Annotated in this window: 102 protein-coding genes and 3 tRNA genes (1 of these 105 cut by a window edge); 59 read left to right on the plus strand and 46 right to left on the minus strand. The window is 63.3% G+C overall.

The window, feature by feature from the left end; translation table 11 throughout:
* A partial coding sequence (locus tag AWB67_RS17235) for a PqiB family protein (protein ID WP_125477612.1) occupies positions 1 to 1,258 on the plus strand: 1,258 nt, incomplete at its 5' end.
* A complete protein-coding gene (locus AWB67_RS17240) occupies positions 1,255 to 1,854 on the plus strand; it encodes a PqiC family protein (protein ID WP_235025203.1) in 600 nt (199 codons plus the stop codon). The genes AWB67_RS17235 and AWB67_RS17240, both read left to right, overlap by 4 nt.
* A gap of 19 nt (positions 1,855 to 1,873) precedes the next feature.
* Here AWB67_RS17240 and AWB67_RS17245 read toward each other — a convergent pair whose 3' ends face one another.
* Entirely contained in the window at positions 1,874 to 2,794 is a 921-nt protein-coding gene (locus tag AWB67_RS17245; protein WP_200822249.1) for a transporter, read from the minus strand.
* 403 nt (positions 2,795 to 3,197) lie between these two features.
* On the opposite strand from AWB67_RS17245, the gene AWB67_RS17250 reads away from it, so the two are divergent.
* The gene (locus AWB67_RS17250; RefSeq protein WP_087657475.1) at positions 3,198 to 3,482 is read left to right on the plus strand and encodes a hypothetical protein; all 285 of its coding nucleotides are present in this window, start codon (positions 3,198 to 3,200) and stop codon (positions 3,480 to 3,482) included.
* Positions 3,483 to 3,520: 38 nt separating this feature from the next.
* Here the strand turns inward: AWB67_RS17250 and AWB67_RS17255 are convergent, their stop codons facing one another.
* The 3 genes from AWB67_RS17255 to lexA form a co-directional block, all read right to left on the minus strand.
* On the minus strand, positions 3,521 to 4,105 hold the full coding sequence (locus AWB67_RS17255; RefSeq protein WP_087657476.1) for a DUF2939 domain-containing protein: 585 nt from the start codon (positions 4,103 to 4,105) through the stop codon (positions 3,521 to 3,523).
* 90 nt (positions 4,106 to 4,195) lie between these two features.
* Positions 4,196 to 4,522 carry a hypothetical protein gene (locus AWB67_RS17260; RefSeq protein ID WP_087657477.1) on the minus strand — a complete coding sequence of 109 codons (327 nt, stop codon included), beginning with the start codon at positions 4,520 to 4,522 and terminating at the stop codon, positions 4,196 to 4,198.
* Between the two features lie 132 nt (positions 4,523 to 4,654).
* The gene (lexA, locus tag AWB67_RS17265; RefSeq protein WP_087657567.1) at positions 4,655 to 5,320 is read right to left on the minus strand and encodes a transcriptional repressor LexA; all 666 of its coding nucleotides are present in this window, start codon (positions 5,318 to 5,320) and stop codon (positions 4,655 to 4,657) included.
* 268 nt (positions 5,321 to 5,588) lie between these two features.
* Between lexA and AWB67_RS17270 the strand changes: the two genes are divergently transcribed.
* The 6 genes from AWB67_RS17270 (at position 5,589) to AWB67_RS17295 (ending at position 11,671) form a co-directional block, all read left to right on the plus strand.
* A complete protein-coding gene (locus AWB67_RS17270; RefSeq protein ID WP_087657478.1) occupies positions 5,589 to 6,626 on the plus strand; it encodes a sulfate ABC transporter substrate-binding protein in 1,038 nt (345 codons plus the stop codon).
* A 137-nt stretch (positions 6,627 to 6,763) separates the two neighbouring features.
* Positions 6,764 to 7,654, plus strand: a complete 891-nt coding sequence (gene cysT / locus AWB67_RS17275) for a sulfate ABC transporter permease subunit CysT (RefSeq protein ID WP_087657479.1) — start codon at positions 6,764 to 6,766, stop codon at positions 7,652 to 7,654.
* Positions 7,651 to 8,583 (plus strand): sulfate ABC transporter permease subunit CysW, encoded by a 933-nt coding sequence (cysW, locus tag AWB67_RS17280; RefSeq protein WP_087657480.1) that lies wholly within the window; start codon positions 7,651 to 7,653, stop codon positions 8,581 to 8,583. Before cysT ends, cysW begins: the two co-directional genes overlap by 4 nt.
* Positions 8,584 to 8,596: 13 nt before the next feature.
* Positions 8,597 to 9,655, plus strand: coding sequence for a sulfate/molybdate ABC transporter ATP-binding protein (locus AWB67_RS17285; RefSeq protein ID WP_087657481.1), 1,059 nt, complete (start codon positions 8,597 to 8,599; stop codon positions 9,653 to 9,655).
* A 22-nt stretch (positions 9,656 to 9,677) separates the two neighbouring features.
* The gene (locus AWB67_RS17290; protein ID WP_087657482.1) at positions 9,678 to 10,604 is read left to right on the plus strand and encodes a CysB family HTH-type transcriptional regulator; all 927 of its coding nucleotides are present in this window, start codon (positions 9,678 to 9,680) and stop codon (positions 10,602 to 10,604) included.
* A 59-nt stretch (positions 10,605 to 10,663) separates the two neighbouring features.
* Entirely contained in the window at positions 10,664 to 11,671 is a 1,008-nt protein-coding gene (locus AWB67_RS17295; RefSeq protein WP_087657483.1) for an asparaginase, read from the plus strand.
* A 52-nt stretch (positions 11,672 to 11,723) separates the two neighbouring features.
* Here the strand turns inward: AWB67_RS17295 and lysM are convergent, their stop codons facing one another.
* The 4 genes from lysM to gcl all read right to left on the minus strand — a co-directional run bounded on the left by lysM (position 11,724) and on the right by gcl (position 16,191).
* Complete coding sequence (gene lysM / locus AWB67_RS17300; RefSeq protein WP_087657484.1) at positions 11,724 to 12,218, minus strand: peptidoglycan-binding protein LysM; 495 nt, start codon at positions 12,216 to 12,218, stop codon at positions 11,724 to 11,726.
* Positions 12,219 to 12,594: 376 nt separating this feature from the next.
* Complete coding sequence (locus AWB67_RS17305; RefSeq protein ID WP_087657485.1) at positions 12,595 to 13,503, minus strand: 2-hydroxy-3-oxopropionate reductase; 909 nt, start codon at positions 13,501 to 13,503, stop codon at positions 12,595 to 12,597.
* A gap of 68 nt (positions 13,504 to 13,571) precedes the next feature.
* Positions 13,572 to 14,372, minus strand: a complete 801-nt coding sequence (hyi, locus tag AWB67_RS17310; protein WP_087657486.1) for a hydroxypyruvate isomerase — start codon at positions 14,370 to 14,372, stop codon at positions 13,572 to 13,574.
* A gap of 43 nt (positions 14,373 to 14,415) precedes the next feature.
* The gene (gcl, locus tag AWB67_RS17315; protein WP_087657487.1) at positions 14,416 to 16,191 is read right to left on the minus strand and encodes a glyoxylate carboligase; all 1,776 of its coding nucleotides are present in this window, start codon (positions 16,189 to 16,191) and stop codon (positions 14,416 to 14,418) included.
* Between the two features lie 175 nt (positions 16,192 to 16,366).
* On the opposite strand from gcl, the gene AWB67_RS17320 reads away from it, so the two are divergent.
* The 8 genes from AWB67_RS17320 to AWB67_RS17355 all read left to right on the plus strand — a co-directional run bounded on the left by AWB67_RS17320 (position 16,367) and on the right by AWB67_RS17355 (position 22,323).
* Positions 16,367 to 17,278, plus strand: a complete 912-nt coding sequence (locus tag AWB67_RS17320; RefSeq protein ID WP_087657488.1) for a LysR family transcriptional regulator — start codon at positions 16,367 to 16,369, stop codon at positions 17,276 to 17,278.
* A gap of 181 nt (positions 17,279 to 17,459) precedes the next feature.
* Complete coding sequence (gene rpsF / locus AWB67_RS17325) at positions 17,460 to 17,831, plus strand: 30S ribosomal protein S6 (RefSeq protein WP_087657489.1); 372 nt, start codon at positions 17,460 to 17,462, stop codon at positions 17,829 to 17,831.
* 32 nt (positions 17,832 to 17,863) lie between these two features.
* On the plus strand, positions 17,864 to 18,163 hold the full coding sequence (priB, locus tag AWB67_RS17330) for a primosomal replication protein N (RefSeq protein WP_087657490.1): 300 nt from the start codon (positions 17,864 to 17,866) through the stop codon (positions 18,161 to 18,163).
* 2 nt (positions 18,164 to 18,165) lie between these two features.
* Positions 18,166 to 18,441 (plus strand): 30S ribosomal protein S18, encoded by a 276-nt coding sequence (rpsR, locus tag AWB67_RS17335; RefSeq protein ID WP_087657491.1) that lies wholly within the window; start codon positions 18,166 to 18,168, stop codon positions 18,439 to 18,441.
* 27 nt (positions 18,442 to 18,468) lie between these two features.
* On the plus strand, positions 18,469 to 18,924 hold the full coding sequence (rplI, locus tag AWB67_RS17340; RefSeq protein ID WP_087657492.1) for a 50S ribosomal protein L9: 456 nt from the start codon (positions 18,469 to 18,471) through the stop codon (positions 18,922 to 18,924).
* Positions 18,925 to 19,045: 121 nt separating this feature from the next.
* Complete coding sequence (locus AWB67_RS17345; protein ID WP_087657493.1) at positions 19,046 to 20,434, plus strand: replicative DNA helicase; 1,389 nt, start codon at positions 19,046 to 19,048, stop codon at positions 20,432 to 20,434.
* Positions 20,435 to 20,584: 150 nt separating this feature from the next.
* Positions 20,585 to 21,211 (plus strand): DUF47 domain-containing protein, encoded by a 627-nt coding sequence (locus AWB67_RS17350; protein ID WP_087657494.1) that lies wholly within the window; start codon positions 20,585 to 20,587, stop codon positions 21,209 to 21,211.
* A gap of 101 nt (positions 21,212 to 21,312) precedes the next feature.
* A complete protein-coding gene (locus tag AWB67_RS17355) occupies positions 21,313 to 22,323 on the plus strand; it encodes an inorganic phosphate transporter (protein ID WP_087657495.1) in 1,011 nt (336 codons plus the stop codon).
* Positions 22,324 to 22,341: 18 nt separating this feature from the next.
* On the opposite strand, the gene AWB67_RS17360 is transcribed toward AWB67_RS17355, so the two are convergent.
* The 12 genes from AWB67_RS17360 to AWB67_RS17415 all read right to left on the minus strand — a co-directional run bounded on the left by AWB67_RS17360 (position 22,342) and on the right by AWB67_RS17415 (position 35,529).
* On the minus strand, positions 22,342 to 23,148 hold the full coding sequence (locus tag AWB67_RS17360; RefSeq protein ID WP_087657496.1) for an SDR family oxidoreductase: 807 nt from the start codon (positions 23,146 to 23,148) through the stop codon (positions 22,342 to 22,344).
* A 63-nt stretch (positions 23,149 to 23,211) separates the two neighbouring features.
* Positions 23,212 to 24,591, minus strand: coding sequence for an NlpC/P60 family protein (locus AWB67_RS17365; RefSeq protein ID WP_087657497.1), 1,380 nt, complete (start codon positions 24,589 to 24,591; stop codon positions 23,212 to 23,214).
* A gap of 172 nt (positions 24,592 to 24,763) precedes the next feature.
* The gene (locus tag AWB67_RS17370) at positions 24,764 to 26,641 is read right to left on the minus strand and encodes a PhoH family protein (protein WP_235025204.1); all 1,878 of its coding nucleotides are present in this window, start codon (positions 26,639 to 26,641) and stop codon (positions 24,764 to 24,766) included.
* A gap of 401 nt (positions 26,642 to 27,042) precedes the next feature.
* Positions 27,043 to 27,504, minus strand: a complete 462-nt coding sequence (locus AWB67_RS17375; RefSeq protein WP_087657569.1) for a peroxiredoxin — start codon at positions 27,502 to 27,504, stop codon at positions 27,043 to 27,045.
* 78 nt (positions 27,505 to 27,582) lie between these two features.
* The gene (locus AWB67_RS17380; protein WP_087657498.1) at positions 27,583 to 28,479 is read right to left on the minus strand and encodes a polysaccharide deacetylase family protein; all 897 of its coding nucleotides are present in this window, start codon (positions 28,477 to 28,479) and stop codon (positions 27,583 to 27,585) included.
* A gap of 9 nt (positions 28,480 to 28,488) precedes the next feature.
* A complete protein-coding gene (locus tag AWB67_RS17385; protein ID WP_087657499.1) occupies positions 28,489 to 29,532 on the minus strand; it encodes a bifunctional UDP-4-keto-pentose/UDP-xylose synthase in 1,044 nt (347 codons plus the stop codon).
* On the minus strand, positions 29,529 to 30,503 hold the full coding sequence (locus AWB67_RS17390; RefSeq protein ID WP_087657500.1) for a formyltransferase: 975 nt from the start codon (positions 30,501 to 30,503) through the stop codon (positions 29,529 to 29,531). Before AWB67_RS17390 ends, AWB67_RS17385 begins: the two co-directional genes overlap by 4 nt.
* Positions 30,500 to 31,537 carry a glycosyltransferase gene (locus AWB67_RS17395; protein WP_025527730.1) on the minus strand — a complete coding sequence of 346 codons (1,038 nt, stop codon included), beginning with the start codon at positions 31,535 to 31,537 and terminating at the stop codon, positions 30,500 to 30,502. Before AWB67_RS17395 ends, AWB67_RS17390 begins: the two co-directional genes overlap by 4 nt.
* Before the next feature lie 43 nt (positions 31,538 to 31,580).
* On the minus strand, positions 31,581 to 32,735 hold the full coding sequence (locus AWB67_RS17400; protein ID WP_087657501.1) for a DegT/DnrJ/EryC1/StrS family aminotransferase: 1,155 nt from the start codon (positions 32,733 to 32,735) through the stop codon (positions 31,581 to 31,583).
* Positions 32,736 to 32,761: 26 nt separating this feature from the next.
* Positions 32,762 to 33,133: an SMR family transporter gene (locus AWB67_RS17405; protein ID WP_087657502.1), complete on the minus strand. Its 372-nt coding sequence runs from the start codon at positions 33,131 to 33,133 to the stop codon at positions 32,762 to 32,764.
* A 55-nt stretch (positions 33,134 to 33,188) separates the two neighbouring features.
* A complete protein-coding gene (locus tag AWB67_RS17410) occupies positions 33,189 to 34,862 on the minus strand; it encodes a glycosyltransferase family 39 protein (RefSeq protein WP_087657503.1) in 1,674 nt (557 codons plus the stop codon).
* Positions 34,863 to 35,154: 292 nt separating this feature from the next.
* The gene (locus tag AWB67_RS17415; RefSeq protein ID WP_087657504.1) at positions 35,155 to 35,529 is read right to left on the minus strand and encodes an Mth938-like domain-containing protein; all 375 of its coding nucleotides are present in this window, start codon (positions 35,527 to 35,529) and stop codon (positions 35,155 to 35,157) included.
* Positions 35,530 to 35,948: 419 nt separating this feature from the next.
* On the opposite strand from AWB67_RS17415, the gene AWB67_RS17420 reads away from it, so the two are divergent.
* From AWB67_RS17420 to thrC, 3 genes are read left to right on the plus strand one after another with little or no spacing between them, the layout of a single operon-like run.
* A complete protein-coding gene (locus AWB67_RS17420) occupies positions 35,949 to 37,187 on the plus strand; it encodes a pyridoxal phosphate-dependent aminotransferase (protein ID WP_087657570.1) in 1,239 nt (412 codons plus the stop codon).
* Between the two features lie 23 nt (positions 37,188 to 37,210).
* Positions 37,211 to 38,533, plus strand: a complete 1,323-nt coding sequence (locus AWB67_RS17425; RefSeq protein ID WP_087657505.1) for a homoserine dehydrogenase — start codon at positions 37,211 to 37,213, stop codon at positions 38,531 to 38,533.
* A gap of 11 nt (positions 38,534 to 38,544) precedes the next feature.
* Positions 38,545 to 39,990, plus strand: a complete 1,446-nt coding sequence (gene thrC, locus AWB67_RS17430; RefSeq protein ID WP_087657506.1) for a threonine synthase — start codon at positions 38,545 to 38,547, stop codon at positions 39,988 to 39,990.
* Between the two features lie 48 nt (positions 39,991 to 40,038).
* Here the strand turns inward: thrC and AWB67_RS17435 are convergent, their stop codons facing one another.
* Positions 40,039 to 43,128, minus strand: coding sequence for a M35 family metallo-endopeptidase (locus tag AWB67_RS17435; RefSeq protein WP_087657507.1), 3,090 nt, complete (start codon positions 43,126 to 43,128; stop codon positions 40,039 to 40,041).
* A gap of 353 nt (positions 43,129 to 43,481) precedes the next feature.
* Here AWB67_RS17435 and AWB67_RS17440 point away from each other — a divergent pair, with 353 nt between their 5' ends.
* Positions 43,482 to 45,074, plus strand: coding sequence for an ABC-F family ATPase (locus AWB67_RS17440; RefSeq protein ID WP_087657508.1), 1,593 nt, complete (start codon positions 43,482 to 43,484; stop codon positions 45,072 to 45,074).
* Positions 45,075 to 45,143: 69 nt separating this feature from the next.
* On the opposite strand, the gene AWB67_RS17445 is transcribed toward AWB67_RS17440, so the two are convergent.
* The 3 genes from AWB67_RS17445 to AWB67_RS17455 form a co-directional block, all read right to left on the minus strand.
* Entirely contained in the window at positions 45,144 to 45,347 is a 204-nt protein-coding gene (locus AWB67_RS17445) for a DUF1289 domain-containing protein (protein WP_025527739.1), read from the minus strand.
* Positions 45,348 to 45,401: 54 nt separating this feature from the next.
* A complete protein-coding gene (locus AWB67_RS17450) occupies positions 45,402 to 46,604 on the minus strand; it encodes a phospholipase A (RefSeq protein WP_374729828.1) in 1,203 nt (400 codons plus the stop codon).
* A 255-nt stretch (positions 46,605 to 46,859) separates the two neighbouring features.
* Positions 46,860 to 48,200: an Nramp family divalent metal transporter gene (locus AWB67_RS17455; protein WP_087657510.1), complete on the minus strand. Its 1,341-nt coding sequence runs from the start codon at positions 48,198 to 48,200 to the stop codon at positions 46,860 to 46,862.
* Positions 48,201 to 48,740: 540 nt separating this feature from the next.
* Between AWB67_RS17455 and AWB67_RS17460 the strand changes: the two genes are divergently transcribed.
* From AWB67_RS17460 to AWB67_RS17475, 4 genes are all read left to right on the plus strand, one after another.
* Positions 48,741 to 49,844: a polyamine ABC transporter substrate-binding protein gene (locus AWB67_RS17460; protein ID WP_087657511.1), complete on the plus strand. Its 1,104-nt coding sequence runs from the start codon at positions 48,741 to 48,743 to the stop codon at positions 49,842 to 49,844.
* Between the two features lie 130 nt (positions 49,845 to 49,974).
* Complete coding sequence (locus AWB67_RS17465) at positions 49,975 to 51,144, plus strand: ABC transporter ATP-binding protein (RefSeq protein WP_087657512.1); 1,170 nt, start codon at positions 49,975 to 49,977, stop codon at positions 51,142 to 51,144.
* Positions 51,141 to 52,067 (plus strand): ABC transporter permease subunit, encoded by a 927-nt coding sequence (locus AWB67_RS17470; protein ID WP_087657513.1) that lies wholly within the window; start codon positions 51,141 to 51,143, stop codon positions 52,065 to 52,067. Before AWB67_RS17465 ends, AWB67_RS17470 begins: the two co-directional genes overlap by 4 nt.
* The gene (locus AWB67_RS17475; RefSeq protein WP_087657571.1) at positions 52,067 to 52,885 is read left to right on the plus strand and encodes an ABC transporter permease subunit; all 819 of its coding nucleotides are present in this window, start codon (positions 52,067 to 52,069) and stop codon (positions 52,883 to 52,885) included. The genes AWB67_RS17470 and AWB67_RS17475 overlap by 1 nt, the downstream gene beginning before the upstream one ends.
* Positions 52,886 to 52,900: 15 nt before the next feature.
* Here AWB67_RS17475 and AWB67_RS17480 read toward each other — a convergent pair whose 3' ends face one another.
* The 3 genes from AWB67_RS17480 to mfd form a co-directional block, all read right to left on the minus strand.
* Entirely contained in the window at positions 52,901 to 53,908 is a 1,008-nt protein-coding gene (locus AWB67_RS17480; RefSeq protein WP_087657514.1) for a threonine ammonia-lyase, read from the minus strand.
* 22 nt (positions 53,909 to 53,930) lie between these two features.
* Complete coding sequence (argE, locus tag AWB67_RS17485; protein ID WP_087657515.1) at positions 53,931 to 55,148, minus strand: acetylornithine deacetylase; 1,218 nt, start codon at positions 55,146 to 55,148, stop codon at positions 53,931 to 53,933.
* Positions 55,149 to 55,854: 706 nt separating this feature from the next.
* Positions 55,855 to 59,331, minus strand: a complete 3,477-nt coding sequence (mfd, locus tag AWB67_RS17495; RefSeq protein WP_087657516.1) for a transcription-repair coupling factor — start codon at positions 59,329 to 59,331, stop codon at positions 55,855 to 55,857.
* 109 nt (positions 59,332 to 59,440) lie between these two features.
* Between mfd and ispD the strand changes: the two genes are divergently transcribed.
* Together ispD and ispF are read left to right on the plus strand one after the other, a co-directional pair.
* A complete protein-coding gene (gene ispD, locus AWB67_RS17500) occupies positions 59,441 to 60,157 on the plus strand; it encodes a 2-C-methyl-D-erythritol 4-phosphate cytidylyltransferase (protein WP_087657517.1) in 717 nt (238 codons plus the stop codon).
* Between the two features lie 25 nt (positions 60,158 to 60,182).
* On the plus strand, positions 60,183 to 60,674 hold the full coding sequence (gene ispF / locus AWB67_RS17505) for a 2-C-methyl-D-erythritol 2,4-cyclodiphosphate synthase (protein WP_087657518.1): 492 nt from the start codon (positions 60,183 to 60,185) through the stop codon (positions 60,672 to 60,674).
* Between the two features lie 57 nt (positions 60,675 to 60,731).
* On the opposite strand, the gene AWB67_RS17510 is transcribed toward ispF, so the two are convergent.
* The 4 genes from AWB67_RS17510 to ompR all read right to left on the minus strand — a co-directional run bounded on the left by AWB67_RS17510 (position 60,732) and on the right by ompR (position 64,290).
* Positions 60,732 to 61,256, minus strand: a complete 525-nt coding sequence (locus AWB67_RS17510) for a carboxymuconolactone decarboxylase family protein (RefSeq protein ID WP_087657519.1) — start codon at positions 61,254 to 61,256, stop codon at positions 60,732 to 60,734.
* Positions 61,257 to 61,361: 105 nt separating this feature from the next.
* Entirely contained in the window at positions 61,362 to 61,910 is a 549-nt protein-coding gene (locus tag AWB67_RS17515; RefSeq protein WP_087657520.1) for a peroxiredoxin, read from the minus strand.
* Positions 61,911 to 62,132: 222 nt separating this feature from the next.
* Positions 62,133 to 63,503 carry a two-component system sensor histidine kinase GluS gene (locus AWB67_RS17520; RefSeq protein WP_087657521.1) on the minus strand — a complete coding sequence of 457 codons (1,371 nt, stop codon included), beginning with the start codon at positions 63,501 to 63,503 and terminating at the stop codon, positions 62,133 to 62,135.
* Between the two features lie 52 nt (positions 63,504 to 63,555).
* Entirely contained in the window at positions 63,556 to 64,290 is a 735-nt protein-coding gene (gene ompR, locus AWB67_RS17525; RefSeq protein ID WP_374729829.1) for a two-component system response regulator GluR, read from the minus strand.
* A 240-nt stretch (positions 64,291 to 64,530) separates the two neighbouring features.
* On the opposite strand from ompR, the gene AWB67_RS17530 reads away from it, so the two are divergent.
* Both AWB67_RS17530 and AWB67_RS17535 read left to right on the plus strand, forming a co-directional pair.
* On the plus strand, positions 64,531 to 64,929 hold the full coding sequence (locus AWB67_RS17530) for a hypothetical protein (protein WP_087657522.1): 399 nt from the start codon (positions 64,531 to 64,533) through the stop codon (positions 64,927 to 64,929).
* Positions 64,930 to 64,948: 19 nt separating this feature from the next.
* Positions 64,949 to 65,947, plus strand: coding sequence for a DUF1501 domain-containing protein (locus AWB67_RS17535; protein WP_087657523.1), 999 nt, complete (start codon positions 64,949 to 64,951; stop codon positions 65,945 to 65,947).
* Here the strand turns inward: AWB67_RS17535 and AWB67_RS17540 are convergent.
* A complete protein-coding gene (locus AWB67_RS17540; protein WP_087657573.1) occupies positions 65,928 to 66,758 on the minus strand; it encodes a squalene/phytoene synthase family protein in 831 nt (276 codons plus the stop codon). The genes AWB67_RS17535 and AWB67_RS17540 overlap by 20 nt on opposite strands.
* 109 nt (positions 66,759 to 66,867) lie before the next feature.
* A tRNA-Leu gene (locus tag AWB67_RS17545) sits at positions 66,868 to 66,954 on the minus strand.
* Positions 66,955 to 67,178: 224 nt separating this feature from the next.
* On the opposite strand from AWB67_RS17545, the gene AWB67_RS17550 reads away from it, so the two are divergent.
* The 3 genes from AWB67_RS17550 to AWB67_RS17560 all read left to right on the plus strand — a co-directional run bounded on the left by AWB67_RS17550 (position 67,179) and on the right by AWB67_RS17560 (position 71,483).
* Entirely contained in the window at positions 67,179 to 67,577 is a 399-nt protein-coding gene (locus AWB67_RS17550; RefSeq protein ID WP_087657574.1) for a DUF2946 domain-containing protein, read from the plus strand.
* Between the two features lie 105 nt (positions 67,578 to 67,682).
* The gene (locus tag AWB67_RS17555; protein WP_125477613.1) at positions 67,683 to 70,043 is read left to right on the plus strand and encodes a TonB-dependent receptor; all 2,361 of its coding nucleotides are present in this window, start codon (positions 67,683 to 67,685) and stop codon (positions 70,041 to 70,043) included.
* 36 nt (positions 70,044 to 70,079) lie between these two features.
* Positions 70,080 to 71,483 carry a PepSY-associated TM helix domain-containing protein gene (locus tag AWB67_RS17560; protein ID WP_087657524.1) on the plus strand — a complete coding sequence of 468 codons (1,404 nt, stop codon included), beginning with the start codon at positions 70,080 to 70,082 and terminating at the stop codon, positions 71,481 to 71,483.
* Between the two features lie 571 nt (positions 71,484 to 72,054).
* On the opposite strand, the gene AWB67_RS17570 is transcribed toward AWB67_RS17560, so the two are convergent.
* Entirely contained in the window at positions 72,055 to 73,200 is a 1,146-nt protein-coding gene (locus AWB67_RS17570; protein WP_087657526.1) for a glycerate kinase, read from the minus strand.
* A 463-nt stretch (positions 73,201 to 73,663) separates the two neighbouring features.
* Between AWB67_RS17570 and tig the strand changes: the two genes are divergently transcribed.
* The 8 genes from tig to AWB67_RS17610 all read left to right on the plus strand — a co-directional run bounded on the left by tig (position 73,664) and on the right by AWB67_RS17610 (position 82,617).
* Positions 73,664 to 75,010 carry a trigger factor gene (gene tig / locus AWB67_RS17575; RefSeq protein ID WP_087657527.1) on the plus strand — a complete coding sequence of 449 codons (1,347 nt, stop codon included), beginning with the start codon at positions 73,664 to 73,666 and terminating at the stop codon, positions 75,008 to 75,010.
* A 141-nt stretch (positions 75,011 to 75,151) separates the two neighbouring features.
* The gene (gene clpP, locus AWB67_RS17580) at positions 75,152 to 75,805 is read left to right on the plus strand and encodes an ATP-dependent Clp endopeptidase proteolytic subunit ClpP (protein ID WP_087657528.1); all 654 of its coding nucleotides are present in this window, start codon (positions 75,152 to 75,154) and stop codon (positions 75,803 to 75,805) included.
* 160 nt (positions 75,806 to 75,965) lie between these two features.
* Positions 75,966 to 77,237, plus strand: coding sequence for an ATP-dependent Clp protease ATP-binding subunit ClpX (gene clpX, locus AWB67_RS17585; protein WP_087657529.1), 1,272 nt, complete (start codon positions 75,966 to 75,968; stop codon positions 77,235 to 77,237).
* 188 nt (positions 77,238 to 77,425) lie between these two features.
* Complete coding sequence (gene lon / locus AWB67_RS17590; protein WP_087657530.1) at positions 77,426 to 79,849, plus strand: endopeptidase La; 2,424 nt, start codon at positions 77,426 to 77,428, stop codon at positions 79,847 to 79,849.
* A gap of 190 nt (positions 79,850 to 80,039) precedes the next feature.
* Positions 80,040 to 80,360: an HU family DNA-binding protein gene (locus AWB67_RS17595; RefSeq protein ID WP_159964858.1), complete on the plus strand. Its 321-nt coding sequence runs from the start codon at positions 80,040 to 80,042 to the stop codon at positions 80,358 to 80,360.
* 64 nt (positions 80,361 to 80,424) lie between these two features.
* Positions 80,425 to 80,500: transfer RNA gene (locus AWB67_RS17600), tRNA-Val, on the plus strand.
* A 26-nt stretch (positions 80,501 to 80,526) separates the two neighbouring features.
* Positions 80,527 to 80,603: transfer RNA gene (locus AWB67_RS17605), tRNA-Asp, on the plus strand.
* An 88-nt stretch (positions 80,604 to 80,691) separates the two neighbouring features.
* Entirely contained in the window at positions 80,692 to 82,617 is a 1,926-nt protein-coding gene (locus tag AWB67_RS17610; RefSeq protein ID WP_087657531.1) for a SurA N-terminal domain-containing protein, read from the plus strand.
* A gap of 74 nt (positions 82,618 to 82,691) precedes the next feature.
* On the opposite strand, the gene AWB67_RS17615 is transcribed toward AWB67_RS17610, so the two are convergent.
* Together AWB67_RS17615 and AWB67_RS17620 are read right to left on the minus strand one after the other, a co-directional pair.
* On the minus strand, positions 82,692 to 83,033 hold the full coding sequence (locus tag AWB67_RS17615; protein ID WP_087657532.1) for a hypothetical protein: 342 nt from the start codon (positions 83,031 to 83,033) through the stop codon (positions 82,692 to 82,694).
* 134 nt (positions 83,034 to 83,167) lie between these two features.
* Positions 83,168 to 83,851 carry an arylesterase gene (locus AWB67_RS17620; RefSeq protein WP_235025205.1) on the minus strand — a complete coding sequence of 228 codons (684 nt, stop codon included), beginning with the start codon at positions 83,849 to 83,851 and terminating at the stop codon, positions 83,168 to 83,170.
* Between AWB67_RS17620 and AWB67_RS17625 the strand changes: the two genes are divergently transcribed.
* Positions 83,781 to 84,551: an ABC transporter ATP-binding protein gene (locus tag AWB67_RS17625; RefSeq protein ID WP_374729830.1), complete on the plus strand. Its 771-nt coding sequence runs from the start codon at positions 83,781 to 83,783 to the stop codon at positions 84,549 to 84,551. The two genes, AWB67_RS17620 and AWB67_RS17625, sit on opposite strands and share 71 nt — an antisense overlap.
* Before the next feature lie 24 nt (positions 84,552 to 84,575).
* Here the strand turns inward: AWB67_RS17625 and pgi are convergent, their stop codons facing one another.
* From pgi to AWB67_RS17640, 3 genes are all read right to left on the minus strand, one after another.
* Positions 84,576 to 86,198 (minus strand): glucose-6-phosphate isomerase, encoded by a 1,623-nt coding sequence (pgi, locus tag AWB67_RS17630; RefSeq protein ID WP_087657533.1) that lies wholly within the window; start codon positions 86,196 to 86,198, stop codon positions 84,576 to 84,578.
* A gap of 133 nt (positions 86,199 to 86,331) precedes the next feature.
* Positions 86,332 to 87,888, minus strand: coding sequence for an NAD(P)H-hydrate dehydratase (locus AWB67_RS17635; RefSeq protein ID WP_087657579.1), 1,557 nt, complete (start codon positions 87,886 to 87,888; stop codon positions 86,332 to 86,334).
* A 62-nt stretch (positions 87,889 to 87,950) separates the two neighbouring features.
* Entirely contained in the window at positions 87,951 to 89,231 is a 1,281-nt protein-coding gene (locus AWB67_RS17640) for an FAD-dependent oxidoreductase (protein WP_087657534.1), read from the minus strand.
* Between the two features lie 471 nt (positions 89,232 to 89,702).
* On the opposite strand from AWB67_RS17640, the gene purL reads away from it, so the two are divergent.
* Complete coding sequence (gene purL, locus AWB67_RS17645; protein WP_087657535.1) at positions 89,703 to 93,740, plus strand: phosphoribosylformylglycinamidine synthase; 4,038 nt, start codon at positions 89,703 to 89,705, stop codon at positions 93,738 to 93,740.
* A gap of 84 nt (positions 93,741 to 93,824) precedes the next feature.
* Here the strand turns inward: purL and AWB67_RS17650 are convergent, their stop codons facing one another.
* From AWB67_RS17650 to AWB67_RS17670, 5 genes are all read right to left on the minus strand, one after another.
* Positions 93,825 to 94,607 carry a peptidylprolyl isomerase gene (locus AWB67_RS17650; RefSeq protein ID WP_087657536.1) on the minus strand — a complete coding sequence of 261 codons (783 nt, stop codon included), beginning with the start codon at positions 94,605 to 94,607 and terminating at the stop codon, positions 93,825 to 93,827.
* A gap of 88 nt (positions 94,608 to 94,695) precedes the next feature.
* Positions 94,696 to 95,013: a BolA family protein gene (locus tag AWB67_RS17655; RefSeq protein WP_087657537.1), complete on the minus strand. Its 318-nt coding sequence runs from the start codon at positions 95,011 to 95,013 to the stop codon at positions 94,696 to 94,698.
* On the minus strand, positions 95,010 to 95,546 hold the full coding sequence (locus AWB67_RS17660) for a septation protein A (RefSeq protein ID WP_087657538.1): 537 nt from the start codon (positions 95,544 to 95,546) through the stop codon (positions 95,010 to 95,012). The genes AWB67_RS17655 and AWB67_RS17660 overlap by 4 nt, the downstream gene beginning before the upstream one ends.
* A 107-nt stretch (positions 95,547 to 95,653) precedes the next feature.
* Entirely contained in the window at positions 95,654 to 96,076 is a 423-nt protein-coding gene (msrB, locus tag AWB67_RS17665; RefSeq protein WP_087657539.1) for a peptide-methionine (R)-S-oxide reductase MsrB, read from the minus strand.
* A gap of 57 nt (positions 96,077 to 96,133) precedes the next feature.
* On the minus strand, positions 96,134 to 97,708 hold the full coding sequence (locus AWB67_RS17670; protein ID WP_087657540.1) for a protein adenylyltransferase SelO: 1,575 nt from the start codon (positions 97,706 to 97,708) through the stop codon (positions 96,134 to 96,136).
* A gap of 113 nt (positions 97,709 to 97,821) precedes the next feature.
* Between AWB67_RS17670 and AWB67_RS17675 the strand changes: the two genes are divergently transcribed.
* The 9 genes from AWB67_RS17675 to AWB67_RS17715 all read left to right on the plus strand — a co-directional run bounded on the left by AWB67_RS17675 (position 97,822) and on the right by AWB67_RS17715 (position 107,355).
* Complete coding sequence (locus AWB67_RS17675) at positions 97,822 to 99,492, plus strand: 3-(methylthio)propionyl-CoA ligase (protein ID WP_087657541.1); 1,671 nt, start codon at positions 97,822 to 97,824, stop codon at positions 99,490 to 99,492.
* 190 nt (positions 99,493 to 99,682) lie between these two features.
* On the plus strand, positions 99,683 to 101,767 hold the full coding sequence (locus AWB67_RS17680; RefSeq protein WP_087657542.1) for a 3-hydroxyacyl-CoA dehydrogenase NAD-binding domain-containing protein: 2,085 nt from the start codon (positions 99,683 to 99,685) through the stop codon (positions 101,765 to 101,767).
* Between the two features lie 12 nt (positions 101,768 to 101,779).
* A complete protein-coding gene (gene pncA / locus AWB67_RS17685) occupies positions 101,780 to 102,409 on the plus strand; it encodes a bifunctional nicotinamidase/pyrazinamidase (protein WP_087657543.1) in 630 nt (209 codons plus the stop codon).
* A gap of 30 nt (positions 102,410 to 102,439) precedes the next feature.
* Entirely contained in the window at positions 102,440 to 103,618 is a 1,179-nt protein-coding gene (locus AWB67_RS17690) for an acetyl-CoA C-acyltransferase (protein ID WP_087657544.1), read from the plus strand.
* A 72-nt stretch (positions 103,619 to 103,690) separates the two neighbouring features.
* Positions 103,691 to 103,993 (plus strand): Dabb family protein, encoded by a 303-nt coding sequence (locus AWB67_RS17695; protein ID WP_087657545.1) that lies wholly within the window; start codon positions 103,691 to 103,693, stop codon positions 103,991 to 103,993.
* Positions 103,994 to 104,000: 7 nt separating this feature from the next.
* Positions 104,001 to 104,471, plus strand: coding sequence for a PaaI family thioesterase (locus AWB67_RS17700; protein ID WP_087657546.1), 471 nt, complete (start codon positions 104,001 to 104,003; stop codon positions 104,469 to 104,471).
* Between the two features lie 26 nt (positions 104,472 to 104,497).
* Entirely contained in the window at positions 104,498 to 105,496 is a 999-nt protein-coding gene (locus tag AWB67_RS17705) for an NADP-dependent oxidoreductase (RefSeq protein ID WP_087657547.1), read from the plus strand.
* 19 nt (positions 105,497 to 105,515) lie between these two features.
* Positions 105,516 to 106,394, plus strand: coding sequence for an SDR family oxidoreductase (locus AWB67_RS17710; protein WP_087657548.1), 879 nt, complete (start codon positions 105,516 to 105,518; stop codon positions 106,392 to 106,394).
* A 4-nt stretch (positions 106,395 to 106,398) separates the two neighbouring features.
* A complete protein-coding gene (locus AWB67_RS17715; protein ID WP_087657549.1) occupies positions 106,399 to 107,355 on the plus strand; it encodes an alpha/beta hydrolase in 957 nt (318 codons plus the stop codon).
* Positions 107,356 to 107,360: 5 nt separating this feature from the next.
* Here the strand turns inward: AWB67_RS17715 and AWB67_RS17720 are convergent, their stop codons facing one another.
* Both AWB67_RS17720 and ygfZ read right to left on the minus strand, forming a co-directional pair.
* On the minus strand, positions 107,361 to 108,188 hold the full coding sequence (locus tag AWB67_RS17720) for an NRDE family protein (RefSeq protein ID WP_087657550.1): 828 nt from the start codon (positions 108,186 to 108,188) through the stop codon (positions 107,361 to 107,363).
* Between the two features lie 6 nt (positions 108,189 to 108,194).
* Positions 108,195 to 109,169 (minus strand): CAF17-like 4Fe-4S cluster assembly/insertion protein YgfZ, encoded by a 975-nt coding sequence (ygfZ, locus tag AWB67_RS17725; protein ID WP_087657551.1) that lies wholly within the window; start codon positions 109,167 to 109,169, stop codon positions 108,195 to 108,197.
* 77 nt (positions 109,170 to 109,246) lie between these two features.
* Here ygfZ and mltG point away from each other — a divergent pair, with 77 nt between their 5' ends.
* The 8 genes from mltG to AWB67_RS17765 all read left to right on the plus strand — a co-directional run.
* Positions 109,247 to 110,257 (plus strand): endolytic transglycosylase MltG, encoded by a 1,011-nt coding sequence (gene mltG, locus AWB67_RS17730; protein WP_087657580.1) that lies wholly within the window; start codon positions 109,247 to 109,249, stop codon positions 110,255 to 110,257.
* Positions 110,257 to 110,877 carry a dTMP kinase gene (gene tmk, locus AWB67_RS17735; RefSeq protein WP_087657552.1) on the plus strand — a complete coding sequence of 207 codons (621 nt, stop codon included), beginning with the start codon at positions 110,257 to 110,259 and terminating at the stop codon, positions 110,875 to 110,877. The genes mltG and tmk overlap by 1 nt, the downstream gene beginning before the upstream one ends.
* Before the next feature lie 5 nt (positions 110,878 to 110,882).
* The gene (locus AWB67_RS17740; protein WP_087657553.1) at positions 110,883 to 111,914 is read left to right on the plus strand and encodes a DNA polymerase III subunit delta'; all 1,032 of its coding nucleotides are present in this window, start codon (positions 110,883 to 110,885) and stop codon (positions 111,912 to 111,914) included.
* A gap of 15 nt (positions 111,915 to 111,929) precedes the next feature.
* A complete protein-coding gene (locus tag AWB67_RS17745) occupies positions 111,930 to 112,436 on the plus strand; it encodes a GNAT family N-acetyltransferase (protein ID WP_087657554.1) in 507 nt (168 codons plus the stop codon).
* A gap of 19 nt (positions 112,437 to 112,455) precedes the next feature.
* On the plus strand, positions 112,456 to 113,253 hold the full coding sequence (locus AWB67_RS17750; RefSeq protein WP_087657555.1) for a TatD family hydrolase: 798 nt from the start codon (positions 112,456 to 112,458) through the stop codon (positions 113,251 to 113,253).
* A 7-nt stretch (positions 113,254 to 113,260) separates the two neighbouring features.
* Positions 113,261 to 113,983 (plus strand): ankyrin repeat domain-containing protein, encoded by a 723-nt coding sequence (locus tag AWB67_RS17755; RefSeq protein ID WP_087657556.1) that lies wholly within the window; start codon positions 113,261 to 113,263, stop codon positions 113,981 to 113,983.
* A gap of 62 nt (positions 113,984 to 114,045) precedes the next feature.
* Positions 114,046 to 114,402, plus strand: coding sequence for a Rap1a/Tai family immunity protein (locus tag AWB67_RS17760; RefSeq protein WP_087657557.1), 357 nt, complete (start codon positions 114,046 to 114,048; stop codon positions 114,400 to 114,402).
* A 150-nt stretch (positions 114,403 to 114,552) separates the two neighbouring features.
* On the plus strand, positions 114,553 to 114,685 hold the 5' portion of the coding sequence (locus AWB67_RS17765; protein WP_087657558.1) for a mechanosensitive ion channel family protein. The gene runs 1,127 nt beyond the window's last position; only the first 133 of its 1,260 coding nucleotides appear in the window; its start codon is at positions 114,553 to 114,555; the stop codon falls past the right edge of the window.

Here is a 114,685-nt window from a genome sequence, read left to right on the forward strand (position 1 = left end):
GGGCGGCACGGTGTCGGGCATCGGCACGCTATTGAGCGGCTCGTACATCGGCATGGACATCGGCACGCAGACGAAGGAGCGGCGCGCGTTCGTCGGCCTGGAGGCGCCGCCGGTCTTCGCGAGCGGCGTGCCGGGACGCGAGTTCGTGCTCAAGGCGGAGAACCTGGGCTCGCTCGACGTCGGCTCGCCTGTGTACTACCGGCGTTTGCAGGTGGGCCAGGTGACCTCGTTCGAGCTCGGTTCCGACGGCTCGGGCGTGACCCTGCAAGTGTTCGTCAACGCGCCCTACGACAAATACGTGAAGGGCGACACGCGCTTCTGGCAGGCAAGCGGCATCGACGTCTCGCTCGATACGGGCGGCGTGAAGCTCAACACGGAATCGCTGGTGTCGATCCTGATCGGCGGCCTCGCGTTCCAGGGCGCACCCGATTCGATCGACGTCGCCGAGGCCGCGCCGCGCTCCGTGTTCGCGCTCTACGACACGCGCGCCGAAGCGATGAAGCGCCACGACCGCATCGTCGACGACTACGTGTTCAACTTCAAGGAATCGGTGCGCGGGCTGACGGTGGGCGCGCCGGTCGATTTCCGCGGCATCGTCGTGGGCGAGGTGGCGGCGATCAACACGCGCTACGACCCGGTCAAGCGCGAGTTCAGCATCCCGGTCGAAGTGCATTTTTATCCGGAGCGCTTCACGTCGCGCTACGAAGGGGGCGCGAAGAGCGGCAGACTGGGCGACGATCGTCGCGCGCTCGCCCAGATGCTGGTCGACAACGGCCTGCGCGCGCAGTTGCGAACCGGGAGCCTGCTGACGGGCCAGCTCTACGTTGCCGTCGACTTCTTCCCGAATGCGCCGAAGGCGTCCATGAACTGGGACAGGCATCCGCCCGAAATGCCAACCGTGCCGAGCGGATTGCAATCCCTGCAGGATTCGGTGACGGCGCTGATCGCGCGGTTGAACAAGATACCGTTCGAAGGCATTGGGAAAGACCTGCGCCGCACGCTGAACACGGCGGACAAACTCTTGAAAACACTGGATACGAGCGTCGCGCCCGAGGCGCGGGACACGTTGCGCGCCGCGCGCACGGCCCTCGATGCCGCCGACCGCACGCTCCAGCCCGACTCCGCGATCGCGCAGAGCACGGCCGAAACCTTGCGCGAACTGTCGCGCACGGCGGCGTCGTTCCGCGCGCTCGCCGAGTATCTCGAACGCCATCCCGAGGCGCTCATTCGTGGCAAGCCGGCGGAGGAGAAACCGTGAAGCGCTTCCTGAACGTCGTGGCGGTGTTGATCGCGCTGATGCTGATCGGCGGCTGTTCGACTTCGCCACGCGCGTCTTTCTATACACTGAGCGCGGCGCCGCCGCCAGCCGGAGGTATCCAGGCGGCGGTGCAGCAGCCGCCGCTGCGCGTCACGCTCGACGCGATCACGGTGCCGGAGCTCGTCGAGCGGCCGCAGTTCGTGCTGAGAACCGGCGCGACGCAAGTGACCATCGACGAGTTCGCTCGTTGGGCCGATCCGCTGCGCAGCCAGATTTCGCGCGTGCTCGCGGCGAACCTCTCGCAGTTGCTGCCGGGCGCGCTGGTGTCGGGGTATGCGCAGGCGCCGGATTACGCGGAGGAGTATCGCGTGCGGGTCGACGTGCAGAGCTTCGAATCCGCGCCGGGCGAGATGGCGACGATCGCAGTGCTGTGGTCGGTGCGGCCGCCAAAGGGCGCGACGGTCAGCGGCAGGACCATTGCGCATGAAGCCGTCAGCGCGGCCGGGTACGACGCGCTCGTCGATGCGCACAGCCGGGCGCTCGCCAAGCTGAGCGGGGATATTGCGGATGCGATTCGGACGACGTCGAGGCAGTAAGGCGATCGCGTGATCCGTCTCAACGATTGAACCACCGGTATTGGAGCGCCGCGGAAAACGTCTGGAAGTTTCCGCCGGCGCTCGCCGTCAGCCCGCGCGACCAACCGAACTTCGCCGACCACTGCGCGGCGAGCGGCACGGACAGCGTCAGGCCGTAGCGCACCGTGCGCTGCAGGTCCTCGTTCTCGACACCGTCCACGCTCGTGCGACCGCCCGTGTAGTACGTGACGTCCGCAGCGATCCAGAGGCCCGGGTGCCAGCTATAGCCGCCGTGCAACTGGAAGACCGGCAGCGGGGACTGGCTGCGTCGGTGGCCGTTGAAGAAATCGGAGTTGTCGGCGAAAACCCACACGCCCGCCGAGCCTTCGATGAACCATTTGCCGATCGGCTGCGACAGCCCGATTTCCGGCTTGAACGCCCAACGATTCGCGCCGACGTTGACGAGACGGGTGGGCCAGTATTGTCCGGTCGGCGCGACGACGCTCAGACTTGCGCCGAGCGTGGTCGTCGGCGTGCGGCGGGCGAACTCTTCCGGCGTGAGCGCCGCACTCCCCAGCAGAATCACGGCGAGTCTGAAGCGGAAGTCCGCCATGCCGGACCGGTAGGCGTGGCCGGGCGTGCCCTCTACGTTGCCCGTGAGATCAGCGTTGGCGTAGGGGAGCAACGCGGCGATGCTCGCCGTATGCCCGGCCACGCCGAAGCTGTGCGAGTAGCCGACGGAATAGGCGTTGATTTTCGCCTGCAGGTCGGTGACGGGCAAGGAGGGGTCGAGCAGGACTTGGCCGCTGGACCGCGCATAGTTCAAGACGGCAAAATTCGTTCCGACTGGAACATCCGAGTAGGCGCGGGGCTCCATTTCCTGCGCAGCCGCCGATGCCGCCCATTGCAAGGCCAGGCTCACACTCGCCCGCCCGAGGCGGCGCAGCGCGCGTGTCGCCATGCGGACGTTCGTGCGATCCGCGTCTGTCGATGCTCCCGCTATCGTCATGTGCCCAGCCTCTTCGTCTGATCGGTGGCCACGGAGCGCGTAGTGCCCCACGCATACCGTCGCGGACGCGCGGCAAAGAGGCAATAGGACCAAGGTCCAATGCGTGGTGCTTCGAATGGGGCTAAGCTGGAATTCGATCTTGGGCAGCGCGATCGCTTGTATTGGCGAGCCGCAGGGATCTGTTGTCTCGACATCGCGCGGCGCGAATCGCCATCAAGTCTATTCCATGCAGTGTCAGGCAACCGGATTTGGGGGCAGTCTCCGGACTACACGATCGCGTCATCGCTCATCGGCTGCGCGCTGATACGGCGCCCGGCGACGGAGGACGGACGATCGACCATCACAGGAGGTGACGATGAAAGTGCTCGCGATATTGACATGCCTGATGCTGTGCTCAAATGCGTTCGCGGAGTGCACGACGAACGCACGCGGCGTGAGCCGATGCAATAACGGAGAAGCGGCTGGCGGCTACAACGCGAACCGGGGCACCGCGTGGAAATCGGAGAAGAATCAGGCCGGCGTGGCGACCACACAGACGAGCAAGGGCGGCGAAGCGAAGACGAAGAACGGAAAGGGCGTGTACAAGAGCCCGAGCGGGAAGACGTGTGTCAAGACCGCGAACAACCAGGGGTGCAACTGAGGTCGCGTGGCGGGTGACGCCTGAAACCGCTCGCGCCGTCAGCCGTTCAAATCGACCGCCACCAGCCTCCACGACACAAGCCCGCTGCGCCGGAAAATCGCGGAATACCGCGCGTCACCGGCGCCGTGCTGGTAGGTCACGACGAACGTATTGAAGCTCCGATACCCCGCCGTGGTTTGCGGCGGCTTCGGCGCTTCCGGAGCAGGAACTGGACCGGAGGCTACGCTGCTGTCACTCGCCGCAGAAGGCACAGGCGGCCGCTCACCCGGATCGCCGCGCGGCGGAATGCCGTTGAGAATCGCCGCGACACCATCCGGCGTCGCGTATGAATCGACGAGCGGGCCAACCAGCGCCGCACCGATCATCGCGCCGATCACGGCAAGCGGATTGCCGCTCTTCTGAATATCGATACGGCGCGTCAGCAGTTCCGTCACCTGTTGCTTCAGACTGTCGCGCAGCGCGGGGAAATCGACGTATTCGTTGACGGTCTGCGCGTCGCGGGCGTCGGCGGCGCGTTTGACGCGATCGAGCGCGATATACGGCGATGCGTACACGAACCCGAGCGCCGCGACGACTACGATCACGACGAGCGCGACAAAGACCGATCTGGTGGTGCGAGTCATTCGATGAAATACCTTGGCGTTTCGTGGAGTCAGTTAATGGACCGCACGAACGCGAGATTTATCCCGATAACCCGCACAACCCGCGAAAACTCACGCAAAAAGCCCGCCCGCGATCCCCGCGCGCTCTTCATCGATACACCGGTCGATCATGCGCGAGACTTCGTCGATATTGCCGACCATGATCACGCGTGACTGCCCGCGATACACGCGCACCGGCGCGCGGCGCTGGGCATCCGGATGCACCGACGCATTGAGTGACACCCGCGCGAACGCAGGCTGGCTCGAGGGCAGCGCGGGCATCTCGTCGAATAGTCCAGGCGCCGTGTCGGGCTCCGGCGCCTTGCAGGAAATCAGCGAGCGCAGATACCGCAGACGGCCGAACTGGCGAAAAGGCAGCAAACGGGCAAAACGTTCCATGATGTTTCTCCAGGCGACAGGACGCACCGCGGCTTGCCGAGGCGTCGGCAGCCGTCAGACATTGATGGATGGAAGAGTGACCTAAGCAGATGCCCAATGGGCACTACATGCTTAATGCCAACGGCTCGAAAGTCAGAACTCGCCCGAGCGAATCAGCCCGACCGCGATGCCTTCGAGCGCGAACTCCGCGCTGCCGGATTTCACGAAGATGTTTTCGTAATCCGGGTTCTCCGCAATCAGCTCGACGCCGTCCTTCCGGCGCTTCCAGCGCTTGACGGTGACGTCGTCCCCCAGACGCGCGACGACGATCTGACCGTCCTTCGCCTCGCTCTTCTTCTGTACGGCGAGCAGGTCGCCGTCGAAGATACCGGCGTCGCGCATCGACAGGCCGCGCACTTTCAGGAGATAGTCCGGCCGGCTCGAAAAGAGCGCCGGATCGAACGAATAGGTCTGCGCGATGTGTTCCTGCGCGAGGATCGGGCTACCCGCCGCCACGCGCCCGACGAGCGGCAGCGACAACTGCATGATGCTCGCGTGCGGCAGCGTCAATTGATGCGGCCCGTCTTCACCACGGTCCCCACGGTCAGTCCCGAGCAGCCGGATGCCGCGCGAAGCGCCCGCCGCCAGTTCGATCACGCCCTTGCGGGCCAGCGCGCGCAAATGCTCCTCGGCGGAATTTGCCGATGAAAAACCGAGCTCTGCGGCGATCTCGGCGCGCGTGGGCGGGAACCCCGTGCGGTCGATCGCCCGCTGGATCAGTTCGAACACCTGCTGCTGCCGTGCGGTTAGTTTGCTCATCTTGTTCACTGGCTCGGGCCTCTGGTGCACTGTATGGATGGACAGGTGACTGTATTTTTATACAGTATTCCCAGCTTTTCAAGCTTTACTTTAAGTACGCCGCCCGGGAGGCCATTTCAAACGCGATCACGCCGCTTTCGATGCCGCAACGCCGCGCCGGACGGCCGTTAGCACTTTTGCATCTAAAAAAATGAAGAACGATTATTTTTAATAATGAGACGGGGTCGATAGACTGCGATCGTCAACTCAATAAAAGGGAGTGCGGGGAATGGATAGTCGGAAATCGGGATTACGCGCGCGCACGCGCGGGCTGTTTGCGGCACTCTTGCTGGGTGCGGTCGCGGGTTTGGGCGCGGTTCAGGCGGCGCACGCGGAAACCGCGTTCCTCAACGTCTCCTACGATCCGACCCGCGAGCTGTATCAGGACTTCAACCAGGCTTTCGCCAAAAAGTGGAAGGCTGACACGGGCGAATCGGTGACGTTCAAGCAGTCGCATGGCGGCTCGGGCGGGCAGGCGCGCGCGGTGCTTGACGGATTGCAGGCCGATGTCGTGACTCTCGCGCTCGCCTACGACATCGATGCGCTCGCCGCGAAGGGCCTTGTCGACCAGAGCTGGCAGAAGCGTTTGCCGGACAACGCATCGCCGTACACGTCGACGATCGTGTTCCTCGTGCGAAAGGGCAATCCAAAGCAGATCAAGGACTGGCCGGATCTGACGAAGCCGGGCGTTTCGATCGTGACGCCGAATCCGAAGACCTCGGGCGGCGCGCGCTGGAACTATCTCGCGGCGTGGGCCTACGCGCAGCATCGGCCCGGCGGCAACGAGCAGACCGCGAAGGATTTCGTGACGAAGCTCTACAAGAACGCAGGCGTGCTCGACTCCGGCGCGCGCGGCGCGACGACGAGTTTCGTGCAGCGCGGCCAGGGCGACGTGCTGATCGCCTGGGAAAACGAGGCGTTCCTGTCGGTGAAGGAGTTCGGTACGGACAAGTTCGAGATCGTGGTGCCGTCGGTGAGCATTCTGGCCGAGCCGCCGGTATCGGTCGTCGACAAGGTTGCGGATCGTCATGGCACGCGCAAGCTCGCCGATGCGTACCTGAAGTACTTGTATAGCGAAGAAGGGCAGGAGATCGCGGCGCGCAACTTCTATCGTCCGCGTTCGACGAAGGTCCCGGCCGAGCTGACGAAGCAGTTTCCGAAGCTGAAGCTCTACACGATCGACGATACGTTCGGCGGCTGGACCAAGGCGCAAAAGACGCATTTCGCCGACGGCGGCGTCTTCGATTCGATCTATCAGCCGCAGTAAGGCAGGTAGCGCATGACAAGGGGCATCGCGAGAGCGATGCCCCTTCAAGCACATGAAGCGGCGCAATTGACGACCGCCTATGGACAAGCAGTGATTTGCGCCAGGACCCAGGCGCGCCGGAACAGGACGAATCAAGGATGACGACTTTCACTTTCCGCAAGCCGAGCGCGCTGCCGGGCTTCGGGCTGACCCTCGGCATCACGGTGGCTTATCTGAGCCTCGTGGTGCTGATTCCGCTCGCGGCCACCTTCGCGAAGACGGCCACGCTCGACTGGGCGCAGTTCGTGCGCGCAGTCACCTCGCCGCGCGTGCTGGCTTCCTACCGGCTGACGTTCACCGCAGCGCTCGGCGGCGCGCTGATCAACGCCGTGTTCGGCTTCCTGCTCGCGTGGGTGCTCGTGCGCTACACGTTCCCGTTCAAGCGCGTAGTCGACGCCATCGTCGACCTGCCGTTCGCGCTGCCGACGTCCGTCGCGGGCATTTCGCTCGCCGCTGTCTATGCCGAGAACGGCTGGATCGGGCAGTTTCTCGCGCCGCTCGGCATCAAGGTGGCATTTACGCCACTCGGCGTACTCGTCGCGCTGACGTTCATCGGCTTGCCGTTCGTCGTGCGGACCGTGCAGCCGGTGCTCGAAGACTTCGAGCGCGAGCAGGAAGAGGCCGCCGCGTGCCTCGGTGCGACGCGCTGGCTCACGTTCCGGCGCGTCGTGCTGCCGTCGCTCTTTCCCGCGCTGCTGACGGGCTTCGCGCTCGCGTTCGCGCGAGCGCTCGGCGAATACGGCTCGGTGATCTTCATCGCGGGCAACGTGCCGATGAAGTCGGAAATCACGTCGCTCCTCATCATCACGAAGCTCGAACAGTACGACTACGCGGGCGCCACTGCGATCGCGGTCGTGATGCTGTGCGTGTCGTTCCTGATGCTGCTCCTCATCAACACGCTCCAGTGGTTCCTGCAGCGCCGCACGAGCAAGACGGGCGCGGTGCCGGCGGTCGTGGGATCGCTGCACATCGAAGGGGGTCGCGCATGAGCACGCCGAGTCCGAAAGCCGTTTCGATCGATGCGTCCGCGCGCCTCGCGGAGCACAAGCTCGATCCCGTCACCGAGTCGCGCGCCGTGCGCTACGTGCTGATCACGATTTCGCTCGTGTTCCTCGCGCTGTTCCTGGTCGTGCCGCTCGCCGCCGTGTTCGTACAGGCGTTCGCCAAGGGCATCGACTACTATTTCGATTCGCTGAAGGACCCGGATGCGTGGTCCGCGATCAAGCTCACGCTGCTCACGGCCGCGATCGCCGTGCCGCTTAACGTGGTGTTCGGGCTCGCGGCGTCGTGGGCGATCGCGAAGTTCGAGTTCAAGGGCAAGGCGCTGCTCACCACGCTCATCGACCTGCCGTTCTCCGTCTCGCCGGTGATCTCCGGCCTGATCTACGTGCTGATGTTCGGCGCGCAGGGCTGGTTCGGCCCGTGGCTGATCTCGCACGACGTGCAGATCATCTTCGCCGTACCGGGTATCGTCCTCGCGACGATCTTCGTGACGTTCCCGTTCGTCGCGCGCGAGCTGATCCCGCTGATGCAGGCACAAGGCAACGACGAGGAAGAGGCCGCGCACGTGCTCGGCGCATCGGGCTGGCAGATCTTCCGCCGCGTGACGCTGCCGAACGTGAAGTGGGGCCTGCTCTACGGCGTGATTCTGTGTAACGCGCGGGCGATGGGTGAGTTCGGCGCGGTATCGGTGGTCTCGGGCCACATCCGCGGACAAACCGACACCATGCCGCTGCACGTCGAGATTCTCTACAACGAGTACAACTTCTCGGCCGCGTTCGCGGTGGCGTCGCTGCTCGCGCTGCTGGCGCTCGTCACGCTCGGGCTCAAGCTCATCGCGGAGCGCCGCATGTCGCAATCGATCAAGGAAGCACAGGCATTGCCGTACGAGGCGCCTGTCACGTCCATCCAGAACTGAAGGCGGGAACATCATGAGCATCATCGTTCGCAATCTGCAAAAACGCTTCGGCGATTTCGCCGCGCTCGACAACGTCACGCTCGATTTTCCGGCGGGCGAACTCGTCGCGCTGCTCGGGCCGTCGGGCTGCGGCAAGACCACGCTCCTGCGCGTGATCGCGGGCCTCGAATACGCCGATGCGGGACAGGTCGTGCTGCACGGCGAGGACGTTGCCGAAGTCGGCGCGCGTGAGCGTCAAGTGGGATTCGTGTTCCAGCATTACGCGCTCTTTCGCCACATGACGGTGTTCGAGAACGTCGCGTTCGGTTTGCGCGTGAAGCCGCGCCGCGAGCGGCCTTCGGAGGCCGTGATTCGCGAGAAGGTGCATGAACTGCTCAAGCTCGTGCAACTCGACTGGCTCGCACAGCGCTTTCCGTCGGAGCTTTCGGGCGGACAACGGCAACGGATCGCGCTTGCTCGCGCGCTGGCGGTCGAACCGAAGGTGCTGCTGCTCGACGAGCCGTTCGGCGCGCTCGATGCAAAGGTCCGCAAGGAATTGCGCAGTTGGCTGCGGCGCCTGCACGACGAGCTACACATCTCGACGATCTTCGTTACGCACGACCAGGAAGAAGCGCTCGAAGTGGCGGACCGGATCGTCGTGTTGAATCGCGGGCATGTGGAGCAGGTCGGCAGCCCGCAGGACGTCTACGATCATCCGCAGACTTCATTCGTCTATGAGTTCCTCGGCGCGGCGAACCGACTGAAGGGCAGTGTCGATGCGAACGGTTTCGTGGCGCAAGGCGCGGCCAAGCCGATCGCCGCCGATGCGAACTTCGCCGGCCCCGCGCTCGCGTACGTGCGGCCGCACGACCTCACGCTTTATCCGACGGAGTCGGGTCATCGCGATGGCATCGTCGTCGATGTCAGGCGCGTCGTGACGCTGGGCGGCTCGGTGCGCATCGAGCTGGAAGGCAGCGAGGGCAACGTGCTCGAAGCCGAACTCGATCGCGAGACGTGGCGCGAACTGAACCTGAATATCGGTGACGGGGTGACCGCCGTTCCACGCGTGCTGCGCGTGTTCCCCGCGCAATGACATCAATAGAAGAGAGGCTCACATGAACTTCCAGCAACTGCGTTTCGTGCGCGAGGCCGTGCGTCAGAACATGAACCTGACCGAGGTCGCCAATGTGCTTTACACGTCGCAGTCGGGCGTGTCGAAGCAGATCAAGGATCTCGAGGACGAACTCGGCGTCGATATCTTCATCCGGCGCGGCAAGCGGCTGACCGGGCTCACCGAGCCAGGCAAGGAAGTGCATCAGTTGATCGAGCGGATGCTGCTGGATGCGGAAAATTTGCGGCGGGTTGCGCGTCAGTTCGCGGATCAGGACAACGGGCATCTCGTCGTCGCGACGACGCACACGCAGGCGCGTTACGCGCTGCCGAAGGTGATCCGGCAGTTCACGGAAGTGTTTCCGAAGGTGCACCTTGCGTTGCGGCAGGGCAGCCCGCAGCAGATCGCGCAGATGATCATCAATGGCGAGGCCGATATCGGCATCTCGACAGAAGCGCTCGACCGGTATCCGGATATCGTCACGTTCCCGTGCTATTCGTGGCATCACGTGGTCGTCGTGCCCAAGGATCATCCGCTGGTCGGGCACGAGAACATCACGCTCGAAGAGGTTGCCGAGTATCCGATCGTCACGTATGACAATGACTTCACCGGACGGTCGCATGTGGATCAGGCGTTTGCGAAGGTCGGCGCGCTGCCCGATGTCGTGCTGACAGCCATCGACGCCGATGTGATAAAGACGTATGTCGAGCTTGGGATGGGGATCGGCATCGTCGCGGCGATGGCGTATGACGCCAAGCGCGATACGGAGCTCGTGGCGCTCGATACGCAGCATCTGTTCGAGGCAAATACGACTCGCGTTGGCCTTCGGAAAGGGGCGTTCCTGCGGGCATATGCGTATCGGTTGATCGAAATGTTTGCGCCGCAACTCGATGAGGCGGAGATCGCCAGTCAGTTGAGGGAAGCCGCTTAGGGTTTGTCGGTGGCGCTGGGACACGGTGGAACCCCAAGCGCCAACGTACAATTGCGTGGATGGAACCCATCAAAACCTCAAACCCGCGAATCGCCGTCCTGGCGACGGGCGGAACCATCGCAGGTCAGGCCGGCGATGCATCCAGGACCGCTGGCTACAAGGCTGGCGTTGTCGGTGTCGACAAGTTGCTCGAAGCCGTCCCGGCGCTATCGCAAGTGGCGCAGATCCACGCCGAGCAGATAGCGAGCATCGACAGCAAGGACATGAGCATCGCGCTCTGGATCGCGCTGAGCCAGCGCATCAACGCGCTGCTCGCGCAGGACGATGTCGACGGCATCGTCGTCACGCACGGCACCGATACACTCGAAGAAACCGCCTATCTGCTGCACCTCACGGTGAAAAGCGACAAGCCCGTCGTGCTGACAGCAGCGATGCGCCCATCGACCGCACTCTCCGCCGACGGCCCGTTGAATCTCCTGAACGCAGTGACCGTTGCGGCGCAAAAAAGCGCATGGAAGCAGGGCGTACTGGTCGCGTTCAACAACCAGATCCACAGCGCGCGTGACGTCACCAAAACCAGTACCTACGCCGTCGATGCTTTCCGTTCGCCCGAAGTGGGCGCACTCGGCTGGGTGCAGGATGGCCGCGTCGAATTCCAGCGCGCGGCCGTGCGTCCCCACACGACGCGAACCCCGTTCGATGCGCAAGGCGCACTGCCTGCGGTCGAAATCGTCACTAGCTACGCGGGTGCATCGCGTGCTGCGATCGATGCGTTCGTCGCTGCTGGCGTGAAAGGCATCGTGATCGCGGGCACGGGCAACGGCTCCGTCCACGCGACGCTTCAGCAAGCCCTTGCCGATGCGAGGAAACAGGGCGTAGCGGTCGTGCGCTCATCGCGCGTCGGTTCGGGCCACGTGATGCGCAACGGCGCGGCATCGGACGATGCGCTCGGCTCGGTCAGCGCCGGCACGCTGAACCCGTACAAGGCGCGCGTGCTGCTGATGCTGGCGCTCGCCGCCAACATAACGAATCCCGCAGCAATCCAGCAGACGTTCGATACCTACTGAAATAAAAAACGCGAACCGAAGTTCGCGTTTTTCATTGGTCGTAGCAGGAAGTTCAGGCAGCAGCCGGAATGCGCAACACTTGTCCCGGATAGATCTTGTCCGGGCTCTTGAGCATCGGCTTGTTCGCCTCGAAGATGAGGTCGTTCTTCGCGCCGTTGCCGTAGTACTTCTCGGCGATCTTCCACAGATTGTCGCCCGACACGACCGTATGAAACTGCGATTCCGGCGCCGGATTCGACACGCTCAACTGGTCGTTCACCTTGTCGACGTGCTGCACGTTGCCCGCCGCGACGAGGATCTTCTCCTTCGTCGCCTGATCGGCCGCCTGGCCCGACACCGTCACGGTATGCGAAGCGCCGTCATACGCGACCGCGAGATTGTCCGCGTCCAGGCCCTGCGAGCGGATATACGTGGCGATGGCATCGCCTGCCTTTCTGTTGAGTGCCGCGACATCGACGGGCGCGGGCGCCGCCTGAGCCTGGGCAGGGGCCGATACCGCTCCGAACAGCTTCTCGCCTGCGTCCTTGATAAAACTGAGAATACCCATTGTTTAAGCTCCTTAAGTAACGACAGTATCGAAACGAACCGCGGTTGAACCGCTCGCGCAGTCTAGGCAAATTAGTCGCGCGGTCCACCAGATAGTTCTGAGAATCGTTAGCAGGAGTTGTAACAATGAAAGAAGAAGAAAAAGGGCTGGCGCGACCGCGACGATCGATGACATGCCTGTGACATGCACATCGAACGCAACGATCGAGCCAACCCTTTCACTGAATTCGATTAAATCCGACGCGGACACCCGACGAAAACCGTCTGACCGACCAAGGCTTCCCCGGCGCCGCCGGGTGCCGCTCTCGGACCCCACTTGCCGCCCTCAGCCCAGAGCGGCAGTTGTCCCGCGTGCCCATACGCGGGACGCCCCACGGTTAGGCCGCCTTCGCCGCTTCCACCGGCTCTTCGGCAACCTTGAAGTTCGACATGATTTCGAGCGCGCGCACGAGGCCCGAGTGGTCCCATGCCTTGCCGCCGTTCGCGACGCACACGCTAAAGAGTTGCTGCGCGCTCGCGGTGTGCGGCAGGGCTAGACCCATCTTGCGTGCACCATCGAGGGCGAGATTCAGGTCCTTCTGGTGCAGTTCGATCCGGAAGCCCGGGTTGAACGTGCGCTTCGTCATGCGCTCGCCGTGCACTTCCAGAATCCGCGACGAGGCGAAACCGCCCATCAGCGCTTTGCGCACGCGCTCCGGATCGGCGCCCGAACGCGATGCGAAAAGCAGCGCTTCGGCAACCGCTTCGATGTTCAGCGCGACGATGATCTGGTTCGCGACCTTGCACGTCTGGCCCGCGCCGTTATCGCCGATGAGGGAAATGTTCTTGCCCATCAGATCGAACAGCGGCTTCGCGATATCGAACGAACGCTCCGGGCCGCCGACCATGATCGTGAGCGTCGCTTCGCGTGCGCCCACTTCGCCGCCCGAGACCGGTGCGTCAAGGTAATCACAACCGAGTGCGTTGATCTTCTTCGCGAATTCCTGCGTGTCGAGCGGGGAGATGGAGCTCATGTCGATCACGAGCTTGCCCTTCGTCAGCCCCTTTGCGACGCCGTCATCGGCGAAGAGGACGTTCGCGACGTCGGGCGTATCCGGCACCATCGTGATAACGATGTCGCTTGTCAGCGCGACGGCGGTGGAATCGGGCACGACGCTCGTTTGCGAGCGGATGTCGTCCGGCACCGGGAACTTGCCGTTCACGACCAGCTTGTGCCCGCCCTTCAGGAGGTTGCGCGCCATGTGCGCGCCCATGATGCCGAGTCCGATGAATCCGATTGTTGCCATATGCGTGAGTCTCCTTTGTGGACCAGAGCGATGCTCACTCCGGTTCCATGCAAATTAGTTGTGAAGCTTTAAGCCGCAGCGCGCGCGTTCTGTCCCGCGATTTCCTGAAGCCAACCCAACCCTTCGACCGTAGTTGCACGCGGCTTGTACTCGCAGCCGATCCACCCTTCGTAGCCGATCGAATCGAGCAGGGCGAACAGATACGCGTAGTTGATCTCTCCCGTGCCCGGTTCGTTACGGCCGGGGTTGTCGGCGAGCTGGACGTGCGCGATCGACGGCAGGTTCTTCTTGATCGTCGCGGCCAGTTCGCCTTCCATGCGCTGCATGTGATAGATGTCGTACTGCAGGAACAGATTGTCTGAGCCCACCGCGCGGATCACGTCGAGCCCCTCGGTCGAGCGGTTCAGCGCGAAGCCGGGAATGTCGTACGAATTGCACGGCTCGACCAGTAACTTGATGCCTTCCTTCTTCAACGCGGCCGCGGCGAAACCGAGGTTTTCGATGATCGTCGCGCGCGCCTGCTGGACGCTCACGCCGGCCGTCGGAATGCCGACCAGGCAGTTCAGTTGCGGCACCTTCAGCGCCTTCGCGTACTCGATCGCGCGGCCGACGCCTTCGCGAAACTCGCCCACGCGATCCGGCAGGCACGCGATACCGCGTTCGCCGGCTTCCCAATTGCCCGCGGGCAAGTTGTGCAGCACGAGCTTCAGGTTGTTGTCGGCGAGACGGCTTTGCAGGTCGCTGATCGAGTACGGATACGGGAACAGGAACTCGACCGCTTCGAATCCCGCGTCCGCCGCCGCCGCGAAGCGGTCGAGGAACGGGACTTCGTTGAAGAGCATGGTCAGGTTCGCAGCAAATTTCGGCATTTTTCTTCCTGATGGTCGGTCAGTGGATATTCAGCTTCAGTCTTCAGTCGAGCGGCGTGATCGCGGTCGGCGCGTCTTCCTTCTTTTCAGCGAGCTCTTCGAACTCGTTGATCGCGTCGATCTCGGTGCCCATCGAGATGTTCGTCACACGCTCGAGAATCATCTCGACGACAACCGGCACCTGATGCTCGTTCATCAGCGCATGAGCCTGCTTGAGCGCCGGAGCGATGTCCTCGGGCTTGAACACGCGGATCGCCTTGCAGCCGAGGCCTTCGGCGACCGCAACGTGATCGACGCCATAGCCGTCGAGTTCAGGTGCGTTGATGTTGTCGAACGCGAGCTGCACGCAGTAGTCCATCTCGAAGCCGCGCTGCGCCTGACGGATCAGCCCGAGGTACGAGTTGTTCACCACGACGTGGATGTACGGCAGCTTGAACTGCGCGCCCACGGCCAGTTCTTCGATCATGAACTGGAAGTCGTAGTCGCCGGAGAGCGCGACGATCGGACGCTGCGGATCAGCCGCACGCACGCCGAGCGCTGCCGGAATCGTCCAGCCGAGCGGGCCGGCCTGGCCGCAGTTGATCCAGTTGCGCGCCTTGAACACGTGCAGGAACTGGGCGCCGGCGATCTGCGAGAGACCGATCGTCGTGACGAAGCACGTGTCGCGGCCGAACGCCTGATTCATCTCTTCATAGACGCGCTGCGGCTTCATCGGCACGTTCTCGAAGTGCGTCTTGCGCAGCATCGTGCTCTTGCGTTCCTGGCAGTCGCGCACCCATGCGCTGCGGTCCTTCAGCTTGCCCGCCGCCTTCCATTCCTTCGCCACTTCGACGAACACTTCGAGCGCGAACTTCGCATCCGACACGATGCCGAGATCCGGGCCGAACACGCGGCCGATCTGCGTCGGTTCGATATCGACGTGCACGAACTTGCGGCCCTTCGTGTACACCTCGACGCTGCCCGTGTGACGGTTCGCCCAGCGGTTGCCGATGCCGAGCACGAAGTCGGAGGCGAGCATCGTCGCATTGCCGTAGCGGTGCGAGGTCTGCAAGCCGCACATGCCGGCCATCAGCGGATGGTCGTCGGGGATCGCGCCCCACGACATCAGGGTCGGGATCACGGGCACGCCGAGCGTTTCCGCGAATTCCACGAGGAGGTCCTCGGCCACCGCGTTCAGCACGCCGCCGCCCGAAACGATCAGCGGCTTGTCCGCGTCGTTCAACATCGTCAATGCTTTTTCGACTTGCGCACGCGTTGCTTTCGGCTTGTAGATCGGCAGCGGTTCATAGGTGTCGATGTCGAATTCGATCTCGGCCATCTGCACGTCGATCGGCAAGTCGACCAGCACCGGACCCGGACGGCCCGAGCGCATCAGGTGGAACGCCTGCTGGAACACGCGCGGCACGAGCGCCGGCTCGCGCACGGTCACGGCCCACTTGGTGACGGGCTTCGCGATCGACTCGATATCGACGGCCTGGAAGTCTTCCTTGTAGAGACGCGCGCGGGGCGCCTGGCCGGTGATCGCGAGGATCGGGATCGAATCGGCCTGGGCCGAGTAAAGGCCCGTGATCATGTCGGTGCCCGCCGGGCCCGACGTGCCGATGCACACGCCGATGTTGCCAGGGGCTGCACGCGTATAGCCTTCGGCCATGTGCGACGCGCCTTCGACGTGCCGTGCCAGCACATGGCTGATGCTGCCGGCCTTGCGCAACGCCGAGTAGAAGGGGTTGATCGCGGCGCCCGGCACACCGAACGCGGTGTCGATGCCTTCTTTTTCCAGCACGAGGACGGCTGCGTCGACTGCTCTCATCTTGGCCACGAGTGTCTCCTTCCTTTATCTCATCCGATTGTTTCTGACTGCATGAAAGCAGGGTTGAGATGGACTTTAAGCGCACACCAAAGTCTTGATAAGATCAGCTCAGGTCGTTTTTTTACTAACAAAAAGTATTGAATCGCGCGATAGAGCCGATCAGAGCGCGACAAGGAGACGCCAAATGGATCGCTTCAAGCAGATAGAAACGTTTGTGCGCGTCGCGGAGGCGGGCAGCCTCGCGGCGGCGGCGCTGGAGGAGGGCGTGTCGCCGGTGATTCTCGGGCGGCGCATCGACGCGCTGGAAAAGCGCCTCGGCGTGAAACTGATGTACCGATCGACGCGGCGGCTCGTCGTCAGCGAAGACGGCGCGGCCTTTCTCGACCGATGCCGACATTTGCTGACCGAATGGGATCAGGCGGAAAACGAGCTCGCAGCGGGACGCCGGGCAGTGAACGGGCACTTGATCGTATCGGCGCCGGCGGCGTTCGGACGGATGCACGTCGCGCCGCACGCGCCGCCGTTCATCGCTGACAAGCCGGAATTGCAGATGTCGTTCAACCTGACGGACCGCGTCGTGGATCTGGTGCGCGAGGGCTATGACCTGTCGATCCGGATCGGCGGAGCGGTCGATCCGAACTTCGTTGCGGTGAAGCTGGCGAACAACCGGCGCGTGGTGTGCGGCACGCCCGAATATTTCCGGAAGCACGGCAAGCCCAGATCACTCGACGACCTGCCGGCGCACAACTGCCTCGCGTTCAATTTGCAGGGTGGACAGAATCGCGGCTGGTATTTCCGGCGCAACGGCAAGCTGGCGACCGTGCGCGTGTCCGGCAACCTCGATTGCAACGACGGCGAGCTGCTGCACCGATGGATGTCGGAAGGGCTCGGGCTCGGCTGGCGTTCGACGTGGGAAATCCAGCGTCAACTGGCGGCGGGAGAACTGGAAACCGTCCTCGACGAATACGCGCTTCCGGACTACGACATCCTCGCCGTGTATCCGCAGCAGCGCTACGTGCCGGCGAGAGTGCGCTACTTCATTGATTATCTTAAGGAAATTTACACGCAGCCGGATTACTGGAGCCGGGCGCCCTGATTTCGGGGGCCGCCGCGGCCGGCAAACGCTAAATCATTGAAAAGACAGCGGAAGTCATTCGAGAAATGCTGTTCGAGCTTGCGCGGACGGGTGCCGGCAGTTACAATCTTGGGCTTCTCACTTGCCGCACCGGTCCGACGCCCGGGTGGCTTTAATCCACAAGTCAGCACAAGGAGTGAATATGCGTCATTACGAAATCGTATTTATCGTGCATCCCGATCAGAGCGAGCAAGTGCCCGCGATGATCGAGCGTTACAAGGGCACGATCACCACGCACGGCGGCCAGATCCACCGTATCGAAGACTGGGGCCGTCGTCAGCTGGCCTACATGATCGAGAAACTCGCGAAGGCTCACTACGTCTGCATGAACATCGAGTGCAATCAGGAAACGCTTGAAGAACTCGAACATGCGTTCAAGTTCAACGACGCAGTTCTGCGCCACCTGATCGTCAAGCTGAAGAAGGCCGAAACCGGCCCGTCGCCGATGATGAAGGAAGTGCAGCGCGAAGAAGCCAAGAAGGCGGCCTCCCAGCCGACCGAAGCGCAGGCTTAAGGCGATTTGATTCGTCAGCCACCAGGAATCAAGTGAACCGGCTGCAACTGACAGCAAGCGTCGTGGAACGCGAACCGGTGCGGTACACCCCCGCCGGCGTCCCGATCGCAAGCTGCACGTTGCACCACCGCGCGGAAGTCGTCGAAGCCGGCATCGCCCGGCAAGTCGAACTGACCATGCCGGCGGTAGCGGCCGGTGAGGCGAGCGGCAGACTGGAAAGCTGTCAGATGGGCGTGGAAACACGTTTCACCGGCTTTCTGGCGAAAAAGAGCCGCAATGCACGAACCCTGGTGTTTCACATCACAGAATTGCAGGATATTGGAAAGGACTGAACATGCCCCGCCCGACTGGTAAGAAATTCGACAAGCGTCGTCAGCAACAAAACCCGCTCTTCAAGCGCAAGAAGTTCTGCCGTTTCACGGCCGCGAATGTCGAGTACATCGACTACAAGGACACGGAAACGCTGAAGGACTTCATCGGCGAAAACGGCAAGATCACGCCGGCTCGTCTGACGGGTACGAAGGCTCACTATCAACGTCAGCTCGACACGGCAATCAAGCGCGCGCGTTTTCTCGCGCTCTTGCCGTACACCGACCTGCACAAGGCCTAATCAGACGACGCAATAAGGAACAGCCAAATGCAAATCATTCTTTTGGAAAAAGTCGTCAACCTGGGCAACCTGGGCGACATCGTGAAGGTCAAGGACGGCTACGCACGTAACTTCCTGATCCCCGGCAAGAAAGCCCGCCGCGCAACGAAAGACGCCATCGCCGAATTCGAAGTGCGTCGCGCCGATCTCGAAAAGGTCGCCTCTGAAAAGCTGGCAGCCGCGACGGCTGCAGGCGAAAAGCTGAACGGCGCAACCGTTCAGATCTCGCAAAAGGCCGGCGTCGACGGCCGTCTGTTCGGTTCGGTGACGAACGCGGACATCGCTGACGCGCTGAAGAAGCAAGGCCTGGCCGAAGTGGAAAAGGCGCAAGTGCGCCTGCCGGAAGGCCCGCTGAAGCTGGTCGGCGACCATGCGATTCAAGTCGCGCTGCACACGGACGTCGTGGTTGACGTCACCGTGTCGGTGCTCGGCGAACACGCTTGAGTCCGCGAGCGTTCATCTGTAACGCTCGACGCTTGATGTAGTAAAAGAAGGGCAGGAACCGCGCGCGGTTCCTGCCTTTTTTGTTGGCCGCGGCCGGTCATTTCATCGATAATTCCACCCCATGAACGCTCCGTCGAAAGATCCGCAACTCGATGCGCTGAAGGTCCCACCGCATTCGATCGAAGCCGAACAGTCCGTCATCGGCGGCCTGCTGCTGGACAACGCCGCGTGGGACCGCATCGCCGATGTCATGTCGCACAGCGACTTTTATCGCTACGACCATCGGATCATTTATGAACATATCGGCAAGCTGATCGCGGGCACGCGTCCCGCCGACGTCATTACCGTTCACGAAGCGCTGAGCACCGCGGGCAAGGCCGACGAAGTCGGCGGCCTCGCGTACCTGAACGCGCTCGCGCAGAACACGCCGAGCGCCGCGAACATCCGTCGCTATGCGGAAATCGTGCGCGATCGCGCGGTGCTGCGGCGGCTCGTGTCGGTGGCCGACGAAATCTCCGCCGACGCCTTCAATCCGCAAGGCAAGGAAGTGCGCCAGTTGCTTGACGAAGCCGAGGCGAAGGTGTTCTCGATCGCCGAAGACGGCGCGCGCGGCACGCAGGGCTTTCTCGAAATCGGGCCGCTGCTGACGCAGGTCGTCGAGCGTATCGACACGCTTTATCACACAGCGAATCCGAGCGACGTCACCGGCACACCGACGGGTTTTGTCGACCTCGACCGGATGACTTCCGGCATGCACGGCGGCGAGTTGATCATCGTGGCGGGGCGGCCGTCGATGGGTAAAACCGCGTTCTCGATGAACATCGGCGAGTACGTAGCGGTCGAATACGGCCTGCCGGTCGCCGTGTTCTCGATGGAAATGCCGGGTACGCAATTGACGATGCGTATGCTCGGCTCGGTCGGACGGCTCGACCAGCATCGCATGCGAACCGGCCGCCTCACCGACGAAGACTGGCCGAAGCTCACCCACGCGGTGCAGAAAATGAGCGAAGCGCAGCTTTTCATTGACGAAACCGGCGGCCTGAATCCGATGGAATTGCGCTCGCGCTCGCGCCGTCTTGCGCGGCAGTGCGGCAAGCTCGGCCTCATCATCGTCGACTATTTGCAGCTGATGTCGGGCTCGGGCAATAGCGGCGAAAACCGCGCCACCGAAATCTCGGAGATCTCACGCTCGCTCAAGAGCCTCGCGAAGGAACTCGACGTTCCCGTGATCGCGCTCTCACAGTTGAATCGCGGCCTGGAGCAGCGTCCGAACAAGCGTCCGATCATGTCCGACCTGCGCGAATCCGGCGCCATCGAGCAGGACGCAGACGTCATCCTTTTCATCTACCGCGACGAAGTCTATAACCCCGACAGCCCCGACAAGGGCACGGCGGAAATCATCATCGGCAAGCAGCGGAATGGTCCGATCGGGCCGGTTCGGCTCACTTTCCACGGTCAATACACGAAGTTCGACAACTTCGCCGGCGCCCAGAATTTCTACGGCGAGTGAGTCCGTGCGTCACCGTGCGTCAATCGGCCGCCATCGTGCGGTCATCCTGCAATAACAATGCGTGAACCGGCGCGGGTGCGCCGGCTGTCTCGCGAAGGTACAATGTGTCGGTTTGATGTCACACACATTTGACCATCTATCGGGATTTTCATGTTCGGTCGATTCATGCCCACTGAGGGCAAATTCTTCGAAATTTTCAACGCGCACGCGAAGTGCATCGTGGATGCGAGCCGCGAGCTCGAACTGCTGATCGACAACCTCGACGACGCCGAGATCCACAAGCAGAACGTCCAGACCAACGAAAAGCGCGCGGACAAGCTCACGCACGAAACCATCGACCTGCTGCACAAGACGTTCATCACGCCGCTCGACCGCGACGAGATCCACAAGCTCATCACGACGATGGACGACATCCTCGACCTGATGGAAGACGTCGCCACCGCGATTTTCCTGTACGACGTGCGCCAGGTGACGTCCGAGGCGAGCCAGCTCGCGCACATCTGCACGGCGACGTCGATTCGCGTGCAGCAAGCCGTGGAATTGCTTGCCGACATGAAGCGCGCGAGCGAAATCCTGAAGATCTGCGAGGAAATCGACCGGCTGGAATCGGACGCGGACCGCGTGCTGCGCTCGGCGATGTCGAAACTCTTCCGCGAAGAAGACGACGTGAAGACGCTGATCAAGCTGAAGGCGATCTACGAACTGCTCGAAACGATCACCGACAAGTGCGAGGACGTCGCGAACATCATCGAAGGCATCGTGCTGGAAAACGCCTGAAGAACCAGGCCCGGTAAGCGGCGCGACCGGCCGCGCGAGCGTCATCCGCGCCGGGTCAGCCGTCCATTGCGTCAAAAAAACGGGTATAAAAACCACCACCGATGCATTCGATTCAACTCGCTCTCTGGGCCGTCGCCACGCTCGTTCTCGTCGCACTCATGTTCGACTTCATGAACGGCTTCCACGACGCCGCCAATTCCATCGCGACGGTGGTCTCGACGGGCGTGCTCAAGCCGCAGCAAGCGGTCGCATTTGCCGCCGCGTTCAACGTCATCGCGTATTTCATCTTTCACCTTAAGGTCGCGGCCACGGTCGGCAAGGGCACGATCGATCCCAATATCGTCGATCATTACGTGATCTTCGGCGCGCTCGTCGGGGCGATCGGCTGGAATATCGTCACCTGGCACTACGGCATTCCGTCGAGTTCGTCGCACGCGCTGATCGGCGGGCTGGTCGGCGCGGCGCTCGCGAAGTCGGGCTGGGGATCGCTCAACATGGACGGCCTGCTGAAAACCGTCGCGTTCATCTTCATCTCGCCGCTGCTCGGCTTCGTGCTCGGCTCGTTCTTCATGCTGCTCGTGTCGTGGATGTATTTCCGCACGCCGCCATCGCGCGTCGACCGGCGGTTCCGGCGCCTGCAGCTCGTGTCGGCGGGGCTTTATTCGCTCGGCCACGGTGGCAACGACGCGCAGAAAACCATTGGCATCATCTGGATGCTTTTGATCGGCACGGGATATGTGTCGTCGATGGCCGAGGCGCCGCCCGTCTGGGTAATCGGCGGGTGCTACCTCTCGATGGGGCTCGGCACGCTCTTCGGCGGCTGGCGGATCGTCCGCACGATGGGACAGAAAATTACGAAGCTCAAGCCCGTCGGCGGTTTTTGTGCCGAGACGGGCGGGGCGATCACGCTGTTCCTCGCGTCGATCCTCGGCATTCCGGTGTCGACCACGCACACGATTACGGGCGCGATCGTCGGCGTCGGCGCGACGCAGAAGTTCAGCGCGGTGCGCTGGGGCGTCGCGGGCAACATCGTGTGGGCGTGGATTCTGACGATCCCGGCGTCCGCCGCGCTCGCGGCCGCCGGCTGGTGGTTCGGCCACCGCTTTCTGTAAGTCTCGTACCGGCGCCGTTCAGATGAGCGGCGCGGAGACGCCATCCATCGGGATGATCGCGCCCGATACATAACTCGCCCGGCGGCTCGCCAGAAACAGCGCGACGTCGGCGATTTCCTCCGGTTTCGCATACCGCCCGAGCGGCACCTTCGACTGACTCGCCGCGAGCGCCTCGTCGCGCGTGACGCCGTCTTTCTGCGCCTCCAGTTGCAGGGCTTCCTCGACGCGTTCGGTCAGCGTCGCGCCCGGATTGATTGCGTTGATGCGGATGCCGAGCTTCGCGTAGTGGTGCGCGAGGCCGACGGTCGCGAGCATCAGCGCCGCGTTCGCCGCGCCGCCCGCGATGTGGATGTCGCTCGCGATTTTCCCGCCCATGCCGATGATGTTCACGATCGCGCCCGGTTGTGCGTCTGGATTCGCGCGTGCGCGCGCGGCCATTTGCTTCAGCACGACCTGCTGCGGATAGATGTAGGAAAAGTACTTGGCGTCCATCGCGGCCTTGAACGCGGCGGCATCGAGCGTATCGGGGTCGTAGCGCTTGGCCGAACCCGCGCTGTTGATCAGGATGTCGATGGGGCCGAGCGCGCCGGTCGCTTCCTCGACGATGTCCTCTGCGCTGTGCGCCTCGCGGAGGTCCGCGCGCGCAAGATGCACGTGATGTCCCGCGTTGGCGAGCTGCTCCCGGGCGCGGGCGAGATTGGCGGGATCGCGCGAAACGATCGCAATTTTCGCGCCTTCAGCCGCAAACGCGCGCGCGCACGCGAAACCGATTCCCTTGCTGCCGCCCGTTATCAGGACGACCTTGCCGGCGAGTCCCAGGTCCATGACGTTGCGCTCCTATCTAGGCGAGATAATCAGAACACGATAGCAGAGACGCGAGGACGAAGGTTAGTTGCTGCCATTGGCGAAGCGGGCGATGGGGTCGTCGGCGGGAGCGGAGGCGCGGATGACGTGCGGCGGTGGTTCCGGCGCTGCTGCGGGTTGCGCGGCGCGGGCTTGTTGCGCGGCAAGGCGGGCGGTCGGCGGCGGAGGCTCGAAGGCGTCGGCGGCGGCGGTGATGGGGTCGGGTGCGGGTGCGGCCGTGCCAGCCGATAGGGCTTGTCTTTGAGCGGTGGTGGGCGCGACGAGTGGCGCAGTTTGAGCGGCCGCGCTGGCTTGTCGCGATTGACGTTGTGCGGCTGCGAGCGCGGAAGGAGGCGGTTCGAATGGATCGGCGGAAGCTGCTCGCGGTTGTTGACGCGTCGAAGCCGACGCGTCAGCTGCGAGCCGCGATTGTCGTTGTGCCGCCGACAGCGACGATGGCGGCGGTTCGAATTGATCCGGTGTGCCTGAGGAGACGGGCGTATGAGCGCGGATCGGAGCCGTTGCACTAGCTTCCCGCGACTGACCTTGCGCTGCCACGAGCGCGGAGGACGGCGGCTCGGATTGCGGCTGCGTCCGTGCGGGACCGGTCGCACCGGCGTCGCGCGACTGCCGCTGCGCTGCCGCCAGCGCCGGCGGCGGCTCGAATGGATCGGCGGCGGAAGCGTCTTTCGAAGGCGTTCGCGCCGGAACTGCCGCCCCCGCCACGCGCGACGGCCGCTGCGCCGCGCCCGAAGCCGAAGTCGGCTCGAACGCATTCGCCGAGGTGGCGCTTTGCTCACGCACCTGCGCGGGACTACTCGCGCTTGCCAAAGGCGCCGCTCCCGACGACGCCTCATAAACCGGTCCATCGAACGGCGTCGGCGCGGACTTGGGAGGCGCGACGCGCCGAATGCCATCGAACCGCTTTGCCCAATAAGGATTCGTCAGGTAATCAAGCCGCACGGTGCCGCCTGTCGACGGTGCATTAACAAACCGCAGCTTTCCCACATATATCCCGACGTGCGAATGCGGCCGACCCGTCGTATTGAAAAAAATCAGATCACCCGGCGCGACTTCATCAGGTTCGATCGATTCACCGCGGCTGCTCATATCAGCAGTCGTGCGCGGCAGATTCACCGAAGCCGCCCGGTCGACCACATACCGCACGAGCCCGCTGCAATCGAAACCGGCGTCGGGCGTATTGCCGCCCCATCGATACGGCACGCCGACGAGCGACATTGCCTGGATCGAAATCTCTTCGCGCCCGACGCTGTGATCGACGAAATTGGGGAAATCGGATGGCGTCGCGAATGTGCGACTGGCGGTCGATGCGTTCCCGGCCGGCTTGCGCGACAGCTTCTGCGGCGCGCTGCCGCAAGCGGCGAGCAGCAGTGTCACGACCAGCAGTAACCAGAATCGACGCATTTCAGGGGGCGCAAGCAGAAGGCAGTTCCGCCGATACTAGCCCGCCACACGGGGCTGCGGCAAGTTTTCCTTATGTATTACTTGAACAAAGCGTGCTAAGCGTTGCCTTGCCAAAACGAAAAACGGCCCGGCGTTCGAAGCCGGGCCGCTAAAAAATTGCCGCAAATAGAGCTTAAAGAATGTCCGACGCGTAATCCGCGAGACGCGAACGTTCGCCGCGCGCGAGCGTGACGTGACCGCTGTGCGTCCAACCCTTGAAGCGATCGACGACGTATGTCAGCCCCGAACTGCCTTCGGTCAGATAGGGCGTGTCGATCTGCGCGATGTTCCCGAGACACACGATCTTCGTGCCCGGACCCGCGCGCGTGACGAGCGTTTTCATCTGCTTCGGCGTCAGATTCTGCGCTTCGTCGATGATCACGTATTTATCGACGAACGTCCGGCCGCGCATGAAGTTCATGCTCTTTACCTTCAGCCGCGATCGAATCAGCTCCTGCGTGGCGGCACGGCCCCATTCACCGGCGGCGTCGTCGGTTTTCTGGAGGACTTCGAGGTTGTCGTCGAATGCGCCCATCCACGGCTGCATCTTCTCTTCCTCGGTGCCCGGCAGGAACCCGATGTCCTCGCCGACCGGAACCGTCGCGCGCGTCACGATGATCTCGTTGTAGCGCTTGTCGTCGAGCACTTGCGCGAGGCCAGCGGCGAGCGCCATCAGCGTCTTGCCGGTGCCGGCCTGGCCGAGCAGTGTGACGAAATCGACTTCGGGGTTCATCAGGAGATTCAGCGCGAAATTCTGCTCGCGATTGCGCGCCGTAATGCCCCACACGTTGTTCTTGTGATGGCCATAGTCGCGCAGGGTCTGCAAAAGCGCCGTCTTGCCGTTCAGCTCGCGCACGACCGCGTGAAACGACGGCTCGCCGTTCTGCGGCTCGAGATAGACGAACTCGTTGACCAGCATCGACGCACAGAGAGGCCCGGTGACGCGGTAATACGTCGTGCCGGTCTTCGTGTCCTGCCAGCTTTCCATGCCCTTCGCGTGCTTCGTCCAGAAGTCCTGGGGCAGCGCGCGCACGCCGGAATAGAGCAGGTCCTTGTCTTCGAGAACCTGGTCGTTGAAGTAATCCTCGGCGGGCAGGCCGAGCGCATGCGCCTTGATGCGCATGTTGATGTCCTTCGACACCAGCACGACCTGGCGGTCCTGCCGCTCCTTCTGCAACGCGCGCACGACGCCGAGAATCTGGTTGTCCGCCTTGCCGACGGGCAGCCCTTCGACCGGCTCGATGTGCGTGAGCGTCGTCTGGAAGTAGAGGCGGCCAAGCGCATCGCGATTGCCTTGCGACGCGAGCGGCAGCCCCGCCGACATCTCGCCGACGTGCGCGACAAGCGCATCGAGCGTGCGGCTCACCTGACGCGCGTTGCGGGCGACTTCGGACATGCCCTTCTTGTGGTTGTCGAGTTCCTCGAGCGTCATCATCGGCAGATAGACGTCGTGCTCCTCGAAGCGGAAGAGCGAGCTCGGATCGTGCATCAGCACGTTGGTGTCGAGCACGAAAAGCTTGCGCATCTCGACTTCCGGCTGGCCGCGCTGGCGCCGCTTGTTCTGCGTGCGCTCAGGCGTCGCCGTCGATGCGGGAGCGGCGGCGGGCGACGGTGCTTCGCCGCGGGCTTGTCTGGCGACGGGCTTGACGGCGTCGCCATCGGCCACGTCCGGCGACGGCACCGGCTGCAAAAGCGCCGCCGTCTGTTTCGAGCGACGGCTGCGCGCGGCGGGCGCGGGCGCATCGGCGGCTTCGGCGGCCAACGTGGAAGGCGACGCGGGCGCGCCTTTCGCGCGGGCGATCGTATCGCTTGCGACCGCGTGCAGCGCGCTTGCGGCATTCGCGGCGGGCCGCGCGCTGCCGACGGCGTTTACCGGAGCGCCGTAGTCGGCGGCTTCGGGTTGATCGTCTTCTGCCTGTTTCTTCGACTGTTTCGCAGGCCGGGCTTTGGCTTTGTATTCTTCAGACGGCAGGAGGTTGCCGAGCTTGGCGGGGGCGGTAGGCAAAGGCATGGTTTCCCTCGAAAGGAATCGGGTCGTATATCGTGCGCCGCCTGTCGCATCCTGCTTGCATTTCGTCCTGCTGAAACGGTAGTGCAGTTTGCGCCCGGCGGCGCGCTTCGTTGTCGAAAACGCCGGTTCGCCTAAGTTTCGATCGGCTCCTTGGAAGTTGCTTGAAACAAAGACGTCGCGCGCATCGCGCACGTTCCGTGGCTTTCACGCGACGCAAATAAAAAAGCCGCCGTCCCGACATGGGAATCAGCGGCTCGACATCGATTCGCAAGGCGCCTGACACTCGCCTTTTCCACGTAGCTCGGGTCCATGCCGACCGCGCTGAAAGGCGCGTGGTGACTGGCGCTACGGCAGGAGGAATGGGGTGGACAGGCGCTCATTGCGAACCAATATAACCGTCCTCAAAGCGCTTGTACAGCGTCCACAATGGCTTCTACGTGGCCTGGCACCTTAACGCCGCGAAACTCCCGGCGCAGGACGCCGTCGGCATCGACGAGGAAGGTCGAGCGTTCGATTCCGCGCACTTCCTTGCCATACATCTTCTTCATTTTGATGACATCGAAGAGGGCGCAGATCGCTTCGTCGGCATCCGATACCAGCGTGTACGGCAGTTCGAGCTTCGCCTTGAAGTTGTCGTGCGACTTCACGCTGTCGCGCGAGATGCCCACCACTTCGGCGCCGGCCCCCTGAAAGCGCTCGTACAGGTCGCGGAATTGCAGGCTTTCGGTCGTGCAGCCCGGCGTGTTGTCTTTCGGATAAAAAAAGAGGACGACCTTCTTGCCGCGCAGGCTGGAAAACGTGAATTCGCCGGCGGTGGAAGGCGCGGTGAAATCGGGGACGGGCTGGTCGACTGCAATCGGCACGAACATTTCTCCTGTTGTCGTTGGATGCGTGGGAATGTGGAGCGATGGGGCACCGATGTGCCACCGCGAAGGCCTGAATCAGCCCGGCTGGACGATCAGTTCGCCCGCGCGGCCCGGAATTTCGCCCCACGTGACAGGGTACGTGGGCAGCGTCGAGCGGTCCAGCGCCGCATGATAGTCGCCCATCGTGGCGAAGCCGTGTCCCTGCGCGCGCCAGCCGGCAAGCAGTTGCTCGAATACGGGCGCAAGCTTCTGCCCTTCGAGTTCCGCGTGAAGCGTGAACACCTGGTCGTGCGGGTTGTCCGCCGTGTGCCGCAGCAAATGGGCCGCGACATTGCCTACATCGACGCCATTGACACCCAGCACTTCGTCGAGCGTCGGCAGCGTGGTCGGCATCTGGATGTGATTGAGCGTGCGGCCGTCGAGCACGGGGATATATGGCGTGTGGCCGCGCCCGTCGGAGGCGTAGTGCATGCCCCACGCGTCGATCTGTTCGAACGCGTAGCCGTTCATCTGCCAGCCAGCGGCGCCATGCGTGACGGGCGGCGCGCCGAAAATCTCGATGAAGCGCGCGTGGCTCTGCTGCATCTGCGCGACGGTCCACGCGCGGTCGCGCTCGCGCACGTTGTCCTGCCAGTAGACGTGATCCCACGTGTGGATGCCGCATTCGAAGCCGGCCTCGTGGATCGCGCGCATCTCGGCGACGGCGTTGCGGCCGATGTCCGGTCCCGGCAGCAGCACGCCGTACATCAGCGTCTTGACCCCGTAATGCTCGACCACCGACGTGCGTGAGACCTTCTTCAGGAATCCGGGACGGAACACGCGGCGCAGCGCCCAGCCGGTGTGATCCGGCCCGAGGCTGAACAGGAACGTAGCGCGGGCGCCGAATTTGTCGAGCAGGCGCGCAAGATTCGGCACGCCTTCACGCGTGCCGCGCAGTGTATCGACGTCGATCTTCAGGACGATGCGAGCCACGCGCTACCCTCAGCCTTCGACCAGCTTGCGCGCATCGCCGACATGGCCGCGATACGCCTCGAAGATCTTGCGCAGCGCGTCGTCCATCGTCGCGAGCGGTTTCCAGCCCAGTTCCTGCATCGTGTTGTCGATTTTTGGGACGCGGTTCTGCACGTCCTGATAACCCGCGCCGTAGTAAGCGCCCGACGAGGTCTCGACGAGTTGCACGTCCTTCGCGCTCGGCGCGTACTCGGGGAATTCGTTCGCGAGCTTGAGCATCATGTGCGCGAGTTCCCGCACCGAGAAGTTGTTGCTCGGATTGCCGATGTTGTAGATCTTGCCGGTCGCAACGCCGTCCTTGTTCTCGATGATCTTCATCAACGCGCCGATGCCGTCGTCGATGTCGGTGAACGCGCGTTTTTGCGCGCCGCCGTCCACCAGGCTGATGTTCTCCCCGCGCACGATGTGGCCGAGGAACTGCGTGACCACGCGCGAACTGCCTTCCTTCGCCGTGTAGATGGAGTCGAGGCCCGGGCCGATCCAGTTGAATGGGCGGAAGAGGGTGAAGTTCAGCCCCTCCATGCCGTAGCCCCAGATCACGCGGTCCATCAGCTGCTTTGAGCATGCGTAGATCCAGCGCGGCTTGTTGATCGGGCCGTAAGAGAGCACCGATTCTTCCGGATCGAACTGCTCGTCGGTGCACATGCCGTACACCTCGGAGGTCGACGGAAACACCAGGTGCTTGCCGTACTTGACCGCCGAGCGGACGATCGGCAGGTTCGCCTCGAAGTCGAGCTCGAACACGCGCAGCGGCTGCTTCACGTAGGTCGCGGGCGTGGCGATCGCGACGAGCGGCAGGATCACGTCGCACTTCTTCACGTGATACTCGACCCACTCCTTGTTGATCGTGATGTCGCCTTCGAAGAAGTGCATCCGCTCATGATTCGCGAGGTCACCGAGGCGGTCGGTTTGCATGTCCATCCCGAAGACTTCCCAGTCGGTCGTTTCGAGGATGCGCTTGGACAGGTGATGGCCGATGAAGCCGTTGACACCCAGGATCAGGACTTTTTTCATGAATGGCGTGTGGATTGAGTGATTCGGGCGAATTCCGCGGGGCTGACGACACGTTCGACATGAGCCGGGTCCGCGGCCGCGTGCCGCAGTTCGCTGATCGCGACGATGCGGCCGTCGCCGCAGACGCCGAACAGCGCATTATCCGCCACGGCAAGGCCCGCGGGCAAATTTGAGACGGTGCGAAGAAGCTCGGCGGGAACCGACTGCGAGCCGCCTTCCGGCACAAGCCGCGCCCGCGCGACAATGAAACGATCGCCGTTCAGATCGGTGAACGCGCCCGGATACGGCGGCGCGACCGCGCGGATCAGGTTGTAGACCTGCTGCGCCGGCTGCGTCCAGTCGATACGGCCGTCTTCCGGCTTGCGCCCGCCGAAATAGCTGCCGGCGGCGAGGTCGTTCGGCAGATGCGGCGCTTCGCCCGCGATCAGCGCGGGCAACACGCGCCAGAGCGTCTGCTCGGCGGCGACGGCGGTTTTGTCGAAGACTTGGGCGGCGGTGTCGTCGGGAAGGATCGGGACGGGTGTTTGCGCGAGGATGGCGCCCGCATCGGGCTTGGCGGCCATTTCGTGCAGCGTCGCGCCGGTTTCCGTTTCGCCGCGCAGCACCGCCCAGTTCGTCGGTACGCGTCCGCGGTACTTCGGCAACAGCGAACCGTGCATGTTGTACGCGCCGCGTTTTGCCAGCGCGAGCAGGTCGACCGGCAGCATGTGCCGGTAATAGAACGAGAAAATGAAGTCCGGCGCGACGCGGTTCACCGCTTCGAAGACGTCGGGCGCTTTCGGATCGGCGGGCGTGATGACGTCGATGCCGTGTTCCGCCGCCACCAACGCCACGCTGCCGAACCAGATGTTCTCGGTCGGGCTGTCCTCGTGCGTGACGACGAGCGCGACATCGACGCCGCGCGCGAGCAACACTTGCAGGCAGCGCACGCCGACGTTGTGATACGCGAAGACGACCGCACGCGGCTTCATCGGCCCTGTTCCTCGCGCTGCACGACGCCGATCGTCTGCACCGCTTCCTGGCGCGGCTTGTGGACCGACGTGTGGCCGTCGCGCTGTTCGAGGATAGTCTGCACGAGATAGCGCGGACGCGCGCGCACTTGCTGATAGATCCGGCCGATGTATTCGCCGAGCAGCCCGAGCGCAAAGATAATCACGCCGAGCATGAAGAACGTAATGGCGAAGAGGGTGAACACACCCTGGACTTCCGCGCCGAACATGAAGCGGCGGATCAGCAGCAGCAGGAAGAGCGCCGCCGAACCGGTAGAAAGAATCACGCCGATGAACGACAGCCACTGTAGCGGCACCACCGAAAAGCCGGTCACGAGGTCGAAATTCAGGCGGATCAGGCTGTAGAGCGAATACTTCGACTCGCCCGCGAAACGCTCCTCGTGCGCGACATCGACTTCGATCGGGTTCTGCGCGAACGTGTACGCGAGCGCCGGAATGAACGTGTTGATCTCGCCGCAGCGGTTGATCGTGTCGATGATGTGGCGGCTGTACGCGCGCAGCATGCAGCCCTGGTCGGTCATCTTGATCTTCGTGATGCGCTCGCGCAGCCGGTTCATCAGCCGCGACGCCTTCTTGCGCCACAGGCTGTCCTGGCGCTGCTGGCGAATCGTGCCGACATAGTCGTAGCCTTCGCGCATCTTGGTGACGAGCTTGTTGATTTCCTCCGGCGGATTCTGCAGATCGGCATCGAGCGTGATGACGATCTCGCCGCGCGACTGCTCGAAGCCCGCGAGAATCGCCATGTGCTGCCCGTAATTGCCGTTGAGCAGGATCACGCGCGTCGTGTCGGGGCGCACGTGGAACTGCTGCGCGAGGAGCGCCGCCGATTTGTCGCGGCTGCCGTCGTTGATGAAGATGACTTCATACGACGTAGCGAGGGCGTCGAGCGCCGGGTAGAGGCGCTCGAAAAGGGCGGCCAGGCCGGCTTCCTCGTTGTACACCGGGATGACGATCGAGACTTCGGGCGTCGCCGGCAGAAAATCCGTATGACTCATGTTGCGCTGGGTTTCCGTGGAGTTAGGTGCCGCCATGTCGCTGTCAATGCGTGCCATGCTGATCGCAGATTTCGTCGACCGCACGCACGACGCGCGTGACGTCGTCGTGGCTCATCAGCGTGAAGAGCGGCAGCGTGACCGTCGATGCGCCGAGTTTCTCCGCGTGCGGGAACATGCCTTCGCGGAACCCGCGCGCGCGGTACAGCGTGAACAGATGCAATGCAGGATAGTGCACGCCCGAGCCGATGCCGCGTTCCTTCAGTTGCGCCATGAATTCGGCGCGCGTGAGGTTAAGCCGGTCGAGCGGCAGCGCGATCTGGAACATGTGCCAGTTGCTGTCGGTGAAATTCTGCACCGGAAATTGCACGCCGAGTTCTGCCGCCGCGCCGCCCGCGAACGCTTCGAAGTAAGCGCGCGCGAGTTGCCGGCGCTTGTCCGTGAAGCGTTCGACGTGCTTCAGTTGCCCGAGCCCGACGCGCGCCGCAACGTCCGTCAGGTTGTACTTGCCGCCGAGCAAGTCGCAGTCCATGCCGTCGAAACCGATGCGCGTGATGCCCTGCAGCCGGTATTTCTGCGCGATGACCGCTTCCTCTTCATTGTTCAGCACGAGCGCGCCGCCTTCGATCGACGTCACGTTCTTGTTCGCGTGGAAGCTGAACGAAACGATGTCGCCGAACGAACCGATGCGCTTGCCGCGCCACGTGGCGCCGAACGCCTGTGCGGCGTCCTCGATCACGCGCAGCTTGTGCTCGCGCGCGATCGCGTAGAGCCGGTCCATGTCGACGGGCAGGCCCGACAGGTACACCGGCATGATCGCCTTCGTGCGCGGCGTGATCGTCTTTTCCAGCAGGTCGAGGTCGATGTTGCGCGTGGCCGGGTCGATGTCGGCGAAAACCGGCGTCGCGCCTACTTCGAGGATCACGTTGCTGGTCGAGACCCAGGTCATCGGCGTGGTGATGACTTCGTCGCCCGCGCCCACGCCCGCGATCCGCAGGCCGATTTCCATCGTCGCCGTGCCGGAATTGAACGAGCGCACGGGCCGTCCGCCGCAATACGCCGACAATTCGGCTTCGAACTGCTGGTTCTGCGGGCCCGTCGTGATCCAGCCCGAGCGCAGGACGTCGACGACGCCCTGGATCGTCTCTTCGTCGATCTCGGCGCGCACGAACGGCAGAAAGGGCAGCGATGTCTGATTCATGGACTTTTCTGCAAAAAATGAAGGAGTTAGCCGCGCGCCAAAACGGCGACGCCGATGAGGATGATGCCGATGCCGATGAGCCGCTGCATCGACATCACCTCGCCGAACAAATACCACGCCGCGAAGGCGTTGACGACGTAGCCGAGCGAGAGCATCGGATAGGCGATCGATACGTCCACTCGCGACAGTCCCAGGATCCACACCGCGACGCTGAACACGTAGCACGTGAGCCCGCCGATGATCGGCCACTGCGTCGCGATCTTGAGGCCGACCGGCACGATGTTCTCGCGGCTGAATTCGAAGTGCCCGACGGCATTTACGCCTGCTTTGAGCAGCAACTGCGCACAGGCGTTCAACAATACGCCGATGACGATGCAAAGGAAGGATATCGGGTTCATTACGGACGTTTAAAGGCCTCGGGTTGCGGGTTCACTGAACGATCGTGCCGATTTTTCAGGGCTGCGGCTTTTCGACGATCACGCGCCGGTCGTCCCGCGCGATCACCTGCATCGGCACGTGGCGCGCGAGAAGTTCGTCATAGCGGCCGGGCGGCATCAGCGCGAGGGCATAGTGGTCGGCGTCCCAGCGCCTGACCCATTCGTCGATGGTCGGCACCCACTTTTGCGGCTCGGTTTCGACGCCGAAGCGCAGCTCGTCGGCTTCCTGGACCATGATCATCGTGTGCCCCAGATAGAACGGGACCGTGTGGTCGAGCTTGGCGATCGAGTAGAACGGCGCGTCGGGCGGCATTTTCGCCATCGCGGCCTTGACCGCTGGCACGAGCTTCACGCCCGAGCTTTCGCGGCCGAAGACGTCGTGGCCGGTGCCCGCGATCGTCCCTAGCAGGAGCCACGCCGTGCCGAGCGCGACCGCCGCCGCGATCGTGCCCCGCCGGTTCAGCCAGATGGCGAGGAGCGTCACGACGAACGCCACCGCGAGGCCTGCGTACACCCAGACCTGGAACTCGCGATAGAGCGCGTTCGGCGTGTGTCCGCTGCCCGCGCGGCTCAGGAAAATCGCGCCGAACGCGGCGGCGATCAGAAACACCGCATAGCCGATCAGATGCCGGTGCCACTGCGCGCGCGTCATGAGCGGCAAATAGATGCCGATCACGAGCGCGATGGCGGGGGCGATCGGCAGGGTGTAGGAAAGCAGCTTCGAATGCGACGCGCTGAAGAACAGGAAGATGAATACCGTCCAGACGAACAGCAGCGTGACAGGCGCGAAGCCGTTCGGCTGGCGTGGCACTTTCGCCGCGTGACGCACGCTCTGAAAGGTAATCGACAGCCACGGCAGAAAACCGACGATCATCACCGGCACAAAGTAATAGAACGCTCCGGGGCGGTTCTGCTCGGGCGTCAGGTAGCGCTTGAACTGCTGGACGATGAAGAAGAAGTTGAAGAATTCGGGATTCTTCAACTGCACGAGGATAAACCACGGCGCCGCGACGATCAGGAACATGATCAGCCCGCTGCCGATGTAGAGACGCTTCCAGAGCGCCCAGTCGCGCGTGATGACCGTGTAGAGCACGAGCACGGCGCCCGGCAGGATGATGCCGACCAGCCCCTTCGACAGCAGCGCCGCCGCCATTCCCGCCCAGCAGAGCCACATCCAGAGCCGCACTTCGCGAGTCGGCAGGTTGGGGCGCTGCGCGAGCAGCAGCGCGCAGAGCGTGAGCTCCATCCAGAACGACAGGCCCATGTCGAGCGCGTTGAAGTGGCTCATCAGGCTCCAGTACGGCGCACTCGCGAGCGCGACCGCCGCACAAAAGCCCGTCACGCCGTTGAACACGCGCGCGCCCGTGTAGCCGATCAGCAGCACGCCGGCGAATCCGGTCAGCGCTGTATAGAAGCGCGCCTGCCATTCGCCGATGCCGAACCACGCGAACGTCAGCGCGTTCGCCCAGGTCTGGAGCGGCGGTTTTTCGAAGTACTTGTAGCCGTTGTAGCGCGGCGTGATCCAGTCGCCGGTGACGAACATCTCGCGCGCCATTTCGGCGTAGCGGCCCTCGTCGCTCGGCACCAGATGGCGCAACCCGAGCGGCGCGAACCAGATCACGGCGAGCGCGAGGATGAGCAGAAGTAGCGATAGGCGGGTGAGCGGTAGCCGCGAAGGCGTATCGTTCATGAGATTCGACCTGTCCGATGCCGCATCGCGCGGCGCTTAGAAAAACAAAAAGGGCTCGAGTATTGCGCGCCGCAGCTTAAGGAACGCTTACGCGGCGCGTGTCGATGCGGCGCGGCGTACGAGAGACGCCGAAATCCGGTCGTAAGCTTCGTGTCTTAAAAGCCGCGATGGTTCACCGCCGTTACGCCGGAAGCCCCGCCGCGAACGACGGCCGCGAGTTTACCGCACTACGGCCCCGTTTTTAGCGGTCCGCGCGAGAAAGGCGGATCACGCCGTGCGCCCGGAAATCCGCTCAGGTTTCGATCAGCAGCGCCGCCGCGACGCGTCGGCCTTCGGACATCAGGATGTTGTAGGTGCGGCAGGCGGCGCCGAAGTCCATCGTCTCGATGCCGATACGATGCTTCGCGAGCGCCGCCGTCAGGCGCGGATGCGGAAAGCGCAGGCGCGAGCCGCTGCCGAAGATCACCACTTCCGGCGCGGCGGCGACGAGCGCCTCGAAGTGCTCGGGCGCGAGCGCTTCGAACGAAGCCACGGGCCAGTCGATCACGGCCGCTTCCGGCATCACAATGATGCTGCCTTCGTGCCGCTGCAGGTTGATCGCGACGTAGCCGTCGCCGTAGCTCGTGATCGTGTTCAGCGCGCCGCTGGATTCCTGGTGAAGTTTCAAATTGATGATTCCGGCAGACGAGGATTGGCGGGAAAGTGGGACGCTCGTTCGCGCAGCGCGGGCCGATCGTTGCAAATGCGGCGGGCGGCCGCTTCGATTGGTGCATTGCGGAAACGGGTCATAATCCGCTAAATTATAACTTTCCAGCCGGCGAGACTGCTCGACCGGCCTCCATTGCACTCGCCGCGCCGCCACAAGCCGCCATCTTTGTGCAATCCGGTCCGCAACGCCTGCCTCCATCACCGGCGGGCCTCCGATCCGGCGTTCGCCACCTGTCGAGCGACGCCGACCGCCAATCGTCGCCATCGAAGCCGCATCAGGGCGCGTGGCATCGCTTAAAATTGCCCGCGACGCCGCCGTATCGCCCGCCGTCGCTACAACGCCGATCCAGTCCGCTTGATTACCCAGAGCAGCCAGCCGTGAAACCGATTCTCAAATCCAACAAGTTGCAAAACGTCTGTTACGACATCCGCGGGCCGGTGCTCGAACACGCGAAGCGCCTCGAAGAGGAAGGCCACCGGATCATCAAGCTGAACATTGGCAACCTGGCCGCGTTCGGCTTCGATGCGCCCGACGAAATCATCCAGGACATGATCCGCAACCTGCCGGCGTCGTCCGGGTATTCGGATTCGAAGGGCGTGTTCGCCGCGCGCAAGGCGATCATGCATTACACGCAGCAAAAGGGCGTGGCGGGCGTCGAACTGGACGATATCTTCATCGGCAATGGCGCATCCGAGCTGATCGTGATGGCGATGCAGGCGCTCCTCAACGACGGCGACGAAGTCCTGCTGCCCGCGCCCGATTACCCGCTGTGGACGGCGGCCGTGAGCCTGTCCTCCGGCACGCCGCGCCATTACATCTGCGACGAGGGCGCCGGCTGGCTGCCCGATCTCGCCGACATTCGCGCGAAGATCACGCCGAACACGCGGGCGCTCGTCGTTATCAACCCGAACAACCCGACGGGCGCGCTCTATCCGGACGAACTGCTGCTGGAACTGGTCGACCTCGCGCGCGAGCACGGTCTGATCATCTTCGCCGACGAGGTCTACGACAAGATCGTCTACGACGGCAAGACACACACGTCGATGGCCGCGCTTTCCGAGGACGTGCTGACCGTCACCTTCAACAGCCTCTCGAAAAGCTACCGTTCGTGCGGCTATCGCGCGGGCTGGATGTTCATCTCGGGCCTGATCGAAGAGAACCGCCGCCGCGCGAACGACTACATCGAAGGGCTCGGCATCCTCGCGTCGATGCGCCTCTGCGCAAACGTGCCCGGCCAGTACGCGATTCAGACGGCGCTCGGCGGCTACCAGAGCATCAACGACCTGATCGTGCCAGGCGGGCGCCTCTACAAGCAGCGCGAACTCGCGTACGACATGCTGACCGCCATTCCCGGCGTATCCTGCGTGAAGCCGCAGGCCGCGCTCTACATGTTCCCGAAACTCGACCCGAAGATGTACCCGATCGAGGACGACCAGCAGTTCATCACCGACCTGCTGCTCGAAGAACGCACGCTGCTCGTACAGGGCACGGGTTTCAACTGGCCGACGACGGATCACTTCCGCGTCGTGTTCCTGCCGAACGTCGACGATCTCGCCGATTCGATTCACCGCATCGCGCGCTTTCTCGACGGCTATCGCAAACGCCACTCCGCTTAACCCTTCTATAAGAAATACGCTGCATGGAACCGATCAAAGTTGGACTCTTGGGCTTCGGCACGGTCGGCAGTGGCACCTTCACGGTACTGCGCCGCAACCAGGAAGAAATCAAACGCCGCGCGGGCCGCGGCATCGAAATCGCGCGGGTCGCCGTGCGCACGCCGTCGAAGGCCGAGGCCGCGAAGGGCGCGGGCATCGCGGTGACGGATGACTTCAACGCCGTCGTCGACGATCCCGCCATCGACATCGTCTGCGAGATGATCGGCGGCACGGGGCTCGCGCGCGAACTCGTGCTGCGCGCGATTGCGAACGGCAAGCACGTCGTCACGGCCAACAAGGCGCTGCTCGCCGTGCACGGCAGCGAGATTTTCGAAGCGGCGCGCGCGAAAGGCGTGATGGTCGCGTTCGAGGCGGCGGTCGCGGGCGGTATCCCGATCATCAAGGCGTTGCGCGAAGGGTTGACGGCGAACCGCATCGAGTACATCGCGGGCATCATCAACGGCACGACCAACTACATCCTCTCGGAAATGCGCGACCGCGGCCTCGACTTCGCGACCGCGCTGAAAGCCGCGCAGGAACTGGGCTACGCCGAAGCCGATCCGACGTTCGACATCGAAGGCGTCGATGCCGCGCACAAGGTCACGATCATGAGCGCGATCGCGTTCGGCGTGCCGGTGCAGTTCGAGCGCGCGTACGTGGAAGGCATCAGCAAGCTCGCGGCGATAGATATCCGCTATGCCGAGGAACTCGGCTACCGCATCAAGCTGCTCGGCATCGCGCGGCGCACGGAGAAGGGCATCGAACTGCGCACGCATCCGACGCTGATTCCGGGCAAGCGCCTGCTCGCGAACGTCGAAGGCGCGATGAACGCGGTCGTGGTGCACGGCGATGCCGTCGGTACGACGCTTTATTACGGCAAAGGCGCGGGCGCGGAGCCGACGGCATCGGCTGTGGTCGCTGATCTCGTCGACGTCACGCGCCTGCATACGGCCGATCCGGAGCATCGCGTGCCGCATCTCGCGTTCCAGCCGGACAGCCTCTCCAACACGCCGATCCTGCCGATCGAAGAGATCACGAGCGGCTACTACCTGCGTCTGCGTGTCGCCGACGTGACGGGCGTGCTCGCCAACATCACGCGCATTCTCGCCGACAAGGCCATCTCCATCGACGCGTTGCTGCAGAAGGAATCGGAACAGGTCGACGGCGCGCAGAAGGGCGAAACCGACATCATCCTGATTACGCACGAGACGCTCGAAAAGAACGCGAACGCCGCGATCGCGGAGATCGAGGCGCTCTCGACGGTCGTGTCGAAGGTGACGAAGCTGCGCATGGAAGCGCTGAACTAGGATTCGAGCATATGAACTACATTTCGACGCGCGGCGCCGGCATCGGTGAGCGCCACACGTTTTCGGACATCCTGCTCGGCGGTCTCGCGAAGGACGGCGGCCTGTACCTGCCGAACGAATATCCGCGCGTATCGCCCGATGAACTCGCGCGCTGGCGAACGCTGTCGTACGCGGATCTCGCGTTCGAAGTGCTCTCGAAGTTCAGCGACGACATTCCCGCCGACGAGCTGCGCTCGCTCACGCGCAAGACCTACACCGCGCAGGTCTACAGCAACGTGCGCCACGAGGAAAGCGCCGCGCAAATCACGCCGCTCAAGACGCTCGGCGTCGAGAACGGCACGACGCTGTCGCTGCTGGAACTGTCGAACGGGCCGACGCTCGCGTTCAAGGACATGGCGATGCAGCTGCTCGGCAACCTGTTCGAGTACACGCTGGCGAAGCACGGCGAGACGCTGAACATCCTCGGCGCGACCTCGGGCGACACCGGCAGCGCCGCCGAATACGCGATGCGCGGCAAGACGGGCGTGCGCGTGTTCATGCTGTCGCCGCACAAGAAGATGAGCGCGTTCCAGACCGCGCAGATGTTCTCGCTGCAAGACCCGAACATCTTCAACCTGGCCGTCGAGGGCAATTTCGACAACTGCCAGGACATCGTGAAGGCCGTTTCCAACGATCACGCGTTCAAGGCCGCGCACAAGATCGGCACGGTGAATTCGATCAACTGGGCGCGCGTCGTGGCGCAGGTCGTTTACTACTTCAAGGGCTATTTCGCCGCGACCGAGAGCGACGACGAGCGCGTGTCGTTCACCGTGCCCTCGGGCAATTTCGGCAACGTGTGCGCGGGTCACATCGCGCGGATGATGGGCTTGCCGATCGAACAGCTCGTCGTCGCGACCAATGAGAACGACGTTCTCGATGAATTCTTCCGAACGGGCGTCTATCGCGTGCGCGGCGCTAGCGAGACGTATCACACGACGAGCCCGAGCATGGACATCTCGAAGGCGTCGAACTTCGAGCGTTTCGTGTTCGACCTGCTGGGGCGCGATCCGGCGCGCGTGCTGCAACTGTTCCGTGATGTCGAGGAGAAGGGCGGCTTCGATCTCGCGGCGAGCGGCGATTTCGCGCGCGTTAAGGAATTCGGCTTCGTGTCGGGGCGCAGCAGTCACGCGGACCGCGTCGACGCGATCCGCGACGTGTTCGAGCGCTACGACACGATGATCGACACCCACACCGCCGACGGCCTGAAGGTCGCGCGCGAAAACCTGCAGCCGGGCGTGCCGATGATCGTGCTGGAAACTGCGCAGCCGATCAAATTCGGCGAAACGATCCGCGAGGCGCTCCTGCGCGAGCCGGAGCGGCCAGCCGCGTTCATCGGGCTGGAGAAACTGCCGCAGAAGTTCGATATCGTTCCTGCGGACGCCCAGGTGGTGAAGGGTTACATCGCTGCACGGGTTTGAGGGGTCAGGCCGGTGGCTTTGGCGGGCCACCGGCCTGCAGCTGTGACGTCAGGAATCCTCGTCGACGGGTACGTTGTTGTTAGGCGTAGTAGTAGACCATTGCTCAGGTAGCGGCTGATCGGCCTCTTGAATCAGATATTCATAGTTGGGAGCGTTATCCATTGCTGCTGCCCAATCGTGCAGAGCAAGATCGCTGGCGGACGTCTGAGTGTACTGATGATCGCTCGTGTTGCCGATATAGCGGATATGGGTGAGTTCATGAGCGATTGTCGCTTCAAGATCGTTATGGATGAGGGAACTATCGACGACATCAGGATTCACATAAACGGTATTCGCATCGCTGCCGTAAGTATCTGGTGTAGCCTGCGCTTTGGCTTTTTTATCCGATAGATCCGGTTGGCTTACAAACTCAAATTTTTCATTTTTAAGCGCCGTGTTCATGTTCGTGAGCACGTTTCGCACTTTATCCAAATTGTCGCCATAAGATCGATCGGAATGTTCGCCCCCAAACCATTTTTTGAACGCAGCGCTTTTGCGGCCGTTCGTATTCAGGTCGTCGAGTGCTTTCTGACTGAGATCGACGAGATGGTTGTAGGCATCTTTCAGCTTTACTTGCTGCGGCTCGCTAAAATCTTTGAATGTTGGGCCCTTTCCGCGGTCTTCCGCTTTGCTCTGCAAGCTCATGTTGACATACACGTTTTCCCTTTGCGTTTGTCCTGGGCGTGTAATCGAGGCAGGCATCTTGTAAAGAGCGTCGGTCTCCTTTTGCTGCGGGATCGATTCGGCATCGTTACTCTTCGAAAAGTTATTGAAGTTGTACGAGTAGGTGGGCAGAAACGTATTCTCGTATTGGGGGTTGATGGTCTGCAGGTGAACCGGCGTCTGAGGTTCGGGACCGGGGTTTGTGAGTCGGGGCGTCAGGAGTTCGTTGTCTCGTTTGCCTTCGGGTATATCGGCTTCCTGAATCATGTACGCGTAGTTATGCGCGTTGTTCATTGAGTTGCGCCAGTTGTCCGCTATGTGGGATGCGCTCTTAACGGTATTTGCCTCGTCGTGCGTGTTTCCGACATACCGTAGCTGGGTGAGCAAACCCGCAATGGCGCCTTCCGTCTGATTATGAGCGGGATTGAGCTTTCCGTTGACATCGCCAGGACTGGTTGCGCCTCGATATAGGTCTATTTGAGTGCTTGCGTTGCCATAGGCAGTGCGATTCACATCGCCATCCACCTGATTCGAACCCCGTTCCTCCGATTTTTGCGAATTTGAGGGCGGCTGCCATTTGTTGTTGAAAGTAAAATGTTCGTTCTTAAGAGCGGCATACATATTCGACACGGTATTCTTAACCTTGTCGAAGTTGTCGCCGAGGATTTTGTCAGAGTGCTCGCCTCCAAACCATTTCTTGAAGGCGCTGCTATTCGGCCCGTTCTTGTCGAAATCGTCAAGTGTGGCTTTGACCAGTTGTGTGGTGTGCTCGTAGGCGGACGTTAATTTCGTCCTGTCCGCGTCGCTGAAGCCTTTGAAATCCGGAGCTTTGCCTTGTTCGGATTTCGGACTTTGCAATCCAAGGTTCATATAAACCGTTTCTTCCCGCGTAGAGTTGGGCTCGGCAAGGCCCATCTCGGTCTTATAAAGATAATTATTATCCTGTTGCGGTAACTGGTCCGTTCTGTCCTTCCCTTCTTTGTACTTTACGTTATCGAGATACGTTTTGAAGGGAAGTTTGGTGTTTCCGTATGACGGATCAACATTCCGGAGATGAACTGGAGTAGGAGAGTCCGGCAACGACCTGGACCCAAGCATGTAATCAGTCTTCTCACCCGGCGACATTGCTTTCGGATCGAACACGTTCTTCGGAGAATCCGCTTTCGTGTCTTGCGCTGCAGAAGTCGTTGCCGACGGAGCAACTTCCCCATATTGACCTGCAGTTTGGCCACTTGCGACGGCCCCGCTGTCCGCCGCAGGATTCTGTGGCGCACGAACCGATCTGGACGCTTGCTCCGGGGCAGTTGACGACTGATCTCGTGCCGGCGCGCTCGGCTCAGCGGACCTGCGGGTCCGCGTATGAGGCTGTTGCGCGTCCGAAGCGTAGCTGGATTCAGGAGGAGCGGCGTTGTCACCGTTACGCGCTGACGCATTCGGTGGCCGGGTTGCCGCACCGGTCGTCGAGTTAGGGGGAATCGGCGCCGATTCAGGCGCGCTCAGGGAAGACGCGTTCTTCTCCTCGCTGTGCAATGGCGGTTCGGCTTGATGCGCGGCTGTCCGCGATCCACTCTTCGCCTCCCGGTTCATTGCCGTCGTGTCCGAGCCGGATGCGGCGTGAGGTAATTTTTCCGGAGGCTGCCAATCGGGGCGTCCCACCGGCTCGTGGCGCTTGGAGGAGGAAGCGAACGTCGATTGAAGTTGCGCGGCGGACTGCGGTTCCGATGGCGAATGAATCTTTGGCTGCTGCGTTTTCGAGACGGCGCTATCCTGTTGCCGTGTCGATGGTAACCGGGCGTTGGCGGCTTGCACCCCGGCCGCGGAGGCCGATCCAGACACCATGTGCGACGCCATCGGAGGCTGGATGTCATGCAAGGACTGGTTGCCTTGCGTCGCACTTGATCTGGCGTCCACCGGCGTTTTGACGCCCACGGGCTGAGGGTGCGCGTCGACGTTCGTTGAAGCCGGATTGGGTGGCGCGACCCGCGGCTCGTGGGTCGGCGCTCCGCCCGCGCTTGCGCTCGTCTGCGGTGGCGGATTTCCAGGTTGCGTTTTCGACGCAACACTTGAGCCGGCAGACTGCATGGGCGAAGGCTTGGGTGCCCGCACACCCGACGTCATACCGTTTCGCTGAGCGTCCGGCTGACCGCTTGCTTGTGTTTCTGAAGCTTGAGCCTGGCCTGTTTCTTCCGCGGGCGGGGTGCCCGGTTCTGCTGTTTGCGGCGACCCTGCGTCCTTCTGAGCTACCGGTGAGAAGTCTTTCTGCGTCTGAAAATACGGAGACTGAGGCTGCGTGGGAGGTATCAGTTCCTGCGGCCGAGGCGGTAGCATTTTCGGCTGCTGCGCTCCCGAGTCTTTTGGCTTCTCCCGCTGCGTGGCCTGGGGGGCGTCGTTCTGCTGCTGGACCTGCGTGGCTTGATTCTTCGTTTCGGTTCTCATCGGTACCTCGCTGAGTGAAAGGGTGTTCACGCGATGCACGCCCGACCGGAAGCAAACCTGCTCGCAAGTTGCAGTCACCGTCTCGACGCAGGCTGGCCGGGCACGCGTGACGATTACAGCATCGGCATCGGAGGCGCCTGAAATACATGTGTCACACAGGTCGAACTAAGCTGAATAAGAGATCCTGAACGCCAGACGATTGCGTCGCTCACCGCCGGCGAAATGACTGCGATTCGTCGGCATCCATCCGAGTTGAACTCACTCCAGGAAAGTGCCGCATTCCCGCCGCAACCCATCCCAAAATCTGCTAAGATAACCGGTTTTTCGCCGTACATCATTCAAAAGGACGCGCTGTGCTGTCTACTGCCAATATCACCATGCAATTCGGGCCGAAGCCCCTCTTCGAGAACATTTCGGTCAAGTTCGGGGAAGGAAATCGCTACGGCCTGATCGGGGCGAACGGCTGCGGCAAGTCGACCTTCATGAAGATCCTCGGCGGCGACCTGGAGTCGAGCGCCGGCAACGTCATGCTCGAGCCGAACGTGCGTCTCGGCAAGCTGCGCCAGGACCAGTTCGCGTATGAAGACATGCGCGTGCTCGACGTCGTCATGATGGGCCACACCGAAATGTGGGCCGCGATGACCGAGCGCGACGCGATCTACGCGAACCCCGACGCGACGGATGACGACTACATGCGCGCCGCCGAACTAGAAGCCAAGTTCGCCGAATACGACGGCTACACGGCCGAAGCGCGCGCGGGCGAACTGCTGCTGGGCATCGGCATCGCAATTGCGGACCACAACGGCCCGATGAGCAACGTCGCGCCGGGCTGGAAGCTGCGCGTGCTGCTCGCGCAGGCGCTGTTCTCGAAGCCGGACGTGCTGCTCCTCGACGAACCGACCAACAACCTCGACATCAACTCGATTCGCTGGCTCGAAGACGTGCTGAACCAGTACAACTCGACGATGATCATCATCTCCCACGATCGACACTTCCTGAACCAGGTCTGCACGCACATGGCGGACATGGATTACGGCACGCTGAAGGTCTATCCGGGCAATTACGACGACTACATGCTCGCGAGCACGCAGGCGAAGGAACGCCAGCAGGCCGCGAACCAGAAGGCGAAGGACCGCATCTCTGATTTGCAGGACTTCGTGCGCCGCTTTTCGGCGAACAAGTCGAAGGCGCGTCAGGCGACGAGCCGCGCGAAGCAGATCGAGAAGATCAAGATCGAGGAATTCAAGCCGTCGTCGCGGCAGAATCCGTTCATCCGTTTCGATTTCGAGAAGAAGCTGTACAACATCGCGGTGGTCGCCGAGAGCATCACGAAGAAGTATGACCGGACCATTTTCGACCGCTTTGACTTAAGCGTGCAGCCGGGCGAGCGCATCGCGATCATCGGCGAGAACGGCGCGGGCAAGACCACGTTGCTGAAGGCGCTCAAAGGCGCGATCGAGCTCGACGGCGGCCGCGTGAAGTGGGCGGAGAACGCGAACATCGGCTATATGCCGCAGGACACGTACGAAGAGTTCCCGAAGGAAGAGACGCTGACCGACTGGGTCGACCAGTATCGCCAGGACGGCGACGACGACCAGATGGTGCGCGGCACGCTTGGGCGCCTGCTGTTCAACGCCGACGACATTCGCAAGTCGGTGAAGGTGCTGTCGGGCGGCGAGAAGGGCCGCATGATCTGGGGCAAGCTGATGCTCGGACGCCACAACGTGCTCTTGATGGACGAGCCGACCAACCACATGGACATGGAATCGATCGAGTCGCTGCAGATCGCGCTGGAAAAGTACGACGGGACGCTGATCTTCGTGTCGCACGATCGCGAGTTTGTCAGCGGCTTGGCGAATCGCGTGATCGAAGTGCGCAATGACGGCACGTTGCGGGATTTTGGCGGCACGTACGAGGACTTTTTGACGAGCCAGGGGATCCAGTAAGCGTTCGGTCCCGGCAGAAACCTGAAAGCGGCCCGCTTCGAAAGAAGCGGGCCGCTTCGTTTTGCGCGGCTACAGGCGATCGTTGCGAAACCGCATCGCGGTCCCTTCGCGCGTAATGCGTTCCCACACGACGCGTTTCTCCTCGTCGGAGAGGAACACCCAGTTCGACACTTCCCCCGCCGTGCGGCCGCAGCCCTTGCAGACTTCGTCGAAGAGTGTCGAGCAGACGCCGATACAAGGGCTGTCCGGCAAGCCATGAAGATTGGATGACATAGAAAACCTGTTGGCGCGCGCCCGCCACGAACGGCGGACGCGACGAAATGAAATTCAGCGCGCGATACTGTAGCCGATCCGCGCGATCCAGTGATTCCGCTTGTTGTAGTCGAGGATGTCCTCGCCATACCCGTTGAAATAGCTGACGAACAGATAGCCGCCCCACGCGCTGCTGATCAGCTTCGCGAGCGGATAGGTCAATTGCGAATCGACGCTGCCGTACCAGTGCTTCGTGCCCTTTCTGAGCGTCGTCGCGAGCTGCCAGCCGTCCGGGCTGCCGTACTTCACGAGCAAATCGACGTAGCCGCGATAGTCCGCGATGTCCTCGTTGCCCTTCTTCGTGATGTAGTAGTAGAACTTCGGCGATATCGTCAGGTGGTTCCCTTCGAGGTCGCCGAAGTCCCATGTCGGGCGCACGAACGCGATGTTGATCGCGCGCGAATCGTCGCCGCTCTTGCCGTTCGATTCGTGGCCGATGCCCGCGCCGACTCCCATCCGCGTGTACAGCGAACTCTTCCAGCCGGTGTCCTGCACGTAGTAGAACAATTGCGGCTGATAGCTGGTGTCGCGGAACGGCGCGGAATCGGCGGACAAATCCCAGATCGACGTCTGCGTGTAGCCGAAATACAGGTTGTCCAGAAACGAGCGCGAGCGCGGATCGTCTGGCAGCATCAGGCGGTACTTGAAGCTGAACTGGAATTTAGCGAGGTTGTCGCCGTTCTGGCCGTCGGCGAAGTACATCGGCTCGAAGGTCGTCAGACGGCCGCTCAGCATGCGATCCGTGTTGGTGGTCGGCACGTCGGCAGTGTTCGCGGCGGCGGTCGCGCTCGCGAGCTGCGCGGGCGTCGTGGCCTGCGACTGCGCGCGCTCGGCCGCGACCACCTGCGCCTGATTCTCGCCGCGATTGAGCGTGACGAGCATCGGCGACGTATCGAAGCCGACCGGATCGATCTTCACCGTCCCGCGCGCTGAGTCCGGCCACGGTGCCGGATAGCGCACCCGCCGATATTGCCCGGCGCGCAGTTGCAGGTGGTCGGGCACGGCTGGCTCGCGCGTGAGGGCGAGCGGCTCCGGCGGCAAGTCGCCGTTGGTGAGCGTGACGGTCAGTTGCTTCGGGACTTCGACGTTGAGCGGCTTGTTGCCGTCGGCGGTGTACATCAGCGTCAGTTCGAGCGGCTGTTGTGCTGCGGCTTCGCGCGCCGGCTGCAACACGGCGACGGTCGCGTGCGCGAGATTCGCCGACGCAAGCGTGATCACGAGAGCGCCTGAGCGAGAAAAAAATAGGGGGCCTCGGGCCATGAAACGGTCGTCCTTGTTCGTGGGATGCCGGTGCGCGGTGTCTGGCGCCGAGGGGCCAGGCCGCGAGTCCGCCAGGTCGCATGCCGTCGAGGCGACGGCGCGTGGTTGTCGTGTCCGGCTTCTGCCCGGGCAAACGGAATCCGCGGGAGCGGCGTTTGACTGCGAGCGAAACGTCAGATTGTAAACGTGCTTAAGACAGACGACCGAACCGTCCTATACGCCCTGCACGAATTGCCAGAGCAGCGCGAGGTTCAGCATGACGATGACGCCCGCGCATCCCCATGCGAGCGCGAGCGGAATCCGCGCGACGCGCCAGCGGCCCATGAGGCCGGCGTCGGAGGCGAACTTCACGAGCGGGATCACCGCGAGCGGCAGTTGCATGCTGAGCACGACCTGACTCGCGACGAGCAACTGATTCGACCCATGTTCCCCGAACGTGCCGACGGCGACGAGCGCCGGTCCGATCGCGAGACCGCGCGTCAGGAGCGCCCGCGCCCAGCGCGCGATCGTGAGGTTGAGGAAGCCCTCCATCACCGCCTGGCCCGCGAGCGTGCCGGTCACGGTCGCATTCAGCCCGCACGCGAGCAGCGCGGCGGCAAAGAAGATGCTTGCCCACTGCGTGCCGACGAGCGGCGCGATCAGCCGGTGCGCATCGGCGAGATCCTCGACGTCGACGTGGCCGCTCGCGTGAAACACCGCCGCCGCGACGATCAAAAGCGACGCGTTCACCGTGAACGCCAGCCCGAGGGACGCGAAAGTATCGATGTTCACGCCGTAGAGCGCAGCGGAAATCGAGCGGTCGTCACCGTCGGGGGCGTGGTCCTTGACGAGCGCGGAGTGCAGATAGAGGTTGTGCGGCATCACCGTCGCGCCGAGGATGCCGGCCGCGAGCCAGATCATGCCGGCGTCGCGCAGCAGTTCCTTCGGCGGCGCAAGGCCGGCGAGCGCTTCGTGCCACGCGGGCTTCGCGAGCGCGAGTTCGACCACGAAACAAAAACCGATGAAGAAGATCAGCGCGGTGATGAACATCTGCAACGGACGCCTGCCGCGGCTTTGCAGCGCGAGCATCGCGAAGGTTCCGACCGCCGACATCATGACGCCCGCCGTCAGCGAGACGCCGAGCAGCAGTTGCAGCGCCACCGCGCTGCCGACGACCTCCGCGACATCGCACGCGATGATCGCGATCTCGCAGGTGAGCCAGAGGAACACGGTCGTGCGGCGGCTGAAGCGTTCACGGCACAGACGCGCGAGGTCGCGCCCGGTCACGACGCCCACGCGCGACGCCACCCATTGCAGCAGCATGCCCATCAGGCTTGCGACCAGCACGACGCTCAGCAATTGATAACCGTATTTCGCGCCGCTGCCGAGTGCTGTCGCCCAGTTGCCGGGGTCCATATAGCCGACAGCGACCAGCGCACCCGCGCCGACGAACGAATACCAGCGTCCGCGCGGCGCGTCGCCCGGGCGGCGCGAGCGTCGGTGCTCGCGCGGCTCGTCGTCGGACGGCAGGCGCTCGGCGGGGCACGACGTGAGTGCGGACGGAGTGGTATTCATCGTGAATCGTGACCTCGGAAAAGCTGAAGCGGACTGCGGCGCATCGTCAAGGGAGCGGTGGCTGCGGGCCCGTGAGCCTTTTGTCCATGCCGCTGGCGTCGGGGGCGACGGTGCAACGAGGGCACCGCGCCGGAGACATCCGAAATGGCTCAGCAACGACTGTTCCGCCTGGCTATTCGAGGGCGTCGCGAGGCGATCAAGCGGCCTGCGACACCAAAGACGGATATTGACATTACGCAGGCCATCCCTTGTCTGGATTCATTAATGTGAGTGTGGTTTTTGCCCGGTGTCCGTCGTGCGGATTAGGGGCTAAAATCGCGCGTCTCGCGGGGCGCGATCAGCCGCAGCGCGGTTCAGCGCCGCGACGCATCAGGACGTTGCGTGGACGATCCCTGTACATTTGACGCGACAGACGGCGATTGTTTTTTGTCCCGCCGGGGTTTAATGGTAGTTTTCGGGTTTTTAAGGGAGCGGCGGACGCGTCGAGCGATGACGGTCCGTACGGCGAGGCGGTCGAAAGTCGAACGACGGAGAAACGAGATGAAAGAAAAATTGGCGGCCCTGGCCGGTGTGATCGCTTGCGCGGTGGTGCTGGCGCCGGCGGCGGTATCGGCGAAGGACACGCAGCTCAACGTGTACAACTGGTCCGACTACATCGCCAAGGACACGATCCCGAATTTCACCAAGCAGACCGGCGTGAAGGTCAAGTACGACAACTACGACAGCGACGACACGCTCCAGGCCAAGCTCCTCACCGGCAACTCGGGCTACGACGTCGTCGCGCCGACGAGCAACTACGCCGGCAAGCAGATCGCCGCGGGCATCTTCGCGCCGCTCGACAAATCGAAGCTGCCGAACCTCAAGTATCTCGACCCGGACCTGATGAAGCTCGTCGAGGGCGCCGATCCGGGCAACAAGTACACGGTGCCTTGGGCGTACGGCACGACCGGCCTCGGCTACAACGTGACGAAGGCGCAGCAGATCCTCGGCAACGGCGTCGCGCTCGATAGCTGGGACGTCCTCTTCAAGCCGGAAAACATTTCGAAGCTGAAAGCGTGCGGCGTCTCCGTGCTCGACGCGCCGGACCAGATGTTCGCCGCCGCGCTGCATTACATCGGCAAGGATCCGATGAGCACGAACCCGGCCGACTATCGCGAAGCGCTCGCGATGCTCAAGAAAATCCGCCCGTACATCACGCAGTTCAACTCGTCGGGCTATATCAACGACATGGTCGGCGGAGACGTGTGCTTTGCCTACGGCTGGTCGGGCGACGTCGTGATCGCGAAGCATCGCGCGGTCGAGGCGAAGAAGCCGTTCAAGATCGAGTACTACATCCCGAAGGGCGGCGCGCCGGTCTGGTTCGACGTGATGGCGATCCCGAAGGACGCGAAGCACAAGGAAGCGGCGCACGAGTGGATTAACTACATCGAGACGCCACAGGTCCACGCGGCAATCACGAACGCGGTGTATTACCCGAGCGCGAATGCCGAGGCGAAGAAATACGTCGACAAGGACGTGGCGAACGATCCGGCCGTCTATCCGCCGCAGGAAGTCATCAAGACGCTGTTTCTGTTGAAGCCGCTGCCGCCGGAAATCCAGCGGCTCCAGACGCGGCTCTGGACCGAATTCAAGTCCGGCCGGTAGACTTGAGCGTTTTGCAGATCAGTTGAAACACGAAGCCCCTGGACCGCCGGGGGCTTTGTTCGTCGCCGGGAGAATCGTTTCCGGCGTTACGTCGCGTAGTGCAGATATCGCAGGAGTCGAGCAGGCAATCATGAGTGAGCAGTCGAGCGCAGTGCACGCAGCGCCTAATTCCGGCAGGCCGGGGCAGGGCAGTCCCGCCGCCGGGCCCGGCACGGACAATTTTGTGCAGATCGTCGATGTCGTGAAGAAATTCGACGAAACAGTGGCAGTGAAGGGCGTCAGCCTGTCGGTGAAGAAGGGCGAGCTATTCGCGCTCCTCGGCAGTTCCGGCTGCGGCAAGTCGACCCTGCTGCGCATGCTCGCGGGGCTCGAAACCGTGACGTCCGGCCAGATCCTGATCGACGGCGAGGATCTCGCGAAGATGCCGCCGTACAACCGGCCGACCAACATGATGTTCCAGTCGTATGCGCTCTTTCCGCATATGACGGTGGAATCGAACGTCGCGTTCGGGCTTAAGCAGGAGGGCGTGCGCGGCGGGGAGTTGAAGGATCGCGTGCATACGGCGCTCGAACTCGTGCAGATGGCGCGCTTTGCGAAGCGCAAGCCGCATCAGCTATCGGGCGGACAGCAGCAGCGCGTGGCGCTCGCGCGCAGTCTCGTCAAGCGGCCGAAGCTGCTGCTTCTCGACGAGCCGATGTCCGCGCTCGACAAGCAGATCCGTCAGCGCACGCAAATCGAACTCGTGAACATTCTCGATCAGGTCGGCGTGACCTGCATCATGGTCACGCACGACCAGGAAGAAGCGATGACGATGGCCGACCGCCTCGCCGTCATGAGCGAAGGGCAGATCGTGCAGGTCGGCACGCCGCACGAGGTCTACGAATATCCGAACAGCCGTTTTTCGGCGGAATTCATCGGCTCGACCAATCTCTTCGATGGCAACGTCGTCGAGGACGAGCCGGATCACGTGTTTGTCGAATCGGCGGAATTGCCGGTGCGGCTGTATGTGAACCACGGCATCACCGGGCCGCTCGGCATGCCGGTGACGATCTCCGTGCGGCCCGAGCGCATTGCGCTGATGCGAAAGCCGCCCGAAGGCGCGTACAACTGGGGGCGCGGCACGGTGTCGAACATCGCTTACATGGGCGGCTACACGCTCTATCACGTGAAGCTCGACAGCGGCAAAGTCGTGGTCGCGAACGTGTCAAGCCTGGCGCTCGGCGAAATCGATTCGCCCACCTGGGACGACGAAGTCTACGTGCGCTGGAGCGCATCGGCCGGTGTGGTGCTCACCGCATGAAGCGCGCGCTCGAACTTCTTAGCGCGCCGTGGAGGCGCATGGGCCTGACGGGCCGCTCGGCCGTGATCGGCGGTCCGTTCATCTGGCTGCTGCTGTTTTTCTTCGTGCCGTTCCTGCTGGTCGTGAAAATCAGCTTCGCGGATGCGCAACTCGGCATCCCGCCGTATACCGAACTCGTCGCGATGAAGGAGGGCGTGCTGAATATCGCGCTCGATTTCTCGCATTACGCGTTCCTTTTCACCGACAGCCTGTATTTCGCCACCTACATGAATTCGCTGCTGGTGGCAGCGGTGTCGACGGTGCTGTGTTTGCTGATCGGTTATCCAATGGCGTATTACATCGCCCGCTCGAATCCGGCGACGCGCAATATCCTGATGATGGCGGTGATGCTGCCGTTCTGGACGTCGTTTCTGATCCGGGTATATGCGTGGATCGGCATTCTGAAGAACAATGGTTTGCTCAATAACTTCCTGATGTCGATCGGCTTGATTCATTCGCCGATCGAGCTTTATCACACGAATATCGCGGTTTATATCGGCATGGTGTATTCGTATTTGCCGTTTCTCGTGATGCCGCTTTACGCGCATCTCGTGAAAATGGATTTGACTTTGCTCGAAGCGGCATACGATCTCGGCGCGAAACCCTGGAAGGCATTCGTGCAGATTACGCTGCCTTTGTCGAAGAACGGGATAATCGCGGGGTGTCTGCTCGTATTCATCCCGGCAGTCGGAGAATACGTGATTCCTGAATTGCTCGGCGGCGCGGATACGCTGATGATCGGCCGCGTCATGTGGAACGAGTTCTTCGATAACGCCGACTGGCCGATGGCTTCGGCCGTCACCTGCGCGATGGTCCTGCTGCTGCTCGTGCCGATGGCGCTCTTCCAGCATTATCAGGCGAAGCAACTGGAGGAGAAGCGATGATCAAGCCGAGCCGCTCGCTTCAATTCACATCGCTGGGAATCGGATTCGCGTTCCTCTATATTCCGATCATCAGCCTGGTCGTTTATTCGTTCAACGAGTCGCAACTCGTGACAGTCTGGACGGAGTTTTCGCTGCGCTGGTATAAGGCGCTCTGGCAAGACGAAGAGTTGATCAACGCCGCGTGGCTTTCATTGCGCGTCGCGCTCTTGACGGCTTGCGCCTCGGTGGTGATCGGAACCTGGGCCGGTTTTGTATTGGCACGCATGGGACGGTTCCGCGGATTCACGCTTTATACCGGCATGATCAATGCGCCACTCGTGATTCCTGAAGTGATTCAGGGGATTTCGCTGTTGCTTCTGTTCGTCGAAATGGCAAAGATTTTCGGCTGGCCCGCCGGACGCGGCATTTTCACGATCTGGATCGGCCATGTGATGCTGTGTATCTCCTATGTCGCGATTATCGTGGAATCGCGCGTGCGGGAACTGAATCCGTCGCTGGAAGAAGCTGCGCTCGATTTGGGCGCCACTGCATTGCGCGTGTTTTTCTCGATTACTCTGCCGCTGATTTCCCAGGCGCTCGTGGCCGGATGGCTTTTGTCGTTCACGCTGTCGATCGACGACCTCGTTTTGTCGGCGTTTCTTTCGGGTCCCGGTTCGACCACGCTGCCGCTCGTCGTTTTTTCGCGTGTGCGGCTCGGGCTGAACCCCGAGATGAATGCGCTCGCTACGTTGTTCATCGCGTTCGTGACGGTGGGCGTCGTCGCCGCGAACTACTTCATGCAGCGCAGCGAACGCAGGCGGCTGGCGGGCGTTATTTAGCGCCCGCCTCACAGCTTAAGACGCGCTGGCGAGGTGCCGCGCGAATGTCGCCGAATCGGTATTCGTGCCGCATAGCAGGATGCCGACGCGCTTGCCTTGCAGCCGTTCGCGCAGCGGCCCGAGCAGGCCCGCCGTCGCCGCTGCGCACGACGGCTCGACCGCCAGCTTCAGCTCATTGAAAAGCTGCAGCATGCCGCGCCGCAGTTCGGCATCGGACACGGTCACGATCTCGTCGATATGCCGGCGGCACAGCTCGTAGCTGTACTCCTCGGTATGCGGCGCCATCAGCGAATCGGCGATGCTGTGCATCGATCCCATCTTCACCGTGTGTTTCGCCGCGAAGCTCTTGCTCATCACGTCGGCGCCTTCGGGCTCGACGCCATACACGTGGATCGACGGATTCGCGAGCCGCATCGCCGTCGATACCCCCGCCGCCAATCCGCCGCCGCCGATCGGCAGGACGACCGCTTCGAGATCGGGCGCCTGCGACGTCCACTCGTAGCCGAGCGTCGCCGTGCCGAGTACCGTGCGATAGCCGCTGAACGGATGCACGAAGAAGCGGCCTTCCTCGGCCTCGATGCGGCGCACGATCTCGAACGCTTCGGCGCCGTTCTCCGCGAACACGATTTCCGCGCCGTAGCGCCGCGCGAGCGCGACGCGCGTCGGGCTCGCGGTGCGGATCATCACGACTTTCGCGCCGATCTCCATGCGCATCGCCGCATAGGCGACTGCCACCGCGTGATTCCCCGCCGACACGCACGTCACGCCCGCGCCGCGCTCGCTGGCATCAAGCGCGAGCAGGTTCGAGAAAGCGCCGCGCGCCTTGAACGTGCCGCTCGCCTGCAGCAGTTCGAACTTGAACGTGATGGGCGTGCCGTCGAACGTCGGGAAGTCGTGGCGCTCGAAGGTCGGCGTGCGCGCGACCCACGGCGCCAGCGCCATGTGCTGCTCGGCGATGTCGTCGAGGGTGGGAATCGGCGTGCCGTCGATGGTGTGGTCGGTGTGCTGGCTGGCGGTGGACATGGCGGTTCGGGGTAAAGAGGAATCAGCGGGCGGCGTAAGCGTCAACCGACATGCTGTGGATGAATTTGCCGAGAAACGCCTCGCATGCAGCCAGTTGATCGAGCGACACGTACTCGTTCGCCTTGTGCGCCTGCTCGATGTTGCCCGGCCCGCACACGATGCTCGGCACGCCCGCGAGTGCGAACAAGCCGGCCTCCGTGCCGTACGCGACCTTGCGCTTCTCCTGGTTCTCCGTGAGCGCGCGCACGAGCTTCGTGATCGCGGCCTGTTCCGATGCATCGAGCCCCGGCGCCGATGCGATATGCGAGATCTCGATGGCCGCGTTCGCGTGTTCCTTCAGCATCTTCGGCAAGAGCGTCTCGCGCGCGTAGGCGTCGATGCGCTTGAAGACGGACTCGGGGTCCATCGTCGGAAGGTTGCGGAATTCGAACTGGAAGCTGCACTCGGCGGGCACGGTGTTGATCGAATTGCCGCCCTTGATCGTGCTCGTTTGCGCGGTGGTGAAGGGCACGTCGTAGAGCTCGTCGAACGGGCCTTGCGCGCGGAATTCGTCGGCAACGTCGCGGATGAAGCAGATGAGGCGCGCGGCGTATTCGATCGCGTTGAGGCCCTTCGGCGTCAGCGACGAGTGCGCAGCAAAACCGCGCACGCAGCAGTTGTACGCGTTGATGCCCTTGTGCGCGATGACCGGGCGCATCGAAGTCGGCTCGCCGACGATGCAGCCGTCCGGACGCACGCCGCGCTTCTGCAGGTCGGTGATCATCAGCGGCGCGCCGGCGCAGCCGACTTCCTCGTCGTAGGACAGCGCGAAGTGGATCGGCTTGGCGAGCTTCGTCGCCTGCATCTTGGGCAGGAGCGCGAGCGCCGTGCCGATGAAGCCCTTCATGTCGCACGTACCGCGGCCGTAGAGCAGGCCGTCGCGGATTTCGGGCTTGAACGGGTCGCTGGACCAGTCCTGTCCGTCTACGGGGACGACATCCGTATGGCCCGACAGCACGATGCCGCCGTTCGTCTCGCCGTCGTGGGCGGGGACGGTTGCAAAGAGGTTGGCCCACTGGCCGCGGCTGTCGGTGGTGATCGTGGCTTCGATGCCGGCGGCGCGCAGTTCGTCGCGCACGGTTTCGATGAGGCCGAGATTCGGATTTCGGCTGACGGTGTCCATCGAGACGAGCCGTTCGACCCAGGGAAGCGCGACAGGAGAAGGGGTTTCGGTATGCGCCGGTTCGGCGATGTGGGACATGTTCTTGCTCCTGCTGGTTAGAGTTCGATCATACCGAAATTTTGAGAGGGGATTTCGGGGCCTTGCGGTGCGGGCTTCGGGACGCGTTGCTGCCTGCTGTGATTCATGCAGATTGCTGACATTTGTTGACTTTTTGACGTGGCTAGATTCGCTACGATGGATCGATCTCGACGACGGCCAACCAAGCGATGGCGACTCAACCGAAGACCGATGCGTGGCATCGGTACATGCTTTATCGAAGCAACGATACACGGCTGATGTCCTTCGCCTCGCGTGAAGAGAAGCAAGCGGCCATCGATGCAGGGAGGAAATTCACTTCTGCGGCTCATTCGGAGGTTTGGGCCAAAGACGCTGGCAAGCTCAGCCAGCGGGTTGGAAACTGGGTTTCTGGAGTGTGAAGAGCGAGAAAGCGGTACGGAACGATCAACTGGCTCCGCATTTGCGTTATCTAATCCAGATTCTTGGTTTGCCGCACGATGGCCTTCGCGATCTCGTTTGCCGCGACGGTATCGAAATGTCCATTTGGTGCTACTGGAACAACGAATCCGGCGACCGCATCCCCGATATCCCGGGCGATATCCGCGCGACGATGGATTCGATGGGCGGGACAATCGAGATAGACGAATACCGATAACACGCGCCTCCAAAAAACAAAAAAGCCGACGATCCCCCGTCGGCTCTTCGCAAAAACCAAAGCCACAAAATGCTACCGTGCCACCGGCGCCGCCTGCCGCACAGGCGCTCCAAGCGCGCGCAGCGTCTCCTTCACCGTCGCGATCCGCACCGACAAATCCGGACTACGCGTCTCGATCCGCAGCTTGTCCTGCCCCGCGAGCTTGATGTGCTTGTGCTTCTGGACCATCTCGATGATCTTCATCGCATCCACAGGCGGGTTCGGGATGAACTGCAGCCCGATGACCGCTTCAGCCGCATCGATCTTCACGATGCCAAGCGGCTTCGCCGCGAGCCGCAGCCGATGCGTCTCCACCAGCGCGTGCGCCTGCGGCGGCAGCTTGCCGAAGCGATCGACCAGCTCTTCAAGAATCCCGTCGATTGCATCGCTCGATTCGCAGTTCGCGAGCCGCTTGTAGAGCGACAAGCGCTCCTGCACGTCGCCGCAGTAATCCGCGGGCAGGATTGCCGGCGCGTGCAGATTGATTTCGGTCGTCGCCGCAAGCGGCGCGTTCAGATCGGGCTCGCGGCCCTCCTTCAGCGCCTTCACGGCATCGTTGAGCATATCGGTGTAAAGCTGGAAACCGATCTCGTGGATCTCGCCCGACTGCTTGTCGCCGAGCACTTCGCCCGTGCCGCGAATTTCGAGATCGTGCATCGCGAGATAAAAGCCCGAGCCGAGTTCCTCCATCTGCTGGATCGCTTCGAGCCGCCGCTGAGCCTGCTTCGTGAGCACCGCCGGATCGTGCACGAGCAGATACGCATAAGCCTGGTGATGCGAGCGCCCGACACGCCCGCGCAACTGGTGCAACTGCGCGAGCCCGAACTTGTCAGCGCGATGCAAGAGGATCGTGTTCGCGCTCGGCACGTCGATGCCGGTCTCGATGATCGTCGTGCACAGCAGCACGTTCGCGCGCTGCCCGACGAAATCGCGCATCACGCGCTCAAGCTCGCGCTCATGCATCTGCCCGTGCGCCACCGCAATCCGCGCCTCGGGCACGAGCGCTTCCAGCATCGCGCGGCGATTCTCGATCGTCTCGACCTCGTTGTGCAGGAAATAAACTTGTCCGCCGCGTTTGAGTTCGCGCAGCATCGCCTCGCGGATCACGCCGTCTTCCTCGCGCCGCACGAACGTCTTGATCGCGAGGCGCTTTTGCGGCGCGGTCGCGATCACGGAGAAGTCGCGCAGGCCTTCGAGCGCCATGCCGAGCGTGCGCGGAATCGGCGTCGCGGTGAGCGTGAGCACGTCGACTTCCGCGCGTAGCGACTTCAACGCCTCCTTCTGCCGCACGCCGAAGCGATGCTCCTCGTCGATGATCACGAGCCCGAGCCGCTTGAACTGGACATCGGACGACAGCAGCTTGTGCGTGCCGATCACGATATCGATCGTGCCTTCGTTGATCGCCGCAATCGACGCCGCCACTTCCTTCGTGCTCTTGAAGCGCGACAGTTCCGCGATGCGCACCGGCCAGTCGGCGAAGCGGTCGGTGAAGGTCTGCGTGTGCTGCTCGGCGAGGAGCGTCGTCGGCGAGAGGATCGCGACCTGCTTGCCCGCCATCACCGCGATGAACGCCGCGCGCAACGCGACTTCCGTCTTGCCGAAGCCGACGTCGCCGCACACGAGGCGGTCCATCGGCTTGCCGCTCGTCATGTCCCCGATCACGGCGGTGATCGCGGCGGCCTGATCGGGCGTTTCCTCGAAGCCGAAGCTCTCCGCGAACTTCGTGTAGTCGCGCGGTTCGAGCTTGAACGCGTAGCCCGAGCGCGCAGCGCGGCGTGCGTACAGGTTGAGCAGTTCGGCGGCGGTGTCGCGGATCTGCTGCGCGGCCTTGCGTTTCGCCTTGTCCCACTGGCCGGAGCCGAGCGCGTGCAGCGGCGCGCTTTCAGGATCGGCGCCGCTGTAGCGCGAGATGACGTGCAACTGCGCGACCGGCACGTAGAGCTTGCTTTCGTTCTGATATTCGAGATGCAGGAACTCGGTTTCGCCCTCGCCGAGATCCATCGACACGAGCCCCATGTAGCGCCCGATGCCGTGCTGCGTATGCACGACCGGATCGCCGATCTTCAGCTCCGACAGGTCGCGCACCATCGAATCGACGTTGCTCGCCTGTTCCTGACGGCGCCGTCCGGTGCGCCGCGCGAGCGGGCCGTACAGTTCCGTCTCGGTGATGATCGCGAGTTGCTCGCCCGGCAGCGCGAACCCGTTCGCGAGCGGCGCGACGCCGAGCGAGAATTTGGCGTCGCCGGCGAGCCATTGCTGGAGCGTATCGTCGAGCGCGGTGCGCAGACCGTTTTCAGCGAGCAGTTGCTGGATCGTCTCGCGCCGTCCCGCCGATTCCGCGACGAACAGCACGCGGTTCGGCGTCTGTTCGAGATAGTGGCGCAGCGCGAGGAGCGGCTCGTCGGCGTGACGGTCGATCGCGAGGCCCGGCAGCGGCACCGCCCAGCCGCCTTCGGGCGAGGGCGGCAACTTCAGTTGCGCGAAGGGCTTGGCGAAGGCGAAGAAATCGTCGTCGGTGAGAAAGAGGCGCTTCGGCTCCAGCAGCGGCCGCTCGCGATCGTGCGAGAGGAAGTTGTAGCGCTGCTTGGTGTCGTTGGTGAAGCGCTTGATCGACGCATCCATGTCGCCGACGAACACCAGTTGCGCGCCTTCGGGCAGGTAGTGAAAGAGCGTCGCGGTTTCATCGAAGAAGAGCGGCAGGTAGTACTCGATGCCGGCCGACGGCACGCCGTTGCCGATGTCCTTGTAGATCGACGAGCGGCTCGGATCGCCTTCGAACACTTCGCGCCAGCGGCTGCGGAAAGCGGTACGGGCGGCTTCGTCGAAGGGGAATTCGCGACCGGGTAAAAGGCGCACGTCGCGCACGGGGTAGAGGCTGCGTTGCGTGTCGGGATCGAATGCGCGGATCGAATCGACCTGATCGTCGAAAAGGTCGATCCGGTAGGGCAAGGGCGAGCCCATCGGAAAGAGATCGAGCAGCGACCCGCGCACGCAGTATTCGCCCGGCCGCACGACCTGACTCACGTGCTCGTAGCCCGCGAGCGTCAGCTGCGCCTTGAGTTTCGCCTCGTTCAGCCGCTCGCCCTGCGTGAAGGAGAACGTGTAGGCGGCCAGAAATGACGCGGGTGGCATGCGGTACAGCGCGGTCGTCGCAGGGACGAGCAGGATGTCGCAGCGGCCTTCGCCGAGATCGTGCAGCGTCGCCAGCCGTTCGGAGACGAGATCCTGGTGTGGCGAGAATGTATCGTAGGGCAGCGTCTCCCAGTCGGGCAGGAGGCGTACGCGGGCGTCCGGTGCGAAGTAGGGGATCTCGGCGACGAGGCGCTGCGCATCGACGGCGCTCGCGCAGAGCACCGTCAGGAGCGGAACCTCGGCGCGGTACGCGAGGTGGTAGCGCGCGATGGCGAGAGCGTCGGAGGAGCCGGTGGCGCCGTCGAAGACGAAGCGCTGGCCCGCCTTGACGAGTGCGATCGGAGACGTGGACTGCGATGTAACGGCTTTTGAAGACATAGGGTGTGCGGGGAACCGTCCGTACGCGAAAGTGCGCGGGTCCGGCGTGGTCGCGAGGGACCTATTATAAAATCCGGGCTTCACTTTGACTTGGCAACATTTCCCACACGTGACTTCCCGCCTGTTTGCCCTGATTCCGTGCGCCGGCACTGGCAGCCGCTCGGGTGCGCCGATGCCGAAGCAATACCAGACCGTCGGCGGCCGCCCGATGCTGAGTTATACGCTTGCCGCGTTCGATGCGTGCTCCGAATTTTCGCAGACGCTCGTCGTCCTCGCTCCCGACGACAGCCATTTCGACGCCCGGCGCTTCGCCGGCCTGCGTTTCGCCGTCAAACGCTGCGGCGGGGCGACGCGCCAGGCGTCGGTGTACAACGGGCTGAACGCGCTCGTCGAATTCGGCGCGAAGGACCACGACTGGGTGCTCGTCCACGACGCCGCGCGCCCCGGCATCACGCCGGAGATGATTCGCCAACTCGTCGGCGAACTGAAGGACGACGCGGTCGGCGGCATTCTGGCGCTGCCCGTAGCCGATACGCTGAAGCGCATCGAAGCCGAAGGCGACGCGCACGCGGAAGGGCGCATCGCGCGCACGGAGTCGCGCAACGGCTTGTGGCAGGCGCAGACGCCGCAGATGTTCCGGCTCGGCATGCTGCGCGACGCGATCCAGCGCGCGCGCCAGGACGGCCACGATCTCACCGACGAAGCGAGCGCCATCGAATGGCTCGGACACGCGCCGCGACTCGTTCAGGGGAGCCTGCGCAACTTCAAGGTCACCTATCCCGAGGACTTCGCGCTTGCGGGCGCGATGCTCGGCACCGCGTCTTAATCTCCACCAAAACAAGGTCTTATCGATGGATTTCAGAATCGGACAGGGTTACGACGTTCACCAGCTCGTTGAAGGCCGCGCGCTCATCATCGGCGGCGTGACGATTCCTTACGAACTCGGCCTGCTCGGCCATTCGGACGCCGACGTACTGTTGCACGCGATCACCGATGCGCTGTTCGGCGCAGCGTCGATGGGCGATATCGGCCGCCATTTCCCCGATACCGCGAAGGAATTCGCCGGCGCCGACAGCCGCGTGCTGCTGCGCGAGGCGTTCAAACGGGTGTCGGAGGCGGGTTTCGCGATTGCGAATGTCGATTCGACCGTGATCGCGCAGGCGCCGAAGCTCGCGCCGCATATCGACGGGATGCGCGCGAACATCGCCGCCGATCTCGAATTGCCGCTCGATCGCGTGAACGTGAAGGCGAAAACCAACGAGAAGCTCGGCTATCTCGGCCGGGGCGAGGGGATCGAGGCGCAGGCGGCGGTGCTGCTGCGACGAACGTCGATCGATCACTGAAAACACAAACGCCACGTCAAAAACGTGGCGTTTTGCTTCTCAGAAGGCGAAAAGCGCTTATTTCCCTTCGGCTTCGATCGCGAGCGCAGCGGCATTGATGACCGCCGCGATACGGCCGACGTCGCGCAATTGCGTTGTGCTCATGCCTTCCGCGACGAGGTTCTCGTAGTGCGACTTGACGCAGAAGTGGCACTTGCCGATGATCGACGCGGCGAGCGCGTACATCTCGAAGCGCCGCTTGTCGACGCCGCCGTGCGACGCATACGCGTTCATGCGCAGGCCCGCCGGCTGGGTCTTGAGGTCGGCGTTATCGGCCATCTCCAAATACGGATACCACACGTTGTTCATGCCCATCAGCGCGGCGGCGGTCAGCGCGGCGTTCGTTTCTTCCGGCGACAGCACGCCCGCCGAGCGGATCGCGGTGACGATCTTCGTTGCCTTCGCGGCATAAGCTGCGGCGAGCGCGACGCCGACCGCGTCATTGCCCTGAAGCGAGGAGCGCGCGATCGTGCCATCGACATTCAGGCGGATGTCTTTTGCGTAATCAGGAATGAGCTCTTTAATCGAAGACAGGAATTCCATTGATTTCTCCTATTTGAATGCCGATAAAAAAGCCCGCCGGCTTAAGTGAACATCAAGCATAGCGGGCTCTGGCGTTCAGCCATCGCGGATGGCTGCGCGGCGCTCTTACAGCGTCGAGCCGCCGACAGCGCGGTTGCACGGGCAGAGTTCGTCCGTTTGCAGGCCGTCGAGAATACGCAGCACTTCTTCCGGGTTACGGCCGACGTTCAGGTTGTTCACCGAAACGTGCTGAATGACGTTGTCCGGATCGACGATGAACGTAGCGCGCAGAGCGACGCCGGCTTCCTTGTCGCGCACGCCGAGCTGGTCGATGAGTTCGCCCTTCACGTCGCCGAATGCGTAGTGATTGAGCCTGCTCAGATCCTTGTGCTCACGGCGCCATGCGAGCTTGACAAACTCGTTGTCGACGCTGCCGCCGAGCAAAACCGCGTCGCGGTCAGCGAAGTCGTTTGCCAGCTTGCCGAACTCGACGATTTCCGTCGGGCAGACGAAGGTGAAGTCCTTCGGGTAGAAATAGATGATCTTCCACTTGCCCGGGAACGATTGCTCGGTGACTTCTTCGAACGCCGACTGGCCATTTTCTTCGTGATGGTTGAAACCCGGCTTTGCAGCGGTAACGGTAAACGCTTCGACTTTATCGCCCACGGTCTTCATATGACTACTCCTGTGTTCGTTGGAAGGACAAATCAAACTGACAGATCATCAAGCTAACAGATCGCCGTAACGCCGGCATGACAGCCGCTTTTGCAGCAAGCGCTTCCGGCATCAAACGATCTTCATCATAACTCTATTAAGTTATCTTTTCAATAGTTTTTAACTAACGTATCGGATAGTTTTTCTCGAACAGTCCGATAGTTTTTGCTGCAGATTGGTGCATCAGTCGCGCTGGCTGTCGAACTTCGGGACCTTGACGACGGGGAAATCGATCGTCACTTCGAATCCCGGGCCCGGCACGCGATTGCGCAGACGCAGCGTCCCGCGTTGACGCGTCACGAGCCGCTGCACGATCGCCATACCGAGGCCCGTGCCGTTCGCCTGCGTGCGCGCCGTATCGACGCGATAGAACGGCCGCGTGATCAGCGCGATCTGGTCGTCGGGGATACCGCAGCCTTCGTCCGTCACCGTCAGCTCGACACGGCCGTGCGTCACGTGCGTCTCGAGCGTAATGCGCGCGATGTCGTCGTATTCGCTGCGGCCGTATTTGCGCGCGTTCTCGAGCAGATTGCCGACGACACGCCGCGCATCCGTCGGATCGCCTTCGATCATCGCGCCTTGCGCCAGCTCCGTCCTCATCACGACGCCTTCGTCCGCATGAAAGCGCGCGGCGAGTTCGCCAGCGATCATCGACAGATCGACGGTCTCGGGCATGCGCTGCATAGGCCGGGCGTAGTCGAGGAAGCGGCCGATGATCATGTCCATCTGCTCGATATCGTCGATCATCGCGAGCTTGGTCGCTTCGTCCGACGGGCTCATCTCCGTTTCGAGCCGCAACCGCGCGAGCGGCGTGCGCAGATCGTGCGAGATACCGGCGAGCATCAGCGCGCGGTCCGCTTCGAGCTGTTCGAGGTCCTGCACCATCTGGTTGAAACTTCGATTGGTTTCGGCCGCGACGCCCATGCCACGCTCGGGCAGCGGGTCGGGCGCCTGCCCCGAGCCGACCTTGCGCGCGGCGAGCGCGAGCCGCGCGAACGGCCGGTTCACGAGACTCGTGATGAACGCCGCGCCGAAGAGCGACAGCGCGAGCGCGAACACGCCCCAGCCGGCCCACTGCAGGCCGGTGACGGTATCGAGCTGATCGCGATCGAGGGCGACCCAGTAATCGTCGTCGTCGATCTTGAAGCTGATCCACACGCCGGGGATATCGTTCACCGATTGCGCAATGATCGTCTCGTTGCCGAGGCGCCCGCGCACGTCGCGCTCGATCAGCCGGTTGAGCGATTCGTCGGGCTGGAGGCGGTATTTGTCGGTGGTCTCGCGCGGATACACGCGCACGCCTTCATTGCTCTCCAGGTCCTGCAGCAACGCGCGGCGCAGATCGGGATCGGAATAAAGGAGGGCGGTGCGGGTGAGTTTGACGACCGCGACGAGCTGAAGCGCCACGCGCTGCGCGCGCGGCTCCCGTTCGATCACGCGAAAGCTCTGGAACCATGCGGCGAGGCTGACCGCGATCAAGAGTGCGATCAGCGCAAAAGTCCGCCAGAACAGGCCGCCGAACGCGAGCGTCAGTAGCCGCCTGTCGATGCGCATGGGTCTTTCGGGTCCTGCTCGGATGAGGTCGAGAAGCCTGGTTCGGGACGCCTCACGCGGCGCCGTCGGGGATGAAGACGTAACCCAGGCCCCACACAGTCTGGATGAAGCGCGGGCTGCTCGGGTCCGGCTCGATCAGCTTCCGCAGACGCGAAATCTGCACGTCGAGACTGCGGTCGAACACTTCGTATTCACGGCCGCGCGCGAGTTCCATCAGCTTTTCACGCGAGAGCGGCTGGCGCGGATGGCGCGCGAACACCTTCAGCACCGAAAATTCGCCGGTAGTCAGCGGAATTTCCTGGCCGTTCTTCGTGAGCGTGCGCGTGGCCAGGTTCAGCGCGAACTCGCCGAACTCGAACACTTCGGTGGTTTCGGACGGCGCGCCCGGCAGTTCGGACGGCGACTGGCGGCGCAGCACCGCGTGAATGCGCGCGACGAGTTCGCGCGGATTGAACGGCTTCGGCAGATAGTCGTCGGCGCCCATTTCCAGACCGACGATGCGATCGACGTCTTCGCCTTTCGCCGTGAGCATGATGATCGGCGTGCGGTCGTTGCTGCCGCGCAGACGCCGGCAGATCGACAGTCCGTCTTCCCCGGGAAGCATGAGGTCGAGCACGAGGAGGTCGAAGCGCTCACGCACCCAGAGCTTGTTCATCGCCGGCGCGTTTTCCGCGACGTAGACGTTGAAGCCCTGTTCGCCGAGATAGCGGCGCAGGAGGTCGCGCAAGCGCGGATCGTCGTCGACTACGAGTATTTTTGAAGGATTTTTGGTTTCCATGAGCGGCATCTTAGCGCGATTAGAAAGGGGTCGAGTTTGTAACAAATCCAGTGTAACAGTTGGTTACAAAATTTACGGAGGCCGTGGCACGCCGTAAAGCTTCTGTGCGTACACTCCTTTACCTAAGCCCGTCATTCGGTAGATACTTCATTAGACCAACGCTCGGCGTCTGCACCGTAAACACTGGCTGTGCGTGCGACGCGAAAGAGCAATGAGACTGTCCGGTTGTCGAGCAACGAAGGGAAAAATATGAAGGGAGCGCGTCAGCGCGGACCTGTGCGCCCCGAGCGCATTTTCAAGAAGACGCTACTCGCTAGCGCGCTTTACGCCGTACTGACCACATCCCCCGTCTTCGCACAGTCGTCGTGGCCTTCGAGCCGCGATCCGGCTGCGTTCGACCGTCCCGTGAACACGTTGTCCAATCGCTTCGACGGGCGCATCGTCCGGGCGCAGCAGCGCACTGGCAAGAACCAGAAGGGCGATCGCGATTCGAACGCGAACAAGCCGCCGACCATCCAGCAGGTCCAGAGCCAGCAGAACGATCCGCCGCCCGCGCGGCCGCCCCGCCATGCCGTCATGACCGCCGACGAACGCCGGCTTCTGCGACAGCACATCGAGGAAGCGGTGCGCGACCTGTACAAGCGTTGAGCCCGCGACGCGCCTTGCGATGAACCGACGCCAGTTCCTGTCCACGAGCGGCGCGTTGCTTTGCCTGCCGGGCTTCGCTGCGGCGGTGTCGCTTGGCGCGCCGAAGACGCTGATTCTCGTTGAACTGAAGGGCGGCAACGACGGCCTCAACACGGTCATCCCGTTCGCCGATCCAGCCTACCGCGCGCTACGTCCGACGATCGGCATCGCGCGCGAGAACGTGTTGCAGCTCGACGAGCGCACCGGGCTTCATCCCGCGACCGCGCCTCTCATGCCGCTCTGGCGCGACGGCCAACTGGCGGTGGTGCAGGGCGTCGGCTATGCGCAGCCTAACTTGTCGCACTTCCGGTCTATGGAGATCTGGGACACCGCGTCGCGCTCCGATCAATATCTGCGCGATGGCTGGCTCGCCCGTGCACTCGGCCGCGCGCGCAACGCCGATGCGGTCGCGATCGGTAGCGTCGAAGCGGGGCCGTTTGCGAGCGCATCGGCGTTGCGATTTGTCGATGGCTCGGCGACCAAGACTTCGGGCGTGTTCGGCGCTTCGATCAGCCACCTCGTGAACGATCCCATACGACGCGAACTCACCGTTCTGCGCCTCACGCTCAACGGCTTCGATACGCATCAGAACCAGCCGGTGCGGCACGCGGCGTTGCTGGCGGCGCTATCGGAGGGAATCGCGTCGATGCGTCGCGCGCTGACTGAACTCGGACGCTGGAACGAGACGCTTGTCGTGACTTATTCGGAGTTCGGCCGCCGCGCCCGCGAGAACCAGTCGGGCGGCACGGAGCACGGCACCGCGGCGCCGCTTTTCGTGGCCGGCGGTCGCGTGCGCGGCGGCCTGTACGGCGCGTCGCCGACACTCAAGCGCCTCGACGGCAACGGCAATCTCCCGATCGCCGTCGATTTCCGGCAGATCTACGCGACGGTCCTCGGATCGTGGCTCGGTCTCGATGCCGCGTCGATCCTGCAGCAGCGCTTCGAGCCTTTGCCGCTCATCAACGCGTACGCCACGTGATCCACAGCTTGCGAATCGGCGTAAGCGCGATGCGCTGATGCAGCACCTGAAAACCCTCGCGCTCGATCTCGTCGAGCGATGCGAGCGCCAGCGCCGCTTGCGCGCGCAAGAGCCGCTGGCCGGCGCGCTCGGCGGGCGGAATCGCGGCGAGGGCATCGTTCAGCGCCTTCCGCGCCCGTTCGACCTGAAATCGCATCAGCGCGGTGAACTCATCGCTGTATTTGCGGTTGATCAGATCGGCGGCAGTGACCTTGAAGCGCTGCAATTCGTCGATCGGGATATAGATGCGACCGTGGCGCGCGTCGTCGCCGAGTTCCAGCAGGCGCTCCGCCAGCATCAGCGCCGAGCCGAGCGGCGCGGCCCACGCCGCGGCTGGATCAGGCGCACGCGCCGTGATGCGCGCCACCGCGACGCCAAACGCGCCGCCCGTTTGATCGAGATAGCGCCGCAGGCCCGGCCAGTCGAGATAGCGCGCCTGATCGAGGTCCATACCGAAACCGTCGACGAGCGTATCCAGCGATGCACGCAGCGGTTCATCGAGCGCGGTTTTGTTGGCGTTGGCCAAAGCCTTCGTCACCGGATGCGACGGCTCGCCGTTGAAAAGACTCGCCAGTTCCTTCTGCCACCACGCGTGTTTCGTGCGTCCGATAGTCGGATCGCTCGTCTCCTTGACGGTCTCTTCCAGTTCACGGCGTAACGCGTAAAGCGCGGTCAGAAGCGGCTGGCTCGCGACCGGCGCGCGGCGCAGCGCGTAGTAAGTGCTGGAGCCATCGGGGGCGGCCTTTTGCTGGCAGTAGTCGTCGAAATTCACGGGAGTCGGCGTGGGCGGGTCTTGTGGATCGTAGTGAAACTGCCGCATAAGTAAAAAAAGCCATTGAACGTCAATGGCTTTTTTCTGCTGCATCTACAACGTGCGGTGGTGGTGCGAGGAAGGGGACTCGAACCCCTACACCATTGCTGGCGTCAGGACCTAAACCTGGTGCGTCTACCAATTTCGCCATCCTCGCGCCTGATCCGCTTCGTCAGGGCTCGCGCAGGCGCTCTAAAACACTCTTCGATGCTGCATGCGCCCGCCGCACTGAGCCCAAGATTCTAACCGATTCGAAAACCGATGTCTCCATCCTGAAAGTCGTGACGATCGGCCATGCTGCCTATCACTTTTGCACGATTGCGCCACGCTTGCGACCTCCCTACAATTCCCGTCTCGATATTCGTGGACGACACGCGCCTCATGACCCGCACATCGCGCAATCGCATCGTTGCATGGCTCGGCATCGCCGCCATGTGGCTTGCCATTGTCGCGCCGGTCGTGAGCCAGACGATCGCGGCGCGCGTCGCCGCCGGTGATACGAAGATCCTCTGTTCGGTCGATTCGCTCGAATCGGTCGAAGCGCATCATCACCTCGAAGCGCAGGCTGATTTGTCGCACCACGCGTCCGCCGCCGGTCACTTCGAAGCCTGTTCCTACTGCGGCCTGCTCGCGCATAACCTGCCGCTCTTGCCGGGCGTTTCACCGGCCGTGGCGCGCGTCGAACGTGTCGTGCGCGTCGCGCAGGTCGAGCGCGTTTCGGCGGTCTACGCCAAGTCCTTCAATGCCGCGCATTCGCGCGCGCCTCCCGTCGTTTCCTGAAGCCCGTCATTCGTCTCGACCGTTTGCCGAAACGCATGCTTGATCGCGTTGATTAGGCATCGCCGCGTCCGGCCGGTCACGCGTTCACATCTTCGGGATTCTTCGATGCTCGACTTATTCAAGCGAGCGCGGCAGCCGTCCGGCTGCCGCGCCGCCGTGCGTTCACGCACATACCTACCGATCGCGTGGCTACCGCTTTCGCTGATGACGCAAGCGGCCTACGCCATTCCCGAGACGCCTACTGTCCAAGAGGACACAAGCGGCGCCGCATCGCTCGCACCAGTCGTCGTGACAGCACAAGCGTCGCGCCCCACGCTCGACCCGAACCTCCCCGCGAGCGTTGCAACGGTCACCGCCGACCAGTTCGAGAACTGGAACGTCGTCACGCCCGAAGACGTGCTCAAATACGCGCCGAACATGGCGGTGCGCAAGCGCTTCATCGGCGACCTGAACTCGACGATCGCCGTGCGCGGCACGAGCAACTCGCAGACGGCGCGCGGCCTCGTCTACGCCGACGGCCTGCTCCTCAGCAACTTCCTCGGCAACACCTTCACCTTCGCGCCGCGCTGGTCGATGGTTTTCGCCGACGCCATCGACAAAGTCGACGTCGTCTACGGCCCGTATTCCGCGCTGTATCCGGGCAACTCGATCGGCGCGACCGTCGCGATCACGACGCGCATGCCCACGCACTTCGAGGCCGACGCGAAAGTGCAGGGTTTCACGCAGCATTTCGACCTGTTCGGCGTGAATCGCAGCTTCAACGGCACGAACACGACGGCGACGATTGGCGACAAGATTGGCAACCTGTCGTATCTGATCGGCGTCGATCATCTGGAAAACACGAGCCAGCCGCTGCAATTCGGGACGTTCCCCCAATCGACGACGCCCGCCAAAGCCACCGACCGGCCCGTCACCGGCGCGTACTTCTATAACGACCAGACGAACGCGCGAACGGCTGTGCTCGGCGTGTCGAACGAGGGCATCCTGCGCACGTTCCAGGACCAGTTCCGGCTGAAGCTTGCCTACGACATCACGCCGACGCTGCAAGCGGGCTTCACGCTCGGCTACTGGCACCAGAAGTACAACAGCGACACGCAGACCTTCCTGCGCGACGCGGCCGGCAACCCGGTGTATAGCGGGCTCGTGAACATCGGCGGATTCGAATACAACGTGCCGGCGGCGACTTTCGCGCCGAGCCAGGGATCGAGCGAAAATTTCCTCTACGGGCTGTCGCTTCGCACGCGCAACGAGACCGGCTGGAACGCGGAAGCCATCGCGTCGTACTTCGACATCACGCAGAGCATCGCGCGCACCGCCAGCACCGGCGTGCCGGGCGACGGTCCGGGCACGATCACTTACGGCGACGGCGCGGGCTGGAAATCGCTCGACCTGCGCACGACCTGGACCCCGCCGACCGCCGACGCGGGGCTCGCCGCGCACTGGCTGTCGTTCGGCTACCACTACGACAACTATTTCCTCGACAACGAGACCTACACGACGAACGCCTGGCGCGACGGCGGCAACGCGGCGTTCGCGAACGCGTTCGGCGGACGGACGCAGGCACAGGCCGCCTACGCGCAGGACTCGTGGCGCTTTTCACCGCGCTGGCGCTTCACGTACGGCGTGCGCTACGAGAACTGGAACGCGTACGACGGCACGCGTTCTCTCGGCTCGACGTCGGTCGGCTACGGCGACGCGAGCGAGAGCCACTGGTCGCCGAAAGCGTCGCTATCGTTCGATGTCACGCCGAACCTGCTGTTGCGCGCATCGATCGGGCGGGCGTACCGCTTTCCGACCGTCGGCGAACTGTTTCAGGGGCAGATTACGGGTACCTCGATCGTCAACAACAATCCGAACCTGAAGCCCGAAAACGATCTGTCGAAGGAACTCACGGCCGAGTGGCAGCACGGCAACGGCGTGTATCGCTTCACGCTGTTCCAGGACGACGTGAAGAACACGATCTTCAGCCAGACCAACACGACCGTCATCCCGAACGTCACGAACTTCCAGAATATCGACAAGGTGCGCTCGCGCGGCTTCGAGACGGCGTACGAAGGCCAGGACGTGCTGTTGCGCGGGCTCGACCTCGCAGCGAGCGTCGCGTACACGCAGTCCAAGATTCTCGCGAACAGCAGCAATCCGGCATCGGTGGGGAAGTATTTCTACCGCATTCCGCTATGGCGGGCGAACGTCGTCGCGACCTACCGCGCGACGGAGAAGGCGGCCATGACGCTCGCCGCGCGCTATTCGGGCCGCCAGTACAACACGCTCACCAACATCGATACCAATCCGAACACGTACGGCGGCACGAGTACGTACGCGGTCATGGACGCGAAGTTCACGTACCGGCCGACGAAAAAGAGCGAAATCGGCATCGGTGTCGACAATCTCTTCGACCATCGCTACTACGTGTTCCACCCGTATGCGGGCCGGACGTTCTATCTGGAAGGGCGCATCGGCATCTGAGGCCGATCGTATCCAACTCATCGGGAACATCAAAACATGGACGCATCCGTCATCAATCAAGCCGCGTCGGTCGGTGAATCGGCCAGCCACCATCGCACGCTCTGGCGCTGGCACTTTTACGCGGGCCTTTTCGTGATGCCGCTTCTGATCGTGCTCGCGATCACCGGCACGCTTTATTGCTTTCAGCCGCAGATCGAGCCGCTGATTTATCGCGACCGGATGGTCGTCGAGCCGCAGGCCGCGCCGCGTCTGAGCGCGCAGATACTGCTCGCGAAAGCCGCCGCGAGCGAGCCGCGCGATGCCGTGCCGACCACGGCGCAGATCAGCACCGATCCGCGGCGCAGCAGCGAATTCGTGTTCCGCTTGCCGTCGGGCGAAAGCGAGAGCGTGTTCGTCGATCCGTACTCGGGCGCGGTGCTCGGGACGCTCAGCGTAGAGCACCGGCTGATGAAGCAGATCCGTGAGTTGCATCGCGGGTTGATGCTCGGCAAGACCGGCGAACTCGTGATGGAGCTCGCGGGCTGCTGGACGCTCGTGATGATTGGCACGGGCATCGCGCTCTGGTGGCCGAAGGCGAAGCAGAAGGGCGGCGTGTGGGCGCCACGTATCGCGCTGCGCGGACGGGCGTGGTGGCGCGATCTGCATGCCGTCGGCGGGACCTGGCTCGCGATCGGCGCGGTGTTTTTCGTGCTGAGCGGATTGCCCTGGTCGGGTTCGTGGGGCAAACAGTTCAAGGCGCTCGCGACGTCGGCACAGCTCGGTTATCCGAAAGGCGCGTGGGGCGATGCGCACGTGCATTCGGCGAAGCCCTCCGCCGGGGAACACGCGATGCACGGCATGAAAATGGACGACTTGCCGCTGCAGCAGACGCCTTGGGCGGTCGGCTTGACAACCGTGCCCGGCGCGGCCGCCCACGATGGGCAAGCGGCGCGCATTCCGCTCGACGCGGTGATTGCGCTCGCGGCATCGCAAGGCGTGACCGACGGCTACAGCATCGCGCTCCCAAAGACGGCGGAGGGCGTGTACACGGTGTCCTATTTTCCCGCCGATCCGAAAGCCGAGCGCACGCTTCACATCGATCAATACAGCGGCAAGCTCCTGACCGACATCGCCTACGACGACTACGGCCGCGTCGCGCAGTGGATTTCGTACGGGACGTCGCTGCACATGGGGCGCTACTTCGGGCTCGCGAACCAGATCGTTTGCGCGGCGATCTCGCTCGGGCTCGCGGCGATGGCGTTCACCGGCTTTGTCATGTGGTGGAAGCGCCGGCCGCAGCGGGCGCTCGGCGCGCCGGCGCGTCCCGCGCGGCGCGCGCCGATGCGGGCTTGGCGCAGCGGGCTCGCGATGCTCGGCGTCATATTCCCGCTGATGGGACTGACAATGCTGATCGTGTGGGTATCTGACCGGATGGTTTTCGGGAGGTCGACGCGGGCTTGAGGGGGAACGCTAATCGCGGGGCTTTGTTCGCTGGCCGCGTCCTCGCGCCGCTGATCGCGACTTCGGGCTTGTTCTAGCCCTGCCCGAATTGAGATACGGCTTCGTTCGTAGGCCGTGCCACGCCTCGCGACCTCTGCCGCGCTCTGTCGCGATGCGCCTGCCAGACGCGCGAGCCGCTCGGCTTATCTGGAGAGCCGCGGGTTCGCTTGCGGATCGCAGCTTTGACGTGCGGTAGCGCGCCTTGATTTACGGCTACGGCTTTGTTCACGAACGGCATTTGCTGATCGCGGATCGCGCCTTCGAGCGTCCCTACCGCGATGCTACGTTGAGCCGCATAAGTGCCCGTTCTCCTCAGCGCGCCGGTTTCCACCTCGCGTCCGTTTTCCAGTGCGCCCCACTGCGACCCGAGCTTCATGTACGCAGGCCGCTCGCCTCATTGGCGAGCTACGTTTCCACTGCGTATCGTGTCTTCAAGCGGGCCCAGCCGCGATCCAAACTTCAGCCCCGCCGGCTGCTCGGCCTATTGAGCGAGCAACGGTGTCGAATTCCGAATCGCGACTTTCAGCGCCTCCTACCGCGATCCAAACTTTAACCGCGTCAGTTGCTCCGCTTCGTTCTCAAGCAACGTTCCAGCGTCCCGAATCGCGACTTCCAGCGTGATGGGGCCGGGCGCCGGCGAGAAGCACCCGCTGAAGAACTCTGACAGCCGCTGCAGCGCCTTCGGATCGATCCCGCCCGACAGCAGCGACGCCTCGACGCCCGCCGCCCGCGCGTGTTTGCACGCGATGAACGGCGCCTTGCCGTGCAGCGTCTGCACGTCCGAGCGCCCCTCGCCCGTGATCAGCCAGCTCGCGCCCTCCAGCGCCGCATCGAGCCCGATTTTCCGCGCGACGACCTCCGCGCCCGGCTCGAAGCTCGCGCCGAGCATATGCAGCGCGAAGCCCAGACCGCCCGCCGCGCCCGCGCCCGCGTTGTCGCGCGCGGTGCGTCCGAGCGCCGGTTCGAGCACGTCGGCGAAACGGGCGAGAGCGGCGTCGATTTCCTTGACCTGCTCAGGCGCGACGCCTTTCTGCGGCCCGAAGACCGCGGTCGCGCCGTGCTCGCCGTTGAGCGGATTATCGACGTCCGACATCCCGATGAACTCGGCGTCCTTCACACGCGGATCGAGCCCCGAAACGTCGATGCGCGCAACCCGCGACAGCGCCGACGGAACTGGCTCCAGCTCGTTGCCGCCCGCGTCGAAGAGCTTGAGCCCGAGGCCAACGAGCAGCCCTGCGCCGCCATCGTTCGTGCTGCTGCCGCCGAGCGCGACGTAAAAGCGCCGCGCGCCGAGATCGAGCAGCGCGCGGATCGCCTCGCCCATGCCCCGCGTGTCGCGCTCGGTGACGGGCACGGCCATGCCGTCCGGGTCGGTGATGCCGACGACTTCCGCCGTCTCGATAATCGCGCTGCCGTCGCCGAGCAGGCCCGTGGCCGCTTCGCGCCGCGCGCTCGCCGCGCCGCGCACGTTGAGCATGCGGCGCTCGCCGCCGGCCGCGAGCATCGCGTCGAGCGTGCCTTCGCCGCCGTCGGCCATCGGGCAGATGCGCACGGCCGCGTCGGCGCGGGCCCGCCGCACGCCGGTCGCGATGGCGTTCGCCACTTGTTCGGCGCTGAGCGAGCCTTTGAAGGAATCGGGAGCGATGACGACGATAGGGGCGGACATGGCGTTTGACATGGTGTCTCGTGTATTGGAATGGATTGAATTCGCGCGCCCGGTGCCCATCTATGCACTCGATGCATGCCGGAGATGCCTTCTGGCTATGCGTGAGAGGGAATTCCGAGACCCGCGCCGGCAAGCTTAGCAGCGTGTCGCGCCACGCAAAATAGCCTGGCCCCGATAGCCGGCATTGTGCGCGACGTTTTGCGTCTCAGAAACGCGGAATAACGCGAAATCGGGGCAAAAAAACGCTAAATCGCGCGCCCGGCGGCTGAATCGCGTGGGCGTATCAAATTGTTTGCTAAAATGTCGGGCTCTGTTGACTCGCGAACGCGTCAGCGGCGGCCCGGACACCGAAGAACACGGCGCGCAAGCGCTCCCGGTGCGGGCGTCGGAGGCGGCGCGCTGCGAGGCCGCCACAGACCCAGACATCCGAACCGAATACTCGAATCTACTCGAATTACTTAGGACGATAGAAGCCATGGCTAACGTTGAAAATCTCGGCAAGCTCGAACGCCGCGTGACCATTTCCCTGCCGAAGGACACCGTGCAGAAGGAAGTGGATTCGCGTATCCGCCAGTTGGCGAAGAACGTGCGCATGCCGGGTTTCCGCCCGGGCAAGGTGCCGCTCAAGATGGTCACGCAACAGTATCAGGGCCAGGTCGAAGCCGAAGTGCTGAGCGACAAGGTCGGCAAGGAATTCTTCGACGTCACGCGCGCCGAGAACCTGCGCGTCGCGGGCCAGCCGAGCTTCGCGCCGAAGGGCGAAGAAGCCCCGGCCGACGCCTATGCGTTCGACGCCACTTTCGAGGTGTACCCGGAAGTGAAGCTGGGCGACGTCGCGACGGCTGAAATCGAGCGCACGGTCACGAGCATCTCGGAAGCCGAAATCGACCGCACGCTCGAAATCCTGCGCAAGCAGCGCGTGCATTACCACGCACGCGGCGAAAGCGGCGAGCACGGCGACGGCGGCGAAGACACGGCAGCGAAGGACACCGACCGCGTGACGATGGATTTCGTCGGCAAAATCGATGGTGAAGTGTTCCAGGGCGGCAGCGCCGAAGACTTCTCGTTCGTGTTGGGCGAAGGCCGCATGTTGCCGGAATTCGAAGCAGCGGCGCTGGGCCTGAAGGTCGGCGACTCGCGTGAATTCGACCTCAAGTTCCCGGATGACTATCACGGCAAGGACGTGGCCGGCAAGACGGCACAATTCACGATCACGATGAAGAAGATCGAGTGGCCGCACCTGCCGGAAATCGACGGTGAATTTGCGAAGTCGCTCGGCATCGCCGACGGCGACATCTCGAAGATGCGCGCTGAAATCAAGGACAACCTCGAACGCGAAGCGAAGCGCCGCACGCAGCAGATCGTGAAGAACCAGGTGATGGACGCACTGCTCAAGATCTCGGAACTCGACGTGCCGAAGGCGCTGATCGAGCAGGATCAGGAACGCCTCGTCGAAATGGCGCGCCAGGACTTGCAGCAACGTGGCGTACCGAACGCAGCCGATGCGCCGATCCCCGCGGAAATGTTTGCCGAGCAGGCCGAGCGCCGCGTGAAGCTGGGCCTGGTTCTTGCCGAGCTGGTCAAGTCGAACGAGTTGCAGGCAAAACCTGAACAGATCCGCGCGGAAGTCGACGAATTCGCGAAAAGCTACGAAGACCCGAAGGAAGTCGTCCGCTGGTATTATTCGAACCAGCAGCGCCTTTCCGAAATGGAAGCGTACGTCGTCGAAGCCAACGTCGTCGACTTCGTGCTCGGCAAGGCCAAGGTGACCGACAAGGAAGTCAGCTTCGAAGAACTGGCGAGCGCAACGGCGCAAGCCTGAAGCAGCGTCCAAGAGGCGTGCGGGTCGTCGGCGTGACGACCCGCACGCCTTTTTTGCATTAAAGTTTGTGCGGGCGGATGCCGTTCTAATGTTGAATGTTCCAAAGTCGTTCAGTATCCCTATTCCGAACAAGGAAATTGCATGACCTTTCGCGCTCAATTGCTCGACACGTTAGCTTCAAATGCGCCGCGGGATTTTGAACCCCAGGCGCTCGGCCTCGTTCCGATGGTCGTGGAAACGAGTGGCCGCGGCGAACGTGCCTATGACATCTATTCGCGCCTGTTGAAGGAGCGCGTGGTGTTTCTCGTCGGCGAAGTGAACGACCAGACGGCGAATCTCGTCGTCGCGCAGTTGCTGTTCCTGGAAAGCGAGAATCCCGACAAGGACATCAGCCTGTACATCAACAGCCCGGGCGGTTCGGTCTCCGCCGGCATGGCGATCTACGACACGATGCAATTCGTGAAGCCCGACGTCGCCACGCTGTGCATGGGACTTGCTGCAAGCATGGGCGCGTTCCTGCTGGCTGCGGGCGCGAAGGGCAAACGTGTGGCGCTGCCGAACGCGCGCGTGATGATTCACCAGCCGCTCGGCGGCGCACGCGGGCAGGCATCGGACATCGAGATTCAGGCGCGCGAAATCCTGTACCTGAAGGAACGCCTGAACCAGTTGCTGTCGCATCACACGGGTCAGCCGGTCGAACGCATTGCGCGCGACACCGACCGCGACAACTTCATGTCCGGCGACGACGCCCAAGCGTACGGTCTCGTCGACCAGGTTCTTCACAAGCGTCCCTGATCGAGTGACGCAGCGCCGGCTTTCCTGAACGGAGGCCGGCCCGCCCTGAGAGCGCCTGCGGCAGCACGCCGAAGACCTTTCATTCGACGCGCAGGCCGTTTCTGCGTGGGAAGATCGAAGGGCGTATTATGTAATCGAGTGTCCGGAGGCTTACACATCTATGGCGGACAAAAAAGGTTCAAACAGCGAGAAGCTGTTGTATTGCTCGTTTTGCGGCAAGAGCCAGCATGAGGTCAAGAAACTCATTGCCGGCCCGTCGGTGTTCATCTGTGATGAATGTATCGATTTGTGCAACGAGATCATTCGCGACGAAGCAGCCGGCGCGGCGGAAGAAGCGGGGCTGACCAAGTCCGACCTGCCGAGCCCGCAGGAAATCAGCGATATTCTCAATCAGTACGTGATCGGCCAGGAACGCGCGAAGAAAATTCTCGCGGTGGCCGTGTACAACCATTACAAACGTCTCAAGCACCTCGACAAGAAAGACGAGATCGAGCTGTCGAAGAGCAACATTCTCTTGATCGGACCCACGGGTTCGGGCAAGACGCTGCTCGCGCAGACGCTTGCGCGCATGCTGAACGTCCCGTTCGTCATCGCCGATGCGACGACGCTGACGGAAGCCGGCTACGTTGGCGAAGACGTCGAGAACATCATTCAGAAGCTGCTGCAGAACTGCAACTATGAAGTCGACAAGGCGCAGCGCGGCATCGTCTATATCGACGAAATCGACAAGATCAGTCGCAAGTCGGATAACCCGTCCATCACGCGCGACGTGTCGGGCGAGGGCGTCCAGCAGGCACTGCTGAAGCTGATCGAAGGCACGATGGCGTCGGTGCCGCCGCAGGGTGGCCGCAAGCATCCGAATCAGGATTTCATCCAGGTCGATACGACCAACATCCTCTTCGTCTGCGGCGGCGCGTTCGACGGCCTCGAAAAAGTCATCACCGACCGCACGGAAAAGACCGGCATCGGCTTCGGCGCGAGCGTGAAGAGCAAGCTGGAGCGCGACGCGGGCGAAGTGCTGCGCGACGTCGAACCGGAAGACCTGATCAAGTTCGGTTTGATTCCCGAGTTGATCGGCCGTCTGCCGGTCGTGGCGACGCTCGGCAAGCTCGACGAAACCGCGCTGGTGAAGATCCTGATCGAGCCGAAGAACGCGCTCGTAAAGCAGTATCACAAGCTCTTCAACATGGAGCGCGTCGAGCTGGAAATCCGCCCGGCGGCGCTGCAGGCCATCGCGCAGAAGGCGATTCGCCGCAAGACCGGCGCGCGCGGCCTGCGCTCGATTCTGGAGCAGGCGTTGCTCGACGTGATGTACGAATTGCCGACGATGAAGGGCGTGAGCAAGGTCATCGTCGACGACAACACGATCGACGGCGACGGCAAGCCGCTTCTCATCTACGAAGACGCGCCGAAGGTAGCGGGCTCGAACTGATTTGGGCTGTGTGTCGGCGAAAGGCCGTTCATGGCAACGTGAACGGCTTTTTGTTTATTTTTCGGATATCTTGTGAACGTTACTGACGCGATTTTTTCGAACTGAACTTTTCCCACATGCGTAGGCTTGTATTTGTTGTCCGCAGGCCTTACTTACGAACGAACTGATTCCACTACTGGGGAAATGAAATGTCAGGAACCCAACTCCTTCCGCAGGAACGCATTACGCTCCCGCTGCTCCCGCTGCGCGACGTAGTCGTTTTCCCGCATATGGTGATTCCGCTCTTCGTCGGGCGGCCCAAATCGATCAAGGCCCTTGAAGCCGCGATGGAAGGCGGCAAGCACATCATGCTCGTCGCCCAGAAAACGGCGGCGAAGGATGAGCCGACTGAAAAGGACATGTATGAAGTAGGGTGTATCGCCAACATCCTGCAAATGCTGAAGCTGCCGGACGGTACCGTGAAGGTGCTGGTCGAAGGCTTGCAGCGCGCGAAAACGCTCTCCATCGAAGAGCAGGAAACGCAGTTCTCGTGCGACGTGATGCCGCTCGAACCCGATCACGCCGACAGCGCTGAAACCGAAGCGCTGCGCCGCGCGATCGTGTCGCAGTTCGACCAGTACGTGAAGCTCAACAAGAAGATTCCGCCGGAGATCCTGACGTCGCTGTCGGGTATCGACGAGGCGGGTCGTCTCGCTGACACCATCGCCGCGCATCTGCCGCTCAAGCTCGACCAGAAGCAGCACATCCTCGAGATGTTCCCGGTCATTGAGCGTCTCGAGCATCTGCTCGCGCAACTCGAAGCCGAAATCGACATCCTGCAGGTCGAAAAGCGCATCCGTGGCCGCGTGAAGCGCCAGATGGAGAAGAGCCAGCGCGAGTACTACCTGAACGAGCAGGTCAAGGCGATCCAGAAGGAACTGGGCGAAGGCGAAGAAGGCGCGGATCTCGAGGAACTCGAGAAGCGCATCACCGCCGCGCGCATGCCGAAGGAAGCCAAGAAGAAGGCCGACGCCGAGTTGAAGAAGCTCAAGCTGATGTCGCCGATGTCGGCAGAGGCAACCGTCGTGCGCAATTACATCGATACGCTGATCGGCTTGCCGTGGCGCAAGAAAAGCAAGGTCAACAACGACCTCTCGAATGCGGAACGTGTGCTCGATGAAGATCACTTCGGCCTCGAAAAGGTGAAGGAACGGATCCTCGAATATCTCGCGGTCCAGCAACGCGTCGAGAAGGTGAAGGCGCCGATTTTGTGCCTCGTCGGGCCTCCGGGCGTCGGCAAGACCTCGCTCGGGCAGTCGATCGCGCGCGCCACGAACCGCAAGTTCGTGCGCATGGCGCTCGGCGGCGTGCACGACGAATCCGAGATTCGCGGCCACCGGCGGACGTACATCGGTTCGATGCCGGGCAAGATTCTGCAAAGCCTCGCGAAGGTCGGCGTGCGCAATCCGCTCTTCCTGCTCGACGAAGTCGACAAGATGGGCATGGATTTCCGCGGCGATCCGGCATCGGCGTTGCTCGAAGTGCTCGATCCCGAACAGAACCACACGTTTGCCGATCACTACATCGAAGTCGATTTCGATCTGTCGGATGTGATGTTCGTGGCGACGTCGAACTCGCTGAACATTCCGCCGCCGTTGCTCGACCGGATGGAAGTGATTCGCCTCTCGGGTTACACCGAGGACGAAAAGGTCAGCATCGCCGAGCGTTACCTGCTGCCGAAGCAGAAGCGCAACAACGGCCTGAAGGAGGGCGAAGTCGATGTGACCGAGCAGGCGATCCGCGACATCATTCGCTATTACACGCGTGAAGCTGGCGTGCGTTCGCTCGAGCGCGAGATCTCGAAGATTTGCCGCAAGGTCGTGAAGATGCTGCTGCTGAAGAAGGCGGCGGGTGCGGTGACGGTCGACGGCAGCAATCTCGACACGTTCCTCGGCGTGCGCAAGTACGACTTCGGTCTGGCCGCGAAGGAGAACCAGGTCGGTCAGGTTACGGGTCTCGCGTGGACGGAAGTCGGCGGCGATCTGCTGACGATCGAAGCAGCGTCGATGCCTGGCAAGGGCGCCGTGATCCGCACCGGGTCGCTCGGCGACGTGATGAAGGAGTCGGTCGAAGCGGCGCGCTCGGTGGTTCGCTCGCGTTCGCGGCGTCTCGGTGTCGCGGATGAAGCCTTCGAGAAGAAAGATATCCACATCCACGTGCCCGAAGGCGCCACGCCGAAGGATGGTCCGTCCGCCGGTATCGCGATGACGACAGCGCTGGTTTCGGTTCTGACCGGCATTCCGGTACGTGCCGATGTCGCGATGACAGGCGAAATCACGCTGCGCGGTGAAGTGCTGCCGATCGGCGGGTTGAAGGAGAAGTTGCTGGCGGCGCATCGCGGCGGCATTAAGCTCGTGCTGATTCCGGAAGAGAACACGAAGGATCTGACCGACATTCCGGATAACGTGAAGAACTCGATCGAGATCATCCCGGTTCGCTGGATCGACAAGGTCCTCGAACTGGCGCTTGAACGCGTGCCCGAGGCGTTGCCGGAAGAAGAACCGAAGCCGGCGCCCGTCGCGGCTGAAGCGCAGAAGGATGCGCCTGCAGCGGGTGAGTTCGTGAAGCACTGAACGCCAACGACGCGCGACTGGTGTCGCGTTGGGAAAGCCAAAAAGACCCGCGGGCGAAATCCCGCGGGTCTTTGTTTTTTGGCGATCCCTTCTAAATGCGCGATCAAACAGCGCGAATCGGCGGCAACCCTCGTTGACACGTCTCTTTCGGCCACTTCTAATGAGCGCCGCGTCCGGCATGGTCAGGTCGATGGCGGACCGCATAGACAACAACGTGCAACTACAGACGGGGATCACAATGAACAAGACGGAACTGATCGACCATATCGCGCAGGAGGCCGATATCACCAAAGTCGCTGCCGGACGTGCGCTCGACGCGATGATCGGCGGCGTACGCAGCACGCTCAAGAAGGGTGGCACGGTGACGCTCGTGGGCTTCGGGACGTTCGCTGTCGGCAAGCGCGTGGCGCGCACGGGACGCAACCCGCGCACTGGCGATGCGATCAAGATAGAGGCGGCCAAGGTGCCGAAATTTCGCCCTGGCAAAGCACTGAAGGATGCGCTAAACTAGCGGACTCGCTGGATACGGGCTCGCTTTGGAAGCAACGTCTATATCTGGCGAACGAGTCGGGAGCGGGTGCTTAGCTCAGTTGGTAGAGCGGCGCCCTTACAAGGCGTAGGTCGGGAGTTCGAGCCTCTCAGCACCCACCAGTTCTCACTCAAAAGCAGCAACATCAGGAGTGGTAGTTCAGTCGGTTAGAATACCGGCCTGTCACGCCGGGGGTCGCGGGTTCGAGTCCCGTCCACTCCGCCAGCATCCACGAGAAAGGCGAACTCCGGTTCGCCTTTTTTATTGCCCGCTGTTGTAATATCGGGCGTTTTGTCTTAAGGCATCGTTCCGCATGCTCGATTTTTTCCGCAATCACCAACGCCTGATGATGGCGCTCCTGATCCTCATCGTCGTACCGGGTCTGGGGATCGTCGGCGTCCAGGGGTTCAGCAGTTTCTTCGACGATAGCGCCTATGTCGCGAGCGTCAACGGTCACAAGATCTCGCGCGTCGAATACGACAACGCGCTGCGTCAGCAAGTCGATCGCGCGCGCCAGATGCTCGGCTCCCAGTTCGATCCGAAGATGTTCGAGACGCCCGCCATGCGCTCGGCGCTTATCGACAGCATCGTCCAGCAGCGCGTCCTCGCCGACGAAACCCAGCGCCTGCATCTCACCGCATCCGATGAAGCCGTGCGCCGCGCGCTGCTTGCCGATCCGGTCATCTCGTCGCTCAGGAAGCCTGACGGCACGATCGACGTCGAGCGCTACAAGCAGTTGCTCGCGATGCAGGGCATGACGCCCGAGCAATACGACGAGCGTATCCGCTACGGCCTCGCCACCGACCAGCTTCCGGGCAGCATTCAGGCCAGCGCGTTCACGTCGAAGGCACTCGCGCAAAGTCTCACGGAACTCGCCGAGCAGCGTCGCGACGTGCAGGGCCTCGCATTCCGCGCAGCCGATTACGCGTCGAAGGTCCAGCCCACCGACGCGCAAATCAAGTCCTACTACGACGCGCATCGCAACGATTTCGCGACGCCCGAGACGGCGCAGATCCAGTACGTGCTGCTGTCGCCGGCGAATTTGTCGGCGTCGATCAAGCCCAGCGATGCTGATCTCAAGAAGTACTACGACGACAACATCGCCCGCTATCGCACGGAAGGCGAGGTACGCGCGAGCCACATCCTGGTCAACGCGCCGAAAGACGCAAGCGACGCCGACAAAGTCAAGGCGAAAGCCAAGGCCGACGAGTTGCTCAAGCAAGTGAAAGCGCATCCCGACCAGTTCGCGCAGATCGCGGAGAAGAACTCGGAAGACCCGGGCTCGGCATCGAAGGGCGGCGATCTCGGCTACTTCGCGCGCGGGATGATCGCGGGCGGCAAGGCGTTCGACGACGCCGCGTTCAACCTCAAGAAGGGCGACGTGAGCGATGTCGTGCAGTCGGACTTCGGCTATCACATCATCCAGGCGACCGACGTGAAGCCGGCCGCGACGAAATCGTTCGATGAGGTGAAAGACTCGCTCGCGAAGGATTACGTCGCGCAGCAGGCGACGAAGAACTTCGCCGATGCCGCGCAGGGCTTCACCGACGCCGTCTACGAGAAGTCGAAGACGCTGCAGCCCGCCGCTGACAAGTACAAGCTCCAGATCCAGACGGCCACGGTCGGCCCGAAGGCGGACCCGAAATTGCCACCCGACAGTCCGCTGAACAACCCGAAGTTACTGTCGGCGGTGTTCGCTTCGGACTCGGTGAAGGATCACAACAACACGCAGGCGATCGACATCGGTAACAACACGCTGATCGCCGCGCGCGTTACCGATTACAAGGCGGCTACCGTGCCCGCACTCGACGTCGTGAAGGACGCCGTGCGTGCGAAGGTTGTCGCTGAAGAGGCGGCAGCGATCGCGAAGAAGGAAGGCGCCGCGAAGCTCGCCGAGTTGCAGAAGTCGAACGCGACGGCAGGGCTTTCATCGGTATCGACAGTGTCGCGCAACGACCCGCAGGGCCTGCCCCCCGCCGCGTTGAGCGCGATCTTCAAGGCGGACGCATCGAAGCTGCCGGCGTATGTCGGCGTCGATCTCGGCAATGACGGCTATGCGATCTATCGCGTGAACGGCATCGCGAAGGCTACGCCGGTCGCGGCCGATCGTCTCGCGGGCGCGCAGCAGCAGGTCGCGCAAGTCTACGCGCAGGCGGAGATGGAGGCGTATCTCGAAGCTTTGAAGGCGCGCTCGAAGGTGAAGCTGATGCAGGCGCCTGCTACGGCCGACCAGCAGTAACGCTTCAAAGAAACACAAAAAAGCCCCGCTTGTCGAGAGACCAGCGGGGCTTCTTGACAACTGGACCTAAGCGATCACAGACAAGTCTGAATGTCGCCGGTGGCGTCGCTGCCGGTCGCGCCTGAAGCACGGAAGCCGACCCACGAACCAGGACCCGACCAGTTCGGACGCACCACAGCGGCAGCGCCTGCCGGCGGCTGCTGACCCGGAACATAGACGTCGACGGCCTGATCGTTCGCGAGCGTATCCTGCGAAACCACTTGCTGCTGCGACTTGTCGGCCCACTTTTGCGCGACGCACTGTGCGACGACCTTCGGAGCCTTCTGGCTCGTGCCCACTTGCTGCACGCCAGCCGGCGGCTGGGCGGCACAAGCCGAGATCGCAACGGTCATGGCGAGAAGGGATAAATATTTCACGTTACCTCCGTGTTGAGGCGCTCACTGCGGAGCCGGGTTTTAAGAGTGACGCGAAAGTCTCAGATAACTGAATCGTGGCCTTGTTCCGCGTTATGTCTGAAATCCGCTCGGCACCGCCGCCTCGACATCATTCGCTATTTGGAAGCAGCCGCGCCAAGCAGCGGTTTCAAGCTTGGCCAGACGTTTTCCAATAGCAAGGGCTGGGCCTGAGCCGTCGGATGAATCTGATCGGCCTGGAACATCGTCGGCTGGTCGGCAATGCCTGCAAGCAGGAACGGCACGAGCGGCACCTTTTTCTCCTTCGACAACTGCTCGTACACGCCGTGGAACTTTTGCGAATAGTCGGGGCCGTAATTGGGCGGAACGTACATTCCGACGAGTAGAACCTTCGCATTCGCCGCCTGCGATGCCTCGACGATCGTGCGCAGATTCGCTTCCGTCGTCGCGAGGGGAACGCCGCGTAGCGCGTCGTTTCCGCCGAGCTCCACGACGACAACCGCCGGCTTCAGCCGGTTCAGCACCGCTGGCAAGCGCGCGCGTCCGCCGCTCGTGGTGTCGCCACTGATGCTCGAATTGGCGACGCTATAATCGAGACGCTCTTTTTCGAGACGGTCGCGCAGGAGCTTGACCCAGCCCGTATCGCGCGGCAGGCCGTATTCCGCCGAGAGGCTGTCGCCGAGCACGACTATCGTCGGCTTCGCCTTTGCGGGTGCAGCTTCCGCCGCATGCGTCGAGGGCGCGACTGCCATCGACGACAACGCCGCGGCCGTCACGAATGCGGCCACGCGAGCGCCCCAGTTCACCTTGAAGTTTTCCATGCAAAACAATATCGAACCAGTCATCGAAGTACGGGGATTGAGCAAGCGGGTTAAGGACGCAACGGGTGAACTGACGATCCTCGATCAGATCGACCTTTCGATCGCGAAGGGCAGCAGTGTGGCGATCGTCGGCGCATCGGGATCGGGCAAGTCGACGCTGCTCGGCTTGCTTGCCGGATTGGACAGCGCGAGCGAGGGCTCGGTTCGTCTGCTCGGCAAGGAACTCGGCAGCCTCAACGAAGACGAACGCGCGGCGTTACGCAGCGGCTCGGTCGGCTTCGTGTTCCAGTCGTTTCAATTGATGCCGCATCTCACGGCGCTCGAAAACGTGATGCTGCCGCTCGAATTGCGCGCCGAATTACCGCACCGGGAGATCGCGTCGCGGGCGCGGGCGCTGCTCGATCAGGTCGGGCTCGCGCAACGCACGGGGCATTATCCGAAGCTTTTGTCGGGCGGCGAGCAGCAGCGCGTGGCGCTCGCGCGCGCGTTCGTGACGCATCCGGCCGTGCTCTTCGCCGACGAACCGACCGGCAGCCTCGATGCCGCCACCGGCTACGCGATCATCGATCTGATGTTCGAGATGAACCGCCGCAACGGCGCGACGCTCGTGCTGGTCACGCATGACACGGAGCTGGCAGAGCGCTGCGATGCGACGGTGACGATAGAAGCAGGGCGGCTGGTGAACGGGCTGGGCGTTTAAGCCCAGCCTACATCGCTTGACGCTTCAGCCCTTCAGCGCTTGACGCGCCCGAGCGATCAACGCCGACGTCGACGAATCGTGCTTCGCCGGATCGGCGCTCGACGCGGTGATATCGGCTTCGACGACCTTGCCGAGGATCTTGCCCAGTTCGACGCCCCACTGATCGAACGGATTGATGTCCCACACCGATGCCTGCACGAGCACCTTGTGCTCATAAAGCGCGATCAGCGCCCCGAGCGTTTGCGGTGTAAGCGCGTCGAGCAGGATCGTCGTGGTCGGACGGTTGCCGGGGAAGCTCAGATGCGTCGCGAGTTCCTCCTTGCCCGGGCCCGCCACCTTCTTCGCTTCCTCAAGCGTGCGTCCCAGCATCAGCGCTTCGCTTTGCGCGAAACAGTTCGCGAGCAGCTTCGCGTGATGATCGGGCAGCGGATGCTCCGGCGTGAGCACCGCGATGAAGTCGATCGGGATGATGGTCGGCCCCTGGTGCAGCATCTGGAAGAACGCGTGCTGGCCGTTCGTGCCCGGCTCGCCCCAGATGACGGCGGCGGTCGGGTAATCGACGAACGTGCCGTCGAGCCGCGCCGACTTCCCGTTGCTTTCCATCTCCAGTTGTTGCAAATACGCGGGCAGAAAGTGCAGCGCTTCTGAATACGGTGCGATCAGGTCGCTTTGCGAGCCGAAGAAATTGCGATACCAGATGCCGAGCATGCCGAGCAGCACTGGCAGGTTCTTGTCGAGCGGCGCGTCGCGGAAATGCTGGTCCATCTTGTTCGCGCCTTCGAGCAGGCCGTCGAAGTTCTTCGGCCCCACCGACAGCATGATCGACAATCCCACCGCCGACCACAGCGAATAGCGCCCGCCGACCCAGTCCCACATCTCGAAAACATTCTCTTTCGCGATGCCGAACTTGACCACTTCCTCCGGATTCGCCGACACCCCGACGAAGTGCTTCGACAGCGCGTCTTCCGGGCAGCCTCGCTTCGTGAACCAGTCGCGCATGGAGCGCGCGTTGGTCATCGTTTCGAGCGTGGTGAACGTCTTCGACACGATGATCGCGAGCGTCTCTTCCGCGTCGATGGTTTGCAGCACGTTGTAGAGATCGGCGCCATCGACGTTGGAGACGAAGTGCGTATCCAGTTCCGGCGACGCCAGATGATGCAGCGCATGCACGACCATCTTCGGCCCGAGATCCGACCCGCCGATGCCGATGTTCACCACGTGCCGGATGCGCTTGCCGGTGTAGCCGGTCCACGAGCCGTCGCGGACCTTGTCGGCGAACGCGGCCATCTTCGCTTTTTCGGCGCGGACTTGCTGCTGGAACGGGGCGTCGTCGGCGGTGGCGCGCAGTGCCGTGTGCAGGGCCGCGCGATGTTCGGTCATGTTGACGATGTCGCCCGCGAACATCGCGTCGCGGCGCTCGGCGACCTTCGCCTGCTGCGCGAGCTCGACGAGCAGCTTGAGCGTGGCATCGGTGATGCGGTTTTTCGAGAAGTCGATCGCGATGCCGCCGCCGTCGTAGGCGAAGCGCTCGGCGCGCGTCGGCGAGGTGTCGTTTTGCGGCGCGAACCAGTCGCGCAGGCGCTCGCCGGAGATGTCGTCGTAATGCGACTGGAGCGCCGGCCAAGCAGGTAGCGAATTCAGCGTCATAGCGGTCCGATGCCTTTTGTGAGTGGCTTAAGGGAACGTTCCGTGCGAATGCCGGCAAGCCGCGCGACAGTTGCACGAACCATTGCAGAGTATAGCGACGATGCATGAACGAATGCTTGCATGCATCGTTTGGTTAGTTTCGGCCGGGATAGAAGCGCCGGTTGAGCAAGCTGCGCACCTTCGGCGCGAGTTCGCCCGCCGTCAGCCCGGCTGGGCCTTCGCCCTCGGCGGTGAGCACCTGCGCGGCCAGGCCGTGGAAGTAGACGCCCGCGAGCGCCGCTTCGTAAGGCGGCAGGCGCTGCGCGAGCAACGCGCCGATCAGGCCGCCGAGGACGTCGCCGGTGCCGCCCGTGGCGAGCGCGGCGTTACCGGTCGGATTGATCGCGACGCGGCCGTCCGTCGATGCGATCACGGTCCCCGAGCCTTTCAGCACGATCACGCTCGCGTAGCGCGCCGCAAGCTGACGCGCAGCCGCGATCCGATCGCGCTGCACATCCTTCACTTCGATGCCGAGGAGTCGCGCCGCTTCCAGCGGGTGCGGCGTCAGAATGCACGGATCGCCCTTCGCGCCGCGCGCAGCGACTGCATCCGCGAGCGACGCATCGCGCGAGACGAGGTTGAGCGCATCGGCATCGAGGAGCTTGGGGACATCGAGCGCGAGCACGTCCAACAGCACTCCCTTCGCGCGATCGCTCGACCCCATGCCGCAGCCGACCGCGAGCGCGTCCATCTTGGCGAGCGCGAAGCCGTCGACGTGATGCAGCATGAGTTCGGGATGCGGCGGATCGTAGGGCGGGGCGCCTTCGCCGATAAACGCCACGTTGACCTTGCCCGCGCCGCCGTAGAGCGCCATGCGCGCGGCGAGCACGGGCGCGCCGCACATGCCGGTGTCGCCACCGATCACGGCGAGCGTGCCGAACGTGCCCTTGTTGGACGCGTAGTCGCGCGGCGGCATGTGCGCGGCGAAGAGCGATGGCGCGTTCAGCACGATCGACGGCTCGGCGGGCGGCTCGACGCCGAGTGTCGCGACGAAGAGTTCGCCGGTGAGGTCGCGGCCGTGCGCGGTGTAGTGTCCCGGCTTCGCGCCGATGAAGGTGATCGTGTGGGTTGCGCGCACAGCCGCGCCGCCGCTGACCGTTTCGCCCGTGTCGCTGTTCAGGCCGCTCGCGATGTCGAGCGCGAGTACGCCGCCGGCATCGCGTGAATGTTGCGCGATGCGTTTGGCTAGATCGGCGAAGGCGCCTTCGAGCGGACGCGTCAGGCCGATGCCGAACAATCCGTCGACGACCCAGCTAAAGCCTTCCAGCGATTTCGGCGCGTCGGTTGAAATCACAACGCCCGCCACGCGGGCGGTGTCGAGCGCCCAGCGGGCGTCGTCGGGCTTGACCTCGACGGGCATGCAGACTTCGACCGCCACGCCCGCCTTCTGCAATTCGGCCGCGAGCACGAGCGCATCGCCGCCGTTGTTGCCGGGACCAGCGGCGATCCACACGGGCAGCGCCTGCCGCTCGGGCGAATGGTGGTCGGATTCGAGGAGAAACTGCGCGGCGGCCGCGCCCGCGCGCGCCATCAGCATGTGCGCGGGCAGGGTGCTCGCGGCGCTCGCTTCGAGCGCGCGCAGCTCGTCGAGCGTGAGGAGCGCGAGCGCGTCGTCTTTTGGCGTGAAATAGGGAGAACGTGACGAGGTCATGGGCGGCGGCGTGGTGAGCGGCATTGCGCCGTCACATCGCTGCCGTCATCGGGACCGGACCGTCAGAACCGGTCGATGCGCAAGGCCGCGAGGGTATCGGCGGGAATGTCGGGGGTGAGTCCGGAAACGAGATCCGCGACCACTTTAGCAGACCCGCACGCGAGGCCCCAGCCGGCCGGACCGTGCGCCGCGTTGACGAAAAGCCGCGCGTGGCCCGTCGCGCCGACAACCGGCAGGCCATCCGGCGACAAGAGGCGCAAGCCTTCCCAGGCGCGTGCCGCCGACACCTTCGCGGCGCCCGGAACCCAGTCGTGCGTGCCTTGCCCGAGGAGCGCGAGCACGCGGTTGGCGAGCCCGGTGCCGAGCGGCTTGGCTGTCTTCGCCTCGCTTTGCAGCACGGCGGCGCCGCCGACGCGCAGACGCTGGTTGACGCGCGTCATCGCGATGCGCTTGATCGAATCGACGATTGTGATGTGCGGTGCGTGTTCCTCGTAGGCGATGGGCGCGGTCAGGCTGTGCAAGCGCAGCGGATGCAGCGGCAGCTTGCCGTTCACGCGTGCAATCAGCCCCGGCGTGCCGATGCCCGCCGCGACGACGATCGCGTCCGCCGCGATCAGCTCGGCTTGATGCGTGCCATGCAGCGGCATAAGCTCGACCGCCGCGCGGCTGTCCTCCAGACTGATCGACGTGACTTCGCGGCCGAGGCGGAACTGCACGCCGCGTTCCTCGAGGATCTGCTTGAGCAACTTGGTGAACAGCGGACAGTTGGCGGTGCGCTCGGCATCGAGCAGCACGCCGCCCGCGAACGGGGGATCTTCGGGCACGGACGGCTCGGCGGCGGCGCATTCGGCGGGCGTCAGCACGCGATGCGGCACGTCGAAGCGCTTCAGCAACTCGATCGCCGGCGCGGCCTGTTCGAACTCGCGCGCGCGACGAAATACGTGCAATACGCCCGTGCGCTGCTCGCAGTCGAGCGCGAACGCCGCCTCGATCTCGCCGATCACCCGCCGCGACAGTTCCACGAGCGGCTTCAGGCGCGAGTATTGGGCGGTAAACGCGTCCGGATCCCGCAAAAGGGCGAGTTTTTTGACGAAATCGCGCGTCGCGGTATCGAAACCGGGTTTGAACACGATGCCGGTTTTGTTCGCGCTGCGCGTGCCCATGAAGGTCGGGCCGAACCAGACGTCGAGCGGGGAGGGCAGCATCGGGCCGCCATGCCCGTAGGTCGCGCCTTGCGCGACAGTCGCGTGGCGCTCGATCACGCACACGCGGTGTCCGGCCGCAAGCAACTGATACGCGGTGGCGATGCCGCCGATTCCGCCGCCGATGACGATTACATCCATGATTCTTGTGTCGCCCGAAGGCGTGAGACTTGCGAGTTTTGCGCGGATTCGGTGGTTTGGCGCGGGATCGCGAGCGTTGCAGGAAAGGCGAGGGCCACCGCGCTGGAAACAGGCGCGCGGCGTTTGCCCGATGAAAGCGCGCCATGATAGCGCCAAACGCGCCATCCCGGGACGCGCGCGCCATCGTCCGGAGGCCTTGCGCATCCGCGAAAAGCCGGGCCCACAAGCGTTGCACCGGGTTCGAAAAAATCCGCGACAATTGCGCCCCTGGCCGTTTTCAGGATGCCGGACCGGAGGGTCAAGAAAGCGCGCCGGGCGGCATCGGCGGGCGCTTGCGGCTGGCCGCCCGGCCGATTTCGAGACACTTCCGGGTTATAATCCGGGTCTTCCTTTCGCCTCACGCCGCTTCGTTTGCAGGTTCAGGCCCGCAAACTACGAACGGCCCATCGACGTCATCGACGCACCGTCCCAATGGCCCACTTCTCGTGTTTCCCCGGCGCTTCGGCCCTCTCCGATTTCCGTCAGACCCGTCTCCTTGAAACGCTCGCCCGCATCGACGCGAACATCGTCGGCGTGCGCGGCCAGTATCTGCACTTCGTCAATTCCGCCGTGCCGCTCGCCGACGAGGAAACCAGCCGCATCCACGCGCTGATGCATTATGGCGCGCCGTTCGAGGAGCACAAGGAACGCGGCAACGTCGAAACGTTCATGGTCGTGCCGCGGTTCGGCACAGTGTCGCCGTGGGCGAGCAAGGCGACCGACATCGCGCATCACTGCGGTCTCACGCAAGTGCGCCGGATCGAGCGCGGCGTCGAATACACGGTCGTCATGAAAAGCGGGCTGCTCGGCGGCAAGAAGACGCTCTCCGACGAAGCGCGTGCGCAAGTCGCGGCGGCGCTGCACGACCGCATGACCGAAAACGTCGTGCCCTCGCGCGATCACGCGCTGCATCTCTTCGACGAACTGCCGGCGAAGCCGCTGCAAACCGTCGATATCCTCGCGAACGGGCGCGGCGCGCTGGAAGCGGCGAACCTGGAGCTGGGCCTGGCACTCGCGGACGACGAAATCGACTATCTCGTCGATGCGTTCAAATCGCTCGAGCGCAACCCGACCGACGTCGAACTGATGATGTTCGCGCAGGCGAACAGCGAACACTGCCGCCACAAGATTTTCAACGGTGAGTGGACCATCGACGGCGAAAAGCAGGACATTTCGCTCTTCCAGATGATCCGCAACACCGAGAAGCTGAATCACGAGGGCACGATCGTCGCGTATTCGGACAATTCCGCGATCATGGCGGGCGGCGTGGCCGAGCGCTGGTTTCCGCGCGGCGCGAGCGAGCACTACGAGCGCAACGTCGAACTGACGCACACGCTGATGAAGGTCGAGACGCACAATCACCCGACCGCGATCTCGCCGTTCGCGGGCGCCGCGACCGGCTCCGGCGGCGAAATCCGCGACGAAGGCGCGACCGGGCGCGGTGCGCGTCCGAAGGCGGGTCTCGCGGGCTTCACGGTATCGAATCTCGATTTGCCGGACGCGCGCCAGAAGTGGGAAAACGACCGCGACAGCGCGACGCCCGTGCCGCAACGCAATCCCGCCGGCGAAAGCGCGCCATACGGACGCCCGGACCGCATCGCGTCGCCGCTGCAGATCATGATCGACGGGCCGATCGGCGCCGCCGCCTTCAACAACGAATTCGGCCGGCCGAACCTCGGTGGCTACTTCCGCACTTATGAGCAGAACGTCGCGGGGCGCGTGCGCGGCTATCACAAGCCGATCATGATCGCGGGCGGCATCGGCAATATTTCGGATCAGCACACGCACAAGCTGGATCTGCCGGCGGGCACGCTGCTGATCCAGATCGGCGGACCGGGCATGCGCATCGGCATGGGCGGCGGCGCGGCGAGCTCGATGGCGACTGGCGCCAATACCGCCGAACTCGATTTCGACTCGGTCCAGCGCGGTAATCCCGAAATTCAGCGCCGCGCGCAGGAAGTGATCAACGCGTGCTGGCAGCTCGGCGAGAAGAACCCGATTCTGTCGATTCACGACGTCGGCGCGGGCGGCATTTCGAACGCGTTCCCGGAGCTCGTCGATGGCGCGGGCAAGGGCGCGGTGTTCGAACTGCGCAAGGTGCAACTCGAAGAAAGCGGCTTGTCGCCGCGCGAAATCTGGTCGAACGAGGCGCAGGAGCGCTACGTCCTCGCGATCGCGCCCGCCGACCTGCCTGCGTTCGAGGCGATCTGCGAACGTGAGCGCTGCCCGGTCGCGGTCGTCGGCGTGGCGAGCGAGGAGCGCGAACTGAAGCTGATCGACGACGAAAGCGACGGCCAGCCGCCGGTCGACATGCCGATGGACGTGCTGCTCGGCAAGCCGCCGAAAATGCATCGCGACGTGAAGCGCGAATCGGCGAAGTTCGAGCCGATCGACGTAACCGGCGTGCCGCTGTCGGAAATCGCCGTCGACGTACTGAAGCACCCGACGGTCGCGAGCAAATCGTTCCTGATCACCATCGGCGACCGTTCGGTCGGCGGCACGACCGCGCGCGACCAGATGGTCGGGCCGTGGCAAGTGCCGGTCGCGGACTGCGCGATCACGACGATGGACTACGCCGGCTACCGCGGCGAAGCGATGACGATCGCTGAACGCACGCCGCTCGCCGTCATCGACGCGCCCGCGTCGGGCCGCATGGCCGTCGGCGAAGCGGTGACGAACATCGCCGCCGCGCCGATCGAGTCGCTGAAGAAGCTGAAGCTGTCGGCGAACTGGATGGCCGCGTGCGGCAGCGCGGGCGAGGACGCCGCGCTCTTCGATACCGTCAAGGCCATCGGCATGGAACTGTGCCCGGCGCTCGGCATCAGCATTCCGGTTGGCAAGGATTCGCTGTCGATGCGCACCAAGTGGCAGGACGCGACGGGCGCGGCGAAGGAAGTGGTGTCGCCGGTGTCGCTGATCATCTCGGCGTTCGCGCCGGTCGAAGACGTGCGCCGCCAGTTGACGCCGCAGTTGCGCCGCGATACCGACTCCGTGCTGATCGCGATCGATCTCGGGCGCGGGCGCAATCGCCTGGGCGGCAGCATTTTCGCGCAGGTGACGCAGCAGGTCGGCGACACGGTGCCCGACGTCGACGACGCCGAGGACCTGAAGCGCTTCTTCACCGCGATCCAGTCGCTGAACGCGGACGGCAAGTTGCTCGCGTACCACGACCGTTCGGACGGCGGCCTGTGGGCGACGGTCTGCGAGATGGCGTTCGCGGGGCACGTGGGCGTGTCGCTGAACGTCGATATGCTGACGCTCGATCCGAACCACGAATCCGACTACGGCGACGCGAAGGACTGGGCGAAGCAGACGAGCGGCCGTCGCGACGATCGTACGATCCGCGCGTTGTTCTCCGAAGAACTCGGCGCGGTCGTGCAGGTGCGCGCGGCCGATCGCGATGCGGTGCTCGTCGCGTTGCGCGATAACGGTTTGTCGGCGTGTTCGCACGTGATCGGGAAGCCGAACGAGCGCGACACGATCGAAATCTATCGCGACGCGAAGAAGATTTACGACGCGCCGCGCAGCGAGCTGCATCGCGCGTGGGGCGAAGTGAGCTGGCGCATCGCGCGGCTGCGGGACAACCCCGCGTGCGCCGACGCCGAATACGAAGCGCTCGCTGATGCGAACGATCCGGGCATTTCGCCTGTGCTGACGTTCGATCCGGCGCAGGACGTGGCGGCGCCGTTCGTCAGCAGCGGTGCACGGCCGCGAGTCGCCATCCTGCGCGAGCAGGGCGTCAACTCGCATCTGGAAACGGCCTACGCGTTCGACCGCGCAGGCTTCGACGCGCACGACGTCCACATGAGCGACCTGCTCGAAGGGCGGGTGACGCTCGCAGATTTCGCAGGCGCGGTCGCGTGCGGCGGCTTCTCGTACGGCGATGTGCTCGGCGCGGGCGAGGGCTGGGCGAAGACGATCCGCTTCAACCCGCGTCTCGCCGACATGTTCGCCGCGTTCTTCGGCCGCACCGATACGTTCGCGCTCGGCATCTGCAACGGCTGCCAGATGATGAGCAGCCTGGCGTCGATCATTCCCGGCGCCGATGCCTGGCCGAAGTTCACGCGCAATAAGTCCGAGCAGTTCGAGGCGCGTTTTTCGCTCGTGGAAGTCGAGAGCTCGCCGTCGATTTTCTTCGCCGGCATGGAAGGCTCGCGGATTCCGGTGGCGGTCGCGCACGGCGAGGGTTTCGCAGACTTTTCGCAGCAGGGCGATGTGTCGAAGGCGCTGGTGACGATGCGTTACGTCGATCACCACGGTCAGGCGACGGAGCGGTATCCGTTCAATCCGAACGGGTCACCGGAAGGGATTACGTCGGTGACGACGCCGGACGGGCGGTTCACGGTGCTGATGCCGCACACGGAGCGCGTGCATCGCAATGTGCAGATGAGCTGGACGCCGGAGGAGTGGACCACTGATGCGAGCCCGTGGCTCAGGGTGTTTCAGAATGCGCGGCGGTGGGTGGGGTAATTTGCTACCAAGCCTGGAATGAAAATGCGGCCCCTTGTTTCCAAGGGGCCGCATTGTTTTGTGGCCTGTACGTCAGCGGGTGACTTACTTCACCACCGCCTTCTGCCGCAACCCTTCCTCAAACGCCTGCAGCTTCTCCTGCTGAATCTGCTGCGCGATCTGCGGCTTCACCTGCTCGAGCGGTGGCGGCGGCGTTTCACGCGAATCATCGAGACGAATGATGTGCCAGCCGAACTGCGTCTTCACCGGTTCCGGCGTCACTTCACCCTTCTTCAGCTTCTGCGCGGCAGCGCCGAATTCAGGCACATAAGCCTGCGGGCTCGACCAGTCGAGATCGCCGCCGTTCTTGCCCGATCCCGGGTCCTTCGAATATTGCTTTGCCAGATCCTCGAAGCTCGCGCCCGCCTTGATCTTCGCGATCAGCTCCTTCGCCTGCGCTTCGTCCTCGACGAGGATGTGATGCAGATGCAGTTCCTTGCCGCCGCCCGCCTGCTTCACGAGTTCGTCGTAGCGTGCCTTGATCTCGGCATCGGTCGGAGCGTGGGTCTTCACGAAGTCTTCGATCAGCGCGCGCAGCACGACCGTCTGCTGCGCGACGGCGAGTTGCGCCTTCACGTCAGGACGCATCGCAACGCCGCGACGATTGGCTTCCTGCATCAGAATCTCGCGATTGATCAGTTCCTCGCGCACGGCCGCCTGCAATTGCGGCGAGTCCTTCTGACCCTGCTGGACGAGCTGGCCGACGAGCGCGTTCGCACGCGCAGTCGGAATCGGCGTGCCGTTCACGACGGCGATGTTTTGCGCGTAAGCGGGCACCGCCGCGAACGCAGCCAGCAACACCCAGAGACGGGTTTTTTTCAAAGTCATCGGAAGTTCCTAATCAGGCAAAACATGCCCTACGAGGCGAGTTAAAGAAACGAGCGGAGGCAACAAGAATCGGAAACTGCGGGGACGATCATTCGAATTGTCGTGAGAATTCTTCGGGCGTATAAGCCTTGATCGCGAGTGCATGAACGCCGCGCCGCATCTCCTCGGCCAGCGCATCATACACCAGCCGGTGCCGCGCCACGCGGGGCTTGCCGGCGAATTGCGCCGACACGATCGTCACCGTATAGTGGCTTCCCGATGCCGCTCCGGCGTGGCCCGCATGAGCGGCGCTGTCGTCTTCGATGTGAAGGGAAGTAGGCGCAAGCGCCGTGTTCAGACGCGCTTCGAGATGCGCAATCTTGTCCGAAGCGGAGGCGCTCATGAAGTCGCCCAGGTGATGAGTCATCGCTCGTCCTCCTTCATGTGTTTGGCGAGCCACAGGCTTTGCAGCACGATGAACACGAACAGGCAGCCGGTTGCGCCGAAGAGCTTGAAGTTCACCCACTGGTCGGTCGTGAAGTTGTACGCGACGAACAGATTGACGATCCCGAGAATCGCGAAGAACACTGCCCACGCGATGTTCAACTGTCCCCACACGCGATGCGGCAGCACGATCTGCTTGCCCATCATCGCTTCGATCAGGTTCTTCTTGAAGGCGAGCTGCGAAATGATCAGCGCAACCGCGAAAAGCCAGTAGAGCGCCGTAGGCTTCCATTTGATGAAGGTGTCGTTGTGCAGCACGAGCGTCGCGCCGCCGAACACGACGACGACGCCGAGACTCACCCACAGCATCGCATCGACCTTGCGATGCCGGAACGCGACCCACGCGATCTGCACGAGCGTGGCCACGATGGCGACCGCGGTCGCCGTGTAGATGCCCCAGATCTTGAATGCGACGAAAAAGAGAATGATCGGGAACAGATCGAACAGAAATTTCATGGGCGTTCGGACGAGGACGTGAGCTTGAAAAGCACGCGCCGTTCGCTATGAGCTTTCAGGCCCGTGCGAACGACGCGTGCAGGTCGACCGGCGTGCGGTCGCAGGGATTACTTGGGTTCGAATTGTAGCGCAGCCGAGTTGATGCAATAGCGCAGGCCGGTCGGCGCGGGGCCGTCCTCGAACACGTGGCCGAGGTGCGCGCCGCAATTCTTGCACTGCACTTCGATGCGCAGCATGCCGTGCGCGCGGTCCGTTTTCTCCGCGATCACTTCGCCGTTGATCGGCTTGAAGTAGCTCGGCCAGCCGCAACCGGCGTCGAACTTGGTGTCGGATTCGAAGAGCGGCGTGCCGCAGCAGACGCAATCGTAGACGCCGCGTTCGGTGTGGTCCCAGTATTGGCCGGTGAACGGCCGTTCGGTGGCGGCGTGGCGCGTGACCTGATACTGGATGTCCGAGAGTTCCCGGCGATACGTCTCGTCGTCCTTTTGCAGCGGGGCCGCGCCTTCGCGGGTGAGGTCGTCTCTGTTCATATCAATCCTTTCGTCTTTATTGATCGGCCTGGGTGGCTAGCTGATATATGGGCGCTTTCAGGAAGAACAACTCACTTCCAGATCGCTCGCCCAGTCGGGCGGCAGGCCCGCGTATGACTCGAATTCGGGTTGCTCGTCGAACGGATGCGTCAGCACCCGCAGCAGGCGCTCGACTTCCGAGAAATCCTTCTCCCTCGCCTGGCGAATTGCCTGCTCGGCCAGGTGATTGCGCAGCACGTACTTCGGATTCACGCGATTCATCGCGGCCGCGCGCTCTTCGTCGCTTTGCGTTTCGTGGGACAGCCGTGCGCGATAGTCGTTCGCCCACGCATCGAAGGCGGTGCGGTCGAGAAACAGGTCGCGCACGGGCGCATCGTTCGAAGCATCCGCCTTCGACACCTTCGCGAGGTTGCGGAACGTCAGCGTGAAATCGGCGCGGTTCGCGTGCATCACTTCCAGCAGGGCGTTGGCGAGCTTGTCGTCGCCTTCGCGTCTCTCGGCCAAACCGAGCTTTGCGCGCATCCTAGATTCGAGCGCCGGCGCAAAGCGCGTCTTGAAGCCTTCGAGCACGCGCTGCGCGTCTTCAATGACACGTTCTGCGCGGCCTTCCTCGGGATACTGCGCGCCGAAGAGCGGCACGAGCGCCTGCGCGAGACAGAAGAGATTCCAGTAGCCGACCTGCGGCTGGCGGCTGTAAGAATAGCGTCCCTGCGTATCGGAGTGGTTGCAGACGTGATGCGCGTTGAAGCCGTCCATGAAACCGAACGGGCCGTAGTCGATCGTGAGACTCAAAATCGACATGTTGTCGGTGTTCATCACGCCGTGGCAGAAGCCGACCGCCTGCCAGTCCGCCATCAGGTCAGCGGTACGCAGCGTGACTTCCGAAAGCAGCGCGAGATACGGATCGGCGGCCTCGCGGCACTGCGGATAGAAGCGCTCGATTACGTGATCGGCGAGCGCCTTCAGCTCGTCCACGCGATCGTTCGAATAGAAATGCTCGAAGTGCCCGAAGCGCACGAAGCTCGGCGAAACACGCGTGACGATCGCCGAGGTCTCGATGGACTCGCGGCGGATCGGCAGGTCCGAGCCGATGACGCACAGCGCGCGCGTCGTCGGGATGCCGAGATGATGCATCGCCTCCGAACACAGAAACTCGCGGATCGACGAGCGCAGCACGGCGCGGCCATCGCCCATGCGCGAATACGGCGTGCGTCCCGCGCCCTTTAGTTGGAGTTCGAAGCGCTCGCCGTTGTGTTCCACTTCGCCCAGGCCGATCGCGCGGCCGTCGCCCAGTTGGCCCGCCCACACGCCGAACTGATGGCCCGAATAGACTGTTGCGTACGGAAGCTGATCCGCGGGCCAGTCGCGCGTCGGATTGCCCGCGAAGAATTCGGCGAACGCGGGTTCGCGCGCGAGCGCCGGATCGATCCCCAACTGCTGCGCGGCATCGGCGGACACGGCGACGAGATAAGGGTCAGGAACGGGCGCGGCGGGCAGGCGCGTGAGAAACGCGGTGCCGAGTTGAGCGAAGGCGTCGGGGCGGCCGATATCGATCGCGGCGGCCAGTTCTTCCATCGAGAGAGCGTCGGCCGAATCGGCTCGCACGGCATTGCTGGTTCGGGAAAACGACATGTTGAGCGCCTCTGGGTTAAACGATATTGTAATTCCGCGCCCGCGGGCCTGCTGGAGCCGCGCGGCATAAGCCTTGCGCACTTCCGAAGCCCGCACCAACGAGGACATTGCCCATGACGTCGTCGCTTCACGGCCAGATGATGGATGTACCGCTGCTCGCTTCGTCGCTGTTGTCTCACGCCGCACGGCATTATGGTGATACGGAGATCGTGTCGCGCCGTATCGAAGGCGATATCCACCGCTATACCTACCGCGATTGCGAGAAGCGCGCGAAACAGCTCGCGCAGGCGCTGATTGCCTTGGGCGTCGAACCCGGCGACCGCGTCGGCACGCTCGCGTGGAACGGCTACCGGCATCTCGAGTGCTATTACGGCACGACCGGCATGGGCGCCGTGTGCCACACGATCAACCCGCGGCTTTTCCCGGACCAGATTGCCTTCATCATCGATCACGCCGACGACGCCTACGTCTGCTTCGACATGACCTTCGCGCCGCTCGTCGACATCATCGCGCCGCAGTGTCCGAAGGTGAAAGGCTGGATTGCGCTCGGCGATGCGTCGTGCATCGGTGAGCATCTCGGACAGTATCTCGGCAACATGGAGCAGCCGGTGCTGAGCTACGAGACGCTCGTCACCGCGCAGGACGGCAACCACGAATGGCCGCAGTTCGACGAGCGCACGGCATCGTTTCTCTGCTACACGTCGGGCACGACCGGCAATCCGAAGGGCGCGCTCTATTCGCATCGATCGACGGTGCTGCATGCATACGGCGCCGCGCTCCCCGACGCGATGGGCGCCTCGTGCAGCGATTCGATCCTGCCCGTCGTGCCGATGTTCCATGTCAACGCGTGGGGCATTCCGCACGCGGCGCCGCTCGTCGGCGCGAAGCTCGTGTTCCCGGGCAAGGACCTCGACGGCAAGTCGCTCTACGAGTTGATGGAAAGCGAAGGCGTCACGTATTCGGCGGGCGTGCCGACCGTGTGGCTCGGTCTTCTCAACTACATGAAGCAGGCGGACGTGCGCTTCTCGACGCTCAAGCGCACGGTGATCGGCGGCTCCGCGTGTCCGCCAGCGATGCTGCGCACCTTCGAGGACGACTACGGCGTCGAAGTGATCCACGCGTGGGGCATGACGGAGATGTCGCCGCTCGGCACGCTTGCGCGCCTGAGCTGGAAGCAGAAGCAGCGCTCGCCCGAGGAACAGCGCGCCTCGCGGGAGAAGCAGGGGCATGTGATCTTCGGCGTCGATATGAAGATCGTCGGCGAGGAGGGTCAGGAACTGCCGTGGGACGGCCGCGCATTCGGCGATCTCTACGTGCGCGGTCCGTGGGTGATCGACCATTATTTCCGGCGCGATGAGTCGCCGCTCGTCGACGGCTGGTTCCCGACCGGCGACGTCGCGACCATCGACGCCGACGGCTTCATGCACATAACTGACCGCAGCAAGGACGTGATCAAGTCGGGCGGCGAGTGGATCAGTTCGATCGACCTGGAGAACATCGCGGTGTCGCATCCGCAGGTGGCGGAGGCGGCGTGTATCGCGTGCTCGCATCCGAAGTGGACGGAGCGGCCGCTGATCGTCGCGGTTTTGCGCCCGGACGCGACGCTGACGCGCGACGAACTGCTCGCGTACTACGACGGCAAGGTCGCAAAGTGGTGGGTCCCGGACGACGTCGTCTTCGCCGATGAACTTCCGCACACCGCCACCGGCAAGCTGCAAAAGCTGCGGCTGCGTGAGATTTATCGCGATCACGTGTTGCCGGACGCCGCCGAGAAGGCTGTCTGATTTATCTCTTCTCAAACCCGGGCCGCGCTCGAAGGCCCGGGTAAATCCCCATCCTCGATTATCTGCACAAAATTGAACGATCGTTCTCTTTTGTGTATTCTGACGCGGTCGCTCAAAATAACCCGAGATACTTTGACGCCTGGGACCCTTTCGGTCACGGGCGCACTCGCATCGCATGGAGGCAGACGAAATGGCAGTGGATTACGCAGTCCGCGACGGCATCGCCGTCATTACGCTCGACAACCCGCCTGTCAACGGCCTGGGGCATTCCACGCGGCTCGGGATCGTGGAAGGCATCGAGCGGGCGCGCGACGATGCTTCGGTAAGTGCCGTCGTCATCACGGGCGCTGGCCGCGCGTTTTCCGGCGGCGCCGACATCACCGAATTCAACACGCCGAAAGCCACGCAGGAACCGACGCTGCACACCGTCATCAAGGCGGTCGAGGGCAGCGCGAAGCCGATCGTCGCGGCGATTCACAGCGTCGCGATGGGCGGCGGCCTGGAACTCGCGCTCGGCGCCCACTACCGCGTGGCCACGCCGGGCGCGCAGATCGCGCTGCCCGAAGTGAAGCTCGGCATCCTGCCGGGCGCGGGCGGCACGCAGCGCCTGCCGCGCGCGGTCGGCCTGGAAACCGCACTGAACATGATCGTGTCGGGGACGCCGGTGTTGTCCGAGAAGCTCGCGGGCACGGCATTGTTCGACCGCATGGCCGAAGGCGATCTCCTCGACGAAGCCGTTAAGTTTGCGAAGCAAGTCGGCGCGCAAGATGGTCCGCATCCGAAGGTGCGCGATTCCGCCATCGAACATCCGAACGCCGAGGGCTTCATCCAGTTCGCACGCAACAGCGTCGCGACGATCGCGAAGGCCTTTCCGGCGCCGCACAAGTGCATCGATGCAATCGAGGCCGGGGTCAAGAACGGCTTCGACCGCGGCCTCGCGTTCGAGCGCGAATGCTTTCTCGCGCTCGTGCAGACGCCCGAGAGCCGCGCGCTGCGGCACGCGTTCTTCGGGGAGCGCGCGGCGGGCAAGATCGCCGACGTGCCGTCGAGTACGCCGGTGCGCAAGATCGCGCGCGTCGGCGTGATCGGTGCGGGGATGATGGGCGGCGGCATCGCGATGAACTTCGTCAACGCGGGGCTGCCCGTCACGCTGCTGGAGACGAAGCAGGACGCGCTCGAGCGCGGCGTCGCGACGATTCGCAAGAACTTTGAAGCGCAGGCGAAGAAGGGCAAGCTCACGACGGAGAAGGTCGAAGAGCGGATGGCTTTGCTTAAACCCACGCTCTCTTACGACGATCTGGCCGAAGCCGATCTCATCATCGAAGCCGTGTTCGAGGAACTCGGCGTGAAGGAACACGTTTTCAGGAAGCTCGATGAAGTTGCGAAGCCGGGCGCGATCCTCGCATCGAACACGTCGACGCTTGATTTGAACGCCATCGCCGCGTTCACGAAGCGTCCCGAGGACGTGGTCGGCATGCACTTCTTCAGCCCGGCGAACGTGATGAAGCTGCTCGAAGTCGTGCGCGGCGAGAAGACCGCGAAGGACGTGCTCGCCACCGTCATGCAGGTCGCGAAGCAGATCAAGAAGACCGCGGTGGTCTCGGGTGTGTGCGACGGCTTCATCGGCAACCGGATGATCGAGCAATACGTGCGGCAAGCGCTTTTCATGCTAGACGAAGGCGCGCTGCCCGCGCAGATCGATCGCGCGATCGAGAAGTTCGGCTTCGCGATGGGACCGTTCCGTATGAGTGATCTCGCGGGCAACGACATCGGCTGGGCGATTCGCAAGCGCCGCTATCAGGAACAGCCGGAGCTGCATTACTCGCGTATCGCGGATCGCCTCTGCGAGGCCGGACGCTTCGGCCAGAAGACGGGCGGTGGCTGGTACGACTACCAAGCGGGAGAACGCAACGCGCTGCCGTCGAAACTCGTTGACGACATGATCGTCGCGCATTCGAAGGAGCTGGGCATCGGGCGCCGAAAGATCTCCGACGATGAAATCGTCGAGCGGCTCGTGTTTTCGCTCGTCAACGAAGGCGCGAAGATTCTGGATGAAGGGATCGCGTCGAAGGCATCGGACATCGACATGGTGTATCTCACGGGCTACGGTTTTCCGCTCTATCGCGGCGGCCCGATGCTGTACGCCGATACGGTCGGCCTCTACAACGTCGAGCGAGCGATGCGCAAGTACGCCGCGCGGCCCAACGGCGATGCGTGGGCACCGGCCAAGCGCGTAACGGAGCTCGCCGCGCAAGGCAAAGGCTTCAATGGCTGAGAGGGATTTGAGATGAAAGGCGCAGACGAAGTCCTGCTCGCAGTCGACGTTCAATACGATTTCATGCCCGGCGGCGCGCTCGCGGTCGCGCGTGGCGACGAGATCGTGCCGGTCGTCAATCGCTTGACCCACGAGTTTTCGCATGTCGTGCTGACGCAGGACTGGCATCCGCGCGGCCACGTTTCGTTCGCGGCTAATCACGCCGAGCGCGCGCCGTTCGAGACGATGATGCTGCCTTACGGCGAGCAGGTGCTCTGGCCGGTGCATTGCGTGCAGGACACCGAAGGCGCGCTGCTGCATCGCGATCTTCATGTGCCGCATGCGCGGCTCGTGATCCGCAAGGGCCATCACGCCGATGTCGACAGCTATTCGGCCTTCGTCGAAGCCGATCGCACAACGCCGACGGGCCTCACCGGCTATCTGCGCGACGTGGGCGTGAAGCGCGTCTATTTGTGCGGACTTGCGACCGACTATTGCGTCGCGTGGTCCGCGCTCGATGCGCGCCGCGCGGGGTTCGACGTGACGGTGATCGAAGACGCGTGCCGCGCGATCGACCTTAACGGATCGCTGGTGAAGGCGTGGGAAGACATGACGGCGGCGGGCGTCGAGCGGATCGAATCGAGCGCTCTTTTCGCGCGCTGATGCCAAATAAATTTTGAAGCAGGAGACAACATGACTGACGCGGTAATCGTATCGACAGCACGCACGGGCCTCGCCAAATCCTGGCGCGGCGCGCTCAACATGACGCACGGCGCGACGCTCGGCGGCCACGTGACGAAGGCCGCCGTCGAGCGCGCGGGGATCGATCCGGCGCGCGTCGAGGACGTGATCATGGGATGCGCGAATCCCGAGGGCGCGACGGGCGCCAACATCGCGCGGCAGATCGCGCTGCGGGCGGGCTTGCCGGTTACGGTGCCGGGGATGACGGTGAACCGCTTCTGCTCGTCGGGCTTGCAGACGATCGCGCTTGCGGCGCAACGCGTGATCGCGGGCGAGGGCGATGTTTTTGTTGCGGGCGGTGTGGAGTCGATTTCATGCGTGCAGAACGAGATGAACCGTCACATGCTGACCGATGGCTGGCTGCTCGAGCACAAGCCGGAGATCTACTGGTCGATGCTGCAGACGGCGGAGAACGTCGCCAAACGCTATGAGATTTCGCGCGAGCGGCAGGACGAGTACGGCGTGCAATCGCAGCAGCGCGCGGCGGCGGCGCAGGCGGCTGGGCGCTTCAATGATGAGATCGTGCCGATTACGGTGCTCGCGGGTGTCGCGGACAAGGCTTCCGGGCGGCTGTTGACGAAGGAAGTGACGCTATCGGCCGATGAGGGCATTCGCGCGGATACGACGATCGAAGGGGTATCGAAGATTCGAACCGCGATGCCGGGCGGGGTCGTCACGGCGGGGAACGCGAGCCAGTTTTCGGATGGGGCGTCGGCTTGTGTCGTGATGAACGCCTCGGCCGCGGAGCGGGAAGGGTTGCAGCCGATGGGGATTTTTCGCGGGTTCGCGGTCGCGGGCTGTGAGCCGGATGAGATGGGTATCGGGCCGGTTTTTGCCGTGCCGAAGTTGTTGAAGCAGACGGGGTTGAAGGTCGGTGATATCGATCTTTGGGAACTCAACGAGGCGTTCGCCGTGCAGGTGATTTATTGCCGCGACAAGTTGGGGATTCCCAATGAGCCGCTGAATGTGAATGGCGGGGCGATTGCGGTGGGGCATCCGTATGGGGTTTCGGGGGCGCGGCTTACGGGGCATGCCTTGATTGAGGGGAAGCGGCGGGGGGCGAGGTTTGTTGTCGTCACCATGTGTATTGGCGGGGGGCAGGGGGCGGCGGGGTTGTTTGAGGTGGTTTGAAGCCGTTCCCCCAAACGTGCGTATCGAGCTTTTTTGATACGCTTGGGCCTAACCAAATCAAGGACACCCGCCATGCTCCGTCACATCGTCATGTGGAAACTGAAAGAAACCGCTCAAGGCGCCTACAAAGCGGAAAACGCGAAAAAGCTGAAAATAACCCTGGAAACCTGCCGCAGCATCGTCCAGGGCCAGGGCCACTTCGAAGTCGGCATCGGCCAAAGCCTGCCCGGCTCCACCTTCGACGTCGTCCTCGTCTCCGACTACGACGACGCCGCTGCCCTCGACGCCTACCAGAAGCACCCGAAGCACGTCGCGATCAAGGACTTCGTGGCCTCCGTTGTCGAAGGGCGCCAGTGCGTCGACTACGAAGTCTGACCGCAAAATGCCCGAAGAACGGAAAGACCCCGCCATCGAAAGCCCCTTCGTCGATGGCCTCGGCGTCCAGCTCGTCAAAGCCGCCGACGGCGCGAGCGAAGTCCTCATGCCGCTCGCTGAGGGCCACCTGAACACGTGGGGCATCGCGCACGGCGGCGTCACGATGACCCTCGCCGACGTCGCGCTCGCGATGGCCGCGCGCAGTCTCGCGGGCGACGGCATCGGCGTCGTCACGGTCGAGATGAAGGTCAACTTCATGCAGCCGGGCCGCGGGGAACTGCGTGGCTTCGGCCGCGTGCTGCACCGCTCGACCACGATGGCCTATTGCGAAGGCGAAATTCGCGACAGCGAAGGCCACTTCGTCGCGAAGGCGCTCGGCACGTTCAAGTACCTGAAGCGGCTCGCCGTCGGCCGCGACATCGTGCGTCAAAAGCTGCGCACCGATCCCGCCGCGAAACCCGGCCCGAGCGACGCGTAACCTCCAACCGCTATGAGGAGCCAAGCATGACCGAGCTCAACCGACAAATCCTGCTGGTCTCGCGTCCGGAAGGCGAGGCGAGCGTGGACAATTTCAAACTCGTCGAAACACCGCTGCCGCCGCTCGAAGACGGCCAGGTGCGCGTGCGCAACCATTATCTGTCGCTCGATCCGTACATGCGCGGCCGCATGAGCGACGCGAAATCCTACGCGGCGCCGCAACCGCTGAACGAAGTGATGATCGGCGGGACCGTGGGCGTGGTGATCGAATCGAAGCATCCGAAGTTCAAGGCCGGCGACAAGGTCGTCGGCGGCTTCGGCTGGCAGGAATTCGGCACGTCCGACGGCACGGGCCTCAAGGCCGTCGACGATACGCACGTGCCGCTCTCGGCCTATCTCGGCGCGGTCGGCATGCCCGGTGTCACCGGCTGGTACGGCTTGAATCGCGTGATCGAGGCGAAAGCCGGCGAGACGATCGTCGTGAGCGCAGCGAGCGGTGCGGTCGGCGGGGTCGTCGGGCAACTGGCGAAGGCGGCGGGCTGCCGGGCGGTTGGCATCGCGGGCGGGGAGGACAAGTGCCGCTATGTCGTCGAGTCGCTCGGGTTCGATGCGTGCGTCGACTACAAGGCGGGCAACCTCTACCGCGACCTGAAGGCGGCAACGCCCGACGGCGTCGACGGCTACTTCGAGAACGTCGGCGGCGACGTGCTCGACGCGACCCTCGCGCGGATGAACGCGTTCGGGCGCATCGCGGTGTGCGGGATGATCGCGGGCTACGACGGCCAGCCGCTGCCGATCAAGAACCCGCGCATCATCCTTACGCAACGGTTGAAGGTGCAAGGTTTCATCGTCAGCGAGCATCTGGATGTATGGCCCGAAGCGCTCAAGGAACTCGGCGGAATGGTCGCGCAGAAGAAACTGCATTTCCGGGAGAGCATCGCGATCGGTCTTGAAAATGCGCCGGACGCATTTCTCGGGCTTTTGAAAGGCCGCAATTTCGGCAAGCAACTCGTGAAACTGATCTAAAAATCGGAGCGACAACAGCGTGGACCAGTTCGAAGGCAAGGTCGCGGTGATCACCGGCGGCGCCAGCGGCTTCGGCCGCGAGTTCGCGTTTCAAGGCGCGTCGCTCGGCATGAAGCTCGTGCTCGCCGATGTCGATGCGCGCGCGCTCGCGGAAACCGTCGAGATGCTGCGCGCGTCGGGCGCGGAGGCGATCGGCGTGCCGACCGACGTCTCCGACGCGACCCAAGTCGATGCCCTCGCCAAAGCCACGCTCGATACCTTCGGCGGCGTGCATCTGCTCTTCAACAACGCGGGCGTCGGCGCGGGCGGCTTCGTGTGGGAAAACAGCGCGAACGACTGGCAGTGGGTCTTTGGCGTGAACGTGATGGGCGTCGCGAACGGGCTGCGCGCGTTCACGCCGCTCATGCTCGCGCAGAACGAACCGGCGCACATCGTCAACACGGCGTCGGTCGCAGGGCTGCTCGCAGCGCCTGCGATGGGCGTCTACAACGCGTCGAAACATGCGGTCGTCGGTCTGACGGAGACGCTTTATCACGATCTGCGGATCGCGGGCGGGCAGGTCGGCTGCTCGCTGCTGTGTCCGGCGTTCGTGCCGACGGGCATCGCGAACGCCGAACGCGTGCGGCCCGACACGCTGCGCAACGACGCGCCGCTCACCGCGTCGCAGAAACTCGCCGGCCGGCAGCTGACGAAAGCGGTGCAGGGCGGGCGGCTTTCGGCCCGCGAGGTCGCCGCGCTCACCTTCGATGCGATCCGCGAGTGCCGCTTTTACGTGATTACTCATCCGAACATCATGGCGTCGGTGCAACTGCGTCTCGACGATATCGCGCAACTGCGCAATCCGACCGATCCGCTGTCACTCAAGCCCGAAGTGAAGGCGGGCGATGAGCCGCACTAGAACGATGCCGCTCAATCCAAAGATCGCGCAGATTCTGGAGATGGTCGCGCGCGCGAAGCGTCCGCCGTATCACACGTTGTCGGCGCAGCAAGCGCGCGCCGCCTACGCGATGAGCGCGCAGATACTCGACATCATGCCAAAGCCGATGTTCGACGTGCAGGATTTCGACGTCCCCGCGCGCGACGGCGCCACGATCCGCACGCGTCTCTACTTCCCGTTCGAGCCGACATGGACTCAGCCGGCGCCCGCGCTCGTGTTCTTTCATGGCGGCGGCTTCACGGTCGGCGGTATCGATACGCACGACGCGCTCTGCCGCAAATTCGCGTGCGATGCGGGCTGCGTCGTGGCATCGGTCGATTACAGGTTGGCGCCCGAGCACAAGTTTCCGGTCGCCGTGAACGATGCGTTCGACGCCTTGACGTGGCTGCACGCCGAAGCCGGAACGATCGGCATCGATCCGGCGCGGCTGGCCGTCGGCGGGGATAGCGCAGGCGGCACGCTCGCGACCGTCTGCGCCGTGCTGGCACGCGATGCGGGTATCGCGTTGCGGCTGCAATTGCTGATCTACGCGGGCGTGAGCGCGCGTCAGCAGACGGAATCGCACAGGTGCTTTGCCGAGGGCTTTCTGCTGTCAGGCGAGACGATCCAGTGGTTTTTCGAGCAATACCTTAACGACGACAGCGATCGCGACGACTGGCGCTTCGCCCCGCTAGATGCGGCTCGCGGCCAGCCGGACTACAAAGGCGTCGCGCCCGCATGGATCGGCGCGGCGGATCATGATCCGCTCTTCGATGAGGACGTGGCGTACGCGCAAAAGCTCGCCGACGCCGGCGTACAAGTGACGCTCAAGCGCTACGAAGGGATGATCCACGAGTTCTTCAAGATGGGCGGCTTCGTGCCGGAAGTCGCCGACGCTCACGCCGATGCGGTCGCCGCGCTGCGCTCGGCGCTGGCTTCATAACAGGCTCAAGCGCCTATATCGAACGCAAAGTTTCGCTCGAACGCGCCCGGACGCACGACGCGATGCGAGCCGTCGTCGTCGCTGCGTTCCTTGATTTCCAGCGATAACCCATCGTCGAAGGCGAAGACACGCAGCGCTGTCGTGCTGCGCGTGCCATATTCCGGCGTCTCGATGAACGCCGCCGACAACACGCGCTCACGCTCGATCGAAATGCCGGTCGAGGGCAGCAGGTCGTCGTTGGCGATGCCCGGATCGCGCAGGGTCTCGATCAGCACGTCGAGCGACGGCTGTTCGTCGAGGTGGATTAGGTCGCACAACGCGTCGCGCTGGGCGACGAGCTTCGGCCACGGCGTGTTCAGCAAACTGTTCGAGAGACCATGGACGCCCGGCTCCAGCAGCGACGGCGGCGCATCGGCGCGATTGCCGTACCAGCCAAGCTCGCGTCGCGTGAAATCGCCGACGAGCAGGTTGAAGCCGTTGTATCGATCGCCGTCGAGCGCCACGCCGCGCAGGTAATCGAGCGGCGCGACGGGTGCAGCGGCGAGGAAATCGCTGACCAGCGCGCCGCGCGTCGGTGCATCGGGACGCACTTCGCTTGGCGCGCGATAGTTCGTCAGCGCGGCGAAACGGCCGTCGCGCGTCACGCCGAGCCAGGTGCCGCCGCCCGTCAGGTCGCGTCCGGCGAGCATGTTCGGCGCGTCGTCCCACCAGTGCAGCGGCTCCGTTTCGCGCCGAAAAAACTCGTCGCGATTCGCGGAGAGCGTCAGAAGCGGACGATTGCCGCCGTTCGAACGATGCGCTTCAGGCTGCCAGTCGAAGACGATCAGGCACATGGTGCGTCAGACGTCGGAGGGAAAAGCATAGGGCAGCGGCAGGAAGGTGAGCGCCGGGCCGCTCGCCGATCCAACGTGCACCGAGCCGTTATCGAGCGCGGCGAGCTTGATCTCGACCAGACAATCGACGCCGCCAGTTTCCGCCGGCGCCACGTTGATGACAAGGCCGCTCGGCTGGCCGGGGTCGTCGCTATGGAAGACTTCGTCGCCGGGCGCGGCCGCTTCCGCGTGCGCGAGCGCCGTGCGCCGCTTGATCGTGCCGCGATACTGGCTGCGCGCGACGATCTCCTGCCCCGGATAGCAGCCCTTCTTGAAATTGACGCCGCCGAGCACGTCGAAGTTGACCATCTGCGGGACGAACTGCTCCGAGGTCGCCTGCGTGATGCGCGGCTCGCCCGCGTGAATGTCGAGCCAGTTCCAGAGTTCGGGCGACGCGCGCGTGAGCTTCGCATCGAGCTTCTCCAGATGCGCCTCGATATCGGCTTTCGGCCCGACCCACAGAAAACGCGGACGGTGCGCCGCATCCGGCACGCGGATCAGCGCGCCGTGCGGGCCTTCCACCTTCACGTGCACGCCGTCGGGCAGCGCATCGAAGATGCCGGAGAGCGCCGCGCGCACATCGCCCGCGAAGCCGATCGCGCCGACTTCCGCCGTTACGTCGATGAGTTTCGCCTTCGCGCGCAGCACGAACATCGAGAGTCGCTTTTGCACCGGCGCCTGCACGTCGTGCGCGATCAGGAGACGCACTGCATCGCCCGTGCGCCACATCAGGAACGACGCCAGCAGACGTCCCTTCGGCGAGCAATAGCCGGCAAGGCGCGCCGTCGATGCATCGAGATGCTGGACGTCGTTGGTCAGTTGCGTGTGGAGGAAGCTGGCGGCGTCGTCACCCTTGACGTCGATGACGCCGAATTGCGTGAGCGGCATGAACGCGCCCGCTGTGTGCACGGCGGTAAATCCGGAAGTATCGGGGGAATTCATGGAGTGTGCTTGCAGTCGATATGACTTTGGCTGAGGCGAACAAGTATTATATGGGGTCTATCTCAAGCGTGTTCCGCATGTCCCTTTTGAAGAAATGCTTCATCGCGATTGCCCTGGCCGTCGTGCTCGTGATCGCGCTCACTGGCGGCATGTACTACTGGGCGACGTCGCCCGTCAAGCTCGCCACGCCCCAGCTCGATGTCACCATCAAGCCCCACAGCAGCCTGCGCAGCGTCAGTATCCAGTTGAACCGCGGCGGCGTCCCCGTCGAGCCGGAGCTCTTCGTGCTGATGACGCGCGCGCTCGGCCTGGCCTCCCAACTGAAGTCGGGCAACTACGAGTTCAAGAGCGGCATCACGCCGTACGACGTGCTGCAAAAGATCGCGCGCGGCGACGTGAACGAATATGTCGCGACCGTCATCGAAGGCTGGACGCTGCAGAAAATGCGCGCCGAACTCGACGGCAATCCGGCCCTCACGCACGACACCGCCGGCATGAGCGACACGGATCTGCTGAAGGCGATCGGCGCGCCGGAAGTGACGAAGGCATCGGCGGAAGGGCTCTTTTTCCCCGACACCTATCTCTTCGACAAAAACACGAGCGATCTCGCCGTGTACAAGCGCGCATACCGGCTGATGCAGCAACGCCTCAACGAAGCGTGGGCGACGCGCGCACCGGACCTGCCTTACAAGACGCCTTACGACGCGCTGATCATGGCGTCGATCGTCGAAAAGGAGACAGGGCGCGCGGCGGACCGGCCGCTCGTCGCGGCGGTGTTCGCGAACCGGCTGAAGATCGGCATGCCGCTGCAGACCGACCCGACCGTGATCTACGGGCTCGGCCCGGCGTACGGCGGCCGTCTGAAGAAAAAGGACCTGCAAACGGACACTCCGTACAATACCTACACGCGCAACGGCCTCCCGCCGACGCCGATCGCGCTGCCCGGCGTCGCCGCGCTCGCCGCGACGATGAACCCCGCGTCGAGCACGGCGCTCTACTTCGTGTCGCGCGGCGACGGCAGCAGTATCTTTTCCGACAATCTCGGCGAGCACAACAAGGCCGTCGACAAGTACATCCGGGGTCAATGATGGCGCGCGGCAAATTCATTACGTTCGAAGGTATCGACGGCGCGGGCAAGACGACCCATCTCGACTGGTTCCGCAGCAGGCTCGAAGCGCGCGTGGCGCCGGGCGGCCGGTCGGTCGTCATGACGCGCGAGCCGGGCGGCACGGCGCTTGGTGAAACCTTGCGCGGCATCCTGCTGAACCAGCCGATGGACCTCGAAACCGAGGCGCTTCTGATGTTCGCCGCGCGCCGCGAGCATCTGGCGCAGGTGATCGAGCCGGCGCTCGCGCGTGGCGACTGGGTGCTCTCCGACCGTTTCTCCGATGCGACGTTCGCATATCAGGGCGGCGGCCGGGGCCTGCCACGCGACAAGCTCGAAGCGCTGGAGCGCTGGGTGCAGGGCGGTTTTCAGCCGGACCTGACCGTGCTCTTCGACGTGCCGACGGCCACCGCCAGCGAACGGCGCGGCGCGGCGCGCGCGCCGGACAAGTTCGAGAGCGAGTCGGAGGCGTTTTTCAACCGCACGCGCGACGAATATCTGCGACGCGCGGAGGAATCGCCTGAACGCTTCGTGATCGTCGACGCGACCCACTCAATCGAAGATATTCAGAAAGTACTCGAAGAAGTCGTCACAAGTATTTGAAAAATATGATTTATCCTTGGCAAACCGATGACTGGTCCCGGCTTCAGCAATTGCGCGCGCACTGGCCGCACGCGCTCCTGCTGCACGGCGAAGGCGGCATAGGCAAACTGAAGTTCGCGCAGCATCTCGCGCAGGGGTTGCTCTGCGAGTCCGCGCAGCCGAACGGCGAGCCGTGCGGCAAGTGCGCCGCGTGCCTCTGGTTCAGTCAGGGCAATCACCCGGACTATCGGGCGGTCGTGCCGGAGGCGCTGGCAGGTTTAGTCGGCGCGACTGATACGAACGCGGACGAAAAAGCCGATGCCGATGAAGGCAAGAAAACGCGCACCCCGAGCAAGGAAATCAAGATCGAGCAGGTGCGCGCGCTGCTCGACTTCTGTGGCGTCGGTTCGCATCGCGGCGGGATGCGCGTCGTGCTCATGTATCCGGCCGAGGCGCTCAACATCGCTGCGGCGAACGCGCTCCTGAAAACGCTGGAAGAACCGCCGTCGGGCGTCGTGTTCCTGATGGTGTCGGCGCGCGTGGATCGTCTGCTGCCGACCATCATCAGCCGCTGCCGTCAGTGGCCTATGCCGTTGCCGCAACCGGCGACAGCGATCGCGTGGCTCGCCGCACAAGGCGTCGACGATCCGGCCGCGCTTCTCGCCGAAGCAGGCGGCGCACCGCTCAACGCGCTTGCGCTCGCCTCCGACGAAAACCGGCCGCTGCGCGATTTCACGCTGACGCAGCTCGCGGCGGGCCCGAAGTGCGACGCCTTTGCGTGCGGCGAGAACCTGCAGAAGCTGCCGGTGCCGATGGTGCTCGGCTGGCTGCAGCGCTGGCTCTACGACCTGCTCGCGCAACGCACGGCGGGGCGTCCGCGCTATTTTCCGAACGCGTCGAAGGCGCTCGAGCGCTGCGCCGCCCAGGCGGATGCCGCCGCGCTCGCCCGCTACATGAAGACGGTCACGCGCCAGCGCGCTGTGGAGAACCATCCGCTGAACGCGCGGCTCGTCTTCGAAGAGCTTTTTATCGGTTATCGCGACGTTTTCGCGACTTGATCCCGCCTGTCATCCATGAGCCTGACTTACCGCGACGCCACACTCGACGATCTGCCCGCCATCGTCGCCATATACAACTCGACGGTGCCCTCGCGCCAGGTCACCGCCGACCTCGATCCGGTCACGGTCGAAAGCCGTGTCGCGTGGTTTCACGCGCACGGGCCGCACGCGCGGCCGCTGTGGGTGGTCGAGGAGGGCGGCAAGGTCATCGCGTGGCTGAGTTTCTCGGATTTTTACGGCCGTCCGGCCTATGCGCGCACGGCGGAAGTTAGCATCTATCTCGACGAAAGCGCGCGCGGCAAGGGCTTGGGTAAGAAACTTCTGCAAGCGGCGCTGGAAAAGGCGCCCGAGCTTCGGATCGATACCGTGCTCGGCTTCGTGTTCGGACATAACGCGCCGAGCGTGAGGCTGTTCGAGGGCTTCGGCTTCGAGCCGTGGGGCACGCTGCCGCGCGTGGCGGTGCTTGACGGCATCGAGCGCGATCTCGTGATTCTCGGCCGGCGCCTCGATACCCTGCACTGAGTTACACACAGGAACGCACATGTTTGTCGATTCGCATTGCCACATCAACTTCGAGGGTCTCGCCGACCGCATGCCTGAAGTCCTCGCGAAGATGCGCGAGCAGCAGGTGACGCATGCGCTTTGCGTTTCCGTCGATCTGGAGACGCTGCCTTCGGTGCTCGCGCTCGCGGAGCAGTACGAGAACATCTACGCGTCGGTAGGCGTGCATCCGGACCACGAGGACGCCGGGGAGCCGAGCGTCGAGCAACTGGTCGAACTGGCGTCGCATCCGAAAGTGGTCGCGATCGGCGAGACCGGGCTCGATTACTACCGGCTGGAAGGCCGCAGCATCGCCGATATGGAGTGGCAGCGCGAACGCTTTCGCACGCATATCCGCGCCGCGCACGCGACGGGCAAGCCGCTGATCGTGCATACGCGTTCGTCGTGGGAGGACACGCTGCGCATCATGCAGGAAGAGCGCGCGAGCGTGCCCGGCGGCGTGATGCATTGCTTCACCGAGCCGTGGAACGTCGCCGAACCGGCGCTCGCGCAGAACTTTCACATCTCGCTGTCGGGCATCGTCACGTTCAAGAACGCGAAGGACGTGCACGACGTCGCGCAGCGCGTACCGCTCGAACGGCTTCTGATCGAAACCGATTCGCCGTATCTCGCGCCGGTGCCGTATCGCGGCAAGCCGAATGAACCTGCTTACGTGAGTTATGTCGGACGTTTCATCGCGCAATTGCGCGAAATGCCCGACGAAGCGCTCGCAGAAGCGACCACCGACAACTTTTTCAGGCTCTTCAAGATCCCGCGCCCCGCCACTCAAGCAACTTAAGGCTCACATGAATAATTCATCGCTGAAATCCGCTTCGTCCAATCGTGCGCGCAGTCTTTTCGCGGGCGTCCTGCTCGCGGCAAGCGCGTTTGGCACCCCGGCATTCGCCGCCCCCGCCGACACGCTGATCAAAGCCGTCAAGTTCGACGACGATTCCGGCGTCAAAAAGCAGCTTGCGCAGGGCATGGACCCGAATCTCGTCGACAATACGGGCGCGCCGCTCCTCGTGATCGCCGCGCGCGAGAAGTCGGACAAGGTCGGCCAGATCCTCGCCGACAACCCGAAAACCGATCTCGAAAAACTCGACGCCGCCGGCGAGAACGCGATGATGCTCGCCGCGCTCAACGGCGATGCGAAGTTCGTGAACCTCCTGATCGCGAAGGACGCCGAGGTCAACAAGAAAGGCTGGACGCCGCTGCATTACGCGGCCACTAACGGCCACGACGACGTCGTGAAGATCCTCGTCGACCATTCGGCCTATATCGACGCCGGTTCGCCAAACGGCACGACGCCACTGATGATGGCGGCGCGCGGCGGCCATCTGTCGACGGTGAAACTGCTGCTCGACGAAGGCGCCGACCTGCGCGTCAAGAACCAGATCGGCATGACGGCCATTGATTTCGCGAAGCAATACAACGCGAAGGACGTCGCGGAAGGGCTGCAGGCGCGTCTCGACTCGATGCCAGCCGCCGCAAGCGCTCCGCAAAGCGGCACAAACGGTGCAAAATAGCGCAGTCGCCGGGCGGGGAGCCGCATCGATCCGGCCTCCAATCAACTAGAAAAAGGAACGCCATGCTGCGGTTCTTCGTGATGGCCAGTGTCCTGGCGGCGCCGCTCAGCGCGGCGGCGTTCACGGGCAACGACCTGAACAAGCTTTGTATCAAGACCGATACCGTTTCGCGCAGCGCGTGCGCCGCCTATATCGAAGGCGCGGCGGACGGCATCTACAACACGATCGAGGCGATCGGAGGAACCTCCGGCCCGCAGGTCGGCCAGTATTTTTGCCTGCCGGTGGACGTGAAGCCGCAGCAACTCACCGACGCGGTGCGCAAGTACATCGCCGACAACCCCGACAAGGCCGGCTTTAACGCGACGACGATGGTGTCGCTCGGGCTCGGCAAGGCGTTTCCCTGCAAGGCGGAGCGCTGAGCGCACGGCGCAACTGAGCAGGTTGCACCCGCTGTGGCCGGTCCGCGTGACCGGCCGTTTGTTTTTCAGGCTTCGTTTGTCTTTCAGACATCGAGTCGCCCCCTGAACCGTCGTATCCACCTTCGCGACGAGGCTGATTCCACGACGCTCATGATCTCCTTCGACGAATTCCTTCACATCGCCGAAGCCCCGCTGCGCACCTGGCCGGGCGCGCTCGGCGTCGCGGCGCTCGGCGTGCTGTTCGCGCTCGGCGCGCATCGCGTCGGCGCGCGCATTCTCACCC

This window comes from Caballeronia terrestris (genome assembly GCF_001544515.1).
Classification (GTDB): Bacteria; Pseudomonadota; Gammaproteobacteria; order Burkholderiales; family Burkholderiaceae; genus Caballeronia; species Caballeronia terrestris.

Bases quoted from the DNA above. Each gene is read 5' to 3' on its own strand.
- AWB67_RS17245 (WP_200822249.1), bottom strand. From the start codon at position 2,794: ATGGCGACACGCGCGCTGCGCCGCCTCGGGCGGGCGAGTGTGAGCCTG.
- AWB67_RS17250 (WP_087657475.1), top strand. From the start codon at position 3,198: ATGAAAGTGCTCGCGATATTGACATGCCTGATGCTGTGCTCAAATGCG.
- AWB67_RS17255 (WP_087657476.1), bottom strand. From the start codon at position 4,105: ATGACTCGCACCACCAGATCGGTCTTTGTCGCGCTCGTCGTGATCGTA.
- AWB67_RS17260 (WP_087657477.1), bottom strand. From the start codon at position 4,522: ATGGAACGTTTTGCCCGTTTGCTGCCTTTTCGCCAGTTCGGCCGTCTG.
- lexA (WP_087657567.1), bottom strand. From the start codon at position 5,320: ATGAGCAAACTAACCGCACGGCAGCAGCAGGTGTTCGAACTGATCCAG.
- AWB67_RS17270 (WP_087657478.1), top strand. From the start codon at position 5,589: ATGGATAGTCGGAAATCGGGATTACGCGCGCGCACGCGCGGGCTGTTT.
- cysT (WP_087657479.1), top strand. From the start codon at position 6,764: ATGACGACTTTCACTTTCCGCAAGCCGAGCGCGCTGCCGGGCTTCGGG.
- cysW (WP_087657480.1), top strand. From the start codon at position 7,651: ATGAGCACGCCGAGTCCGAAAGCCGTTTCGATCGATGCGTCCGCGCGC.
- AWB67_RS17285 (WP_087657481.1), top strand. From the start codon at position 8,597: ATGAGCATCATCGTTCGCAATCTGCAAAAACGCTTCGGCGATTTCGCC.
- AWB67_RS17290 (WP_087657482.1), top strand. From the start codon at position 9,678: ATGAACTTCCAGCAACTGCGTTTCGTGCGCGAGGCCGTGCGTCAGAAC.
- AWB67_RS17295 (WP_087657483.1), top strand. From the start codon at position 10,664: ATGGAACCCATCAAAACCTCAAACCCGCGAATCGCCGTCCTGGCGACG.
- lysM (WP_087657484.1), bottom strand. From the start codon at position 12,218: ATGGGTATTCTCAGTTTTATCAAGGACGCAGGCGAGAAGCTGTTCGGA.
- AWB67_RS17305 (WP_087657485.1), bottom strand. From the start codon at position 13,503: ATGGCAACAATCGGATTCATCGGACTCGGCATCATGGGCGCGCACATG.
- hyi (WP_087657486.1), bottom strand. From the start codon at position 14,372: ATGCCGAAATTTGCTGCGAACCTGACCATGCTCTTCAACGAAGTCCCG.
- AWB67_RS17320 (WP_087657488.1), top strand. From the start codon at position 16,367: ATGGATCGCTTCAAGCAGATAGAAACGTTTGTGCGCGTCGCGGAGGCG.
- rpsF (WP_087657489.1), top strand. From the start codon at position 17,460: ATGCGTCATTACGAAATCGTATTTATCGTGCATCCCGATCAGAGCGAG.
- rpsR (WP_087657491.1), top strand. From the start codon at position 18,166: ATGCCCCGCCCGACTGGTAAGAAATTCGACAAGCGTCGTCAGCAACAA.
- rplI (WP_087657492.1), top strand. From the start codon at position 18,469: ATGCAAATCATTCTTTTGGAAAAAGTCGTCAACCTGGGCAACCTGGGC.
- AWB67_RS17345 (WP_087657493.1), top strand. From the start codon at position 19,046: ATGAACGCTCCGTCGAAAGATCCGCAACTCGATGCGCTGAAGGTCCCA.
- AWB67_RS17350 (WP_087657494.1), top strand. From the start codon at position 20,585: ATGTTCGGTCGATTCATGCCCACTGAGGGCAAATTCTTCGAAATTTTC.
- AWB67_RS17355 (WP_087657495.1), top strand. From the start codon at position 21,313: ATGCATTCGATTCAACTCGCTCTCTGGGCCGTCGCCACGCTCGTTCTC.
- AWB67_RS17360 (WP_087657496.1), bottom strand. From the start codon at position 23,148: ATGGACCTGGGACTCGCCGGCAAGGTCGTCCTGATAACGGGCGGCAGC.
- AWB67_RS17365 (WP_087657497.1), bottom strand. From the start codon at position 24,591: ATGCGTCGATTCTGGTTACTGCTGGTCGTGACACTGCTGCTCGCCGCT.
- AWB67_RS17370 (WP_235025204.1), bottom strand. From the start codon at position 26,641: ATGCCTTTGCCTACCGCCCCCGCCAAGCTCGGCAACCTCCTGCCGTCT.
- AWB67_RS17385 (WP_087657499.1), bottom strand. From the start codon at position 29,532: ATGAAAAAAGTCCTGATCCTGGGTGTCAACGGCTTCATCGGCCATCAC.
- AWB67_RS17390 (WP_087657500.1), bottom strand. From the start codon at position 30,503: ATGAAGCCGCGTGCGGTCGTCTTCGCGTATCACAACGTCGGCGTGCGC.
- AWB67_RS17395 (WP_025527730.1), bottom strand. From the start codon at position 31,537: ATGAGTCATACGGATTTTCTGCCGGCGACGCCCGAAGTCTCGATCGTC.
- AWB67_RS17400 (WP_087657501.1), bottom strand. From the start codon at position 32,735: ATGAATCAGACATCGCTGCCCTTTCTGCCGTTCGTGCGCGCCGAGATC.
- AWB67_RS17405 (WP_087657502.1), bottom strand. From the start codon at position 33,133: ATGAACCCGATATCCTTCCTTTGCATCGTCATCGGCGTATTGTTGAAC.
- AWB67_RS17410 (WP_087657503.1), bottom strand. From the start codon at position 34,862: ATGAACGATACGCCTTCGCGGCTACCGCTCACCCGCCTATCGCTACTT.
- AWB67_RS17425 (WP_087657505.1), top strand. From the start codon at position 37,211: ATGGAACCGATCAAAGTTGGACTCTTGGGCTTCGGCACGGTCGGCAGT.
- thrC (WP_087657506.1), top strand. From the start codon at position 38,545: ATGAACTACATTTCGACGCGCGGCGCCGGCATCGGTGAGCGCCACACG.
- AWB67_RS17435 (WP_087657507.1), bottom strand. From the start codon at position 43,128: ATGAGAACCGAAACGAAGAATCAAGCCACGCAGGTCCAGCAGCAGAAC.
- AWB67_RS17445 (WP_025527739.1), bottom strand. From the start codon at position 45,347: ATGTCATCCAATCTTCATGGCTTGCCGGACAGCCCTTGTATCGGCGTC.
- AWB67_RS17455 (WP_087657510.1), bottom strand. From the start codon at position 48,200: ATGAATACCACTCCGTCCGCACTCACGTCGTGCCCCGCCGAGCGCCTG.
- AWB67_RS17460 (WP_087657511.1), top strand. From the start codon at position 48,741: ATGAAAGAAAAATTGGCGGCCCTGGCCGGTGTGATCGCTTGCGCGGTG.
- AWB67_RS17465 (WP_087657512.1), top strand. From the start codon at position 49,975: ATGAGTGAGCAGTCGAGCGCAGTGCACGCAGCGCCTAATTCCGGCAGG.
- AWB67_RS17470 (WP_087657513.1), top strand. From the start codon at position 51,141: ATGAAGCGCGCGCTCGAACTTCTTAGCGCGCCGTGGAGGCGCATGGGC.
- AWB67_RS17480 (WP_087657514.1), bottom strand. From the start codon at position 53,908: ATGTCCACCGCCAGCCAGCACACCGACCACACCATCGACGGCACGCCG.
- argE (WP_087657515.1), bottom strand. From the start codon at position 55,148: ATGTCCCACATCGCCGAACCGGCGCATACCGAAACCCCTTCTCCTGTC.
- mfd (WP_087657516.1), bottom strand. From the start codon at position 59,331: ATGTCTTCAAAAGCCGTTACATCGCAGTCCACGTCTCCGATCGCACTC.
- ispF (WP_087657518.1), top strand. From the start codon at position 60,183: ATGGATTTCAGAATCGGACAGGGTTACGACGTTCACCAGCTCGTTGAA.
- AWB67_RS17510 (WP_087657519.1), bottom strand. From the start codon at position 61,256: ATGGAATTCCTGTCTTCGATTAAAGAGCTCATTCCTGATTACGCAAAA.
- AWB67_RS17515 (WP_087657520.1), bottom strand. From the start codon at position 61,910: ATGAAGACCGTGGGCGATAAAGTCGAAGCGTTTACCGTTACCGCTGCA.
- AWB67_RS17520 (WP_087657521.1), bottom strand. From the start codon at position 63,503: ATGCGCATCGACAGGCGGCTACTGACGCTCGCGTTCGGCGGCCTGTTC.
- ompR (WP_374729829.1), bottom strand. From the start codon at position 64,290: ATGCCGCTCATGGAAACCAAAAATCCTTCAAAAATACTCGTAGTCGAC.
- AWB67_RS17530 (WP_087657522.1), top strand. From the start codon at position 64,531: ATGAAGGGAGCGCGTCAGCGCGGACCTGTGCGCCCCGAGCGCATTTTC.
- AWB67_RS17535 (WP_087657523.1), top strand. From the start codon at position 64,949: ATGAACCGACGCCAGTTCCTGTCCACGAGCGGCGCGTTGCTTTGCCTG.
- AWB67_RS17550 (WP_087657574.1), top strand. From the start codon at position 67,179: ATGACCCGCACATCGCGCAATCGCATCGTTGCATGGCTCGGCATCGCC.
- AWB67_RS17555 (WP_125477613.1), top strand. From the start codon at position 67,683: ATGCTCGACTTATTCAAGCGAGCGCGGCAGCCGTCCGGCTGCCGCGCC.
- AWB67_RS17560 (WP_087657524.1), top strand. From the start codon at position 70,080: ATGGACGCATCCGTCATCAATCAAGCCGCGTCGGTCGGTGAATCGGCC.
- AWB67_RS17570 (WP_087657526.1), bottom strand. From the start codon at position 73,200: ATGTCAAACGCCATGTCCGCCCCTATCGTCGTCATCGCTCCCGATTCC.
- tig (WP_087657527.1), top strand. From the start codon at position 73,664: ATGGCTAACGTTGAAAATCTCGGCAAGCTCGAACGCCGCGTGACCATT.
- clpP (WP_087657528.1), top strand. From the start codon at position 75,152: ATGACCTTTCGCGCTCAATTGCTCGACACGTTAGCTTCAAATGCGCCG.
- clpX (WP_087657529.1), top strand. From the start codon at position 75,966: ATGGCGGACAAAAAAGGTTCAAACAGCGAGAAGCTGTTGTATTGCTCG.
- lon (WP_087657530.1), top strand. From the start codon at position 77,426: ATGTCAGGAACCCAACTCCTTCCGCAGGAACGCATTACGCTCCCGCTG.
- AWB67_RS17595 (WP_159964858.1), top strand. From the start codon at position 80,040: ATGGCGGACCGCATAGACAACAACGTGCAACTACAGACGGGGATCACA.
- AWB67_RS17610 (WP_087657531.1), top strand. From the start codon at position 80,692: ATGCTCGATTTTTTCCGCAATCACCAACGCCTGATGATGGCGCTCCTG.
- AWB67_RS17620 (WP_235025205.1), bottom strand. From the start codon at position 83,851: ATGGAAAACTTCAAGGTGAACTGGGGCGCTCGCGTGGCCGCATTCGTG.
- pgi (WP_087657533.1), bottom strand. From the start codon at position 86,198: ATGACGCTGAATTCGCTACCTGCTTGGCCGGCGCTCCAGTCGCATTAC.
- AWB67_RS17635 (WP_087657579.1), bottom strand. From the start codon at position 87,888: ATGACCTCGTCACGTTCTCCCTATTTCACGCCAAAAGACGACGCGCTC.
- AWB67_RS17640 (WP_087657534.1), bottom strand. From the start codon at position 89,231: ATGGATGTAATCGTCATCGGCGGCGGAATCGGCGGCATCGCCACCGCG.
- purL (WP_087657535.1), top strand. From the start codon at position 89,703: ATGGCCCACTTCTCGTGTTTCCCCGGCGCTTCGGCCCTCTCCGATTTC.
- AWB67_RS17650 (WP_087657536.1), bottom strand. From the start codon at position 94,607: ATGACTTTGAAAAAAACCCGTCTCTGGGTGTTGCTGGCTGCGTTCGCG.
- AWB67_RS17655 (WP_087657537.1), bottom strand. From the start codon at position 95,013: ATGACTCATCACCTGGGCGACTTCATGAGCGCCTCCGCTTCGGACAAG.
- AWB67_RS17660 (WP_087657538.1), bottom strand. From the start codon at position 95,546: ATGAAATTTCTGTTCGATCTGTTCCCGATCATTCTCTTTTTCGTCGCA.
- msrB (WP_087657539.1), bottom strand. From the start codon at position 96,076: ATGAACAGAGACGACCTCACCCGCGAAGGCGCGGCCCCGCTGCAAAAG.
- AWB67_RS17670 (WP_087657540.1), bottom strand. From the start codon at position 97,708: ATGTCGTTTTCCCGAACCAGCAATGCCGTGCGAGCCGATTCGGCCGAC.
- AWB67_RS17675 (WP_087657541.1), top strand. From the start codon at position 97,822: ATGACGTCGTCGCTTCACGGCCAGATGATGGATGTACCGCTGCTCGCT.
- AWB67_RS17680 (WP_087657542.1), top strand. From the start codon at position 99,683: ATGGCAGTGGATTACGCAGTCCGCGACGGCATCGCCGTCATTACGCTC.
- pncA (WP_087657543.1), top strand. From the start codon at position 101,780: ATGAAAGGCGCAGACGAAGTCCTGCTCGCAGTCGACGTTCAATACGAT.
- AWB67_RS17690 (WP_087657544.1), top strand. From the start codon at position 102,440: ATGACTGACGCGGTAATCGTATCGACAGCACGCACGGGCCTCGCCAAA.
- AWB67_RS17695 (WP_087657545.1), top strand. From the start codon at position 103,691: ATGCTCCGTCACATCGTCATGTGGAAACTGAAAGAAACCGCTCAAGGC.
- AWB67_RS17700 (WP_087657546.1), top strand. From the start codon at position 104,001: ATGCCCGAAGAACGGAAAGACCCCGCCATCGAAAGCCCCTTCGTCGAT.
- AWB67_RS17705 (WP_087657547.1), top strand. From the start codon at position 104,498: ATGACCGAGCTCAACCGACAAATCCTGCTGGTCTCGCGTCCGGAAGGC.
- AWB67_RS17715 (WP_087657549.1), top strand. From the start codon at position 106,399: ATGCCGCTCAATCCAAAGATCGCGCAGATTCTGGAGATGGTCGCGCGC.
- AWB67_RS17720 (WP_087657550.1), bottom strand. From the start codon at position 108,188: ATGTGCCTGATCGTCTTCGACTGGCAGCCTGAAGCGCATCGTTCGAAC.
- ygfZ (WP_087657551.1), bottom strand. From the start codon at position 109,169: ATGAATTCCCCCGATACTTCCGGATTTACCGCCGTGCACACAGCGGGC.
- mltG (WP_087657580.1), top strand. From the start codon at position 109,247: ATGTCCCTTTTGAAGAAATGCTTCATCGCGATTGCCCTGGCCGTCGTG.
- tmk (WP_087657552.1), top strand. From the start codon at position 110,257: ATGGCGCGCGGCAAATTCATTACGTTCGAAGGTATCGACGGCGCGGGC.
- AWB67_RS17740 (WP_087657553.1), top strand. From the start codon at position 110,883: ATGATTTATCCTTGGCAAACCGATGACTGGTCCCGGCTTCAGCAATTG.
- AWB67_RS17745 (WP_087657554.1), top strand. From the start codon at position 111,930: ATGAGCCTGACTTACCGCGACGCCACACTCGACGATCTGCCCGCCATC.
- AWB67_RS17750 (WP_087657555.1), top strand. From the start codon at position 112,456: ATGTTTGTCGATTCGCATTGCCACATCAACTTCGAGGGTCTCGCCGAC.
- AWB67_RS17755 (WP_087657556.1), top strand. From the start codon at position 113,261: ATGAATAATTCATCGCTGAAATCCGCTTCGTCCAATCGTGCGCGCAGT.
- AWB67_RS17760 (WP_087657557.1), top strand. From the start codon at position 114,046: ATGCTGCGGTTCTTCGTGATGGCCAGTGTCCTGGCGGCGCCGCTCAGC.